General features: G+C 58.6%; 108 protein-coding genes and 2 pseudogenes (1 of these 110 only partly in view). 57 read left to right on the forward strand and 53 right to left on the reverse strand.

Annotation, left to right across the window (positions count from 1 at the left end):
- The 5 genes and pseudogenes from ACNA0J_RS00375 to rpoH form a co-directional block, all read left to right on the forward strand.
- The coding region (locus ACNA0J_RS00375) for a dihydroxy-acid dehydratase (protein ID WP_415816465.1) at positions 1–1,254 on the forward strand (1,254 nt) is incomplete at both ends.
- Between the two features lie 4 nt (positions 1,255–1,258).
- Positions 1,259–1,330, forward strand: a pseudogene (locus tag ACNA0J_RS29690) (hypothetical protein); the annotation flags it as partial.
- Complete coding sequence (locus tag ACNA0J_RS00380; protein ID WP_415815288.1) at positions 1,330–2,283, forward strand: Gfo/Idh/MocA family protein; 954 nt, start codon at positions 1,330–1,332, stop codon at positions 2,281–2,283. The pseudogene ACNA0J_RS29690 and the gene ACNA0J_RS00380, both read left to right, overlap by 1 nt.
- Entirely contained in the window at positions 2,280–3,128 is an 849-nt protein-coding gene (locus ACNA0J_RS00385; RefSeq protein WP_415815290.1) for an SMP-30/gluconolactonase/LRE family protein, read from the forward strand. Before ACNA0J_RS00380 ends, ACNA0J_RS00385 begins: the two co-directional genes overlap by 4 nt.
- A 152-nt stretch (positions 3,129–3,280) precedes the next feature.
- Positions 3,281–4,204: an RNA polymerase sigma factor RpoH gene (gene rpoH / locus ACNA0J_RS00390; protein WP_415815292.1), complete on the forward strand. Its 924-nt coding sequence runs from the start codon at positions 3,281–3,283 to the stop codon at positions 4,202–4,204.
- Positions 4,205–4,489: 285 nt separating this feature from the next.
- On the opposite strand, the gene ACNA0J_RS00395 is transcribed toward rpoH, so the two are convergent.
- Positions 4,490–5,293 carry a phosphodiesterase gene (locus ACNA0J_RS00395; protein ID WP_415815294.1) on the reverse strand — a complete coding sequence of 268 codons (804 nt, stop codon included), beginning with the start codon at positions 5,291–5,293 and terminating at the stop codon, positions 4,490–4,492.
- A gap of 177 nt (positions 5,294–5,470) precedes the next feature.
- Here ACNA0J_RS00395 and ACNA0J_RS00400 point away from each other — a divergent pair, with 177 nt between their 5' ends.
- Positions 5,471–8,176 carry a cation:proton antiporter gene (locus tag ACNA0J_RS00400; RefSeq protein WP_415815296.1) on the forward strand — a complete coding sequence of 902 codons (2,706 nt, stop codon included), beginning with the start codon at positions 5,471–5,473 and terminating at the stop codon, positions 8,174–8,176.
- Between the two features lie 3 nt (positions 8,177–8,179).
- Here ACNA0J_RS00400 and ACNA0J_RS00405 read toward each other — a convergent pair whose 3' ends face one another.
- The gene (locus tag ACNA0J_RS00405) at positions 8,180–9,007 is read right to left on the reverse strand and encodes an NUDIX hydrolase (protein WP_415816467.1); all 828 of its coding nucleotides are present in this window, start codon (positions 9,005–9,007) and stop codon (positions 8,180–8,182) included.
- 248 nt (positions 9,008–9,255) lie between these two features.
- On the opposite strand from ACNA0J_RS00405, the gene coxB reads away from it, so the two are divergent.
- From coxB to ACNA0J_RS00430, 5 genes are all read left to right on the forward strand, one after another.
- Positions 9,256–10,416 (forward strand): cytochrome c oxidase subunit II, encoded by a 1,161-nt coding sequence (gene coxB, locus ACNA0J_RS00410; protein ID WP_415815298.1) that lies wholly within the window; start codon positions 9,256–9,258, stop codon positions 10,414–10,416.
- Between the two features lie 93 nt (positions 10,417–10,509).
- A complete protein-coding gene (gene ctaD / locus ACNA0J_RS00415) occupies positions 10,510–12,129 on the forward strand; it encodes a cytochrome c oxidase subunit I (RefSeq protein WP_415815300.1) in 1,620 nt (539 codons plus the stop codon).
- A gap of 18 nt (positions 12,130–12,147) precedes the next feature.
- On the forward strand, positions 12,148–12,273 hold the full coding sequence (locus ACNA0J_RS00420; protein ID WP_415815302.1) for a cytochrome oxidase small assembly protein: 126 nt from the start codon (positions 12,148–12,150) through the stop codon (positions 12,271–12,273).
- 6 nt (positions 12,274–12,279) lie between these two features.
- Entirely contained in the window at positions 12,280–12,504 is a 225-nt protein-coding gene (locus ACNA0J_RS00425) for a DUF2970 domain-containing protein (protein WP_415815304.1), read from the forward strand.
- 10 nt (positions 12,505–12,514) lie between these two features.
- Complete coding sequence (locus ACNA0J_RS00430) at positions 12,515–13,390, forward strand: cytochrome c oxidase subunit 3 (protein ID WP_415815306.1); 876 nt, start codon at positions 12,515–12,517, stop codon at positions 13,388–13,390.
- A 120-nt stretch (positions 13,391–13,510) separates the two neighbouring features.
- On the opposite strand, the gene ACNA0J_RS00435 is transcribed toward ACNA0J_RS00430, so the two are convergent.
- Positions 13,511–13,711: a twin transmembrane helix small protein gene (locus tag ACNA0J_RS00435; protein WP_094819629.1), complete on the reverse strand. Its 201-nt coding sequence runs from the start codon at positions 13,709–13,711 to the stop codon at positions 13,511–13,513.
- Between the two features lie 34 nt (positions 13,712–13,745).
- Here ACNA0J_RS00435 and ACNA0J_RS00440 point away from each other — a divergent pair, with 34 nt between their 5' ends.
- The 5 genes from ACNA0J_RS00440 to ACNA0J_RS00460 are packed head-to-tail and all read left to right on the forward strand — an operon-like array spanning position 13,746 to position 17,892.
- The gene (locus tag ACNA0J_RS00440) at positions 13,746–14,561 is read left to right on the forward strand and encodes an SURF1 family protein (RefSeq protein WP_415815308.1); all 816 of its coding nucleotides are present in this window, start codon (positions 13,746–13,748) and stop codon (positions 14,559–14,561) included.
- Positions 14,562–14,600: 39 nt separating this feature from the next.
- On the forward strand, positions 14,601–15,320 hold the full coding sequence (locus ACNA0J_RS00445; RefSeq protein WP_415815310.1) for an SCO family protein: 720 nt from the start codon (positions 14,601–14,603) through the stop codon (positions 15,318–15,320).
- Positions 15,321–15,334: 14 nt separating this feature from the next.
- Positions 15,335–16,345, forward strand: a complete 1,011-nt coding sequence (locus ACNA0J_RS00450) for a COX15/CtaA family protein (RefSeq protein WP_415816469.1) — start codon at positions 15,335–15,337, stop codon at positions 16,343–16,345.
- A gap of 29 nt (positions 16,346–16,374) precedes the next feature.
- Positions 16,375–17,268 (forward strand): heme o synthase, encoded by an 894-nt coding sequence (cyoE, locus tag ACNA0J_RS00455; RefSeq protein ID WP_415815312.1) that lies wholly within the window; start codon positions 16,375–16,377, stop codon positions 17,266–17,268.
- A gap of 18 nt (positions 17,269–17,286) precedes the next feature.
- Complete coding sequence (locus ACNA0J_RS00460; protein ID WP_415815314.1) at positions 17,287–17,892, forward strand: SCO family protein; 606 nt, start codon at positions 17,287–17,289, stop codon at positions 17,890–17,892.
- Between the two features lie 9 nt (positions 17,893–17,901).
- Here the strand turns inward: ACNA0J_RS00460 and ACNA0J_RS00465 are convergent, their stop codons facing one another.
- The 5 genes from ACNA0J_RS00465 to ACNA0J_RS00485 all read right to left on the reverse strand — a co-directional run bounded on the left by ACNA0J_RS00465 (position 17,902) and on the right by ACNA0J_RS00485 (position 22,649).
- Positions 17,902–18,900 carry a tripartite tricarboxylate transporter substrate binding protein gene (locus ACNA0J_RS00465; protein ID WP_415815317.1) on the reverse strand — a complete coding sequence of 333 codons (999 nt, stop codon included), beginning with the start codon at positions 18,898–18,900 and terminating at the stop codon, positions 17,902–17,904.
- 39 nt (positions 18,901–18,939) lie between these two features.
- Positions 18,940–19,959, reverse strand: a complete 1,020-nt coding sequence (locus tag ACNA0J_RS00470) for a hydroxyacid dehydrogenase (protein WP_415815319.1) — start codon at positions 19,957–19,959, stop codon at positions 18,940–18,942.
- 142 nt (positions 19,960–20,101) lie between these two features.
- Positions 20,102–21,001, reverse strand: a complete 900-nt coding sequence (locus ACNA0J_RS00475) for a LysR family transcriptional regulator (RefSeq protein ID WP_415815321.1) — start codon at positions 20,999–21,001, stop codon at positions 20,102–20,104.
- A gap of 102 nt (positions 21,002–21,103) precedes the next feature.
- Positions 21,104–21,325 carry a DUF3717 domain-containing protein gene (locus ACNA0J_RS00480; protein ID WP_415815323.1) on the reverse strand — a complete coding sequence of 74 codons (222 nt, stop codon included), beginning with the start codon at positions 21,323–21,325 and terminating at the stop codon, positions 21,104–21,106.
- A gap of 88 nt (positions 21,326–21,413) precedes the next feature.
- Positions 21,414–22,649 carry an RNA-guided endonuclease TnpB family protein gene (locus ACNA0J_RS00485; RefSeq protein WP_415815325.1) on the reverse strand — a complete coding sequence of 412 codons (1,236 nt, stop codon included), beginning with the start codon at positions 22,647–22,649 and terminating at the stop codon, positions 21,414–21,416.
- A 137-nt stretch (positions 22,650–22,786) separates the two neighbouring features.
- On the opposite strand from ACNA0J_RS00485, the gene ACNA0J_RS00490 reads away from it, so the two are divergent.
- The 5 genes from ACNA0J_RS00490 (at position 22,787) to ACNA0J_RS00510 (ending at position 28,312) form a co-directional block, all read left to right on the forward strand.
- Positions 22,787–23,548 (forward strand): glycine zipper 2TM domain-containing protein, encoded by a 762-nt coding sequence (locus ACNA0J_RS00490; protein WP_415815327.1) that lies wholly within the window; start codon positions 22,787–22,789, stop codon positions 23,546–23,548.
- Positions 23,549–23,569: 21 nt separating this feature from the next.
- The gene (locus tag ACNA0J_RS00495; protein ID WP_415815329.1) at positions 23,570–24,337 is read left to right on the forward strand and encodes a PhaM family polyhydroxyalkanoate granule multifunctional regulatory protein; all 768 of its coding nucleotides are present in this window, start codon (positions 23,570–23,572) and stop codon (positions 24,335–24,337) included.
- A 64-nt stretch (positions 24,338–24,401) separates the two neighbouring features.
- Positions 24,402–25,775 carry a bifunctional UDP-N-acetylglucosamine diphosphorylase/glucosamine-1-phosphate N-acetyltransferase GlmU gene (glmU, locus tag ACNA0J_RS00500; RefSeq protein ID WP_415815331.1) on the forward strand — a complete coding sequence of 458 codons (1,374 nt, stop codon included), beginning with the start codon at positions 24,402–24,404 and terminating at the stop codon, positions 25,773–25,775.
- Complete coding sequence (locus tag ACNA0J_RS00505; protein ID WP_415815333.1) at positions 25,772–27,175, forward strand: MFS transporter; 1,404 nt, start codon at positions 25,772–25,774, stop codon at positions 27,173–27,175. The genes glmU and ACNA0J_RS00505 overlap by 4 nt, the downstream gene beginning before the upstream one ends.
- 69 nt (positions 27,176–27,244) lie before the next feature.
- A complete protein-coding gene (locus ACNA0J_RS00510; protein ID WP_415815335.1) occupies positions 27,245–28,312 on the forward strand; it encodes a glycosyltransferase family 4 protein in 1,068 nt (355 codons plus the stop codon).
- Positions 28,313–28,318: 6 nt separating this feature from the next.
- Here the strand turns inward: ACNA0J_RS00510 and ACNA0J_RS00515 are convergent, their stop codons facing one another.
- Positions 28,319–28,810: an Lrp/AsnC family transcriptional regulator gene (locus ACNA0J_RS00515; protein WP_415815337.1), complete on the reverse strand. Its 492-nt coding sequence runs from the start codon at positions 28,808–28,810 to the stop codon at positions 28,319–28,321.
- Positions 28,811–28,959: 149 nt separating this feature from the next.
- On the opposite strand from ACNA0J_RS00515, the gene glmS reads away from it, so the two are divergent.
- Positions 28,960–30,792, forward strand: coding sequence for a glutamine--fructose-6-phosphate transaminase (isomerizing) (gene glmS, locus ACNA0J_RS00520; protein ID WP_415815339.1), 1,833 nt, complete (start codon positions 28,960–28,962; stop codon positions 30,790–30,792).
- 116 nt (positions 30,793–30,908) lie between these two features.
- Here glmS and ACNA0J_RS00525 read toward each other — a convergent pair whose 3' ends face one another.
- From ACNA0J_RS00525 to ACNA0J_RS00535, 3 genes are read right to left on the reverse strand one after another with little or no spacing between them, the layout of a single operon-like run.
- The gene (locus ACNA0J_RS00525) at positions 30,909–31,418 is read right to left on the reverse strand and encodes a RidA family protein (RefSeq protein ID WP_415815341.1); all 510 of its coding nucleotides are present in this window, start codon (positions 31,416–31,418) and stop codon (positions 30,909–30,911) included.
- A complete protein-coding gene (locus ACNA0J_RS00530) occupies positions 31,385–32,266 on the reverse strand; it encodes a PhzF family phenazine biosynthesis protein (RefSeq protein ID WP_415815343.1) in 882 nt (293 codons plus the stop codon). Before ACNA0J_RS00530 ends, ACNA0J_RS00525 begins: the two co-directional genes overlap by 34 nt.
- Positions 32,259–33,224, reverse strand: coding sequence for a tripartite tricarboxylate transporter substrate-binding protein (locus ACNA0J_RS00535; protein WP_415815345.1), 966 nt, complete (start codon positions 33,222–33,224; stop codon positions 32,259–32,261). The genes ACNA0J_RS00530 and ACNA0J_RS00535 overlap by 8 nt, the downstream gene beginning before the upstream one ends.
- Positions 33,225–33,351: 127 nt before the next feature.
- Here ACNA0J_RS00535 and ACNA0J_RS00540 point away from each other — a divergent pair, with 127 nt between their 5' ends.
- Entirely contained in the window at positions 33,352–34,287 is a 936-nt protein-coding gene (locus ACNA0J_RS00540; RefSeq protein ID WP_415815347.1) for an AraC family transcriptional regulator, read from the forward strand.
- A gap of 86 nt (positions 34,288–34,373) precedes the next feature.
- On the opposite strand, the gene ACNA0J_RS00545 is transcribed toward ACNA0J_RS00540, so the two are convergent.
- The 5 genes from ACNA0J_RS00545 to ACNA0J_RS00565 all read right to left on the reverse strand — a co-directional run bounded on the left by ACNA0J_RS00545 (position 34,374) and on the right by ACNA0J_RS00565 (position 40,509).
- On the reverse strand, positions 34,374–35,456 hold the full coding sequence (locus tag ACNA0J_RS00545; RefSeq protein WP_415815349.1) for an amidohydrolase family protein: 1,083 nt from the start codon (positions 35,454–35,456) through the stop codon (positions 34,374–34,376).
- Between the two features lie 71 nt (positions 35,457–35,527).
- The gene (locus tag ACNA0J_RS00550) at positions 35,528–36,847 is read right to left on the reverse strand and encodes an MFS transporter (RefSeq protein WP_415815351.1); all 1,320 of its coding nucleotides are present in this window, start codon (positions 36,845–36,847) and stop codon (positions 35,528–35,530) included.
- An 81-nt stretch (positions 36,848–36,928) separates the two neighbouring features.
- The gene (locus ACNA0J_RS00555) at positions 36,929–38,359 is read right to left on the reverse strand and encodes an NAD-dependent succinate-semialdehyde dehydrogenase (protein WP_415815353.1); all 1,431 of its coding nucleotides are present in this window, start codon (positions 38,357–38,359) and stop codon (positions 36,929–36,931) included.
- A 45-nt stretch (positions 38,360–38,404) separates the two neighbouring features.
- On the reverse strand, positions 38,405–39,295 hold the full coding sequence (locus ACNA0J_RS00560) for an NAD(P)-dependent oxidoreductase (protein ID WP_415815355.1): 891 nt from the start codon (positions 39,293–39,295) through the stop codon (positions 38,405–38,407).
- 107 nt (positions 39,296–39,402) lie between these two features.
- Positions 39,403–40,509, reverse strand: coding sequence for a Bug family tripartite tricarboxylate transporter substrate binding protein (locus ACNA0J_RS00565; protein WP_415815357.1), 1,107 nt, complete (start codon positions 40,507–40,509; stop codon positions 39,403–39,405).
- 112 nt (positions 40,510–40,621) lie between these two features.
- Here ACNA0J_RS00565 and ACNA0J_RS00570 point away from each other — a divergent pair, with 112 nt between their 5' ends.
- The 3 genes from ACNA0J_RS00570 (at position 40,622) to ACNA0J_RS00580 (ending at position 43,438) form a co-directional block, all read left to right on the forward strand.
- Positions 40,622–41,560, forward strand: a complete 939-nt coding sequence (locus ACNA0J_RS00570; protein WP_415815359.1) for a LysR substrate-binding domain-containing protein — start codon at positions 40,622–40,624, stop codon at positions 41,558–41,560.
- Positions 41,561–41,663: 103 nt separating this feature from the next.
- Positions 41,664–42,554: a helix-turn-helix transcriptional regulator gene (locus tag ACNA0J_RS00575; protein ID WP_415815361.1), complete on the forward strand. Its 891-nt coding sequence runs from the start codon at positions 41,664–41,666 to the stop codon at positions 42,552–42,554.
- 98 nt (positions 42,555–42,652) lie between these two features.
- Positions 42,653–43,438 carry a fumarylacetoacetate hydrolase family protein gene (locus ACNA0J_RS00580; protein WP_415815363.1) on the forward strand — a complete coding sequence of 262 codons (786 nt, stop codon included), beginning with the start codon at positions 42,653–42,655 and terminating at the stop codon, positions 43,436–43,438.
- Positions 43,439–43,454: 16 nt separating this feature from the next.
- Here the strand turns inward: ACNA0J_RS00580 and ACNA0J_RS00585 are convergent, their stop codons facing one another.
- Positions 43,455–44,120 carry a TetR/AcrR family transcriptional regulator gene (locus tag ACNA0J_RS00585; RefSeq protein WP_415815365.1) on the reverse strand — a complete coding sequence of 222 codons (666 nt, stop codon included), beginning with the start codon at positions 44,118–44,120 and terminating at the stop codon, positions 43,455–43,457.
- A gap of 96 nt (positions 44,121–44,216) precedes the next feature.
- On the opposite strand from ACNA0J_RS00585, the gene ACNA0J_RS00590 reads away from it, so the two are divergent.
- From ACNA0J_RS00590 to ACNA0J_RS00635, 10 genes and pseudogenes are all read left to right on the forward strand, one after another.
- The gene (locus ACNA0J_RS00590; protein WP_415815367.1) at positions 44,217–45,212 is read left to right on the forward strand and encodes an HlyD family efflux transporter periplasmic adaptor subunit; all 996 of its coding nucleotides are present in this window, start codon (positions 44,217–44,219) and stop codon (positions 45,210–45,212) included.
- 4 nt (positions 45,213–45,216) lie between these two features.
- A complete protein-coding gene (locus ACNA0J_RS00595; protein ID WP_415815369.1) occupies positions 45,217–47,007 on the forward strand; it encodes an ATP-binding cassette domain-containing protein in 1,791 nt (596 codons plus the stop codon).
- Positions 47,004–48,188 carry an ABC transporter permease gene (locus tag ACNA0J_RS00600; RefSeq protein WP_415815371.1) on the forward strand — a complete coding sequence of 395 codons (1,185 nt, stop codon included), beginning with the start codon at positions 47,004–47,006 and terminating at the stop codon, positions 48,186–48,188. The genes ACNA0J_RS00595 and ACNA0J_RS00600 overlap by 4 nt, the downstream gene beginning before the upstream one ends.
- Positions 48,189–48,192: 4 nt before the next feature.
- Positions 48,193–49,308 (forward strand): ABC transporter permease, encoded by a 1,116-nt coding sequence (locus tag ACNA0J_RS00605; RefSeq protein WP_415815373.1) that lies wholly within the window; start codon positions 48,193–48,195, stop codon positions 49,306–49,308.
- Between the two features lie 14 nt (positions 49,309–49,322).
- Entirely contained in the window at positions 49,323–50,843 is a 1,521-nt protein-coding gene (locus tag ACNA0J_RS00610; protein ID WP_415815375.1) for an efflux transporter outer membrane subunit, read from the forward strand.
- 192 nt (positions 50,844–51,035) lie between these two features.
- Positions 51,036–51,584 carry a cupin domain-containing protein gene (locus ACNA0J_RS00615; RefSeq protein WP_415815377.1) on the forward strand — a complete coding sequence of 183 codons (549 nt, stop codon included), beginning with the start codon at positions 51,036–51,038 and terminating at the stop codon, positions 51,582–51,584.
- A gap of 233 nt (positions 51,585–51,817) precedes the next feature.
- Positions 51,818–52,795, forward strand: a complete 978-nt coding sequence (locus ACNA0J_RS00620) for a Bug family tripartite tricarboxylate transporter substrate binding protein (RefSeq protein ID WP_415815379.1) — start codon at positions 51,818–51,820, stop codon at positions 52,793–52,795.
- A gap of 15 nt (positions 52,796–52,810) precedes the next feature.
- Positions 52,811–54,319, forward strand: coding sequence for a M81 family metallopeptidase (locus ACNA0J_RS00625; RefSeq protein ID WP_415815381.1), 1,509 nt, complete (start codon positions 52,811–52,813; stop codon positions 54,317–54,319).
- A gap of 23 nt (positions 54,320–54,342) precedes the next feature.
- Complete coding sequence (locus tag ACNA0J_RS00630; protein ID WP_415815383.1) at positions 54,343–55,584, forward strand: aspartate aminotransferase family protein; 1,242 nt, start codon at positions 54,343–54,345, stop codon at positions 55,582–55,584.
- Between the two features lie 14 nt (positions 55,585–55,598).
- A pseudogene (locus ACNA0J_RS00635) lies at positions 55,599–55,919 on the forward strand (tripartite tricarboxylate transporter substrate-binding protein); the annotation flags it as partial.
- 71 nt (positions 55,920–55,990) lie between these two features.
- On the opposite strand, the gene ACNA0J_RS00640 reads toward ACNA0J_RS00635, so the two are convergent.
- Positions 55,991–57,031 (reverse strand): HpcH/HpaI aldolase/citrate lyase family protein, encoded by a 1,041-nt coding sequence (locus ACNA0J_RS00640; protein ID WP_415815385.1) that lies wholly within the window; start codon positions 57,029–57,031, stop codon positions 55,991–55,993.
- Here ACNA0J_RS00640 and ACNA0J_RS00645 point away from each other — a divergent pair.
- Positions 57,030–57,803, forward strand: coding sequence for a class II aldolase/adducin family protein (locus ACNA0J_RS00645; RefSeq protein ID WP_415815387.1), 774 nt, complete (start codon positions 57,030–57,032; stop codon positions 57,801–57,803). The two genes, ACNA0J_RS00640 and ACNA0J_RS00645, sit on opposite strands and share 2 nt — an antisense overlap.
- A 42-nt stretch (positions 57,804–57,845) precedes the next feature.
- On the opposite strand, the gene ACNA0J_RS00650 is transcribed toward ACNA0J_RS00645, so the two are convergent.
- The 6 genes from ACNA0J_RS00650 to ACNA0J_RS00675 all read right to left on the reverse strand — a co-directional run bounded on the left by ACNA0J_RS00650 (position 57,846) and on the right by ACNA0J_RS00675 (position 63,428).
- Complete coding sequence (locus ACNA0J_RS00650; RefSeq protein ID WP_415815389.1) at positions 57,846–58,361, reverse strand: hypothetical protein; 516 nt, start codon at positions 58,359–58,361, stop codon at positions 57,846–57,848.
- A gap of 127 nt (positions 58,362–58,488) precedes the next feature.
- Positions 58,489–59,076, reverse strand: a complete 588-nt coding sequence (locus tag ACNA0J_RS00655) for a DJ-1/PfpI family protein (RefSeq protein WP_094819522.1) — start codon at positions 59,074–59,076, stop codon at positions 58,489–58,491.
- 54 nt (positions 59,077–59,130) lie between these two features.
- A complete protein-coding gene (locus tag ACNA0J_RS00660) occupies positions 59,131–60,090 on the reverse strand; it encodes a substrate-binding domain-containing protein (RefSeq protein WP_415804663.1) in 960 nt (319 codons plus the stop codon).
- Between the two features lie 68 nt (positions 60,091–60,158).
- Positions 60,159–61,148 carry an ABC transporter permease gene (locus ACNA0J_RS00665; protein ID WP_415815391.1) on the reverse strand — a complete coding sequence of 330 codons (990 nt, stop codon included), beginning with the start codon at positions 61,146–61,148 and terminating at the stop codon, positions 60,159–60,161.
- Positions 61,114–62,748: a sugar ABC transporter ATP-binding protein gene (locus tag ACNA0J_RS00670; RefSeq protein WP_415815393.1), complete on the reverse strand. Its 1,635-nt coding sequence runs from the start codon at positions 62,746–62,748 to the stop codon at positions 61,114–61,116. Before ACNA0J_RS00670 ends, ACNA0J_RS00665 begins: the two co-directional genes overlap by 35 nt.
- Positions 62,745–63,428 (reverse strand): GntR family transcriptional regulator, encoded by a 684-nt coding sequence (locus ACNA0J_RS00675; protein WP_415815395.1) that lies wholly within the window; start codon positions 63,426–63,428, stop codon positions 62,745–62,747. The genes ACNA0J_RS00670 and ACNA0J_RS00675 overlap by 4 nt, the downstream gene beginning before the upstream one ends.
- Positions 63,429–63,598: 170 nt before the next feature.
- Between ACNA0J_RS00675 and ACNA0J_RS00680 the strand changes: the two genes are divergently transcribed.
- Positions 63,599–64,813, forward strand: coding sequence for an iron-containing alcohol dehydrogenase (locus tag ACNA0J_RS00680; RefSeq protein WP_415815397.1), 1,215 nt, complete (start codon positions 63,599–63,601; stop codon positions 64,811–64,813).
- A gap of 52 nt (positions 64,814–64,865) precedes the next feature.
- A complete protein-coding gene (locus ACNA0J_RS00685) occupies positions 64,866–65,699 on the forward strand; it encodes an alpha/beta hydrolase (RefSeq protein ID WP_415815399.1) in 834 nt (277 codons plus the stop codon).
- A 119-nt stretch (positions 65,700–65,818) separates the two neighbouring features.
- Here the strand turns inward: ACNA0J_RS00685 and ACNA0J_RS00690 are convergent, their stop codons facing one another.
- Both ACNA0J_RS00690 and ACNA0J_RS00695 read right to left on the reverse strand, forming a co-directional pair.
- Complete coding sequence (locus ACNA0J_RS00690) at positions 65,819–67,939, reverse strand: NHL repeat-containing protein (RefSeq protein WP_415815401.1); 2,121 nt, start codon at positions 67,937–67,939, stop codon at positions 65,819–65,821.
- Between the two features lie 294 nt (positions 67,940–68,233).
- Positions 68,234–69,133 (reverse strand): LysR substrate-binding domain-containing protein, encoded by a 900-nt coding sequence (locus ACNA0J_RS00695; protein WP_415815403.1) that lies wholly within the window; start codon positions 69,131–69,133, stop codon positions 68,234–68,236.
- Positions 69,134–69,290: 157 nt separating this feature from the next.
- On the opposite strand from ACNA0J_RS00695, the gene ACNA0J_RS00700 reads away from it, so the two are divergent.
- From ACNA0J_RS00700 to ACNA0J_RS00720, 5 genes are read left to right on the forward strand one after another with little or no spacing between them, the layout of a single operon-like run.
- Complete coding sequence (locus tag ACNA0J_RS00700; RefSeq protein WP_415815405.1) at positions 69,291–70,298, forward strand: TRAP transporter substrate-binding protein; 1,008 nt, start codon at positions 69,291–69,293, stop codon at positions 70,296–70,298.
- Positions 70,299–70,307: 9 nt separating this feature from the next.
- Positions 70,308–70,886, forward strand: coding sequence for a TRAP transporter small permease (locus ACNA0J_RS00705; protein WP_415815407.1), 579 nt, complete (start codon positions 70,308–70,310; stop codon positions 70,884–70,886).
- A complete protein-coding gene (locus ACNA0J_RS00710; protein ID WP_415815409.1) occupies positions 70,880–72,163 on the forward strand; it encodes a TRAP transporter large permease in 1,284 nt (427 codons plus the stop codon). Before ACNA0J_RS00705 ends, ACNA0J_RS00710 begins: the two co-directional genes overlap by 7 nt.
- Positions 72,164–72,187: 24 nt before the next feature.
- Positions 72,188–73,327, forward strand: coding sequence for a zinc-binding dehydrogenase (locus ACNA0J_RS00715; RefSeq protein WP_415815411.1), 1,140 nt, complete (start codon positions 72,188–72,190; stop codon positions 73,325–73,327).
- Between the two features lie 48 nt (positions 73,328–73,375).
- Positions 73,376–74,851, forward strand: coding sequence for an aldehyde dehydrogenase (locus tag ACNA0J_RS00720; RefSeq protein ID WP_415815413.1), 1,476 nt, complete (start codon positions 73,376–73,378; stop codon positions 74,849–74,851).
- A 59-nt stretch (positions 74,852–74,910) separates the two neighbouring features.
- On the opposite strand, the gene ACNA0J_RS00725 is transcribed toward ACNA0J_RS00720, so the two are convergent.
- The 10 genes from ACNA0J_RS00725 to ACNA0J_RS00770 form a co-directional block, all read right to left on the reverse strand.
- On the reverse strand, positions 74,911–76,065 hold the full coding sequence (locus ACNA0J_RS00725; protein WP_415815415.1) for an iron-containing alcohol dehydrogenase: 1,155 nt from the start codon (positions 76,063–76,065) through the stop codon (positions 74,911–74,913).
- A gap of 3 nt (positions 76,066–76,068) precedes the next feature.
- Positions 76,069–76,677, reverse strand: a complete 609-nt coding sequence (locus tag ACNA0J_RS00730; RefSeq protein ID WP_415815417.1) for an ANTAR domain-containing response regulator — start codon at positions 76,675–76,677, stop codon at positions 76,069–76,071.
- The gene (locus tag ACNA0J_RS00735; RefSeq protein WP_415815420.1) at positions 76,674–77,813 is read right to left on the reverse strand and encodes a transporter substrate-binding domain-containing protein; all 1,140 of its coding nucleotides are present in this window, start codon (positions 77,811–77,813) and stop codon (positions 76,674–76,676) included. Before ACNA0J_RS00735 ends, ACNA0J_RS00730 begins: the two co-directional genes overlap by 4 nt.
- Complete coding sequence (locus ACNA0J_RS00740; protein WP_415815422.1) at positions 77,810–79,321, reverse strand: amidase; 1,512 nt, start codon at positions 79,319–79,321, stop codon at positions 77,810–77,812. The genes ACNA0J_RS00735 and ACNA0J_RS00740 overlap by 4 nt, the downstream gene beginning before the upstream one ends.
- A gap of 13 nt (positions 79,322–79,334) precedes the next feature.
- Positions 79,335–80,039: an ABC transporter ATP-binding protein gene (locus tag ACNA0J_RS00745; protein WP_415815424.1), complete on the reverse strand. Its 705-nt coding sequence runs from the start codon at positions 80,037–80,039 to the stop codon at positions 79,335–79,337.
- Positions 80,023–80,757 carry an ATP-binding cassette domain-containing protein gene (locus tag ACNA0J_RS00750; protein ID WP_415815426.1) on the reverse strand — a complete coding sequence of 245 codons (735 nt, stop codon included), beginning with the start codon at positions 80,755–80,757 and terminating at the stop codon, positions 80,023–80,025. The genes ACNA0J_RS00745 and ACNA0J_RS00750 overlap by 17 nt, the downstream gene beginning before the upstream one ends.
- Positions 80,754–81,758, reverse strand: a complete 1,005-nt coding sequence (locus ACNA0J_RS00755; protein ID WP_415815428.1) for an ABC transporter permease subunit — start codon at positions 81,756–81,758, stop codon at positions 80,754–80,756. Before ACNA0J_RS00755 ends, ACNA0J_RS00750 begins: the two co-directional genes overlap by 4 nt.
- Complete coding sequence (locus ACNA0J_RS00760; RefSeq protein ID WP_415815430.1) at positions 81,758–82,627, reverse strand: ABC transporter permease subunit; 870 nt, start codon at positions 82,625–82,627, stop codon at positions 81,758–81,760. Before ACNA0J_RS00760 ends, ACNA0J_RS00755 begins: the two co-directional genes overlap by 1 nt.
- An 8-nt stretch (positions 82,628–82,635) precedes the next feature.
- The gene (locus ACNA0J_RS00765) at positions 82,636–83,877 is read right to left on the reverse strand and encodes an urea ABC transporter substrate-binding protein (RefSeq protein ID WP_415815432.1); all 1,242 of its coding nucleotides are present in this window, start codon (positions 83,875–83,877) and stop codon (positions 82,636–82,638) included.
- A gap of 372 nt (positions 83,878–84,249) precedes the next feature.
- The gene (locus ACNA0J_RS00770; RefSeq protein WP_415815434.1) at positions 84,250–84,600 is read right to left on the reverse strand and encodes a hypothetical protein; all 351 of its coding nucleotides are present in this window, start codon (positions 84,598–84,600) and stop codon (positions 84,250–84,252) included.
- 182 nt (positions 84,601–84,782) lie between these two features.
- On the opposite strand from ACNA0J_RS00770, the gene ACNA0J_RS00775 reads away from it, so the two are divergent.
- Complete coding sequence (locus ACNA0J_RS00775) at positions 84,783–85,910, forward strand: zinc-binding dehydrogenase (RefSeq protein ID WP_415815436.1); 1,128 nt, start codon at positions 84,783–84,785, stop codon at positions 85,908–85,910.
- 48 nt (positions 85,911–85,958) lie between these two features.
- Here ACNA0J_RS00775 and ACNA0J_RS00780 read toward each other — a convergent pair whose 3' ends face one another.
- The 3 genes from ACNA0J_RS00780 to ACNA0J_RS00790 all read right to left on the reverse strand — a co-directional run bounded on the left by ACNA0J_RS00780 (position 85,959) and on the right by ACNA0J_RS00790 (position 89,151).
- Complete coding sequence (locus ACNA0J_RS00780; RefSeq protein WP_415815438.1) at positions 85,959–86,939, reverse strand: Bug family tripartite tricarboxylate transporter substrate binding protein; 981 nt, start codon at positions 86,937–86,939, stop codon at positions 85,959–85,961.
- Positions 86,940–87,028: 89 nt separating this feature from the next.
- A complete protein-coding gene (locus ACNA0J_RS00785; RefSeq protein WP_415815440.1) occupies positions 87,029–88,267 on the reverse strand; it encodes a CaiB/BaiF CoA transferase family protein in 1,239 nt (412 codons plus the stop codon).
- The gene (locus ACNA0J_RS00790) at positions 88,264–89,151 is read right to left on the reverse strand and encodes an HTD2 family dehydratase (RefSeq protein WP_415815442.1); all 888 of its coding nucleotides are present in this window, start codon (positions 89,149–89,151) and stop codon (positions 88,264–88,266) included. The genes ACNA0J_RS00785 and ACNA0J_RS00790 overlap by 4 nt, the downstream gene beginning before the upstream one ends.
- A gap of 179 nt (positions 89,152–89,330) precedes the next feature.
- Here ACNA0J_RS00790 and ACNA0J_RS00795 point away from each other — a divergent pair, with 179 nt between their 5' ends.
- Positions 89,331–90,251, forward strand: a complete 921-nt coding sequence (locus tag ACNA0J_RS00795) for a LysR substrate-binding domain-containing protein (RefSeq protein WP_415815444.1) — start codon at positions 89,331–89,333, stop codon at positions 90,249–90,251.
- Between the two features lie 8 nt (positions 90,252–90,259).
- Here the strand turns inward: ACNA0J_RS00795 and ACNA0J_RS00800 are convergent, their stop codons facing one another.
- Positions 90,260–90,931: a TetR family transcriptional regulator gene (locus ACNA0J_RS00800; RefSeq protein WP_415815446.1), complete on the reverse strand. Its 672-nt coding sequence runs from the start codon at positions 90,929–90,931 to the stop codon at positions 90,260–90,262.
- A 277-nt stretch (positions 90,932–91,208) separates the two neighbouring features.
- On the opposite strand from ACNA0J_RS00800, the gene ACNA0J_RS00805 reads away from it, so the two are divergent.
- From ACNA0J_RS00805 to ACNA0J_RS00835, 7 genes are all read left to right on the forward strand, one after another.
- A complete protein-coding gene (locus tag ACNA0J_RS00805; RefSeq protein WP_415815448.1) occupies positions 91,209–93,332 on the forward strand; it encodes a hydantoinase/oxoprolinase family protein in 2,124 nt (707 codons plus the stop codon).
- The gene (locus ACNA0J_RS00810; protein ID WP_415815450.1) at positions 93,329–95,062 is read left to right on the forward strand and encodes a hydantoinase B/oxoprolinase family protein; all 1,734 of its coding nucleotides are present in this window, start codon (positions 93,329–93,331) and stop codon (positions 95,060–95,062) included. Before ACNA0J_RS00805 ends, ACNA0J_RS00810 begins: the two co-directional genes overlap by 4 nt.
- A gap of 69 nt (positions 95,063–95,131) precedes the next feature.
- A complete protein-coding gene (locus ACNA0J_RS00815) occupies positions 95,132–96,133 on the forward strand; it encodes an ABC transporter substrate-binding protein (RefSeq protein WP_415815452.1) in 1,002 nt (333 codons plus the stop codon).
- 16 nt (positions 96,134–96,149) lie between these two features.
- Entirely contained in the window at positions 96,150–96,923 is a 774-nt protein-coding gene (locus tag ACNA0J_RS00820) for an ABC transporter ATP-binding protein (protein WP_415815454.1), read from the forward strand.
- 3 nt (positions 96,924–96,926) lie between these two features.
- Positions 96,927–97,769, forward strand: a complete 843-nt coding sequence (locus ACNA0J_RS00825) for an ABC transporter permease (RefSeq protein ID WP_415815456.1) — start codon at positions 96,927–96,929, stop codon at positions 97,767–97,769.
- Positions 97,770–97,905: 136 nt separating this feature from the next.
- Positions 97,906–98,010 (forward strand): hypothetical protein, encoded by a 105-nt coding sequence (locus ACNA0J_RS00830; RefSeq protein ID WP_415816471.1) that lies wholly within the window; start codon positions 97,906–97,908, stop codon positions 98,008–98,010.
- Complete coding sequence (locus tag ACNA0J_RS00835; RefSeq protein WP_415815458.1) at positions 98,003–98,284, forward strand: helix-turn-helix domain-containing protein; 282 nt, start codon at positions 98,003–98,005, stop codon at positions 98,282–98,284. Before ACNA0J_RS00830 ends, ACNA0J_RS00835 begins: the two co-directional genes overlap by 8 nt.
- 57 nt (positions 98,285–98,341) lie before the next feature.
- Here the strand turns inward: ACNA0J_RS00835 and ACNA0J_RS00840 are convergent, their stop codons facing one another.
- From ACNA0J_RS00840 to ACNA0J_RS00850, 3 genes are read right to left on the reverse strand one after another with little or no spacing between them, the layout of a single operon-like run.
- Positions 98,342–99,811, reverse strand: coding sequence for a class I adenylate-forming enzyme family protein (locus tag ACNA0J_RS00840; RefSeq protein ID WP_415815460.1), 1,470 nt, complete (start codon positions 99,809–99,811; stop codon positions 98,342–98,344).
- Positions 99,808–100,686, reverse strand: a complete 879-nt coding sequence (locus ACNA0J_RS00845) for an amidohydrolase family protein (RefSeq protein ID WP_415815462.1) — start codon at positions 100,684–100,686, stop codon at positions 99,808–99,810. The genes ACNA0J_RS00840 and ACNA0J_RS00845 overlap by 4 nt, the downstream gene beginning before the upstream one ends.
- A gap of 37 nt (positions 100,687–100,723) precedes the next feature.
- A complete protein-coding gene (locus ACNA0J_RS00850) occupies positions 100,724–101,866 on the reverse strand; it encodes an acyl-CoA dehydrogenase family protein (protein WP_415815464.1) in 1,143 nt (380 codons plus the stop codon).
- Between the two features lie 134 nt (positions 101,867–102,000).
- Between ACNA0J_RS00850 and ACNA0J_RS00855 the strand changes: the two genes are divergently transcribed.
- From ACNA0J_RS00855 to ACNA0J_RS00865, 3 genes are all read left to right on the forward strand, one after another.
- Complete coding sequence (locus ACNA0J_RS00855; protein ID WP_415815466.1) at positions 102,001–102,798, forward strand: IclR family transcriptional regulator; 798 nt, start codon at positions 102,001–102,003, stop codon at positions 102,796–102,798.
- A 125-nt stretch (positions 102,799–102,923) separates the two neighbouring features.
- Positions 102,924–103,934 (forward strand): Bug family tripartite tricarboxylate transporter substrate binding protein, encoded by a 1,011-nt coding sequence (locus ACNA0J_RS00860; RefSeq protein WP_415815468.1) that lies wholly within the window; start codon positions 102,924–102,926, stop codon positions 103,932–103,934.
- Positions 103,935–103,990: 56 nt separating this feature from the next.
- On the forward strand, positions 103,991–104,824 hold the full coding sequence (locus tag ACNA0J_RS00865) for an alpha/beta fold hydrolase (RefSeq protein ID WP_415815470.1): 834 nt from the start codon (positions 103,991–103,993) through the stop codon (positions 104,822–104,824).
- A 45-nt stretch (positions 104,825–104,869) separates the two neighbouring features.
- Here ACNA0J_RS00865 and ACNA0J_RS00870 read toward each other — a convergent pair whose 3' ends face one another.
- The 8 genes from ACNA0J_RS00870 to ACNA0J_RS00905 form a co-directional block, all read right to left on the reverse strand.
- Entirely contained in the window at positions 104,870–105,829 is a 960-nt protein-coding gene (locus ACNA0J_RS00870; RefSeq protein WP_415815472.1) for a LysR family transcriptional regulator, read from the reverse strand.
- 44 nt (positions 105,830–105,873) lie between these two features.
- Positions 105,874–107,577, reverse strand: coding sequence for a dihydroxyacetone kinase family protein (locus ACNA0J_RS00875; RefSeq protein WP_415815474.1), 1,704 nt, complete (start codon positions 107,575–107,577; stop codon positions 105,874–105,876).
- 199 nt (positions 107,578–107,776) lie between these two features.
- Positions 107,777–108,790 (reverse strand): transketolase family protein, encoded by a 1,014-nt coding sequence (locus ACNA0J_RS00880; RefSeq protein ID WP_415815476.1) that lies wholly within the window; start codon positions 108,788–108,790, stop codon positions 107,777–107,779.
- Positions 108,787–109,653: a transketolase gene (locus tag ACNA0J_RS00885; RefSeq protein ID WP_415815478.1), complete on the reverse strand. Its 867-nt coding sequence runs from the start codon at positions 109,651–109,653 to the stop codon at positions 108,787–108,789. Before ACNA0J_RS00885 ends, ACNA0J_RS00880 begins: the two co-directional genes overlap by 4 nt.
- A 31-nt stretch (positions 109,654–109,684) precedes the next feature.
- Positions 109,685–110,944, reverse strand: a complete 1,260-nt coding sequence (locus tag ACNA0J_RS00890; RefSeq protein WP_415815480.1) for a TRAP transporter large permease — start codon at positions 110,942–110,944, stop codon at positions 109,685–109,687.
- 27 nt (positions 110,945–110,971) lie between these two features.
- Positions 110,972–111,499, reverse strand: a complete 528-nt coding sequence (locus tag ACNA0J_RS00895) for a TRAP transporter small permease (protein ID WP_415815482.1) — start codon at positions 111,497–111,499, stop codon at positions 110,972–110,974.
- 79 nt (positions 111,500–111,578) lie between these two features.
- A complete protein-coding gene (locus ACNA0J_RS00900) occupies positions 111,579–112,568 on the reverse strand; it encodes a TRAP transporter substrate-binding protein (protein WP_415815484.1) in 990 nt (329 codons plus the stop codon).
- 39 nt (positions 112,569–112,607) lie between these two features.
- Positions 112,608–113,357: an SDR family NAD(P)-dependent oxidoreductase gene (locus ACNA0J_RS00905; RefSeq protein ID WP_415815485.1), complete on the reverse strand. Its 750-nt coding sequence runs from the start codon at positions 113,355–113,357 to the stop codon at positions 112,608–112,610.
- Positions 113,358–113,566: 209 nt separating this feature from the next.
- Here ACNA0J_RS00905 and ACNA0J_RS00910 point away from each other — a divergent pair, with 209 nt between their 5' ends.
- Positions 113,567–114,454, forward strand: a complete 888-nt coding sequence (locus tag ACNA0J_RS00910) for a LysR substrate-binding domain-containing protein (RefSeq protein WP_415815487.1) — start codon at positions 113,567–113,569, stop codon at positions 114,452–114,454.
- 51 nt (positions 114,455–114,505) lie between these two features.
- Here ACNA0J_RS00910 and panB read toward each other — a convergent pair whose 3' ends face one another.
- Positions 114,506–114,601 carry the 3' portion of a 3-methyl-2-oxobutanoate hydroxymethyltransferase gene (gene panB, locus ACNA0J_RS00915; protein WP_415815489.1) on the reverse strand. It continues 810 nt past the right edge of the window, so the window shows 96 of its 906 coding nt (coding positions 811–906); its start codon lies off the right edge, out of view; the stop codon is at positions 114,506–114,508.

The raw sequence follows: 114,601 nt of genomic DNA on the forward strand, positions 1-114,601 counted from the left end.
AGCGGCGTCCACCGACTTGCCCTCCATCGTCGTGACGGGCGGTCCGATGCTCAACGGCTACTTCCAGGGCGAGCGCGTCGGATCCGGTACGCATCTGTGGCGTTTTTCAGAGGCCGTCAAGGCGGGAGAAATGACGCAGGAGGACTTCCTCCAGGCAGAGCAGTCGATGTCGCGTTCCTCGGGTACCTGCAATACCATGGGTACGGCCTCGACCATGGCATCCATGGCCGAGGCGCTGGGCATGGCGCTGTCGGGCAATGCAGCGATTCCTGCCGTCGACAGCCGTAGACGCGTGCTGGCGCAGTTATCGGGCCGGCGCATTGTTCAGATGGTCAAGGATGACTTGAAACCGTCGGACATCATGACCCGAGTGGCTTTCGAGAACGCCATTCGCACCAATGCCGCGATAGGCGGTTCGACCAATGCCGTCATTCACCTGCTGGCAATCGCCGGGCGCATTGGGGTCGATTTGACGCTGGATGACTGGGATCGTTTCGGGCGGGACGTGCCCACCATCGTCAACCTGATGCCGTCGGGCGAGTACCTGATGGAGGAATTCTTCTACGCGGGCGGATTGCCCGTGGTGCTCAAGCGCCTGGGCGAAGCCGGCCTGCTGCATAAAGACGCATTGACGGTCTCTGGGGGCGCGCTATGGGACGAGGTCAAGGACGTTCGCAACTGGAACGAGAACGTGATTTTTCCTGAAGGCAAGGCGCTGGCGGCCTCGGGCGGCATTGTCGTGCTCAAGGGTAATCTGGCGCCGAACGGGGCAGTGCTCAAGCCCTCCGCCGCCAGCCCCCATCTAATGGTGCATCGAGGACGCGCGGTCGTTTTCGAAGATATCGATGATTACAAGGCGAAGATCAACGACGAGGCGCTCGATATCGACGAAACCTGCATCATGGTCCTAAAGAACTGTGGTCCTCGAGGCTATCCAGGCATGGCCGAAGTCGGCAACATGGGTTTACCCCCCAAGGTGTTGCGCAAGGGGATTACCGATATGGTGCGCATCTCGGATGCGCGCATGTCCGGGACGGCCTATGGCACGGTGATCCTGCATGCCGCGCCCGAGGCGGCAGCGGGCGGCCCGTTGGCTGTGGTGCGCACCGGCGACATGATCGCGTTGGACGTGCACGCTCGATCGCTGACGCTGGAGGTGTCGGACGTCGAACTGGCCGAGCGGCTGGCGGCCTGGCGCCCGGTGCATCAGCCCGTATCTACCGGCTATATTTGGCTGCACCAGCAGCATGTCGGNGGNGCCGATACCGGCGCCGACCTCGATTTTCTGAAAGGCTGCCGAGGTTCGGCGGTCGGCAGGGAGTCTCACTGATGAAAATCGCGCTCGTAGGGGTGGGAAAGATCGCCCAGGCCCAGCATGTGCCTGCCTTGCAAGCCTCGCCGCATTGGCGTCTGGCGGCGACGGTCTCGCAGGAGGGCAGTGTGAATGGCGTCAAGGCCTACACGGATTTCGACCGCTTTCTGGACGAAAATCCCGATATCCCTGTTGTGTCCTTGTGCGTGCCACCCGCGGCGCGCTTTGACTATGCGTACCGGGCATTGCAGGCAGGACGCCATATCATGCTCGAAAAACCGCCTGGTGCGACCCTGGCAGAAGTCGAGATCCTATCCGCCCAGGCTCGGCAGCGCGGGTTGACGATCTACACAACCTGGCATTCGCGCCTCGCGCACGCCGTCGCGCCAGCCAAGGTGTGGCTGGCCGGCAAGACTGTCAGTGCCGCGCGCATCATCTGGAAGGAAGACGTGCGGCACTGGCATCCGGGCCAGGTCTGGGTGTCGCAGCCCGGGGGCATGGGCGTGTTCGATACGGGTATCAATGCTTTCTCCATCCTCACCGAGATCCTGCCTGTGCCCGTGTATCTGCAGTCAGCCTCGCTTGAGGTGCCCGAGAACTGGCACGTGCCTATTGCCGCGCGCTTGCAGTTTTCCGGCAACGTGTATGCAGAGCTGGATTGGCGTCAGACTGGGCCGCAGACCTGGGACATGGAGATCGATACCGACCAGGGTGAGCTTGCCCTGCGCCTGGGCGGCAATGTACTGGAGATCGACGGCAAGGCAGTCGCCGGACAGGACGACATCGCGGGAGAGTACCCCGCGCTGTATGCACGCATGGCCGAGCTGGTGGCCAACGGCGAATCCGAGGTCGACCTGATGCCTATGGTGCATGTGGCCGACGCGCTCAGCCTCGGCAAACGTACGGTGATTCCGCCGTTCGATCTGTCGTCCTCTGCCCACGCATCCGCCGTTACAGGGCTCTCGGCATGAGCACGGTTTTCGACAGCCGTCCTTGTCATCTCGGCGAGGGCGCACTCTGGCATCCCCGGCGCGAAATGCTGTTCTGGTTCGACATTCTGGACAATCGTTTGTTGGGGCGGGGAGCGGATGGTATCTACCAGGCCGAGCTTCCCGAACGGCATTCGGCCGCTGCATGGATCGATGCCGATCGGCTGCTGCTGGCCTCCGAGACGGGTCTGTGGTGCTTTGATCTGGATAGCCGGCAGCGTGTCCGCGTGGCGGAAATCGAAGCACACGACGCCACGACACGCTCCAACGACGGCCGTGCCGACCCATGGGGTGGTTTTTGGATCGGCACCATGGGCAAGCAGGCCCAGTCTGGCGCTGGGGCCCTTTACCGCTTTTTTCGGGGCCGATTGGTACGCCTGAGGGCCGGGCTGACGATACCCAATGCGATATGCTTTGCGCCGGATCGCAGTCTTGCGTATTTTGCAGACACGGCGATTCAGCGGGTGTGGCAGTGGCAACTGGATCCTGAGGGCTGGCCGATGAACGACCCACAGGTGTTCATGGATTTCGCCGCGGCAGGGCTGTATCCGGATGGTGCCGTGACCGACGCGGACGGCGCACTCTGGATTGCGCATTGGGGTGCGGGTTGGGTCGGCCATTATGACGTAGCGGGGACTTGCCTCGCGCGCCGAGATTTGCCTTCACCGCAGCCTACCTGCCCGGCATTCGGGGCTGGCCGCCTGTATGTGACGTCGGCGTGGGAAGGCATGTCGTCACCGGCGCGCGAAGATTACCCGCTGGCCGGCCAGACCTTTGACCTAGGGCCGGTTGCGGGGGCGCGCGACGAGCCCTCCTTTTGCCTGTAATTCTGACCGCCCTGCTGCCGATAGGCCGGAGAACGGTATGACACCGGCATGCCGCCGTGTTGTATGACCCGAAAGGCGTGACTCGCATGGAACTTTGATGCACTGCGGCAGTCGAATTAGCACTCGTATAGATAGAGTGCTAATATCAACTGATGCCCCTGTCAATTTCCCCCTTGGAGGACGCAACCATGAAGCAACCCAGTAGCTCGTTGGCCCTGTCCGGCAACGCCCTGGCGTTGGCCGTTGCCAATCCAGGTTCACTAGGTACGATCGAAGCCTACATCTCGGCCGTCAACCATCTGCCGGTGCTGACCGCCGAGCGCGAAACTGAGCTCGGCCGTCGTTTGCGCGACCAGGACGATCTCACGGCCGCCCGCGAGCTGGTGCTGTCGCACCTGCGTCTGGTGGTATCCGTGGCGCGTCAGTATCTAGGCTATGGCTTGCCCCATGCCGACCTCATCCAGGAAGGCAACGTCGGCCTGATGAAGGCCGTCAAGCGCTTTGACCCGGAACGCGGCGTGCGTTTGGTATCGTTCGCCGTGCACTGGATCAAGGCTGAAATTCACGAGTTCATCATCCGTAATTGGCGCATGGTCAAGGTGGCCACCACCAAGGCGCAGCGCAAGCTCTTCTTCAATCTGCGCAGCATGCGTCCTGATGGCCATACGCTCGACCCCGAGCAGGTCGATCGCATTGCTCAGGAACTGAACGTGCGTCGCGAAGACGTCAGCGAAATGGAGATCCGCCTGTCAGGTCGCGATCTATCGCTGGAAAAGCAGGATGACGAGGACGAGGCCTATGCGCCTATCTCGTATTTGTCCGACGAGGGCCATGCAGAGCCGACCCGCGTGCTTGATCGCCGCGAACACGATGATCTGCAAGGCCAAGGCTTGGCGAACGCCTTGCAAGCCCTGGACGCACGCTCGCGCCGCATCATTGAGGCGCGCTGGTTGCAAGATGAGGGCGGAACCACGCTGCAAGAGCTCGCCCAAGAGTTCGGCGTTTCTGCAGAGCGCATTCGCCAAATCGAATCCGCTGCGCTAAAGAAAATGCGTGGCGCCTTGGCTGCAGCCTGACAGTCGATTTTGTGGTGCAGAAAGCCCCGGCATCGCGATGCCGGGGCTTTCGCGTTTTGGCGCCGGCTTATTGTTGCAGCATAATTTTTATAATAGACACATTTTGATTCAATTTTCTGCCGCGGTAGACCCCTGCCGCAGGAAACTTATTCGACGCGCCAGAGACTAAATACCTGTAGACCGCAATTGCCGCATCCCGGCGTGTAGTCTTGCATCCGTTTCGGCTTCTCCTCTTCCCCTCCCCTATGAAACGGATGCTTGCAGGGCACCTCGCATATCGGTGCCCTATTTTTTTGCCTGCAGCCAGGCGGCGTCACTCAGGCGGCGCACCCCGGTCGCCAGCGATCCATCCCGATACAGCTTGAGCCATCGGTACCCCGGCGGGGAATCGTCCAGCACATGCTGGCCGTCACGAATGCTGAACTGAAAGCACGTCGAGGGGGTGGCTAGCAGGCGCATGTGATGGCGGCGCCGGTCAAATGCCTGATGGACATGGCCCCACAACAGCACGCGTGCGCGCGGCAGGTTGGCCAGACGCTGAAACAGCGTTTGGGCATTGTCGACCATCATCTGGTCAGGAAAACTGCTGTCCATCTGTACCGGGTTATGGTGCAACGCCACGAGTATGTGCCGATCTCCCGCCAACGCCGATGCTTGTTCCAGCAGATCGAACTGCTCATCACTGATATGGCCCGCGTTCGAGCCAGGTACCGTGGAGTCCAGCAAAATGATGCGCCAGGCGCCGATGTCCGTGACGGGCTGGGCCCAGAGTCCCATGGTTTCACGCAGGGCGTGCACATCGTCATGATTGCCCGGCAGGCAGCGCACCGGCCAGTCCGTCTGCTCCAGCAGCTCGCGCAGGCGTTGATAGGCCTGCACAGAGCCGTCCTGCGACAGATCTCCGGTCGCCAGCAATAGGTCGGGGCGGTGTCCGTTGGCGCGAACCAGATCCATCACCGCGCGTAAACTGGCATCGGTGTTGACCTGGCACATGACGCTTTCTGGTTCGGCCATCAGATGTAAATCCGTCAGCTGTACCAGCAGTGTGGGGGCGTCGGCGCGGCCCGCGCTGGAAGTCGAAGCCGGCAAGAGGCCTCCTGAATATCCAATAAAGCTCAGTACCATACCCAAAAAGCGCCCCACCGGACCATTTGAATAAGCAAGACCCGTAACGAAACGTGCGCGGCAGCAGCACGTCCGCAGGAAGGCCGTAAAAAAAGCTATCCTTGTTCTCTGTCTGATACGTTTGCGGCTTGTGCACCCTTCATGGATATAGGTTTTATTGTTTTCGGTTTATCCGGCCTACTCACATTGGTGTGCTTCATGCCGCCCTTGGCCGGCCGCGTCAAGCTGCCCTATTCGGTCCTATTGGCCATTGTGGGCTGCTTGTTGGGTATCGGGCTGCACTTGCATGGTTGGGCTCCCCCCGTGCTGGGGGATCTGTTCGACACGATCGAGCGTTTCGAGATTTCGTCCGAAACCTTTTTGATGGTGTTCCTGCCTGTGCTGTTGTTCGAAACCGCCCTGGCCATGAACGTGCGTCGCTTGATGGACGATATCGGTCCTATTTTGATGATGGCCATCGTGGCGGTGGTGGTGTGTACCGTCGTGGTCGGTTTTGCCGTCAATGCCGTGTCGTCATACGGGCTGGTGGCTTGCCTGCTGCTGGGGGCTATCGTGGCCACGACGGATCCGGTGGCCGTGGTGGGGATATTTCGCGAGGTGGGGGCGCCCAAGCGGTTGACTACGCTCGTCGAGGGCGAAAGCCTGTTCAACGATGCCGCGTCGATCGCGCTGTATTCCGTGCTGCTCGCGGTGCTGGGGGGCACAGGTACGCTGTCAGTCAGCGGCATATTCACTGACTTCATCGTGCACTTTGTCGGCGGCGGGTTGGCGGGCTATGTCATGGGCCGTGGGGCATGTTTTCTATTTGCCTGGTTGCGCGGGTTCCCGACCGCCGAGATCACGCTGACGCTGACGTTGGCCTATCTGTCTTTTTTCATTTCCGAGCATTATCTGGGCGTCTCGGGTGTGGTCGCCACCGTGATTGCGGGGCTGGTTGTGGGCTCGACGGGACGGACCCGCATGTCGCCCGTGACGTTCGAGCATCTGGCCAGTTCCTGGGAGCAGTTCGGGTTTTGGGCGAATTCGCTGATCTTTATTTTTGCCGCGATGCTGGTCCCCAAGCTGATGGCCGCGACCGATCTGCAAGAGTTGCTGCTGGTCGTGGTCGTCTTTGTGGTGACGCTGCTGGCACGCGGCATCGTCGTGTTCGGCCTATTGCCGCTGCTCGGATTGACGCCGCTGGGGACGAAAGTCAGTACGCCTTACAAGCTTGTCATGATGTGGGGAGGCCTGCGAGGCGCCGTATCATTGGCTTTGGCGCTGGCCGTGACAGAGCAGGCGGCAGTGCCCGAGGACGCGCGGCACTTTATCGCAGTCGTCACGACGGGCTTCGTGCTGTCGACCTTGTTTGTTAATGGCATGACCTTGCGTCCGTTGATTCGCATGCTGGGGTTGAACCAGCTGTCGATGGTCGAACGCACGATCCGCAATCAAGCACTGGTCGTCGCACTCGAGAGTCTGCAGGACAAGTCTGATGACATCGCCAAAACAGACCATATCAGCCCCGAGGCCCGTGATCGTATTCACGCGGTGTTCGATGCGAGCCTGGCCAGCGTGCACGATGGTCAGGTGAGTCAGATGACCGACGAGCAACGCGTTGCGGTGGGGTTGGTCATCCTGGCACAGCGCGAGCAGGAAATGTTCTTTGATATTCTGAAAGCGCAGATTGTGGATTGGCGCATGGCGGAATCCTTGCTGGCCCGGTCCGAGCGCCTGGAGGATGCTATACGCTCGGGAGGCTTGGAGGGCTTCGAACGCGGCATTGTGGCGGACGTGCGTTATTCGCGAGCATTTCGCCTGTCTCTGCGCATGCATTACACATTCGGCTTTCAAAGCTGGCTGGCCTATGAATTGGGGCAGCGTTTTGCTAGCCTGTTGACTAAGCAATCCGTGGCTCAGCGGCTGATTGTCTTTTCGCGAGAACAGATCGCACCGTTATTGGGTGAGACAGCCGCTCAACAGATCGTGGCGGTACATCAGCGGCGCCTGGATCTGATTGCCCATGCATTGCAGGCTCTCAACCTGCAATACCCTTCATATGCTTTGTGGCTGCAAGAAAGTTATTTGGGCCGCACGGCGCGCGAGCTCGAGCGCATCCGCTATCACGACATGTTGGAACAATTCCTCATCAGCGGCGAGGTCTATGCCGATTTGATGAACCAACTGAAGAGCCGTTGGCGTCACATCGATAAACATCCCCCCTTGGATATGGAGCTCGGCGCTGCGGAATTGATTACTCGGGTGCCCTTGTTCGAGGGTTTGAGTGCGGATTCATTACGTGCCATCAGCCGGCTTCTGAAACCGCGTCTGGCCTTGCCCGATCAGCCTGTCTTGACGCGTGGCCGGCATGGTCTGGAAATGTGTTTTGTGGCCTCTGGTGCGGTGGCCGTACAGTTGCCTGACGGTACGGCGATCGAGTTGGGCAGTGGTGAGTTCTTTGGCGAGCTGGCGCTATTGGGCGAGCAGCAAATCACACCCGATGTGTATTCGTTGGGCTACAGCAAGCTGCTGATGTTGTCGTTGCGCGATTTCGAGGCCCTCTTGGCGCGGGACGTGAATCTGCGCGAAAGAGTCCAGGTCGTGGCCAAACAGCGCTTGCGCGCCATCGAAGTCTGGCGGCAGTTTTCCCAGACTGGGACGACGTCGCCCTCGGCGACACCCGTGCCTCAGGTGACTGCGCCACTGCCTGAGACGCCTTCCGCGTCCGCCACGGCAACGTCGTCAAATCCGGCGTCTACAGCGGTATCCGAGGAGGCCCCATCGTCGAAACCCGCGCCTGGGGCTGGGCCCGTGGACGAGGCGCGGCCAACACCGCCGTCGCCCCCTGCCGCTGCACCAGAGGCCTGAGCGTCAGATTTCGCCGTGAGCGCGGCGCTGCGTGACGTCTTCGAGGATCACCAGTGCCGCTTCGACGGTGAATTCACCATCGGCGATCTGACGCACGGCATCGGCAACCGTGATTTGGGCGATTTCCATGACTTCACCATCCTGGTTCGCCGGTTGTGTGCCAACCGGCAGGACGCAGGTGCTGGTCAACAGGTCCTCGACCTGATACCCCTCCGGCAAACGCCGCTGCACGCGCAGTATCGTGCGCAGCGGCGTGCGTGTTGTCAGGGACGCGGGCGCGAGACCGGCCTCCTCTGCGCACTCTCGCAACAATCCTTGTTCCAGATCTTCTTCGGTGCTGACCAGGCCGCCCACCAATGTGTCCCACATGCCGGGATCCGTGGATTTGCTGAGGGCGCGTCGCGCCACCCACAACCGGCCATCAGGGGTCCAGGCATTCAGGTGTACCGCGCGCGTCAACAACCCGAGCGGACGCATTGCCGCTCGCTCGATGATGCCCAGGCATCCCTCGGGGCCGATGACATCCATCAACTCGTCGCGCCAGCCGCGCAGGCAGTCCGCCTCGCGCAGCGTTTGCGCAACGTGGGCCAGCAAGCCGTTCAGTTCGGGGCCGACGGATAAGCCCGCACCGATACGCAGCGCATCGGTTTCTACCCGCACGTGCGCCAATTGTCTGAGCGCATCACAGGCGGCATGCGTCGCCCAGCCGCAACACTGGTTGGCGATGTACAGTGGCCGGGCCAACTCGGGGGGCGGCTCTTGTACACGTTGCTTGAATTGCGTGTACAGCGCGGCCATATGGGCCGGTTCGTCATGAAAAGAGGTCGTCAACATGAGGGGATTTTAGTGCACCGCGCGTGCCGCGGACGGGCCGATCGCGCACAGTTGTGTATGATGCTAGAGCGCTGGATAACATCGGCGGTGGTGCGTCCGCTATAATTCCGCGGTTCTTTGTGATTCGAGTGGGGTAAACCGACTTCGAGTCTGTTTCGCACCTGCCGTCTTAAATAATTGCGTGCATTCCGCCCTCTCGCGGCTAAGCGGGCGCGGAAGAGCCCGCGACATGTTTCGGAGTAAGCATGAAGAAGTGGTGGAGAGGGATACTGGGCGCCTGTGTATTGCTGTTTAGCTGTGCCGTTGGTGCGCAGGTACAAGACATGCCCGGCGGCCCAAAAGTTGATCAGCTGAATCTGCACGAAGGCGTTACTCAGATAGCACAGGATGTCATGTGGCTCCATTGGCTGCTGCTGATAATCTGTGGTGTGATTTTCATTGGCGTCTTTGGCGTCATGTTCTACTCCATTTGGGCGCACCGAAAATCACGCGGCCATAAAGCGTCCACCTTTCATGAGCATCTGGGCGTCGAAGTCGCCTGGACTGTCATCCCGTTCATCATCGTGATTGCCATGGCGCTGCCGGCTACCAAGACGGTCGTCGCCATGAAAGACACGTCCAGCCCCGACCTGACCGTCAAGGTCACGGGCTATCAGTGGAAATGGGGCTACGAGTACCTCGATGGCCCCGCCGCCGGCGTCAAGTTCCTGGCGACATTGTCCACGCCCCGCGCCCAGATCGAGGGTCGCGAGCCCAAGGGCCAGTACTATTTGATGGAGACCGACAACCACCTGGTGGTGCCGGTTGACAGAAAAGTCCGCATCGTCCTGACGGCGGGCGATGTCATCCATTCCTGGATGATTCCCGACTTTGGCGTCAAACAGGATGCCATTCCCGGATTCCTGCGCGACACCTGGTTCCGTGCACAAAAACCTGGCATTTACCGGGGCCAGTGCGCAGAACTCTGTGGCAAGGATCACGCCTTCATGCCTATCGTGGTCGAGGTTCTGCCTCAGGCCGAGTACGAGGCCTGGGCCGAAGACCAGAAAAAGAAACTGGCTGCCAACGCCGATGATCCCAACAAGGAATGGACCAAAGAAGAGCTCATTGCCCGCGGCGAGAAAGTCTTTGGCGCCAACTGTGTGGCCTGTCACCAGGCCAACGGCAAGGGGGTGCCAGGTTCATTCCCTGCACTTGACGGCGACAAGACCGTGCTAGGTCCCAAGGACGCGCAATTGCAGACGGTGTTGCACGGCCGTCCCGGTACGGCGATGGCGGCCTTTGCCGGCCAACTGAACGACGTTGAAATCGCCGCCGTCATTACCTATACGCGCCATGCCTGGAGCAACGCGGGCAAGGGCCAAGACCCCGTGGTACAGCCCAAGGATTCGGTGGCAAAGCGCTAGTCGCCAGCCCCGGCCCTTGTTGTAGTCGCACCCGTTACGAGACACGACCGGCCCCGTCAAACGAGGCCGGCACATAGCAGGAAGGAGTCGATCATGAGCAGCGTCACTGTAGACCACGTGTCGCCAGGCCACGGACAGGGCCACGACCACGGCCACGATGACCATCACCACGCGATCCCCACGGGATGGCGCCGCTGGCTATTTGCGACCAACCACAAAGACATCGGGACGATGTATCTCATCTTCTCGTTTGTCATGCTGCTGGAGGGAGGCACGCTGGCGCTGTTGCTGCGTACCGAACTCTTTGAGCCCGGGCTGCAGTTCTTTCAGCCTGAGCTGTTCAATCAGTTCACCACCATGCACGGTCTGATCATGGTGTTCGGCGCGATCATGCCGTCATTCGTGGGCTTTGCAAACTGGATGATTCCGATGCAGATCGGCGCGTCCGACATGGCTTTTGCCCGCATGAACAACTTCAGTTTCTGGTTGCTGCCGGTGGCGGCCATCATGCTGACGACATCGTTCTTTGTCCCGGGCGGCGCGACGGCCGCCGGCTGGACGCTGTATGCCCCGCTGTCGGCTCAGATGGGCCCTGGCATGGATCTGGCTATTTTTGCCGTGCACATCATGGGTGCGTCGTCCATCATGGGCGCGATCAACGTCATCGTCACGATCCTGAACATGCGTGCGCCGGGCATGACGCTGATGAAAATGCCCATGTTCTGCTGGACCTGGCTGATCACCGCGTTCCTGCTGATTGCCGTGATGCCTGTGCTGGCAGCCGCTATCACCATGGTGCTGACGGATCGCCATTTCGGCACTGGCTTTTTCAATGCGGCCGCGGGGGGTGACCCGGTGCTTTATCAGCACGTGTTCTGGTTCTTCGGGCATCCCGAGGTCTACATCATGATCTTGCCGGCGTTCGGCATCGTGTCGGCCATCGTGCCCGCCTTTGCCCGCAAAAAGCTGTTCGGCTATGCCTCCATGGTGTATGCGACCTCGGCGATCGCGGTGCTGTCATTCATCGTGTGGGCTCACCACATGTTTACGACCGGCATGCCTGTCACGGGCCAGTTGTATTTCATGTACGCCACCATGTTGATTTCCATCCCGACCGGGGTAAAGGTCTTCAACTGGATCGCGACCATGTGGCGCGGCTCGATGACCTTTGAAACCCCGATGCTGTTCGCGGTGGGCTTTATCTTCGTGTTCACCATGGGCGGTTTTACGGGTCTGATCCTGTCGGTCGCGCCCATCGATATCCAGGTGCACGATACCTATTACGTGGTGGCGCATTTCCATTACGTGCTGGTGGCGGGCTCGTTGTTCGCTCTGTTTGCAGGCGCCTATTACTGGGTGCCCAAGTGGACGGGCCGCATGTACAACGAAAAGCTCGGCAAATGGCATTTCTGGTCGACGCTGATTTCGTTCAACGTGACGTTCTTCCCGATGCACTTCCTGGGTCTGGCCGGCATGCCGCGCCGCTATGCGGACTATGCGGCGCAGTTCACGACGTTCCACCAGATCGCGACCATCGGCGCATTCTGGTTCGGCCTGTCGCAATTGCTGTTCCTGTACGTCATCCTGCGTTGCTACCGTGGCAAAGGCGAGGTTGCTGCCGCCAAACCCTGGGAAGGCGCCGAAGGCCTGGAATGGACCGTGCCGTCGCCGGCGCCGTTCCACACCTTTGAAACGCCGCCCGAGGTCAAGTAAATCGATTCGCAGGTTGTCATGACTCCACAACAACGTCGCCGTAACCGGATTGTCGGGTTGATTTTGCTGGCGCTGGTGCTTGCCATCTTTGCCTGGACCTTCTTTCGGGGCTCGGCGACGCTGGGCGGCGTAGCCGTCAAGTAGGTAACCATGACACACGACATCCGGGATGCCTCGCGACGCAAGCTGAATTTCCTGCAGACGCTGAAAGCGGTGTTGTGGGGCATGTTCGGTGTGCGGCGCGGGGCAGGCTACCAAGAGGATGCGGGCAAACTGAATCCCGTGCATCTGATTGTGGCCGGGCTGTTGGCAGGCGTGATTTTTGTATTGGTGCTAGTCGCTATCGTGCGATGGGCCGTGGCTAGTTTGAGCTAAGGAGAAGACCATGAGTGCAAGCCACTCGGTTCAAGGAAAAGAGGCACCGTACTACTACGTACCGGCGGATTCTGCTCATCCCGTGCGCAGCGCTGTGGCTTTGCTGGCAACGGGGATAGGCGCGGCTGCCTGGGTCAACGATGTCAGTTGGGGAAAGTGGCTGGTCCTGGCCGGGCTGCTTAGTCTGATAGTCGTGTTGTATTTCTGGTTCGGCGACGCGATACACGAGTCCGAGACGGGAATGAACAGCAAGCGCATCGACCTGTCGTATCGCTGGGGCATGAGCTGGTTCATCTTTTCCGAGGTCATGTTCTTTGCAGGTTTTTTCGGCGCGCTTTGGTACGTGCGCACGATCACGACGCCCTGGCTGGGGGATCTGGATCACAAGCTGATGCTATGGCCGGATTTCCAGGCGGCATGGCCGAATTTCGGGCCGGCAGGCGTCGTCGAGCATTTCCAGACCGTCGGCCCGTTCTGGCTGCCCACCATCAACACCGCTCTGCTGCTGTCCTCGGGCGTGACACTGACGATTGCGCACCATGCGTTGCGTGAAAACCATCGCGGCAAAACCATGTTCTGGTTGTTTGCCACCGTGGTGTTGGGCTTTGTGTTTGTGGCCTGCCAGGCCTATGAATACCATCACGCCATCACCGAGCTGAATCTGAAATTCAACTCAGGCGTGTATGGATCGCTGTTCTACATGTTGACCGGGTTCCACGGCTTTCACGTCATCATGGGCGCGACCATGCTGACGGTGATCCTGATTCGCTTGATGCGCGGCCACTTTACGGCCGATCATCATTTCGGTTTCGAGGGGGCGGCCTGGTATTGGCACTTTGTGGACGTGGTCTGGCTCGGCCTGTACTTGTTCGTGTATTGGTTCTGAACGATCTGAGCGACCGCGAATGCCCCCGTCAGGGGGCATTCGCACACCAGCGATTGTGATTTGCTACGAGGGATAGCACCATTCAATGGCCGTACTGCGGCTCGCCAGCCACGGTGGTGCTCATCGATAGCCGGTGCTTTCGATCCAGCCCATATGATGGGCGAACAAGACAAACAGAAACAGGGCGACCGATAGCCCGATACGTACGGTCAGTGCGTTGACGGTCCGATTGGTCGTGCCCTTGTCCTTCATCAAATAAATCAGCGCAGAGGCGAGACTGGCCAAAATACCGATGAATGCCAAGACGACAAATATGCGCATTTTGGCCTCCGGGTAAAACGGAATTATTGCAGACATGGCTCATTCAGTTCGGCGTATCTTCGCGGCTTTGGTATTACTGGGTGCGGCCGTGGCAGTGTTGGCGTCACTTGGCGCTTGGCAACTGCGCCGTGCCGACGAACGGCGAGCTATTGCCGTCAGTATCGAGGCTGGGCGGGCACAGCCGCCATTGGTATTGACCCCCGAGACGCGACCCGACGCGTTGACGGCGTGGCGGCCGGCCCAGGCCACCGGGCAATGGCTGAATCAATACAGCGTCTTGCTGGATAACCGCAATCAGGACGGCAAGCCTGGCTATTGGCTGGCCACGCCGCTATTGCTGGACGCAGCGAGTCATCGGGCGGTACTGGTCCTGCGAGGCTGGTTGCCGCGCTCGCTGTCCGCACCCTCGTCTTCATCTGCGTCGCCCATGTCTCCGGCGCCGCAATTACCCGACACGCCGGCCGGTGTGCAGTCCGTCATCGGCGAATTGTCTGTGCGCGTGCCTCGTTTGTTCGAACTCTGGTCATTGGGAGGCGCGTCGCAGGGACAATTGCCCGGCACACTGCCTGCCGCAGACGGCCGTGTGCCTCAAGTCCAGAATCTGGAGTTGCCCGCCTACGCCCAAGCCACCGGCCTGAGCCTATTGCCGGCCGTGCTGATGCAAACGCGTGGCGCGGATACACTGGTGCGCGATTGGCCCCAACCCTCGGTCGATTACAACCAGAACCGGGGTTATGCCTTGCAGTGGTTCTCGTTCGCTGCGATTGCGGCGGTTGCCTGGTTGGTACTGGCGTGGCGTGCCTTGCGCCGTCGGCGGGGACGCCAATTCGATGATTCCCAGAACCCTTGAGTGTGTCGCCGGTCTGATCATTCACTCTTGCACAGGAAAATGCGCGTGGCCCAAGTAACCCCTACTGCTCCTGCAAAAAAACGCTCGCTGATACCGCTGGTACTGGTATTCCTGTGCACGCTGGCCCCGATCCTGGCGGCCTTTGTCATGTATAACAACCCGCAATGGTGGCCGGACGACTCCAGTAATTACGGTACCTTGCTCGAGCCGCAGCGTCCCATACCGAGCGCGAGTGAGCTGCAATTGACTACACTGGAGGGCAAGCCTTTCGATCTGCAAAGCCTGAAAGGCAAATGGTTGCTGCTCAGCGTCGATGAGGCGGCTTGCCCGGAGTCCTGCGCCCGCAAGCTCTTCATCACCCGTAATTCGCACGCCAGCCAGGGCAAAAACGTCGATCGTCTGGCGCGTGTCTGGTTCATCACCGACGACGGCGAAGTCCCCGCCAAAGTGCTGGAGGCCTACCGAGGCACCATCATGGTCCGGGCACGGCCCGAGCAGTTGGCGCGTTTCCTGGCGGCACGTGAGGCGGGGGCGACAGCTGCCCCTGCAACTGGCCATCCGTCTGATTCACCTGTTTCCTCGTTATCGAATTCCTCGTCATCCGGTCAATCCGCTTTATCCGCCCCTTCGGACTTATTGGGGCCCATCTGGGTCGTTGATCCACTGGGCAACCTCATGCTGCAGTTCCCCCCAGAGGCCGACGGCGTCAAAGTGCGCAAAGACATCAGCAAACTGATCTATAGCTCGCGCATAGGCTAATGGCCGGTCTTACTATGCAACACATCAAACAACGTTATCGCAAGCTGGTTTTCTTCACTTGGTTTCTGACGCTCGATCTGATCATGTTCGGCGCGTTTGTGCGCTTGACCGATTCCGGGCTCGGCTGCCCGGATTGGCCCGGTTGCTATGGCAAGGTGACACCTTTGGGCGCCATGGGCGACATTCATCAGGCCACGCAGTCCATGCCCTATGGGCCGGTCACGCTTTCCAAAGCCTGGATCGAGATGATCCACCGCTATGTCGGTGCATTTCTGGGCATGTTGATCATTGCGATCGTGTTCATGGCTTGGCGTTATCGCCGGGAACTGGGGCGTTCTCCGGTGTTGGCGATTGTGACGCTGGTCGCGGTGTGCGTGCAGGGCGCCTTTGGCGCCTGGACGGTGACGCACAAGCTCATGCCCGCTGTGGTGACCTCGCATCTGGTGCTGGGTCTGTCGCTGCTGGCGCTGATGACCTGGCTGTCGGCCCGTGAGCGCCCGCATGCGCCGCTGCCGGCCGCTGCCATCCGATGGCGTCCCTGGCTGATCGTGGGCATTGCGCTGTTGGCCGTGCAAGTCGCCTTAGGCGGTTGGGTCAGTACGAACTACGCCGCGTTGGCATGTCTGGATTTTCCGACCTGCCATGGGCAATGGCTGCCGGATATGGACTTTCACGGTGGCTTTTCCGTCATCCGGGGGCTGGGCGAATTGCCCTCTGGCGAGATGATTTCCCAGCATGCCCTGACCGCGATCCATTGGGTACACCGCAATTTTGCGTTTGTGGTGTTGATTTACCTGGGGATATTGGCGTGGCGCCTGCGCGCAGAGGCGGGCCTGCGGGGGCCAGCCACCCTGGCCTTGGTCCTGCTGGCGGCGCAGTTGTGTACCGGCTTGACCACGATTTTCTTCCAGTGGCCTTTGCTGATCGCGGTGTTACATAATGGCGGGGCTGCCGGGCTGACCTTGGCCTGCGTGGTCATGTTGGTGCGTCTTTCCAACGCCGGGCGCCCAGCTCCGACCGCCTGATGGCCGCCAGCGTTTAAAATAGCCCCATTATGTCCAGTCTTGCCGCTCCTCAATCCGGCCTGCTACGCCAGTATCTCGTGCTGACCAAACCGCGCGTGACACAACTGGCGGTGTTCTGTGCCGTCATTGGTATGTTCCTGGCCGTGCCAGGCGTACCTGATCTCAACCATGTCGTTTTTGGCACGCTCGGTATTTGGCTCCTGGCCGCCGCCGCCTTTGCCATCAACTGCCTGATCGAACAAGAAGTCGACGCGCGCATGTTGCGTACGGCTCGCCGCGCCACGGCGCAGGGTACGATTTCGTCCGCCCAGGTCATCACCCTGTCGGGCCTGCTCGGCGGGATAGGCATGTTGGTGCTGTATCACTTGGTCAACCCGCTGACGATGTGGCTGACGTTTGCCACATTTGTGGGTTACGCGATCATCTACACCATCATTCTCAAGCCACGCACCCCGCAGAATATCGTCATCGGCGGGTTGTCGGGCGCGATGCCGCCTGCCCTGGGCTGGGCGGCGGTCGCGAATTCCGTGCCCGCCGAGGCATGGGTCCTGGTGTTGATCATTTTCATCTGGACGCCGCCGCATTTCTGGGCGCTGGCCCTGTATCGCAGACACGATTACGTCAAATCGGGCTTGCCCATGCTGCCGGTCACCCATGGGCAGAAATACACGCAGTTGCAGATTCTGCTGTATAGCATCGTGTTGCTGGCCTCGACCACACTGCCCTATATCATCCGCATGAGCGGATTATTCTATTTGGCGTCGGCGCTCGTGTTGGGCGCCATGTTTGTTGCCTACGCCTGGCGGCTTTATCGTGAATACAGCGACGAGCTGGCGCGCCGGCTGTTCCGCTTTTCCATCCTGTATCTGTCGCTGTTGTTCGCCGCGTTGTTGGTGGACCACTGGGCCGGCATATTGCTCTGACCTGGGAGATCCCGTTTCATGTCCGTGTTTTCCACCCATCGCCGTGCCGTGCTGCGTGGCGCAGCCGCTCTTGTGCTGACCAGTGTCCTGGCCGCCTGCAGTGATCCTGCACCGAAATTCAAGGGCAATGACATCTCCGGTACGCAATTGGGTAAAGCGCTGGCACTGAATGACCATAACGGCCAGGCGCGCACGTTGCAGGACTTCGCCGGGAAAGTCGTCGTGGCATTTTTCGGCTTTACGCAATGCCCCGACGTCTGCCCCACGGCCTTGGCAGAGCTGTCGCAGGTCATGCAGAAACTGGGGCCCGATGCTGACCGCGTCCAGGTATTGCTGATCAGTGTTGATCCCGAGCGCGATACGCCCGAGATCCTCAAACAATACGTCACGACGTTCGACCCGAGTTTCCTGGGATTGACAGGCACGCCCGACCAGGTCAAAGCCACGGCCGCCTCGTTCAAGGCCTATTACGCCAAGGTCCCGACCGAGGGCGGCAAGAACTACACCATGGATCACACCGCCGCGTTTTACCTGTTTGACGGTAAAGGCGAGTCTCGCGTGCTGGCCAACAGCACCATCGGCGTTGACGCGATGGTGCACGACATCAAGCTATTGCTCGATTGATCGGTCGGCCTACTTGTCGATCCAGGGCGACTCCTGCCAGAGCTTGCGAAAATTGGCTTCGCCCGCCTCCAGTTCTTTGGCGTAATCTGCCGGGGCCAAATAGCGCAGCGGGGCAAACATATCGCGTGCCTTGGCTTGAAACTCCGGATCTTGCATGGTCTTGTCCAAGGCATTGACCAGCTTGTCGCGCACGTCCGCCGGCAGACCCTTGGGCGCGGCCAGGCCGCGTAATGAGGCCAGCTCGATATCGAAACCCTGTTCCTTAAAGGTGGGGACGTCGGGCAGCGCTGACGAACGCGTCGAGCCCATTTGCCCCAGGAAATGCAGCGGTGTACCGCCCTTCTTGTATTGCAGGACTTCGCCAACGTTGATGGCGCCGATCATGATTTCGCCGCCTGCCACCGCGCCGCGTACTTCGCCTGCGCCTTTATAGGGGACATGAGTCAGCTTGGCACCCGACGCGCGCGCGAATTGCAGCATCGCCAAATGATCGTCGGAGCCAGTGCCGGTCGTGCCGACGGTGGCCTCACCGGGCTTTTGCTTGGCATAGGCAGTGAGATCTGCCAAGGTTTTTACTGAATTGGTCTCGAGCACCGCGAAAGCCCCGGGATCGTCGACGACGTTGCCAATGAGATCAAAGCTTTTCCAGGTAAAGGTCGTCTCGCGTTCGATGGGGATCGTCAGCAGATTCGGGGTATTGATGAAACCGATGGTGTAGCCGTCCGGTTGGGCCCGAGCGAGTTCTGCAAAGCCGATGGCGCCGCCCGCACCGGGCCGGTTCAGCACCACAATACGGCTGTCGCTACCCAAGTACTTCTGCAGAAACGGCGCCATCATGCGGGCTACCAAATCCGTGCCCCCGCCAGGGCCATAAGACACGATGAAATTAATAGGGTGTGACGGATAGCCGGCGGCCTGCGCTGCGCCTGCCAGGCCGGTCAGCGTGCCAAGGCAGGCTGCACTAGCTGCCAAACGAATGAAACGGCGTCGCAAATTCAGAGTTTGCATAGGGTTGTCTCCTGGTGATGGCGGATATCCCGCTCGTTTTCAGAATGGATGCTGGCCAAGGCGCTCTAGAAATCGTGGCCAGACATCGGGGTTTAACAGGCGTGGCGGCCGCTCTCCGCGCAGCATCATGACGAGTTGCTCGGCGGCCCCTCGTGCGACGTTGCGCCGTGCTTCGTGAGTCACACCCGCCGTATGAAAGCTGCCTACGACGTTGTCATGCAGCAGCAGCGGGGCGTCGTTGCCCGGCGGTTCCTGATCCCACACATCCAGGCCGGCACCCGCCAAGTGGCCACTGGACAGGGCTGCATTGAGCGCGGCCTCGTCATGAATGCCGCCACGGGCCGTAGTGATAAATACCGATCCGGGCTTCATGGCGGCAAATTGGGCTGTGCTGAACATCCCGCGTGTCTGGGCATTGAGCGGGCAATGCAGCGACACGACATCTGCATTGGCCAACAGTGTGTCCAGATCCATCGGTTCCGCTCCGCGTTCGCGGATCGCCGTCTCATCCAGCAACGGGTCATAGGCGCAGACACGCATGCCAAAGCCCTGTGCGATCCGAACGACCCGGCGGCCAATTTCGCCGACACCGATCAGGCCGATGCAGGTGCCCCGTATTTCATGACCCATCAGCGATTCACGGCTAAAGCCCGTCGCTGTGCGCAATTGCTGGTGAGACAGCACGATGCGCCGCTGCACGGCCAGCAACAAGGCAAACGTGTGTTCGGCAACCGAATCTGCATTCATGCCAGCCTGGTTCACGACCGCTACACCCGCCTCGGTGCAGGCGGCCACGTCGATGGTGTCGTAGCCGGCTCCCGAGGAAGAGACACACAGCAGGTTCGGACAATCGCGCAGTAACTCGCGTGAGACAAACCATTCCCGGGGGAGCTCATCCTTGGCGGCGGAGGCCAGATAGGCATGAGCCTGCTGCAGCTGGGATAGCGTGTGATCATTGTTGCCGCGGGCCGGCAATACCGATAGCTTGGCCGATTGCGCGATCAGGTCATCAAAAATCGGATTGACCCACAGGTCCAACCGGCAAACAAGAGGCATCATTCTCAACCGTCCTTTAACATGCAGACGACTGTACGAAACTCTTGTTGTGAAATAAAGCGAATATTTTTCCAAAAAATAAAACGCTTTTAGGAAACAAATATAGGAAAAGTGCGCATCGAAGGCCCACTCTCACGCAACCGACTCAAATCATGCAACTGGGGGCATGAAAATCGATGGTCTCCACAGCCAGCTTGCGCATGCTCTCCAGCATGGGCCGGGTATCGTCGCGCCGCCATTCAAAGCAGTACTGCAGTGGCGTGAGGGGCGGAAACTCCGCGAGCGGCACCATTTCGCCACGTTGACAGAGCAACTGCGCCCAGGCGCTTGGCAAAAAGCCTACGCCCAATCCCTGGCGGATGATGCCCGCCACTGCCCCCCAGCTGTTGCACGACAGCGTACGCCCGGGGGCGAGCCGGTTTTGGGTCAACCATTCGTCCAGGATGCGGATGACGCCGGAGTTTTGCGGCAGCGTCACCAGCGTCAGCTCTGACAGTTGTGCAGGCAGCGCCGGGCCGCGCCGGCCGAGCGCGCGCGGGGTGCCCACCCAGGAGAATTCCACTTGCCCAATCGTGCTGGACGCAATGGCAGGCCGGGACGACGGGCCGCCGATGATCGCGAAATCGAGCTCTCCTTCCTCCAGTTTGTCTTCCACCAGATGGCCGACATCGGCAAAGGGTTCGACCCGTAGATCGGGGTGATCGCGCTGAATGGCCTCGATAAACTGCGGCATCCATGTCCATGAAGTCAATTCCCCCACCCCGAAACAGCAGCGCCCCGAGTAGTTCAGATGCGTACCGGCTTGCTGCATGAACAGGTCTGCCCCGCGCAGCAACTCCTTCGCATGAGGTAGCAGGTGATCGCCCAACGGCGTCAGCGTGGCGGTGCGTGCGCTGCGATTAAAGAGCTGAGCACCCAGCGACGTCTCCAGTTCTCCGATGCGTTTGGAGAGCGACGAGACGGAAATATTCAAACGATTGGCGGCAATGGCGAAGTTCTTGCAGATTGCAGCCCAGTAGAAAGCTTCCAGTTGTTTGAGGGTCATATCTCGCGTGACGACGATCGGAAAAAAGCGAAATCAAATATATCAATAAATTCGCTTTTTTGAGATAAATCGTCGCGGATGCTGTGCCGGGCAAGTGCCCTTTCACCCATGTGCCGCGCGCCACGCCTGATATGCGGCCAGCGCCGACGGCGTCAAGTCGGCCGGTGAGATCTCGCGCTGATGTCCCATGATCATCAACGCGTAGGGCGTCGCCAAGGCAGCCGCCTCGGCACATAGACGCGCCTCCTCGCCTTGCGAGGGTAGCCGGTTGCGCCAATAATTAATGGCTTGCTCGAGATCGGGCAATGAAATGGGCGTGTTCATGCTGGTATTGTCCCAGAACGACGCGTGACAAGTCCGTCACCGTTTGCAAAGCGTCACGATAGCAACACGCCGATACGGCGGCCAGATGCTATATAACGGGTCGTGTTGTCGATGGAGGCACCTTTTGACTGCTCCCTTCCCTAAAGGAAAGGGATTCCCACTTCACCGAACCGAGCCGTTGTACATCATCACTCATGCACTCAGGTCTTACCGTTTCTCCATGGGCTAACACCGCCAGCCCGGCGGCTAATACGTTATGCGCCGCGTTGATGTCACGGTCGTGGTCTGCGTTGCATCCCGGACAGGACCAATGCCGCACGCTCAACGGCAGCTTAGGTGAAACATACCCACAGCTGTGGCAGCGCCTACTCGATGGGTACCAGCGGTCCACCCGCACGAACTCACGCCCATACCAACGGGCCTTGTATTCCAGCTGCCTCACAAACTCCGACCACCCGGCATCACCGATAGATTTGGAAAGACAGCGGTTTTTCTGCATGTTGGACACAGACAAGCTTTCTACGGCAATCACTTGGTTCTCGTGGATCAACCGGGTGGAAAGCTGGTGCAGGAAATCCCTGCGGATGTCTGCGATCTTTGCATGCAGCTTGGCGACTTTCAGCTTCGCCTTGGCGCGGCGAGCCGATCCTTTTTGTTTCCTGGCCAAGCGGCGCTGTAGCTTAGCTAACTTAACTTCATGCTTGCGAAAGATCTGTGGCGCATCGACTTTTTCTCCTGTTGAGAGCACAGCAAAATGAGACAGTCCCAGATCTATCCCGACACAGCTCGACGTAGGCGTTTTCTGCGCCACAACGTCGTCGCACAGCAGACTGACAAAGTATCGGTCCGCTGCGTCTTTGCTGACCGTGACGGTAGTGACCTTGGCGGCTTTGGGAATTTGACGGGACCAACGAATGGGCAACGCCTCGGTCATCTTCGCCAGTTTGAGCGAACGGCCATCCCATCGAAAGGCACTGGCGGTGTACTCCGCCGATTGTGTGCCATCCTTGCGTTTGAAACGGGGATATCCCGTTTGTTTGGTAAAGAAACCGACAAACGCCGTTTGCAGATGGCGCAGTGCCTGCTGCAACGGAACACAGCTGACCTCGTTCAACCACGCGTAGTCCGGCATCTTTTTCAGTGCTGTCAGCGCGGCAGAGGTAGCGTGATACCCCAGGCGCTCTTGTCGCTCAGCCCAGGCGGTCGAACGCAAACTAAGCATGTGGTTGTAGACCACACGTACGCAACCGAACGTACGAGCCAGCGTGCTCGCTTGCTCGGGCGTCGGATAGAACCGGAATCGGTAGGCACGTTTGGTTTGCATGCCCGAAATACTATCTACATCAAACCAGATAACTGGATATTTATCCAGCCACCAGCACGAATCAGACCAATCTTGCAGCCTCACGGCCGCGCCCCTTACCTTACCGGCATGAATGCCGAGGTTTCTCGGAGCAATGGATGAATACGCAAGTTCCTACGCCGGGCGAAACGCCGCGCCGCCGGTTGCACCCTTTAGTGGCGACTGCAGCAGTGTCGGTCATTGTGCTTTCCACGGTCGCAGTGGCTTCGTTGCTTGGCTGGATTCCCACGCCGTGGGCCGAGTCCACTGGCCAGCCTCCTGTGCACGAAGCAAAGGTCCAAGCCGAGGCCGAGGCTCAGGCGCAACAAGCAGCGGCTGAGCCCGGTTCTGTGCCGGATGCAGAGACCGAAGCGGCCTACGCTTCACCTGCCGCCCAGTCTAGTGCTTCCGCGCAAGGCCGTGCCGAGGCACAATCGTCTGCCCCCGCGCCGGCCAAGTCTGCCAGCGCGTCCAAATCGTCTTCCTCTCAGGCCTCTGCTGCCAGTAAATCGTCCGCCTCCTCGGCGACTTGCGCGAACTGCGGTGTGGTCGAGACCATACGGACCGTCCAGGTTCCCAAGAAAAATGAGGGCTATAACGTGGTGGGCACCGTCGCCGGCGGCGTCGTCGGAGGGGTAGTAGGCCATCAGTTCGGTGGGGGCAGCGGCAAAGACGCTCTGACCGTGCTGGGCGCCGTAGGGGGCGCTTTGGCAGGTCATGAAATCGAGCGTAATATCAGACAGCAACAGACCGTGACACACTACGAGCTGACGGTGCGCATGGATAATGGCAGCAAGCGTACGTTTCGCAGCTCGCAGCCGTTTGCCTATGCGTCCGGCGATCACGTTCGCGTCGAAAACGACCAACTGCTGCCACGCTAAGCATTGCCTTCTGGAGACTGCATGTCCACGTCCAATACCAATCCCTTTGTTTTGCCTGGTTTAGGGCAGGACAGCGACCTTTCGGGTAACCCGTTGCTGGCCAGCATGGAGATGATGCGCAAGGCATGGGCGGGGCTCGCGGGCCCGGGGGGCTTGGCCCAGTCGTTGCCTATCGCTCCTCCGATGAATCTCGAGGAGCTCGAACGCCGCATTGCCGAACTGCGTACCGTCGAAAGCTGGCTGCGCATGAATCTGTCGATGTTGAGCAGCGCCATCCAAGGCATGGAGGTTCAGCGTTCCACCATCGCAACGTTGCGCTCCTTTATGACCGGCGCCGCCGGAAACGGGCCATCGCCCCTGGAGGTCGTGCTGGGGCTTAAACCTGCTCAGGGGGCGGCCAAGCCTGCGTCGGCATCGACGGGGGCATCTTCCCGTTCCGAAACCCGCTCATCATCAACGGCCGAGGCGTCAGCTTCGTCTGGCGATGAGGCATCGGCGCCATCCGCTGGTGTCGGCACCGCCAGCATGGCAGATCAAATGAGCCAGGCGTCGCAAGCGTGGTGGAATCTGCTGCAGCAGCAATTCAACCAAATCGCGACAGCCACGGCCTCCAGCATGCCCGATCCCGCCGCCATGCAAGCCGCAGCCGACGCCGCTGCTAAAACGGCGACCGGGGCTCCTCCTGCACAGGCGAACGCTGCACCAGCCGCTGCGTCGGCTGCGGCTCCTCGCAAGCGTGCACCGCGCAAAGCCGCGGCCAAACGTGCGCCCGCCGCACCGAAGTCATAACCTTTCTATTCAATCGTGCGGCGAGCGAGTTGCTTGTCGCCCCAAAGCTGTTTTCTGAATTCCTATGCTAAACGTCGTTATTCTCGCCGCCGGACTGGGTAAACGCATGCAGTCCGATCTGCCCAAAGTCTTGCACCCTCTCGCGGGCAAACCCATGCTCGAGCACGTGCTCGATAGCGCCAGCCAACTGAATCCCGGCCGCATTACGATCGTGGTCGGTCATGGCGCTGATCGTGTCCGTGGCGCATTCGACGGCCGCGCAGACCTCAGCTTTGCCTTGCAGCAGCCGCAACAAGGCACAGGCCATGCCGTTCAGCAGGCAGTTCCATTCCTGCAAGAAGACGGCAAAGACGATGTGACGCTGGTGCTATACGGCGATGTGCCGCTGGTGCAGCCCGACACACTGCGCCGTTTGCTCGACGCGCGCGGTGAGGGTGCTGCCGTGTTGACCGAAATTCTGGACGATGCGACCGGTTATGGCCGTATCGTCCGCAACGACCAGGGCCAAGTCACGCGCATCGTCGAACACAAAGATGCGAACGAGACTGAGCGCGCCATTCGCGAGGTCAATACCGGCATTCTGGTTGCCCCCACGGCCAAGCTCAAGGACTGGCTCAGCCGCATCGACAACAACAATGCTCAGGGCGAGTACTACCTGACCGACGTGGTCGGCCTGGCTGTCGCCGATGGCGTGCCGGTAGGCGCCGCCCAGCCTGCTGCAGGCTGGGAAACACTGGGGGTAAACAGCCGCGTGCAGCAAGCCGAGTTGGAGCGCCGCTACCAACAAGAACAAGCCCGCCGTCTGCTCGAGGCTGGCGTGACGCTGGCTGATCCCGCACGTTTCGATGTGCGCGGTTCTCTGACGTGCGGACGCGACGTGGTCATCGACGTGGGCTGCGTATTCGAGGGCAAGGTCGAATTGGCCGACGGCGTGCGTGTCGGCCCGCATTGCGTCTTGCGCGACGTTTCGGTGGGTGCCGGCACGCAGATCGAGGCATTCAGCCATATCCAGCAGGCCGTTGTCGGCAGCGACGCACGTGTGGGCCCTTATGCTCGCTTGCGTCCTGGCGCGCAGTTGGGTGACCGCACACACGTAGGCAACTTCGTAGAAGTCAAAAACAGTGTGCTGGACGTGGACAGCAAAGCCAACCATTTGGCGTATATCGGCGACGCCGATGTTGGTGCACGCGTCAACGTTGGCGCGGGCGTCATCACCTGCAACTACGACGGCGCCAACAAGTTCCGCACGACCATCGAGGACGATGCGTTCATCGGTTCGGATAGCCAACTGGTCGCGCCGGTACGTGTTGGCCGTGGCGCCACGCTGGGCGCTGGCACCACATTAACCACCGACGCACCGGCTGGGAAACTGACCATCTCGCCGCGCGCGCGCCCGAGCACGATCGAGGGCTGGCAGCGCCCCCAGAAAAAGTCGTGAGCGCCGCAGCACCGGAGGAGCCGGAACCCCGCGAGGAGCCTCGTCCTCGTTCTGCGTTGCCTGATGGCTTGCCGACACCGAGGCGATATTGGGCGGCAGCTACCGTCCTGACGGGCATCAGCCTGTCGGTGCTGGATACCTCCATCGCCAATGTGGCGCTGCCTACCATTTCTGTCGACCTGAATGCGCAGCCCTCGCAGGCGGTATGGGTCGTCAACGCCTACAACCTGGCGGTGGTGATGCTGTTGCTGCCGTTGTCCGCCTTGTCCGAGCGCATTGGTTTTCGGCGCATGTTTTCGATCGGGTTGGCCTTGTTCACCGTGGCGTCATTCTGCGGCGCGATCTCGACCTCGTTGTGGCAATTGACCGCGGCGCGCGTCGTGCAGGGTATTGGCGCTGCTTCGCTGATGTGCATGTTCGGCGGGCTGGTGCGCAATATCTATCCGCTGCACATGCTCGGTCGTGGTATCAGCATCAATGCTACCGCCGTCGCCGTCATGTCTGTCCTGGGGCCCACGATAGGTTCGGTGATACTTGAGGTCGCCCATTGGCGCTGGATCTTTGCCATCAATCTTCCTATCTGCATCGGCGTCATGTTTGGTCTGCGCCATCTGCCCGAGGTTCCCCGCAGCAACATCCGTCTCGATTGGCGCAGTGCCCTGCTCTGCATGTTGACACTCGGCGTCTTTATTTCCGGTGTCGACACGCTGGGCCACAGCGCCTGGCGTGGCGTGTTGCTCATCGCGGTAGCGATTGTGGCGGGCTGCATATTGGTGCGCCGTGTGAGTCATCAACCTGCGCCCCTGGTCCCCGTCGATCTGTTGCGGATTCGATCGGTTGCCTATGCGGTAGCGGCGTCGGTATGTACTTTCGCGGCCCAGATGGCCTCGTTTGTGTCACTGCCGTTTTATTTTCAACAGATCCTGGGCCGGCCTTATCTAGAGGTCGGCATGTTGATGGGGGCATGGCCAGTAGGTACCGCCATCGTGGCGCCCTTGGCAGGCCGCATGTCCGATCGTTATTCCGCCGCCATGCTCAGTGGCGTTGGGGCGGCGGCCATGGTGTTGGGATTGGCCACCTTGGCATTCTTGCCGCTCACTGCGAGCAATACCTGGATCATGGTCGCGATGTTCATCACGGGTATGGGGTTCGGCTTTTTTCAAACCCCCAATAATCGTGCCATGCTGTCCTCGGCCCCGCGCCAACGCAGCGGTGCCGCGGGTGGTATGCAGGCCACGACACGCGTGTTTGGCCAGAGTTTCGGCACGGCGCTGGTCGCTATCGCCTTTGGCATGGGCGGGGCTCACGGACCGTCTGTCGCCTTGATATTGGCAACCCTGTGTGCGGCACTGGCAATAGGCGTCAACACAGTGCGAGCCAACAAGCTTCGGACAGATTGAAACGCAGGAGTATCCTCGGCGCATCGTCCTCCTATAATGCGCCGATATAGGCTTCCTTAGACGCGGCGCATGAAAATCCTGCAACTCAATTTTGAAAAAGGCTGGCGCGGCGGCGAACGTCAAACGCTCTATTGCATGCGCGCCTTTCGCGCGGCGGGACATGACGTAGAGGTGCTGTGCCGTGCGGGCGCGCCGCTGCAGGCGCGCGCCACCGAAGACGGCTTCGTCGCACATGGCGTACGCAACGTGTTTGCGCAACTCGCCTATTTGGCGCGCGCCGGCCAGCGCTACGACATCATCCACGCGCAAACGGCCAACACGGTGACCTGGGCGGTGCTGACCAAGGCCTTGCATCGTCGTCCCGTCGTGTTTTCCCGTCGCACCTCGTTCGAGGTCAAACCCAACGAAGAATGGAAAACCGGCGCCAAGTGGCGGCGTGTCGATTGTTTTGTCGCCATCAGTGAGATGGCCGCCTCCGAGCCGCGCCGTCTCGGTTTGCACCCCGTCATCATTCGCAGTGCTGTCGAGCCGCACACAATCGATACCGGCAACGTCGGGCGCTTGGTCGCCGAGCTGGGTCTGCACGGTAAAAAGGTCTTGGCAACCTCAGCCGCGCTCATTCACGACAAAGATCCCATCACGCTGATCCGTGCGGTCGGCGAGCTTGCCCGCACGCGCAACGACTTTGTTTTTGTGCACTTTGGCGCGGGAGGCGATCGCGAGGCACAGGCCCGGGCAGAGGTCCAGGCCCTCGGCCTACAAGACGTCTACCTGTTTGCCGGTTTTCGCAAAGGCATCGAAGACTACTACAGCATCTTTGACGTTTTTGTCATGAGTTCCCTCGAAGAGGCCCTGGGCAGCAGTGTGCTCGACGCCTTTCTGCAGCGCGTGCCTGTAGTCTCAACCGACGCCGGTGGCCTGAAAGAAAGCCTCGCAGAGGGCCGTGGTGTGTTGTGCGCGGTGGGAGATGTGCAAGGCATGGCGCAAGGCATGGCCCGTTGCCTGGATGATGCGGCCTTTCGCGCCGACTGCACCCAACGCGCTTACGATTACGTGCGCACCGAGCACGACGTCACCGAGATGGGACGGCGCTACCTCGCGCAGTTCGACAAGCTGCTGGCCTCACATCGAGCCTGATCGATGCTATGCATCGGGCACTTCGACTCGTGTTTCGAACTTTGCCCGATGCATTGAGAAAAACGTGCGTACGTTGCGCACATTCGCCTGTGCCGTGAACGCCCGATGCACTAGCGCATGATAGGCGGGCATATCGCGTACCTGCACAATCACGACAAAATCCGGACCCGTCGATACCCGATAGCATTGCTGTACGGCCGGTTCGTCCATCAGACTGCGTTCAAACACATCCAGACTTTCGGCCGCCTGCACATCCAGCGTGATCTCCACAATCGCCGTCAAACTGCTGCCCAGCTTCTCCGGTGCCAGGATTGCCACCTGACGTGCGATCACTCCCGATTCCACCAATCTCCGCACTCGACGCAGGCAGGTCGGTGGCGACGCATGCACTCGCGCCGCCAATTCCTGGTTCGTCAGCGCGCTGTCCTGCTGCAGCTGATTCAGGATGCGGCGATCCAAATCATCCAGTTCTAGAGGGATTGAGCCGTTGTCTTGCATTTTTATTTCATAAAATCCGATCAAACGAAAATATATTTAATCACGTTTATGTAAGAAAATAAGATTTCATATGTAATCAAATAAGGAAATCAAATTTCATTCCATCCGGCGCACAATGCCCCATACCCAAATTATTGGAGGTCCACCTTATGTGCGGCATCGTTGGCGCCGTCGCTCAGCGCGACATCACCCCTATCCTGGTCGAGGGCCTGAAGCGGCTCGAATACCGTGGCTACGATTCGTGCGGCGTCGCGCTGTACATGGACGGTCATCTGCGCCGTACGCGCAGCACGCAGCGCGTCGCCGAGCTGGGTGACCAAATCGCTCAGGACAAACTGTCCGGTTTCACCGGCATTGCGCACACCCGTTGGGCCACTCACGGCGTCCCCGCCACGCACAACGCCCACCCGCACTTTTCCCATCTCGGCAACGATGAGCCGCGCATCGCGCTCGTACACAACGGCATCATCGAAAACCACGACGAGCTGCGCGCCGAGCTGCAAGCCGCCGGTTATGTTTTCGAAAGCCAGACCGACACCGAGGTCATCGCTCACCTGGTCAATCACCTGTACAACGGCGATCTGTTCGACACCGTGCAACAAGCCGTCCGCCGCCTGCACGGCGCCTACGCGATCGCCGTGTTCTGCCGTGATGAGCCGCACCGCGTGGTCGGCGCACGCCAAGGCTCGCCCTTGGTCGTCGGCGTAGGCCAGAACGAAAATTTCCTGGCCTCCGATGCCTTGGCCCTGGCCGGCACCACCGATCAGATCATCTATCTGGAAGACGGCGACGTCGTCGACCTGCAGCTGTCGCGCGTCTGGATCACCGACAGCGAAGGCAAGCCCGTAGAACGCAAGGTCCACACCGTGCAGGTGCACACTGGTGCTGCCGAGCTCGGCCCCTATCGCCACTACATGCAAAAGGAAATCTTCGAGCAGCCGCGCGCGGTAGGCGATACCTTGCAGGACATCGAGACCATCACGCCTGAGCTATTCGGCGACGAGGCGTACAAGGTCTTCAAAGACATCGATTCGCTGCTCATTCTGGCGTGCGGCACCAGCTACTACGCCGGCTTGACCGCCAAATACTGGATCGAATCCGTCGCAAAGATTCCCGTCGCCGTCGAGATCGCCAGCGAATACCGTTATCGCGACAGCGTGCCCAACCCGCGTTCGCTGGTCGTCACCATCTCACAATCCGGTGAGACCGCCGACACGCTGGCCGCGTTGAAACACGCGCGTTCGCTGGGCATGGAGCACACGCTGACCATCTGCAACGTGGCTACCAGCGCGATGGTGCGTGAATGCAAGCTGTCATACATCACGCGCGCAGGTGTCGAGATCGGCGTGGCCTCGACCAAGGCCTTCACCACGCAATTGACCGCCTTGTTCCTGTTGACGCTGGCCTTGGCCCAAGTGCGCGGCACGCTGAATGCCGAACAAGAAGCCGAGCATTTAAAAGCCCTGCGTCACTTGCCCGTCGCGATTGGTTCAGTGCTCGCGCTCGAGCCTCAGATCATGGCCTGGGCCGATCGCTTTGCGACCAAGGAAAACGCCTTGTTCCTGGGCCGCGGCATGCATTACCCCATCGCTTTGGAAGGCGCGCTGAAGCTGAAAGAAATCAGCTACATCCACGCCGAGGCCTATCCTGCTGGTGAGCTCAAGCACGGCCCGTTGGCATTGGTCACCGAACACATGCCTGTCGTGACCATCGCCCCGCGCGATGCTTTGCTGGAAAAGCTGAAATCCAACATGCAAGAAGTCCGCGCACGAGGCGGTGAGCTGTATGTATTCGCCGATGCCGACAGCCGTATTGCCAACGCCGAAGGCATGCACGTGATCCGTATGCCGGAACACTATGGTGTGTTGTCGCCGATCCTGCATACGATCCCGCTGCAGTTGCTGTCGTATCACACGGCATGCGCGCGTGGGACGGATGTGGATAAACCGCGCAACTTGGCGAAGAGTGTGACGGTGGAGTAACCGCTTATCGGCACTTGCCACGCTGATCGTTATCCCTTGCTCTTCGAAAGTGAGGGCGCCCGTGGGCCGTTCTCAAGCGGGAAAATCACCTTGGGCCACTGCCGGATTGCGCGGGCTCATCCGACTATCAGGGCGGTGATCTCCACTTCGGCCCAGGCGCTGCCGGGCAGGCTAATCACGCCCATCGCGCTGCGCGCCGGGCGTGGCATGTCGGGAAAGGCGGTCCCGAGCACCTGCGAGGCGCCGTCCAGCACCGCGCTGTGTTCCTCGAAGTCTGCCCCGCTGCGCAGATAGCCGCGCAACTGCAGGATGGCGCGCACTCGGCCGAGGTCGCCGCCGCAGGCTTGCCGCAAAGCGGCCAGGCCGCTTAACGCCGCCTGCGCGCATGCGGCTCTGGCCGGCTCGAGGTCCTGTCCTGGCCGGCATACCCCCACGATCGGCACGCCGTCCAAGCGGCTCGCCTGGCCGCTGACGCAGGCTAGCCTAGCCTCGTCCAAAGGCGCCAGGTGGTAGGGTGCGTAGCTGCCGCGCGGGCGCGGCGGCGCCGGTAAGTGCCAGCCCGCGGTGGCCAGCCGTAACTCGATGACGCCGGTCACGTCATCCATTGCGTGTCTCCACTCAGCCAACAGCCCGCGCCATGGCCGCGCGGGCGCAACTGGATTGCCGACGGCGAACCCATAGCCATGCCCTGCCGCACCGTATAGACCTGGCCGGCGGGAATGGCGCGGGTCTTGTCCAAATAGCCCCACAACGCCGCTGCCGCAATGCCGGTGGCTGCGTCCTCGGGATAACCAGACGCTTTGGGGAACTGCCGTGCGCTGGCACCGTCCGTGGACAGTGCGTAGGGATACAGGCCGGTCGAGCCGATGGCTTCGCATAGGCCGTGCATGGCGTTGAAATCGGGGGCCAGGGCGTCCAGCACGGCCGCGTGGGGCAGCCTCACCAGGGTTTTGACGCGGCTGGTGTTGGCGTTGATCATGTGTAGGCCGGGTAGCCCGGGATCGATGCGTAGCACCGCCGCGATGGAGCGGCATTGCTCCGGCGTCAGCGCGGACGTGGCCACGGCGGGTTGCGAGACCCAGGCGCGGCCGCGGGCCTCATCCCATTCGACGTCCACGCTACCGCTTAGGGTCTGGACCCGCGTGGCGGGCGTGCACCAATGTCCCCATTGCCGCAGCGCCCAGAGTGTCCCAACGGTAGCGTGGCCGCACATCTCCATCTCGTGGCCGGGCACGAAGAAGCGCAGCCGGCACAGGTGGTCATCGTGATCGGCCGGCATCACGAAGGACGATTCATGACCGTGGTGCGCCGCCAGGGCCTGCATGTCGCCAGCCGTCATGCCGAGCGCGTTCAGCACCAGGGGCACGGGGTTGCCGCCTTGCGTGGTCTGGGTAGGATCGACGAAGACGCGCAGCAGGGCTGCGGTGCCGGCAGCAGGCTCGGCGGGCGGGCGCGGGGAATGAAGGTCAGTCAAACTGGACTCCGAGGGTGGTGATGAGATCGCCCCAGAAGGCGAGGTCGTGGGAGACGGTGTGCGCCAGTGCGTCGGCCGTGTCCAGCCGAACGTCGACTCCTTTGGCTGCGAGATCCTCCGCGATGGCCGGATCGCGCAACACCGTGTTCAGGGCAAGATTCATCTTCTGCACGATAGTCGGCGGCGTGCCTTTCGGGAACGCCAGGCCGTACCAAAGCGATTGCGTGTAGGCCGGCAAACCCTGCGCGGCGAAGGTCGGTACGTTCGGCAGGATGGGGGTAGCGCTGGTAGTGGCTACGGCGACCAGCTTGCCGCTCTGCACGAAAGGTGCCAAGCCCACGGGATTGTCGAACATGATGTCCACCTGGCCGCCGATCAGATCGGTATAGGCGGGAGCCGCGCCGCGGTAGGGCACGTGCGTCAGATCCAGATGTTGGTCTTTTTTAAACATCTCGCCCAACAGGTGCGACACGGTGCCGGCGCCCACCGAAGCGTAAGTGACGCTGCGGCCCTTCAGTACCGCGATTAGCGTGGGCAGGGTGGTGGCATTCAGGGCCGGCTGTGCCGCAAGCACATAGGGCGAGGTGCCGATGAAGCCGATATAGTCGAAATCCTGGCCCGGCTTGTACGGCAGGTTCTTGTACAGGCTGGCGCTGAGTGCGACAGTGCTGGTGGTGACGGCGACCGCAGTGTAGCCGTCAGGTTTGGCGCGCGCGGCCTGACTTGTGCCCACCGTGCCGCCGGCGCCGCCCGCATTCTGTATGATGACGGTCTGCTGCAATTGGCGCGTCAACGCTGGCTGCAGAGTGCGCACTACCAGGTCGGTGCCACCACCGGCCGGGAACGGCACGATCAGCGTGATTGGTTTATCAGGCCAGACGGACTCGGCTGCCGCGCTAGCAGGCGGCAGAGCCAGGGTGGCGGCGGATAGCAAAGCGAGTGGCAACGCGCGGATCATTAATATCCCCTTGTATTGGTTGAATGTCTCAGATCGTAGGGACCGGCCCGCCTGCAGGCGAACCACGACGCGACAGGGATTAATCCCGCATGCGACAGCGGCCGAGCGGCGCGGGCGCCGGGCTTGCATGAAAGCGGGGTGTGCGTCGATACTGGTCCAATGTCCATTCCCGCCTGCGTCGGCCAGTTGCTGGCGCGGCAACTGCGCCGCCCGACCCATCATGCGTTCCGTTCCGCTTTCGTCCAAACAGAACCTGATCTCCCAGACCGGCTTTGCCATCGCCGCCAGCCGTCAGCCGTACTACGCCTTTCACTGGCACGAGCACGACTGCGCCATGCTGCTCTGGCCGCGCGCTGGCGCGCTCGACAGCGCCTGGAACGATGAGGAAGGCGCGCGGCGCCGCAGTCGGCTGGTCCGCGGCCAGGCCTTGCTGCTGCCGTCGCATGTCGAGCACAGCACGCGCGCCGAGAGCGCCGTGCAGCAGCATGGGGAGCTCTATCTGGCCCCCGAATTGCTGCGGTCCTGCCAGGCCGTTGGGGTGCTGCAATTGGACGGCGCGGCCCAGGCGATGCTCGACGCGCTGTGCAAGCCAGCCATGTCGGCCGCGGCCCTGCCGATGCTGGTGGCGGCGCTGATCACCCAGCTCGACGCCAATCACCGCCTCCAGGCCCAGGCTCGCGTGGCGCAGGCGCCACTACCGATGGCGCGGCAATGGCTGGCGTTGCTGCGTAGCCGGCTAGAAGACGGGCTGCCGCTGCCCGCCATCGCGGCGTCGGCCAGCGCGCTGGGAGCCACCACGCGCACACTCCAGCGCGCCTGCCAGGAAGCCTACGGACTTTCCCCCATCACGCTGCGCCGCAGAATCCTGGCGCAAGCCGCACGTCAGCGGATCGCGCTGGGCGAACCGTTGGCGCAGGTTAGCGCCGAACTGGGATTTTCCAGCAGCGGGCACTTAGGCCGGCTGCTGCGTTCAGTCGATACTGCTTCGGTCCCCAACACATCGGGTTACGCCGCCTGTGACGACGCATCGTTCGCTCTTGATGCGGGGCCAGATGTAGGCTGAGTCTAGCGTTGCTCTCGCAATTGGCCTGAGTGTGCCGACCAGGCGCCTTGCCAAAATACTTGCCATCAGGACGCTTCCGTCCAGAATCAGCCGTAGCCTTTTCGCAGTAGCTCGTTTTTACGCTTAATCTGGTAAACGCGTGCCGCCGTTGCGGAGAACAAATCGTTCTTTTCATCCTCGCTGGCGGCCGCCGAGATTCGCTTGAAGGCATTCCAGACCGTGGCGTAGCTTCCGGATGAGCGATCGACAGGAAAATTACTTTCGAACATGCAACGGCTTGAGCCGAACGCATTGATAACCTCTTCTGCCGACGGGCGCCAGGTATCGGCAAGTACAGCAGAGGAGGGTGGGGACGCCAGCGATTCAGACTTGTGGCCAAACATGGCAATGCCATAGCCGCCAATCTTGACGCTCACGTTCGGGCATGCTGCGAGTAATTTGATCGACTTGCGCCATTCGTCGAACGCCTCATGGCGGCGTTGCGCGTAGCTTCCCACGCCGAGGATACCTCCGACATGGTCGAGAACAATCGTGGCGTCGGGAACGGCTCGTGCCAGGTCAATGACTTCCTGCAATTGGGGATGATAGACCCACGCATCAAAGACAAGATTCATTGCCGTCAGCCGGCGTATCCCCGCCCGAAACTCGGGAAATGAATAGAGGCCCATCGGCGGCAGAGGCAATACCCCGAACCTGAAAGACTCATTGCGCGCAGCCGAGGCCCGAATGCCCCGGAACCGTCCTTTCCCGGCTTCGACATGGGCAGCAAGAACCTCCTCTACCGCATCGCCCAGGCACAAGTCTGCGTAGCCTACGATTCCGGCAGCGACTTCGGTTGCTGCCGCACGTGACAGGGCTTCTTCGGCCAATGCCACCACAGCTTCCGTTTCGCCGACAGGACGGAGATGCTCCGGGCCGCTGGTTCGGTATTTCCAGCCAACCTGCATGAATATCGTAGCGTCTACGCGGTGGCCGGTCGCGGCATCCTGCAATTGGTCCTCGAGCCCATAGCCAGCCCAGTGATCGGAGAAGTGGAAGTGCGCGTCAATGATGCGGCGTTCCGGATCCAAAGCAGGCTCGGAGGGTGTCGAGTACCACGTGGGGCTCAAGTGCGGTGGTAGCAAAACGGGTGGTTCGCTGTTGGCAAGCGTATCCAAGGACGAGTTCATTTTTTAGACTCACTGAATTTAAATGACGGCCAGCATTGAGGGGGCCACTGAGCGTGCCCTTTGGCGTTTCTTTATTCGGTACGCAAGGCGGTCCTTGCCGTCTCCTTCTGAGGCAACATCGTGAGCAAGGAAATAGCCGCGGCCACGATCAGTATCCAAGCAGGCGAATTTGCGGATTCCGTGTTCGCGATGAGCCATGTGGCGGCGTACGGAGCAGAACCGCCCGCAACAATCGCGGCAATACTGATTCCCAGATTGATACCGCTCGTGCGCACGTTCGTCGGAAGCAACTCGCTAAAGAGCGTGTAGTTTGTCGATAGATAGGCGGCTTCAAAAAGGCCGAAGGCTATCTGTGCGAGGATCGCTGCTGTCAACGAAGTCTGCATCACCATAAAGAGGGGATAGCTGAAAACGATGAAGCACAACGTTGTGCCCAAGATCATGGGTCTGCGCCCGACCTTATCGGACAAGATACCGAGTGGATAAATAGCCAAGGCTGCGATCAGCATCGACAGTGTGGCGGACCAGCCTGCCATTTGGGCAGACATGATTCCCTGCTTCTGGAAGAACGTGACAAAATAAGTGAACGCAACGTAGTACCCCGCCATCCCGCAGCATGCAAGGCCCGTGATGGCCAGCACGCCCTTCGGATAGCGGCACAGCAGAGTAACCGTGGGTGTTTTCTGGACCTTGCTCTGACTCTCGAGATGGACAAAGTCAGGCGTTTCCTCCATTTTGTGTCGAACCAGCAATGCAATCACACCCATCGGGGCTGAAATGAGGAACGGGATACGCCAGCCCCATGAATGGAGCTCATCGAGTGTCAACGACGAATTGAGCAGCGCGACGGCAATCGCGCCTCCCATGGTGCCGACCAGGCATCCGATCTGCGTTGTGCTGGTCACGGCTGCTCGCCGAGCATCGGGGGCGACTTCTGCTACATAGGCGACTGCGCCGCCCATCTCTCCGCCTGCTGCGAAGCCTTGAACGCATCGCAGGAAGCAAAGGAGTATCGGAGCAAGCACGCCGATATGATCGTACGTCGGCAGCAGTCCGATGCACGTTGTCGCGGCCACCATGCCGACGACCGAAACCAGCAAGGCTGGCTTGCGCCCGTAGCGGTCTGCCAGGCTACCCAGAACGATACCGCCCAATGGTCGAACGACAAACGCGACGCCAAACACCGCAAAGGTGTAAAGCAGCGCAGACGTTCCACTTTGGGGAAAGAACAAGATTGCGAGAGTAGTGGCAAGAAACGCGTAGACGGTGTAGTCGTAGTATTCGATGAGCGTGCCGATCGATCCTGCCCATACGGCTCGGCGAATGGATCTATCGGATCGTGCGGATGCTATTGCCATCGTAGAGGGGATGCAATGCTGTATGGAACTCATGTTTTTCTGTCTCCGTGCTGTTGTGGGAATGACATGGCATCCGCACGAGTCTGCATGGGTGTTGACCCTGCTAGTAGTCAATCAGGTCGCCGCATTCTGGCGTACACATTTCACTCGTATGAACTCCCGGAGGCCTTCGATTCCACCTTCGGATCCGAGTCCGCTGTCCTTGTGGCCGCCGAAGGGTGTTTCGGGCAGCGAGGCTTGCCATTCGTTAATGCATACCGAGCCGCTCTCGATTTCGTTTGCCAGGCGGTGCGCCGTGCCCAAGTGATTGGTGAAGGCATAGGCGGCCAATCCAAAGGGCAGCCGGTTAGCCTCGCTGATTGCTTCATCGAGATGCTTGAACGAGCTGAGCAAGGCAACCGGACCGAACGGTTCGATGTTGGCAACGTCGCTCTCAATCCCAGGGCGAAGAATCACCGTCGGTTGGTAGTAAAAGCCGGTCGTTCCGATCCGCTGGCCTCCAGTGGCAATTTTGAATCCGCGAGCGCTTGCGTCGTCGACAAGTCTCTCGATCGAATCGAGCCGGCGCTGGTTCTTCAGGGGCCCCATCTGCGTCGAGGGATCAAGGGGATCACCGACCTTCAGTGCGGCGGCGGCATTGACGAACTTTTCGCAGAACTCCGGAAATATGGCTTCGTCCACGAGAAAGCGGGTCGGGCAGACGCAGAACTGCCCGGAGTTTCTATATTTTGTCGCGACCGCCGACTTGACGACACGATCTATGTCGACGTCAGCGCAGACGATGACTGGCGCGTGACCACCCAACTCGAGCGTTGCCCGCTTCAGGGTCTTGGCAGCCTTAGTGCCCAGTTCCTTGCCCACGGATGTGGCGCCGGTAAAGGTGAGCATCGCGATGTTCGGAGAGGCGCATAGCAAGTCAGCGATCTCGATCGGGTCGCCGAAAACCATATTGACTACGCCAGCAGGAATCCCGGCATCCTGGATGGACTGTGCGATCAGCAGCGCTACGCCGGCGGTTTCCTCGGACGGTTTTAGCACTACGGTGCAACCAGCCGCGAGCGCACCGCTGATTTTTCTGGCTGGCGTGATGGCGGGGGCGTTCCAACCCGAGAAAGCGGCGACGGGGCCAATGGGCTCCAGCATCACTGTTTGCGTGGTGCCAGCGGTTCGCGCGGGGATGGTGCGGCCATACAGCCGGCGTGCTTCCTCAGCGGACCACTCGAACATCTCCGATGCCGTGACGACTTCCTTGCGTGCTTCTCCGATCGGTTTGCCCAGTTCCAGGGAAATTTGTTCGGCAAACGTTTCCGTCCGTTCAGTCATCAGTGCCGCGACCCGTCGCAGTAATGAGGAGCGCTCTAGCGCAGACGTCTTTCTCCAGCTCTTGAACGCCCCGGTAGCAGCTTGTATGGCTTCTTCGACGTCAGTGGCGGTCGCGTACGGAAAGGCCTCAAGTGCCTCGCCAGTCGTCGGATTGACGCCTTGAATAAGCTTGTTCGATTTGCCTGGTCGAAACTCTCCGGCGATGAATTGCGTGTACTTCATGATGTGTGCCCTTTTTGATTGCTTGAAAACGTACGTGTTAATCCATTAACAACGGGGGGGCGGGACGTCGTTGGCTTGCGCCCAGAACTCGGTCATCGACGAGGTGTCTTTGCCGTCATAGCCCGCATTGCGCGCGAGTTGGAACATGCTGCGAACGAGGTTTCCGACTGGCAGAGAAACCCCGCTCGATTGGGCTGCTTGGCAGGCAAGCGTCAGATCCTTGAACCCAAGGGCAATGTCGAAGCCCGGAGAGAGATCGCCCTTCAGAACCTTGACCGGCCACTTTTCCTTGAGTTGGCCGTTCGATGCAGTGGTGCCGGTCAAGACATTAAAGGTCTTCTTTATATCCATGCCCAACGAGTTCGCAAGAACCAGGGCTTCGGAATTCAACTGGCAGTAGCAGAGCACCATGAGGTTGTTGATCAACTTCATCCGAGTTCCAGAGCCCGGGTTGCCGCAATGGAGAACCGTGGAACCCATGTCGAGCAAGATCGATTGAAACTCCTCGAAGTTCGAGTCCGTCGTGCCTAGCATGAAGAGCGACTCGCCCCGATCGGCATTTGTCGCGAGTCGTCCCACCGGCGCATCGGCAAAGCGGATGCCTTTCGCCTCTGCTGCACGCGCCATCTCGTCAACAGTGTCGATATCTATCGTGCTGAGCTCGACAAAGATTTTGCCGGCATCCATATTCGACAGTACGCCGTCCGGGCTCAGTACAACCTCCCGGGATTGCTTCGGGCCAGGCAACATCGTAAAGATGATGTCCAGGTCTTGCGCCATGCTCTTGATGTCGGAGCCGGCTACTGCACCTAATGTGACGAGCTTGTTGACTGGATCAGGTTGAATATCGAATACAACGACTTCACCCCGGTTGCGCAAAAGGTTTGCGGCCAATGCATAGCCCATCCGGCCCAGGCCGATAAATCCTACTTTCACTATTTGCTCCTTAGGAATCGCCGGTGCTGTTCACACGGGCGATGTGTAAATGCGATCACTGCTTTCTCTGAAATAGCGTCGGGTAAGCCGTGTCGCGTCCGTCTTGGTTATTGCTCAATGGTTAGATTCAAGGTCTTGACCAGATCCGCTGTTTGTGCGGACTGCTTACGAATGTGATCGGCAAATACGTCGACCGAGCCCGTGAATGGATACTGATCCAGCTTCTTAAGCCGTTCTTTTATGTTTGGGCTGGTCATTACTTCGTTCACGGCGGCATTCAATATCTGCACGATGTCCGACGGCAAACCCGCCGGACCAAGCAAGCCATTCCAAGGTTCCGCGGTAAATCCGGGCAGCTCATCACGTCCGAGCACCGGGATTTCTTGCAAACCGATATCAGGCGATGAACTGGCGGATGCGATCAGGCGAATCTTTTCAGCCTCGACCTGCGGAATAACGACCGATCCCGCCAAGAATGCAAAATCAACGCGATTGGCAATCAAGTCAGTCAACGCTGCGGCATCCCCTTTGTAGGGGATGTGAACGGCATCCATTCCTGTTGCCTTCGCAAACCATTCACCGGCCAAGTGATTTGCCGACCCGGGACCGGCAGAGCCAAAGGTCAATCCTTTTGCGTGTGATCGTCCATACTTCACCAGATCATCATAGGTACTGAATGTCGACTCCTTGGAAACCGCCAGGTAATAAGGAAACCGGGCGACAGGGGCAATCGGCACGAAGTCGCGCAGCGGTTGGTACTGTATGGTCTTTCTCACTGCTGGCAGGATAGACAACGTACCGTTGGCGCCGATCATTAACGTATATCCGTCTGGCGTTGCTTTCTTTAGTAGATTGGCCGCCAATTCCCCACTGGCTCCGGGCCGGTTCTCAATGACAAAGGATTGCCTGAATTTGTGGGTCAATCCCTCTGCCAACAGGCGCGCAACGACGTCGGTGGGACCGCCCGCAGCGAATCCGACATAAATCGTCACCGGCTTATCTGGATAAGCGGCTGCACCGGCGTTACTGGATGGAGCAAACAAGCCTGTTCCCAATACGCAAGCTGCGACACTCGTCAGTTTTTTAAAAATAGCCATCATCGTCTCCGTTAATTGTTTCTTGACGCCTGATCTTTTCCAGATCATTGGTTTTTGCCCTATGTCCGGTAAAGCCGAACTCATCCTGGTCAGCCTTGCCTGCGTCAAGTGCTGCACGGAACAGGCTTCTGGCCGCCGTGAGTTGTCGATAAGGTATCAGCAAAAATGTGCCTCAAGGTATACTCATATATGGGTATTCAAACTTTTAGTATTCTTATTGGAAGCACGAATGACGCTTCAACAATTACGCGATTTCATTGCCATTGCGGACATCGGTAGCTTGCGAGGGGCGGCGTCCAGTAGAGGTGTTACTGGCCCGGCATTGGCCAAGAGTGTCCGTTTGCTTGAGGAAGAGTTGCACGTCGCGCTGCTGGAACGCCGTTCGCGCGGTATGGTGCTGACTGAAGACGGCATGGCCTTACTTGCCCACGCTCGCCTCATTGATTCGCAATCGCGCAAAGCCATCGAAGACCTCGCACAGCGCCGGGGGAAACAAGAGGGCTCACTGGTCCTAGGAGTTGGTCCTTCAGCTGGCGTGGCTCTGATGCCAGGGGTGCTCAAGGATTTCCAACGTAAATACCCCGCGGTGCAGATAGATATGTTCGGCGGTTCCTATTACGACCACATTGGCCCCATACTCCAAGGCAGCATCGATCTCGCTATCGTGGCGGTGCCGGAAACTCGCGAATCGAATTTGGATGCAGAGCATCTGTTCTACAACGATCTGGCCGTGATATGCCGGCGTGGTCACCCCCTGAGCGGCGCTCGCTCGCTCGCGGAACTGGTGGACTGTGTATGGATACTGACAGGTCCCGCGGGACGCGGGCCAGGGTCGGCAATACTCGAGGCATTCAAGCAGCTTGGATTGCCTGCTCCGACCCGTCTGCTTCAGTGCGACATGACATGGACACTGAACAATTTGCTAGTCAAGAGCGATATGCTTTGCGCGCTGCCACGTATCATGATTGAGCAGCCCGCCCTGTCCGGCGCGCTCCAGGCATTGCATATCGTTGAATCGCTGCCGCATTACAGCATTAGCTTGCTCAAGCGCGGTGATGCGCCGCTGCTCCCCATTGCCGATTACATGGCAACGCTGATCCGGCGCCACGCGCATTACCTGGGTGAAGATTCACGGCGCTCGGCTCAGCCGCCGTTGGCAGCCCCCTGATGACTCCTCACGGTGTCGTGCTCGGTGTGATTTCCGCTTTCATGATCAAAGAGCGGGCACACAAGGCACATATCGACAATCATTAAAAGGGACTTGGAACCCGATGCACACCTATGCGATGGTGGAGCGATCAAATCATCTTGACTTCGACATTCGAGACCAGAGTCTGCGCGCGCCGCTCACGCAGCCGCATAAGCATGAGTATTTCCAGATCCAGGTCAATCTCGCCGGGGACACCCAGCACCACGTAGGAAACATTACACGTCCTTTCACCGCGCGGACGTTGAGCTTCGTGCTACCGCATCGCATGCACGTGGTGCTGCATCCTCCAGGCGCGCGTTGGCTTGTGATCAATTTCAGCCAGCGTTTTTTGCGGCCCGAGCTAGATGTAGACCCATTGGATCTAGAGGATGTACCACTCACGCTCGCTCCCGAATTGGCGCCATTTCAATTCCAGGAGCATCTCGATTTTACCTTTGATGAAGCCTGTTTCGACGAGGCGCTGGGGCTTATCGCGATCATGCAGCAAGAGAACAGTACGCGCCGTCTTGCCTCGCTCGCTCGCATCCGTGGTTGTTTGCTGCAGTTGCTCGCATTGACCTGCCAGCAGTGGGAAAACGAGTTGCTGGCCTTGGCGAGTACTCATGCACAACAGGGCAGCCGTCGCGCAGCGCTGGCACGTGTTTTGCGATACCTGCGCAATGAGCTCGCGCATGAACCCACGCTCGCGGAAGCGGCCCAGGCTGCGAGCCTATCGCCCAATTACCTCGCGCATCTCATCAAAAAGGAAACTGGCAGGACATTTACCGACCTGCTTACCGAGCGGCGTTTGGCACTCGCGCAGGAGCTTTTGCTCACAACAAATCAACGCATCAGCGAGGTCGCGCGACGCTGCGGCTTTACCGACGAGGCCTATTTCGCGCGGCGCTTTCGCCAATGGCATGGAACCAGTCCTCGCGCATGGCGCGAGGCACAGAGGCAAGCATTGGGTTAGTAGAGGTTGCGTCCAAGTCTTGCGTGGAATTGTCCGGTTTTTGAACGGCACATGAATCTACACTCGGGACGATAACTATCACCTGAGGAGACTGCTACATGAATCGACGAGACGCCTTGATGATCTCTACCGCATCCCTTGGCGGTGTACTGGCTGCCGGTTGCGCCAGCGTAGCCGCTACGTCTGCCCAGCGTACGCCTTTCACCGTATCGCAACCCTCCGTCCCCATCGCTGGCAGTGACGAAGTTTTTCCCGTTCATCGCATCTACTGCATTGGCCGCAACTACGCGGCCCATGCACGTGAGATGGGATCGGATCCCACACGCGAACCTCCGTTCTTCTTTCAAAAGCCCAGCGACGCGGTGCAGGTCGTGCCGCCCGGCCAGACCGTGGATCACCCATACCCCAGTCTCACGCGCAACTATCACTACGAGGTAGAACTGGTGGCGGCTCTGCAGAGCGGTGGCCGCAACATTCCTGTCGAACAAGCGCTGCAGCATGTCTATGGCTACGCTGTCGGCCTGGATATGACCCGGCGCGACTTGCAGGGCGACATGAAAGACCAGAGAAAACCGTGGGAGATCGGCAAGTCCTTTGATCTGTCAGCGCCCATAGGCCCTATCCATCGCGTGGCCCAAACCGGCCAGCTGGACAAGGGGGCGATCACTCTATCCGTGAACGGCGCAGTCAAGCAGAGCGCCGATCTGAATCAAATGATCTGGAGCGTGGCCGAGCAGATCAGCAAGCTGTCCGAAGCCGTCGAGCTGAAGGCCGGTGACCTGATTTATTCCGGCACACCCGAAAACGTAGGTCCGGTAGTGCGCGGCGATATTATGGTCGCGCATATTGACGGCCTGCCGGATATTTCGCTCAAGGTCGTCTGAATCAGTTGGCTGCCGCTCATGGCTTCGTAGCATCCTGAGGTACTTGAGCGGCTATCGCCTGCAATCCCCCCAACGAAAAGCGGCATAGATGGTCCACGATCGCATCTCGTGACATCTGGCGGGCCTCTTGCAGGGGCCCGGGGATACCGCGCGCGCCTACCAACAGCATCAGACAGGGGGCCGCAACGCTGAGCAGGCAGCGCGTTAATGCAGGGTCGTCTGGCGGAATATTTGTAATGTTGCTGAGGATCTGCCGGACGACTGCGAGCTTTGGCTGCAGCACATTCTGGAACAGCAACTGGAGATGTGAGCTCGGAGAGAGCAGCTCGCGAGCCAGCACATGCAAATGCCAGCCTTCCGGCTGGCCAATCGCACGGTCCACCAGCAAGCCAATGAAAGTCCTCAGCTTCTGGGGCGGCGAGGCAGTGCTGCCAGCGATCAGCTGAAGATCGGCATAGTTGACGAGTTGATGATGCGCTTCGACCAGCACCGCCTGATAAAGCCCGCTGCGATTGCCAAAATGGTAGTTGATCGATGCCAGGTCGACCTGTGCCCGGGTGGCGATTTCCTTGCTGGTGGTCTCGGCGTAGCCCGTGGTTGCAAATAGCGCTCCGGCGGCTTGCAGTATTCGGTTACGGGTCGCCTCTCCATCGGCACGAGGTCCGCGCGAGGCCTTAATCATTGGTGCAATCTCCTGAGCATCACAGCTTGCATTTTCTTCGATCATAAATTTAAAATCAATTTAACTTTAATGTCTGCTCTCCTCTTGGAGCCATGGATGAAAAAGCCCCTCATCGCCATTGTGGCCATCGTCGTGTTGGCCGTAGGAGGCGGAGCGTGGTGGTATTTCCGCGATTCCGGTGCAAACGGCACATTGGTCTTGCACGGCAACGTGGACATCAGGCAGATTGCGCTGGCCTTCGACGGCAATGGCCGGGTGATGGCGTTGCGCGCCGATGAAGGCGACCACGTCAAGGCAGGCATGGTATTGGGCATACTCGATACTCGTACCCTGCAATTACAGGCTGACCAAGCGCGGGCGCAAATCGACGTGCAGCGGCAGAATCTGGCGCGCTTGAGGAACGGATCTCGCCCCGAAGAGATCGCTCAGGCCCGCAGCCGGCTGGCCGCCTCGAAGGCTGAGGCCACGCGTGCGCAGCAGGATCTGACCCGTCTGCAAGGTATCGCGGCCAACACCCACGGACGCGGCGTCAGTGCCCAGGATCTCGATCGTGCTCGCAGTAGTGTCCAGGTAGCCAGGGCCAGATTGGCGGAGCAAGAGGAAGCCTTGCGCCTGACAGAGGTCGGCCCGCGCCAGGAGGACATCGACGCCGCCGCGGCGCAACTGCAGGTCTCGCAAGCACAACTGGCGTTGTTGGAACATCAAATCGCGCAGGGTGAGCTCAAGGCCCCAGCCGATGCCGTCATCCGGTCCCGGCTGCTCGAGCCGGGTGACATGGCTACGCCTCAGAGGGCGGTGTTCGCCCTGGCGCTGACTCAACCCAAATGGGTGCGCGTCTATGTCAGTGAACCTGATCTAGGCAAGCTCCAGCCGGGCATGGCCGCAGAGGTCTTCACGGACAGTCACCCCGATCAGGCGGTCAAAGGCACGGTCGGCTATATCTCTTCAGTGGCCGAGTTCACTCCCAAGTCGGTACAAACCGAAGAGTTGCGCACCAGCCTGGTTTATGAGGTGCGTGTGCTGGTCGACGACGCTGAAAACCGGTTGCGGCTCGGGCAGCCCGCCACCGTGCGTTTTGCTGTCGGCGAGTAGCGTCATGAGCGATGGCGACGCGATAGTCCTTGCTCGGCAATTGGGCAAGACGTTCGTCTCTTCGGCAGGCGAGCCGTTGCACGCGGTAGACGCCATCTCGTTGACAGTGCAGCGTGGCATGTTGACCGCCCTGGTCGGCCCGGATGGCGCGGGCAAGACTACCCTGTTGCGTATGACAGCCGGTCTGCTCAAGCCTGACGCAGGGAGTTTGCACGTACTTGGTATCGACGTGGCTAGCGATCCGCAGGCCGTGCAGGACAGGATCAGCTACATGCCGCAGCGCTTTGGTTTGTACGAAGATCTCGGCGTACAAGAAAATCTCGATCTTTACGCCGACTTGCATGGCGTGCCTCACGAGGTACGTCGCGAGCGATTCGCGCGGCTCCTGGAGATGACAGATCTGGCGCCCTTTACCGGGCGACCGGCGGGCAAACTCTCTGGCGGCATGAAACAAAAACTTGGCCTGGCGTGCACTCTGGTGCGTTCGCCTGACCTCCTGCTGTTGGACGAACCCAGCGTCGGTGTTGATCCGCTGTCGCGGCGCGAGCTATGGAAAATTCTGCAGCAGTTAGTCGCGGACGAACAACTCAGCGTCATCGTGAGCACGGCCTACATGGACGAGGCCGAACGTTGCGCCCAAGTATTCGTAATGAACCAGGGCCGGGTATTGGCCCAGGGAAAACCGGCGGCGCTGGCCGGCCAGGCGCGCGGCCTGACGTTCGTCGTGACTCCTGCCGGCAACATGCCCGCGCGCGATCTGCAGGCGCGATTGATCGACGCCGATGCATTGATCGTCGACGCCGTGCCAAAGGGCGGGGCCGTACGTTTTATTCGACAGGAAAAGGCGGATGACAAGAAGCTCGACGCTTTGCTCGGGGGGCTCATGCCCACACCCCGTCCAGAAGAGCTCGAAGACGCTTTCATGATGATGCTGCGGCAGCATCAGGAGGACGACGACGCTGCCTCGCATTCATACGCCAGCGCATCGCAGAATTCGGTCGTAACTCACGAGGACAAGCCCGTCATCGTGGTGCGTGACCTGGTGCGGAAATTCGGTGACTTCACCGCAGTGGCGAGCACATCGTTCGACGTGGCGCGTGGTGAAATCTTTGGCCTGCTTGGCCCCAATGGTGCAGGCAAGACGACAACTTTTCGCATGTTGTGCGGGTTGCTGCCTGCATCGAGCGGACATCTGGAAGTCGTCGGCGTGGATCTGCGAACCGCCCGCGCGCAGGCCCGCGCGCGTATTGGCTATGTGTCGCAGAAGTTCGCGCTATACGGCACCCTGACGGTTCGCGAAAACCTGGAGTTCTTCGGCGGCGCTTACGGTCTGCGCGGGCAGCGGTTGCGACAGCGTGTCGCTGCTGTCATCGAACAATTTCGTTTATCTCCCCAGGCTATCAGCGGGTTGTTGCCCGGCGGCTATAAGCAGCGTCTGGCGATGGCCGCCGGCCTGTTGCACCAGCCGGAAGTCCTGTTCCTGGATGAGCCCACCAGCGGCATCGATCCCCTCGCGCGGCGCGCGTTCTGGCGCACCATCACGGCCTTGGCCCAGGAAGGCGTGACCATCATCATTACCACGCACTTTATGGAGGAGGCGGAATATTGCGATCGCATCGCTATTCAGGACGCGGGCAAGATGCTGGCTTTGGGCACGCCGCTGGAGGTGCGTAAACAGGCAGGTGCTCCGCATAGCGGAGAAAAGGACATGGATATGAATAGCGCCTTCATCGCCATCGTCGAACAAAGCCGCGCTCGCGCCACCAGTCAGCCGGCACGGGGAACGGCATCATGACGGCGCGAGAACCGGCAAGCCATGCGAGTGCCTGCAAGGGCAGCGCATCGTCGTACGCTTCCGGTTTTTATCGCCGCTTTCTCGCCTTGCTGCGCAAGGAAGTCAGGCAGGTGCTGCGTGACAAGAGCAACCTTGCTGTTGGCCTTTTGCTGCCGGTGGCGCTGATCTTGCTGTTTGGATATGGCCTGTCGTTCGATGTCAAACACGCGCCGTTGGCTGTGGTCATGGAAGATCAGTCTCCAACCGCGCGCGAAGCGGTCGACGGATTGCGGGGCTCAGAGTATCTCGCGCCGATGTTCGTATCCGACATGAACGAAGCACAACGCATGATGAGGTCGGGATCGGTGGATGGCATTCTTCGCGTGCCCATGGATTTTTCGCGTCGCCTCAATCATGGCGATGCACGTCTGCAGCTGATACTTAATGGCGTTGATTCGAACTCGGCTTCTACGATCGAGGGATATGTGAATGGCGCGATAGGTGTCTGGGCGCAACGGCGGGCCGATCGCAGTGGAAATAAACCGCTTGCCTCAGGCGGTGTCGAAGTCGTGCAACGCATGTGGTTCAACGAGGCGGGAGAAAGCCGCTGGTATTTGGTGCCAGGCCTCATCGTACTGGTACTGACCCTGGTCGGCGCCTTCCTTACCTCGCTATTGATTGCCCGAGAGTGGGAACGCGGTACCTTGGAGTCGCTGTTTGTTACCCCGGTTCGGCCACTGGAAATCGTGCTGTCAAAAATCGCGCCGTACCTGGTGATCGGGGCCATAGATCTGTTGATGTGTCTGCTGGCTTCCCACTTCCTTTTCCATGTCCCGGTGCGCGGTTCGCTTGTCATCATCGTGATGGTGTCAATGCTGTACCTGGTCGTGTTGTTGCTGTTGGGGTTGTTTATCTCCGCCGTTGTACGCAATCAGTTCCAAGCCAGCCAGGTCGCTTTGTTGGCCAGTTTCATGCCCGCCTTGATGCTCTCCGGTTTTGTATTTGATCTGCGCAATACGCCTGTATTTATTCAGATCATCAGCCAAGTGCTGCCCGCGACGCATTTTATGGCGCTGATCAAGACCTTGTTTCTAGCGGGCAACCATTGGCCGACCATCATGTGGAGCGTTGGTGTGCTGACGCTTTACGCTGTGGTGCTGACTATTGCCACTCGCGCCCAGTTGCGCAAAACGTTGGAATGACGCCATGACTGCCTGGATCGCCACTCTCGCGCAAATAGGCGCACTGATACGTAAAGAGATCCTCGCGTTACTAAAGGACCCGTCCAGCCGGGTGGTTCTGTTTGCGCCGGCGCTGATTCAAGCCTTGTTGTTTGGCTACGGGGCGACGTTCGACCTGACGAATGTTCCGTATGCGGTACTCGATCAGAGCCGTGGCCAGGCGGCCTCCCAGTTGATAGCTCGACTGGACGGCACAGGAGTGTTTCATCGTGCGGCCACACTCAGTTCATCCACACAGATCGCCCAGGTTATCGACAGCAATGAAGCGCTGGTCGTCCTCGCGATTCCGGCGGATTTTGACCGGCTCCTCAATGCCGGTCAGCGCGCGCCGCTACAGGTGATTCTGGATGGGCGTAACTCCTCTACTGCAGGCTTGGCGGCCGGCTACGTGGGCTCCATCGTCGCCAGCTACAACGCCTCGATAGGCGCGGGAGGGCGAGGTATCAGTATCGAGCGGCGTGCCTGGTTCAATCCTAACTTGGAGTCTCGTTGGAACATCATGCCCGCGCTGATCGGTGCGCTGAGCATGCTGCAGACCCTGCTGATCTCTGCTCTGTCGGTAGCGCGCGAACGCGAACAAGGCACCTTCGATCAGTTATTGGTGACTCCGCTCACACCGATGCAGATCCTGATCGGCAAGGCCATTCCAGCCATTCTCATTGGGCTGCTGCAGTCCACGATCATTTTTCTGGTCATCCGATTCTGGTTCCAGATACCGATGAGCGGATCGGTCGCGTTGCTGTATCTGGGGCTGCTCACCTTCACCATCGCGTCGGTCGGGCTCGGCCTTTCCATCTCGGCGTTGTCGCTGACCATGCAACAGGCCATGCTCTATACCTTCTTGCTCATCATGCCTTTGATGCTGTTGTCGGGGCTGATCACCTCGGTGAAAAATATGCCCGAGGTCCTGCAGGTGGCGACATATGCCAACCCGCTGCGTTTTGGCACCAGCATTGTGCGGCGTGTATATCTAGAGGGCGCCGGCTTGGCTGATGTCGCACCCGATTTTGTTCCTCTGCTGGTGATGGGGGCCATTACCCTCCCCTTGGCGGCCTGGTTGTTTCGCCACCGGCTTTCTTGATTCAGGTGTTTGCCATGTCTGGTTATCGTCCTTTGCATCGATCATCTACGCTCCTTGCCTCGTGCCTGACTGCCTTGATGGTGGCGGGGTGTACTGTCGGTCCGGACTTCGCTACGCCCTCGCCCGAGGCGCCCGACGATTGGACGAGTTGGCGCAGTGCGGATGACAGTCTGCGTAGTCCGGCGATGACCAGCGCCATGTTGCCCGCAGATTGGTGGCGCGCATTTGGCGATCCCGTACTTGATGGATTAGAACGGCGCGCGTTTGAAGCCAGCCCCGATCTGCAGACCGCCACATTGCGTGTAGCGCAGGCGCGAACACAGCGCGCTGCTACGGCGGCGCAGCGTGGGCCTGATATCAACGCCAGCGGGGGCGTGAACCGGCAGCGCCAGAGTGAATACGGCGCAAGCGTTAGGTTGATTGATGCGGTGGCCGCGCAGGGTAATCGCGATGATCTCGTCAAATTGCTATCCGAGCCCTTCACCCTGTACCAGGCGGGTTTTGATGCTTCTTGGGAATTAGACCTGTGGGGACGTGTACGCCGGTCAGTCGAGGCCGCCGATGCAGATGTCGCCCAGCAGAGTGCTCTATTGGACTTGGCCCGGCTGACCTTGGTAAGCGACGTTGCGCGCAACTATTTCGATTTGCGGACAACACAGAGCCAGATCCGTTTGACGCGCGAGGATATTGCAACGTTGCAGGATCGTCTGGAACTTCTGGAGGCACAAGTACGCGGAGGGACGATCAATCACTTGAATCTGGAGCAGCAGCGTGCGGAGCTTTCCGCGCTCAAGGCACAGCTGCCTGGATTGCTGGCGCAGGAAGGGGCAGGCATCAACCAGATTGCCCTGTTGTTGGGGCAGCGGCCAGGCGCGCTGCGTGCAGAACTGACAACGCCAGCCGCCCAGCAGCCTGCATTGCCCGATTTGGCGTTGGGATTGCCCTCAGAGGTGGCATTGCGCCGACCCGATATCCGCGCCGCCGAAGCCCGCTTGCACAGCGCCACCGCAGCCATCGGTATTGCCAAAGCGGATCTGTACCCGAGTATTCGCCTGGGTGCGCGATTCGGATACGAGAGCTATCTCAGCGGCGAGTTTTCGGATTGGGGCAGTCGTACGTGGTCGATCGGCCCCAGTCTGAACCTGCCTATCTTCGATCACGGCAGGCGTACGAGTGTGGTGCAACTGCGCGAACTGCAGCAGCAGGAAGCCGCGGTGAATTATCAGCAAACCGTGCTCAAGGCCTGGCAGGAAATCGATGATGCGTTGAGCGGGTATACCGCCGAGCGCCAAAACCTCACGGAGCTTGAGCGCCGCGTGTATGCGGCACAACAGGCTTATCAGCTGGCGCAGGCCCGCTACGACGGCGGCGTCGCCGATTTCATCATCGTGCTGGATACCCAGCGCGGTTATGTCGCCGCCCGTCGTGACCTGGCGCTCAGCCAGGGGCACCTGAACAATCGCTTTGTTGTCGTGAACAAGGTTCTTGGCAATATTCCCACGAACCGCGCACCGCAACCGACAATCCGAGAGTGATGAGGCAAAAGTACAGATAGCGGCTCTGCATTCCTCACAGTCGCTAACAGAGCAATGGCAATGCTCTGGTGAATATAATTTCCAAATTTGTTGCACACCGTCATGTGAACCTGTGTTGCCAGGCCCCCGCCGAGTGCATCCCGGAGGACTCTAGGACATCGGGTGATCGTCTATTCACCATGGAGCCGAATCGTGTCAAAAATTGGTGTAAAGCTTCGCGAACTTCGTCGCCGGCGTGACTTGGGCGTACGCGAATTGGCCAGCCGCTCCGGCGTTTCGCATTCTTCGATCTCGTTGATAGAGCGGGACAAGATCAGCCCGTCCGTTGATACGTTGAGTGCCATTCTGGACGCGCTTGGAACGACGCTGGTGGGGTTCTTCTCCGAAATTCAAAGCATGACGGCCTATTCCCCCTTTTATCGAGCAGAGGACTTTGTCGAGATAGGAAAAGTGGGAAGGGTCTCGTATCGAATGCTGGGGATCAATCATCCCAACCGTGATTTACTGATGCTGCATGAAACCTACGCTCCTGGCGGAGAGTCCGGCGATGCTTTTTCCCATTCGGCTCAAGAGGCTGGCGTGGTGACTCGAGGAGCGATCGAGCTAACCGTTGGCGAAGAAGTGCAAATCCTCCGCGCTGGTGATGGGTACTATTTTGACAGCAGGCGGCCGCACCGATTCAGGAATGTAGACGACGGTGAGAGCCAGATTGTCAGTGCGGTGACCCCTCCCACATACTAGCGATGTTTGGTGAATGGCCAATCAACATAGTCGGCCATCCCGGCCGTGAAATTGCATGCGTGTGGTCGAAATACTTGACGATCCGTAGTTTCCCCAGCGACATCTCCTTGGCACTTTTCTATAGTGCACATTCCTGGCGGTTCATTCTCAATGGCGAGTCTGGCCAGGAAATACCTATAACTCGGCGGTGTCGTGCAGTCAGTCTGTCTCAACCGCCTTCTTGGGGAAAGCGCATGAGTATTCGTCCGTTTACTACGGTTATTGCCATCGTGATGCTTGCTGCGCCATTGACGGTATCATTTGCCCAGGCTGATTTCCCGTCCAAGCCCATTCGACTCATCGTACCGTTTCCACCAGGGGGAACGACCGATGTGGTGGCACGCGCGGTGGCGGATCCGTTGGGAAAAATCCTGGGTCAATCTGTCGTGGTGGAGAATCGTAGCGGCGCGGCCGGCCGTATCGGCACGGAGTATGTGATTCGCGCGCCCGCGGACGGATACACGCTGGGTATTGCAACGGTCAGCTCGCACGCCGTCACCCCCGTTGTGTACAGCGATATCTCTTATAACGTTGAGCGCGACTTGGCACCTATTACCCGTCTAGCCTCCGTCCCCAATGTGCTGACAGTAAGCAAGTCTCTAAAGGTGGACGATCTCTCCAGCTTCATCAAGACTGTTCACGCCCATCCTGGGCGGTATACCTATGGCTCCGCAGGGTCGGGATCCGAGGCGAACATGATGGGAGAATTGTTCAAACTGACGACCAAAACGGACATGCTGCATGTCCCGTATAAAGGATCGGCACCTGCGCTGCAGGATGCATTGGGCGGGCAGATTACGGCGGTTTTCGATAATCTGCCGTCCTCGTTGCCATACATCTTGAGTGGTGATCTGCAGGCGTTGGCGGTTGCCGCGCCTGAGCGAGTCTCCTCTATCCCCAATGTGCCGACCTTCAAAGAGGCGGGCGTTCCCGAACTGAATGACGCCTCGTGGTTTGGTTTGGTCGCCCCTGCGGGAACACCTCCGGAAATCGTGGAGCAGATCTATCAGGCCACGAAACAAGCGCTCGCGACGCAAGAGGTCAAGACGCGTCTTGCTGGATTCTCTGCAGTTCCTGTGGGAAATCGGCCCGAAGCATTCGCTGCTCAATTAAAAGAGGAAATTGAGAAGCAACGAGCAACTGCCAATCGCGCAAATATCGTCCTTCACTAATCACTCCATCAACCCATGAAACATCGCGCCTATCGCATTCTCGTCGCCCAGCTTTTCCAGGAGACGCACGGCTTTACTCCCGTGTTGACACCGATGTCGGCATTTGAGTTCGAGCATGGGACAGAAATGTTAAGCGCGAATCGTGATGCGGATTCCGTATTGGGTGGAATGTTGCGCGTTTTCGCGTCGAACCACTGTGAAGTGATTCCAACGCTGGCGGCTCGCGCGCGTCCGGGTGGGCGCGTGGAGGAAGACAGCTATCGATATATCAAGGAAGTCATTCTCGCCGGCGCAAAAGAGAAGGGCTTCGATGCGATTGCATTATGTCTGCACGGGTGCACGCAAACGGAAAGTCTGGATAGTGCAGAGCTAGATCTCTTGAGCGCGTTGCGTGAGGTCGTGGGGAACGAGCTGCCTATCGTGGCAGGCTTCGATCTGCATGCGAACGCCATTCCTCAGATGTTGAGGCTCTTGACGTTTTGCTCAGCATATAAAACTAACCCTCATGGTGATGCAGGGGATACAGGCGAGCGCGTCGCGAAAGAATTACTGAAAATTCTCGATGGCGCATCCACGCCACGGGCAGCTTATGCACATGTGCCGATGCTAACCAGAGGAAACGATGAGACCACGCATGGTCCATTGGCTATCCTTCATCGGCAGGCCAGAGATTCTATTCTGGAAAATGTTGGCTTGATTGACGCATCCCTGTTCAATGTAAATCCGTTCATTGATGGTAAGGGGGTAGGACAGAGTGTGCTTGTGTATGCTCAGCCGGACAGTATCGATCAAGCCAGCGCGCTAGCTCGAGATTTGGCCCAGGGCCTTTGGGATGCCAGAGACCTGTTTCAGCACGCCTTGCCTGGGCTCGAAGAGGTTCTTCGGGCCCACGAGGGCAGTACTGAAAAGCTCACGCTCGGCGATTTCGGTGATCGCGTGCTAGCCGGCGCACCAGGCGATAGCGTATACCTCTTGGAAAGCGTGCTTGCTCATTCCCGAAAGCGGGTGGTTGCCGTAGTGACTGATCCCGTCGCCTACAAAGCGTGCGTTGACTACGGCGAGGGTGCAGACGTGGAGATTTCAGTCGGCGGCCGTTTTTCGCCCGACTGCACGCCGATGGTCGCTCGCGGACGAGTCTCCCGGCTGGGGGACGGGTCCTATCGCAATCGTGGCAAATTTATGCGAGGGGCCACTATGCGGCTTGGGCCTTATGCCGTGCTGGAGAGTGATCGTTTTCAGCTGCTTATTACGAGAGAGGCTGTGATGTCCCAAGACCCCGGCTGCTACCTAGACATTGGAATAGATCTGGATTCGGCCGACGTCATCGTGACGAAATCCGGATATCACTTCAAGCTGGCCTTCGACGTGTTCGGCCCATGCCTGTGTATCGAGACTCCAGGCTATAGCGGATTCCATCCGGAGCGGCTGCCATTCTCTTTGGCGCGACCTATTTATCCAGTGGATCCCATTTCTTTTGCACCGGAGGTCGTTACCTGGACACCTCCTCAGCGCCCTTCCCATTGACTCAACCCCGACACACCCCACTGATGAAAAATCTGATCGGCGACGTATCCAGCAGTGCACGCATCCTTCCTGATCTCGACGGCGAGAAACTATTCATCTCCCGTGCAGAAGGGCCGTACGTCTGGGACACGGCCGGAAAGCGCTATGTCGATACCGCGCTGGGCTTTGGTGCGATTCTGCTTGGGCATTCTCCCTCAACCGTTGTGGAGGCAGTATCTGTGGCACTGCATTCAGGCGCCGCTCCGTCATTTGCGCATACTCGTGAACACCCCGCTGCGACCTTGCTCGCCAATTACACAGGTGCCTTGAGTAGGGTGATGTTCACGAATTCGGGAAGCGAAGCGGTACACCTGGCCTGTCGCGCCGCTCGCGCCTATACGGGCAAACCTGTCATCGCGAAGATGGCGGCAGGGTTCGATGGCTGGTTTGACGAGATCACGCTGGCAAATGTCGGCACACGGGAGGCGGTGTTTACAGCGGGACAGCGCCCCCTGACGGGCCGGACCACCGCATTGCGGTTCAATGACGAAACCGATCTCGAGCAGCTCTTTCGTGAACGCGATGATATCGCCGCTATTCTTTACGAACCGATGTTGGCAAATGCGGGGTGCATTCTGCCAAAGCCCGGCTACCTTCAAAAGGTACAAGACGTCGCGCGAAAACACGGGGCGCTGTTAATCAGCGATGAGGTGCTTATGGGGTTTCGCTTGCACGCGGGGCTGACCTCTCATCTTTGGGGCCTGGATCCCGATATTGCGACGGTCGGAAAAGCGATTGGCACCGGCGTACCAGTGGCTGGCGTCGTGGGTAAACCGCATATTCTCGCTCCTTTTGAGGAGGGCAGAGTGGCAAGAGGCGGAACGTATAGTGGAAATCCTCTTGCATGCGCGGCGTTGATAGCCACCCTTTCCGCGCTTGGGCGGAAAGACTACGTCGAACTCAATCGCCGTGGAGAAGACTTGCGAACAGCGCTGGAGACTTCTTTTCGGGAGAAAGGCGTCGAAATCGGGACCTCTGGCTTCGGAACGGTTTTTAGCATCTGGCCTGGGCCGCGAGTCCCGGAAAACTATCAGGTGGCATCCACGGCGGCAGACAGTCCCTTTTCGAACGGCCTTCATCTGGCATTACGCAGGCAGGGGCTGCTGATGATGCCGTCGGCGTACGGCCGCTTGTATCTCTCGTTTTCACACGATGATGCAGTTGTGGACCAAATGCTGCAATCGTTCGACAACGCCGCGGAGGAACTGAGCCGCCAAATAAAATAATGAGGCAAATTCCGAGAAGCGGGGGGGAGCTGTTGCACGTCCCATTCAAGGGCGCGACGCAAGCCCTGCCGGCCTTGATCAACGGCGATGTCGATGTATTCTTCGATATGGTGGCCACGGGTATGCCCCAGGTCACGGCGGGCAAGCTGAACGTGCTGGCCACGTTGCAACAAGCGTTGACCACGACACTGCAAGACCCAGCCGTACGCGAAAAAATGCTGGCCATGGGCATTGAACCGCGTTCAGGAACGGCTGCTGAGCTCACCAAGCAGATTCGCGATGAACAACCCGTGGTGAAAAAATTAGTCAACCAAGCGAATCTGAAGCCGCAGTGATCATGCATCGCGCACGTGATGCTTGATTCCAATACGGCACGTTGCGCGATGTCCTTTCTTCGCCAGCCGATCTATTGCTCGACGTCCTGCCCGTATTCCTGAAGCTTGCGCACGGCGATCTCATGATGTAATCGTTCAACCATCATGCCATCGAGACTGATCACCCCGGCATTTGCGTTCTCGGGCAGGTCGTAGGCCGCCACTATTTTTCTCCACCAGGCAATTTGCTCTTCGCTTGGGCTGAATGCCTTGTTCACCGTTTCGACCTGAGCGGGGTGGATAATGGTTTTCCCGTTCATCCCCAGCGCACGTGCGACTTCGCATTCTGCACGTAGTGCGTCGGTGTTTTTGATGTCGTTAAGCACACCGTCGATGACCGCCATATCGAACGATTTTGCCACCAGCATGACGTGGCTGAACCAGGGCATCAGATTGCCGCGGTCTTTCCCGGGATCGATATCGCTGTCCTTGACGAGGTCATTGGTACCGAGGATCAAGCATTCGAGGCCAGAATTTTTTCCTTGCTCTACGATGTTTTCCAACCGAAGGATACCGAGAGGGTTTTCCACCATGCTCCATATCTTTGGAGGCTGACGGGGCTGTGCAGAGAGCTCCACATACGCGTCATGTATATGCTGCGGCGTCGTGACTTTGGGCAAGAGCACCGCATCCGGCATGATCTGGGCCACGACGGCGAGATCGTCTTTCCAGTAATCGGTATCATCGGCATTGACGCGTATGACCAGATACTTTCCCTGAAAATTGGCGCGCTCCTTTGTCAGAAACTCGGCAAGTCCGGATCTCGCCTGTGCCTTCTGTTCAGGAAAAACACTGTCTTCCAGATCAAAGATGACTGCATCGACGTGCAGGGTTGCCGCCTTACGCATGGCCTTTTCGTTGATGGCGGGTACGTAAATAACGCTGCGTAGTTTTCTGTTCATATCGTTCAGGACGGGTTTTGGGCTCGTTTGATAGTATGCCAGAGGTGGTTTCGTTACCCGCGTTCTCGCTGCCCCTGGACGGCGGGTTGAAAATGCATTCCAGAGCGGCCGCTGGAGCTTTTTGGGCGCATGGATTAAAAAGGGAGAATCCCCTTTGGAGACGCCACCCATGAACCGCTCACTAACGTCCTTATCTCCCGAAACACAAGCTGACGCCGCTTGGCTCGCCCGCGTTCATCTTGCCGCGGCGAATCGGCTAGCCGTCCATGATCAATTGGAAGAAGGCATCGACAATCATTTCACCATGATGGTGCCTGGCTATGACGACCGCTACCTGGTGCTGCCGTTCGGCCTGCATTGGTCAGAGGCTCGGGCCAGCGATCTCATCGTTTTCGACGAGAACGGACAAGTGTTGGAAGGCCATGGGGATTTGGAACTGAGTGCGTTCTGTATCCACGCACCACTGCACCGGATTACTGGCGCCAAAGTCATCTTGCACACGCACCAAACGTGGGCGCTGGCGCTCAACATGCTGGAGGATAACCGGTTATTGCCATGCAGTCAGACAGCCGCGTTTTTCACCAAAAATATTGCGTATGACGATGGCTATACGGGACTCGCAGACACCCTGAGCGAAGGAGAGCGCCTGGCTGCACTGATTGGAGACAAGCACGTGCTCTTTATGAAAAATCATGGTGTGCTGGTGGTCGGCGATACCGTAGCGCAGGCGTATCGCCGTCTGTACAAGCTCGAGAGAGTCTGCAGGGCTCAGATACTGGCGATGTCGGCAGGCAAGCCCCTTTCGGTGCTGCCGGACGCGCTCGTTGACCGGGTCGACACCCCCAACCCCAAAGACAGCCACGCGCGCGCTGAGCGCGAGAGGCTTTATTTCGAGGCCATGATGCGTGTGTTGGATCGGGTCATGCCGGGGTACGCGGAGTAAGGCCGCGGGTGCGCCCGCTCATACGCCACGGTGTCCCGTGCTTTAGCCGGGTTTACGAAAGTCATTCTCGACCCAAGCTGTGGCTGTGCCCAGCGTGAATTTGTAGTTCGGCGCGACCGTGACTTCCGCAATGGTTTCGCCGTACTCATCCACGGCGCTGAGTACTGCAAAGGGCTGATCTTCGTCTGGAACGATGTCCAGTTTGACCGTCAGTGTGGCGTCCGGCGTTGTCACCCTGACGCTCTTGTGCAACTGCGCGTGCAGTTGTTGCTCGTGCCTGCGGATCACCTCGGATGCCGTCTTGACCAAGGTGCGAAAGGCGGTGGGATCCAAGGGCTTAGGGTTCTTTTTGTCGCGCCCCATCGTCCAGGGGCCCACCAGCGCCGGTTCGGATTCGCCTTCGCGGGTCATTTCGACGGCCCAGCCGTCGTCTTCTTCGTTCTTGATGACGCGTGCCGTCCAGCCGTTGTCACGCCACAGGTGCGGTTCGTGAATGCTCTCGTCTGTCGTGTTGTCACCCTCGTGCTCGAGGGTGGGTGTGTCATGGTGCGTGCCCACAGTGGATGCTCCGTGTTGCGATGCCAGTCATCCAGAGTGGATACTGAAGATTCATCCACTATTATCGCAGAGCGTGCGCCCACCCTTGGGTATGCGTGGCCAAGTGAGGGCGCCGCGTGCCTCCCGTCTACGAATGCGTAATGTTCGTCCCCAACACTTTCATGCACTCGCGCATGAAAGCAGCCAGGCCAGTCCAGCCTTTTGCCGACACCATGGTCCCATCCACATAAGCTTCGTGGGGCTTCACATCGATGTAGGTGCCGCCGGCAAGGATGACCTCGGGTTCGCAGGCGCCCAGCGCGGCTACCTTCTTCCCTCGGATCACGCCCTCTACTGCGACCAGGATCTGCACTCCATGGCATATGGTGAAGATCGGCTTCTTAGCCTCATGAAAGTGGCGCACCATGGCCTGGATCCGTTTGTCGGTGCGGATATATTCCGGGCCGCGCCCGCCTGCGCAGTAGACCGCATCATATTCCTCGACGTTCACCTCAGAGAACGTCTTGTTGATTTCGGCCAGATGGCCAAATCGCTCGATATAGGTTTGATGTCCCTCGAAATCGTGCAGCGAGGTCTGGATCATTTCGCCCGCTTTCTTGTCGGGGCAGATCACATGGACGGTATGGCCTACGGCCTCCATTCCTTGCTGGAACACATAGATTTCATATTCTTCGGTGAATTCACCGCAGAGCATCAGAATTTTCTTGCCTCTCATTTGGTCCTCCGTTTGGCTTTTATCACGGCCGGATGGTGGTCCGGCCAACTGTCGTCAGAATGGGCTGTCTGGGAAATAGAACTGGTCGGCGTTCTCGGGGGTAATCAAGGGCGCGTCGAGCTTGAAATTGCCACGCATCGGTGCTTGACCGCTGAGCTGGGCCGCCGTCATATAGATCGCCGATTTGATCATCGACGGCGGATAGGGGGTTGAGATGGGGGTGACCGGGTTCTTTGCCTTCACCAGTTCGATCACGTCTTTCATGCCGTTGCCGCCCAGCGCGTATTTGATCTCGGTACGGCCGGATTGCTTGATCGCTTCCAACACGCCTAGCAGCATGTCGTCGTCATTGGCCCAGACGGCGTCGATTTGGGGATACTTGGCCAGATAGTCCTGCATCAGCGTAAAGGCCTGATCCTGGTTCCAGTTGGCATACTGAATATCGAGTATCTTGATGTCTGTGCCCTTGATGACGTCGGTGAACCCTTTGATTCGTTCATCGTCAATGACGGTCGGGATGCCGCGCAGCACGACAATTTTTCCTTTTTTGCCCAGCTTTTCCGCTAGCCACTTCGCCGTGTTCGCGCCGACGGCGATATTGTCGCCCGCGACATATAGATCCTGAATCGTGGGATCAGTCAGACCGCGATCCACGACGGCGATAAAGGCGCCGCCTGCCTTGACCTGTGCGACCGGGCCGGTCAGTTCTTCTGAGGTGAACGGCAGGATGACCAACGCGTCGAGGTTTCGGCCGGCAGATAGATCTTCCAGTGCCGATACCTGAGCAGTCGCCGAAGGCGATGTCTTTACCACGACATCGATATTCGGGAATGCGGCTTTTATCTCTTTCGCAGCCTGTTCTGCGTGATAAACAACGCCTCCGGTCCACCCGTGGGTGGCCGCCGGGATGGAAACGGCGATGGTCTTTTTGCTCTGTGCCAAAGCACTGGTCGCGGTACATGCCATAAGGCTGACTGCCAGCATGGCGAGCGCACGCTTGGTCATGGATGTCATTTTGTCTCTCCTGATTATGGTTGTCATTTCATGTCTACTCTGAAAGCATCCATCCTTCGTCGTGATGGTTATTTGATGAAGCGGTGGGCCAACATGGCGAGGATGATGATTACGCCCTGGACGGCCGCGACGAGGTATTCCGAAACCATGTTGGATAGCACCATCAAATTGGCGATCATCTCCAGGATCAATGCGCCGGCGACGGTTCCCCAGATTCGCGCCTTGCCTCCTCGAAGTAATGTGCCGCCGATCACGACGGCGGTGATGACCTGCAATTCCCACAGTTGGCCTGTCGTTGGTGTCGCGGCGCCGAGTCGAGGGATGTAGCAGATCGCCGCAATGGCGACACATAGCCCCTGTATCACAAAGGCAACGGTGCGGACCTTCGTGACCGAAATGCCCGAAAAGCGAGCCACATCGGCATTTGAGCCGACGGCCATGCAGCGGCGTCCGTATTTGGTCCGGTACAGAATGAACGCACCGATCAAGGCAACGATCAATGTGATGGCCACCGGTATCGGAATGCCCAACACATCGCCGAAATAGACGGGCCGGTAGGGTTCGCGTAGCGCCCGGGCCATCGGAATCGAACCACCATCGGACATCCACGTGATCAGCGCGCGAAAGATTCCCATCGTGCCAAGCGTGGCGATGAACGGTTCGATTTTGCCGACCGTCACGATCAGTCCATTGAGCAGCCCACAGGCCGCACCGACCAGGATTCCCACGACTGCACCGACCAAGATAGCGTTTGCGCCGATCGATGGCTCAAGCCGGTTCATCGTCAGAATCATGATGCCCGTCACGAATGCCATCATCGACCCGACCGACAAGTCGAGACAGCGAGACGAGATCACGAACGTGGCGCCCACTGCGATGATGGCAATGAACGCCGATCGCGTGACGACGTTCGCCATATTGGTTCCGGTCGCGAAGTTCGAGTTCAGCACCATGCCGGCCAACATCACCACGGCCAACGCGATGAACGGGCCCATGGCGGCCCAGCGGATGCGCCGCGGCGCTTTAATGATCGCGATATGCGTCGTCGCGCTTGTCATTCTGGTCTCCTACCTTATTTATCGTTATGTGGTCTTGCTGGTCTGTTTCGTACGCGTTCCCACTGGTGGCCACGTAGACGACGTTATGCTCGGTAATCTGATCGCCAGTGAGTTCGGCGGCGATGCGTCCTCCACGCATCACCAGAACCCTATCTGCCAAGCCGACAAGCTCCGGCAGCTCTGATGAGATCACGATGCAAGCCTTATTCGATCGAACCAAGTGATCGATGAAGTCATAGATCTGGCTTTTGTTGCCGATGTCGATGCCGCGTGTCGGCTCGTCGATGATGACAACGCAAGGGTCGGTCATCATCACCTTTGCCAGCAGCAGCTTTTGCTGATTGCCTCCGGACAGTTGACCCGCGTTCAAATGGACCGATCGGGCGCGAATGTCGTAGTCGCGAACGGCTTTGTCCAGTGCGGCGGCCTCTCTGTCGCGATTTAGCGCGAGGCGCGGATGGATCCGGTCGAGAGCTTGTAAGGTCAGGTTCGGGGCCAGCGGCTCGTCCAGCAGAAGCCCCTTTCCCTTGCGGTCCTCGGTGAGATAAACCAGGCCCAGTTCTCGCCAGTCCTTGACAGATCGGTGCTCGACGGCACTGCCCGCCAGCTCGATTCGGGTTGCTTCGGCGGGCCGCAGGCCCATCAACCCTTCAAACAATTCGGTCCGGCCAGAACCGATCATGCCGCCTATACCCAGCACTTCGCCGCGACGAACCGTCAGGCTGGCTTGGACTGCGCCATGATCGACCGATAGCTGTTCGACCGCCAGCAGTGGTGTGCCAGAAGGCTGCGGGCGTTTAGGGGGATACAAGACGTCGAGTTGGCGACCGACCATGAGCTCGGCCATGCGGCGTTGCGACAGATCAGCCGCGGGCCACGTGCCGATCATCTTGCCATCGCGCAGTATGGTGATGCGGTCGGCCAGTGTCTCGACCTCGTCCAGACGGTGCGAAATATATAGGACAGCGACCCCTTGAGCCCTCAGCCCTCGGACGACTTCCAGCAATGCGGCGACTTCGTCGTTGGCCAGGACGGCGGTGGGCTCATCGAAAATCACGACCTTGCGTGGTTGCAGCAGAGCCCGGCCGATTTGTACCAACTGCCGCTGCGCCAACGGCAGGTCGCCCACATGGTCGCGCGGATGGCAATGCGCCCCGATAGACGCCAGCACTTCGGCAGTGCGTCGGTCCATGGTGCGATCATCAATCAGGATGCCACGCGATAGCTCTCGGCCAAGAAAGAGGTTCTCTGCAACGGTCAGATCCGGTGCCAGCAGGATTTCCTGATGCACCAGGACCACGCCCGCGGCCTCTGCCGCAGCAGCATCGGGAAAAGCGATGGGCTGCCCCTGCATGAGCAGGTGACCCGCGGTGGGGCTCACGTAGCCGGCCAACAGCTTCATCAGCGTTGATTTTCCGGCTCCGTTTTCACCTATGACCGCGTGGACCTCGCCGGCGCGAATATCCAACGTGACATCGGACAGGACGGTGACCGGTCCATAGGCCTTCGTCAGTCCCTCCGCGGCAAGCGCCGCAGCGGTACACGCTTCTACCGCCAACGGGATGGTGGCCGATAGCGATAGCGCGTCCACGGCATTCATTCGAAGGCCGCCATCAGGCGATCACGTGAACACAGGATGTGCTCACGCATCGCCGCTTGCGCAGCGGCCGCGTCCCCTGCCCGGAAGGCGGTCAGCAGCTTCTCGTGTTCTTCCAGCGCCTCTTGGGTGACGCGGCTGTGGAACATCAGGCGAAACAGGTGCAGGTGGACATGCTGGTTGAAAAGCGTGGTGCGGATGACCTCGTTTCCAGCAATTCGCATGATCTCGTCGTGAAAGTGCGAGTCGATCCGGGCAAAGCGTGAATAACGGCTGGTCCGATCTATCGGCGTCCCGCCGTCCGCCATGTCAGCGGCAATGCTTTCAAGATGCTCCAGTGCGGCAGGGGTCATATTGAGCGCCGCCAGACGTGCGCCTTCCGGTTCGACGAGCAAGCGAAAATTGAACAAGTCCTCGAATTGCTTGCGGCCCAACTGTGGAGCGGCGCTGTAGCCGATGAGGTGTGCCTTGTGGACCAACCCTTCGCGTTCCAGGCGCGAGAGGGCTTCCCGCACAGGTGTCTGTGAAACGTTCAGTTCTCGCGCGATCAAGTCGATGGGAATGCGGGCGCCAGGCGCAATGGCAAGCGACATCAGCCTTTCATTGATGGCGTCATAGACGTCGTCAACCACGCTGGAGCGGCGTACGGATACACCAGTTTGAGTTTCTCGTAGTACAGCCATTTTGCTCGCGCATACCCTGTAAGTTGACCTTGACATGCCCGAATGGTGACAAATACCATATCGAATGTCAAATAAAATATCCTATACGATATGATTTTTTAGGTCCGGCCCGACACCCGGGTGGCACGCGAACAGCGGTGGCAGACAACAGAGACAATGAGGGGACAGTGATGGTGAATTTCGGTGCAATGAGGTCGCCTGGCGAAGTGATATTTGGCTGCGGACAACGCAAGGCTCTGGGACTCGTGGCGAAACGGCTGGGGCGGCGGGCGCTGGTCGTCACAGATCAACGCCTCGCCGCGGATGCCGATTTCCAGGCCATGATGCTGGATTTGAAGACCAGCGGCCTGATCGTGCGAATCGAAAGCGGCACCTTGCCGGACGTGCCGGTCCGAGCTGCCGTCCTGGCTGCCGACGCGGCTCGCGAGTTTGCCGCCGACGTGGTGATCGGCGTCGGTGGAGGCTCTTGCCTGGACATGGCTAAATGCCTCGCACTGCTGCTGAGCCATGGCGGGCAACCCCAGGATTACTACGGCGAACTGAAGGTGCCTGGTCCAATTCTGCCGGTGATTGCCGTCCCGACGACGGCCGGGACCGGGTCAGAGGTCACCCCGGTCGCTGTCCTGTCAGATGAGCAGCGCACACTCAAGGTGGGCATCTCCAGTCCCTATCTGATTCCCATGGTGGCGATCTGCGATCCTGAGTTGACGTTGACTTGTCCTGCGACGTTGACCGCCATCGCCGGCGCTGATGCGCTGACCCATGCGATTGAGGCTTTCACCGCCGCGCGCCGCGAGGTCACTCCAGGTCTGACTCAGGAAAGGGTGTTCATCGGCAAAAATGCGTTATCAGATCAGTTCGCGCTGACCGCGATCTCACTGCTGTGGCAAGGACTCGAGGCTGTTTGCACAGATGGCGGCAACCTGGCTGCACGATCTCAAGTCATGCAGGGGGCGACGTTCGCGGGCTTGGCTTTTGGTGTCGCCGGCACGGCCGCCGCCCATGCAATTCAATATCCCGTTGGGGCAGTTACCCACACCGCGCACGGTGCGGGGGTGGCCTGCTTGATGCCCTGGGTGATGGAGTGGAATCGTCCGGTGATCGGCACAGAACTGGATCAAATGGCTGCCGTCATGAATCTGGCTGATGGTGCCGCCGTGATCCCTGCCGTCGCAGCGCTATTCGTCCGTATCGGGATTCCATCCACGCTAAACCAGCTTGGATTGGCCGAAGATCAGCTGGATTGGGTCGCGGATCAAGCGTGCGGCATCGAGCGGCTGATCCAGAACAACCCTCGTCCGCTTGATCGCAATAACATGCGAAAGTTGATCGAGGCGTCTTATTTCGGTATTGCCGATTTGATGCGGGATGCAAAAGCGGCATAGCAGGCGCGCTCGAACTTACGTAATCGCAGTATTTCACGGCGGACTTTCAACGATGGCTCAGGACCTTTATCGAAACCGCGACTTCATCCCGGACTTCGACGAGATCATTGCCGAGACGGCTGCACGTTCTCGCGAGTTCGCGAAGGGGGTCGATATGCGGCTCGACGTGCCCTACGGTTCGAGTCCGCGCGAACGGATGGACATCATTCTTCCGCCTCGTATGGAAAAGGGTGCCCCGATCCATGTGTTCATTCACGGCGGCTACTGGCGCTCGGGCAGCAAAGAAGATCACTGGTTGGTCGCTGCACCGGTGCTGGCCGCGGGCGGTGTTGCCGTCCTTGTCACGTACGACCTCATGCCTGGAACGAGACTGGGCACCATCGTTTCCCAAGTTCGCGCGGCTGTCCGGCACATAGTCAAAATGGCTGCCGATATTGGGGCGGATCCCACAAGGCTCACTGCCAGCGGCCATTCGGCAGGCGCGCATTTGGCGAGTTACTTAGCGGCGCAGGGACCCGAGGAAAGTGCACCACCGGATTTGCCTGCGCTTGGCGGCTTGCTGCTCGTCAGCGGCATTTACGACCTGACCGATATTCCAGGCAGTTTCCTGAAGAACGAAGCGCGAATGACACCGGCTGAGGCGGCGGCATGGTCGCCTCTGACCTCTCGGCAATTTCCCGGCCCTCGGCGTATCGTGCTGGTCAGTGAAATGGACTCGGCGCCATTTCATTCTCAAGGCCAAGAGTTTGCGTCTGTCCTCGAGCGCACCACGCATGACGGGCAGTTCCGAATGGAAGCTGGCCTGAACCATCTCACGATCGTTCTTGCCTTGGGCGATCCCAAGACTCCTGCAGGGCTTTGTCTCTCGGATTTGATTACTGGCTGAGGTCCTCCATTCTGGTCAAATGCTGTGATTTTGCGCATCATGGCCCCACGGAGCTTAATGCTCTATTCGGGAAATGAGCCGCTCATTCTCCGATCCCGAATTACGACAGTGATACATGCCTAACGCTTGCCCAGCGCTACGGGTTTCAATGGCACTGGCGGGCCGATCACAGGCGTGTTCAATGGCGCAGCCGCCCCGATCAGGATCACTATCGAGTTGCCGCCAGGGTTCAGATCAGGATTGGGGTTCTGCTTCCAATTGTTCATCACCCACAAGTTGCCCGATCTATCGATCTGGCCGCCGGTGATGCGTTCCAGTGCATCGCTCGTATAACCGGTCGCCGGCGAGATGGGATCGCCCACCTTTGCTCCTGGCCGGCATTTGCTCGTATCCGCGCCGCAGAATCGGCTGATGCCTGTCAGCGCGGTTGTTGGCGTGGGCTCAACGCCGTCAGGTCCGAAATTGAACACCCACACTGTGTCGTCGCCGTCCACCGAGATACCCCAGGGCACGGTGAGGCCGCCACCGGTAAAAGGAGAACCCGGGTAAGGATCGTGGGTGCCTGTTTGATACATCGTGATGGAAGGGCTCGTCGCAGGACCTTCGCGCGCGCTGGCCGGGCAGGGTGCATCCAGCCAATCCGAATTGGCGATCCAGATGTTTCCCTTGCTGTCGGCGGCATTACCGATGGGATGGTTAATCAGCGGGCGCGCAGGATCAGCCTCGGCATTGGTCAGTGTCTTGAGGATGGTGCCGTCCGGCGCAATCACCACCACGGTGTCGCCGCGATTAGTGGTGACCCAGACGTTGCCATCCAGGTCCACTACCGTGCCGAATGGCTTGAGCCGTGGCAGTCCGTCAGGGCCGAGTGAGCCCAGCGAGATGTTGATGGCCTGCGTCGGGTCGCCGTTGGGAATCTTGGTGACCGAATCGTTGCCGCAGTTGGCGACCCAGATGTTGCCTGCACGATCCGCCGACGTGCCTTGCGGCCACGATATCTTGCCCTGCGTGAATCCTGTGTTCGGGGAAATCGGAGTGCCATCGGGCTTGAATACCGAAACGCTGTTGTGAAGCGCCTCTGCCGGCGTGCCGATGCAGGGCGGATCCTGGAACCCGAAATTTCCCGTCCAGAGGTTGCCTGCCAGATCGAACGTGATGCCAAATCCCGCGCCGCTGAGACCGCCACCAAAGTAAGGCGAGCCGGATATGACCTGCGCAGCGGGAGAGAACTTGATCAGACGCAAACCTGCGCACGCCGGTTGGCCTACATACTGTGGCTCATAGTTGTCGTTCGCCCAGGCGTTACCCTCGGCATCAAAGGCGATGTTGCCCACACCATTGACGACATTGGTGGGGCTTTGCTCGCTGAAAAAGCCGCCAGTGACCTTCAGGAACAGCAGCCAGTTGTTAGGGCGTGCAGCGAGGCCCAGATAATTTGCGGGCGATGCCTTAGCCAGGTTGAACAAGGGGTCAGCCGCGTCATCTGGATAAGCTGGGTACGACGGGCTTTTCACAATATTGGAAAGTGCCTGCAATACGTTGGCCGGCGCGGTACCGCCGGGTGGCGTAGCGGCGGCAAACAGCTTGGCGCAATTATCATGCTCTGCGGCGCAGGCCGCGACGATGTTGGCCAGCGAGTTGAAAGTCGCTAGTGTCGATGTCTCATCACCATTAGGCGACGAGGCAATCGCAGCGCCGACGGCGCCGGAAATGGGATCAACCAGATTCGTCGCCATTTTCGCTGCATTGCGCATCCCGATGGCGTCGCCCGTGATGTCCGATGCGCTGATGAATTGGGCAAACGCGTTACCCGTGGCAACGGTCGTGTGGTCGTTGACCACGATAGACGAGTTCACCTCGCCGTTATCACTGCCGAGCGCACTGGCCAGCATTGCGGGGCCTGACGTCGCTTCGACAAACAGGATGGTTTGTTGACCGCTCTGCACGTCCGAGAGTGAATAATGAATGGTGAATGCACCGTCACTATCCGTCGACCCCGAGCCCAGTGGTACCCACGATCCGCCGTCATCGGAAAAGCTGCCGTATAGCTCGACGCGATAATCCTCAATGCCCGCCGAGCTGCTCTGGACGAGGCCCGAGAGCTTCAAGTGTTTTTCATCTTTAGATGACGATCCTCCATCCGAGCACGCACCCAGGGCCAGCGCGATGCCGGCCGACAATGCGATGGATCGCCATATATTGACCCGGCCAGGATGTTGGATGCTCTTCGAGTGTGCCATGTTCATCACCGTAGTTGGCTGACGCGTTTCGTGACGTGTGGACTAACGCGAGAAAACTACATGAACACAGACGGAGGATCTAGCTTTTTTCGATGAAAGTGCGTATCCGTTCGATGAAAAGACAGAGACGTTTATGTGGGGAAGATCCATTCAGCATGCGTGCAGATATAGAGAAACTTGTTTGTTTCTTGTCATCTAATGGTCATGTTTTTGTAATGCCAGTGGTACTGCCTAAAGCACGCACACAGTCCTATACGATAGGTGACAACTCGCCTGCCCATTTTCAACGCACACTCAAGGCGAGGTATGACGATTCAGTTCAATCTCCAATTCGCTGCCGAGCCAACTAATGAAGTAATGGAGGGGGCGTTTAATGGTCGCCGCTACGGGAAAGACCAGGGTGTGATTGCAAGTGTGAATGTCGATCGAGTTTCCGGCTAATGGCGCGACCAATTTCCCGTCTGCGATTTCCCGTTGTGCAATTAATGAAGACTCCAGAGCGACACCCAGACCATCTACTGCTGCACGGACGCACAAGAAATTACGATCAAAACTCAGACCTTTGATCGCGGGCGCCGAAACGTCGTTGTCCGAAAACCATTGCATCCAACGGACCTGACGGTTGTAGCTATCCAATAACGGCAGTTTTAGCAGATCCGCGGGCTTTTTGATCCGGCGCGCCAAGTCCGGTGAGCACAAAGGCGCAATGATTTCATTACCCAGAGGAAGTTCGCAGAGGCCGTCTGCCGGCCTGTGATCAAAAACGATATCGGCATCGAATTCATGGCGCTGAAATCGCAAATAGTCCGTGTCGGCTGACAAATGCAGCTCAATGCCCGGATGTTGCGAGACGAATGAAGACAGTCTCGGGGTCAACCATTGCGCGGCAAAGCTGGGTGCGCAATGCAGCCGCAACCGTTCAGGTGTAGCGCCCGAAATCGCCTCTATTCCTCGACGCAGGTCATCGAACCCTCGTCCCACGTACAGCATCAAGGCTTCTCCATCCCGAGTCAGCTGCACGGTCCTTCCTTCGCGCTGAAACAGGCTGGTTCCCAACTGAGCCTCCAGTTTTCGAACCGCATGGCTGACGGCACTGGGCGTCAGAAACAGCTCCGCCGCCGCTTTCGTGATCGAGTGGGTACGTGCCGCGGCTTCGAAGCTGCGCAGCAGTACGACCGGGATATGGTTTGTCATAGTCAATATGTGAATTCAATTCAACTATTTATGTATATAACGCGTTTGTGAAAACGGCTGGGGTACCTCAGAATGGATTGAGCCGCTTATAGAGAAAAAAAGGCGGCGCCCGGCGATGCCGGAGAAAAACAATAACCTACTTGGAGACAACAGAGACATGAATTCAATTTTCAAATGCTTGGCCATTGCTGTTGCCGTCATGGCTGCCGCGCCATCGGCTCTCGCGCAGACCAAGGCGCGCCTCGGTCATGTGTTCGCACAAGGGTCGCCTGCCGATGTGGCCAGCCATAAATTCGCAGATTTAGTAAAGGAGCGCACGAACGGGGAAGTGCAGATCACCATTTTCCCCAACAACCAATTGGGCGGCGATGAGGCCTTGGGCCGGGACCTGAGCCGCGGCTCGCTGGAGTTTGCCTTTCTCAACCCAGGGTCGTTAGCGGGCTTGGATCCTCTGCTGGATTTTCACTATCTCCCTTATATCGCCAGCACGTTCGAGCAAGTAGACAAACTCTTCTTCAATCCGGATGGCATTCTGCAAAAGACGTTGAGCGCTGCGCTGGTCAAACAGAACATGACGCCGCTCGCGTTCTTCGAGTTGGAGTTTCGTGCCGTGACCAACTCTAAGCGGCCCGTCGTATCGCCTGCCGATCTGAAAGGGCTGAAGGTTCGCGTTCCAGGCTCGGCCTCGATCCGCAGCTTCTTCGAGGCTGCGGGCACGCAGACGGTGACCATGCCATTCTCGAACTTGTTTGTCGCGCTGCAGCAGGGCACCGTGGACGGACAGGACAATGGCGCCACGATCACCTACAACTCACGCCTATTCGAAGCGCAGAAATACATGACGTTGACCAATCATGTTTACGCCATGGGCACCGTGACGGCCAGTCAGCGATTCTGGAAACGACTGACCGACAAGCAACGTGAAATCATTACTCAGGCGGCAGTCGAGGCCGCCGCAGAAGAAGTCAAAAACAGCAGGGCGATGAACGGCGAATATCTCGAAAAAATCGCGGCGTCAGGGGTCAAAGTGACCCGCCTCAAACCTGAGGAAATGGCGGAATTCGTCAAGGTGGGTCAAATCGGTTGGGAGCAACTGGCATCGACCTACGGCAAAGATCGGATTCAAGCGCTCAAAGACGAAATCGCGGCCGCCTCGCGTCCCTAGGAGGCCTTCATGTCTCACCAAGATGTTGGCAGGGACGCAGGCGCCCTGGCATCGCCACGCTCGCTCAAATCCTGCTTCCAAAGCGCACTGGATAGATTGATGCGATTCGAATTGATCGTGGCCAAAGCGGAAAGCAAGATCGCCATGGCCAGTTGGTTGGTGGCGACACTCTCCGTCCTGGCTTCACTGGTCATTCGCGCTTTTGCACTGCCCGTCCCCGATACAGGGGAATGGGCGCTGGTTGCGATGTCCCCGCTGACATTTGTGGGTGCCGCCCTGTGTAGTCATCTGCACAAGCATCTGACGGCCGACATCGTCGAGATGCTGCCGCGCGGAGCGTTGCTGCAGGTACTGGAGGCCGTGATCGCAATTCTGTTCATTATTTTCTCGGTGTTTCTTTCCGCCTTGGCACTCGACCTGTTTGACTATGCCTTGTCCTCCAATGAGCGGTTGACCGATCTGGGCACTCCGCTTGCCGTGCCGGTCGCGTTCATCTTGCTGGGCGCCCTTCTCATGGGTTTTCACGCCATTGTTGACCTGCTGCGGGCTTGTGCAGGCCGTGAGCCTGGAGGGATCAATCCATGGTGATGATTTTCTTCCTGATGGGCATCATATTGCTTGTCGGTGCGCCGTTGGCGGTGGGATTTGGCCTGCCGATTTTTTTCAGTCTCGATGCACTGGGTCTATCGATCACGAGCCTCAGCAATATTCCTTACGAGGAAATATCCGCCTTCTCGCTGATCGCCATACCCTTGTTCATGTTCACGGGCGGCCTGATGAGCGCCAGTGGAATGGCCAAAGAATTGATTGCGCTTTCGGACGTGGCCTTGGGGCGGATTCGTGGCGCGTTCGGTTATATCGCCATTGCCGCGTCGGCGCTCTTGGGCGCGATCACCGGATCTTCCGTTGCCACGGTCGCCGCAGTTGGCGGCATCGTGAGTCCAGAGATGATACGGCGAGGTTATCCCGCGGGCTACGTTGCAGCACTGACAGCGACAGCAGGTCTGTTGGGCGTCTTGTTGCCCCCCTCCATTCCGCTCATCCTGTATGGCGCGACCGTAGGCGTATCGGTTTCGCAATTGTTCACGGCGACACTGTTGCCCGCCGCATTGATGGCGGCACTGTTTCTGATCGTGCATGTGTTCCTATCACGCCGTCTCTTGCCCAACGGCGTGGAGCAGCGCACCGCAGAAAACAACGTCGCGCTTGACCATCAGCCTGTCACCCCATTACGGATAGCGGGCCGGGCGAGCTCCGTGCTGCTGTTGCCGTTCATTATCCTGGGTGGTATCTATGGCGGCATCATGACGCCGACCGAGGCAGCAGCAGTTGGCTGCCTATATGCGGTTGTCGTCGTTGTTCTGCGCCGCATGGTCAGCCACAAGGTGATGGCCGGCGCACTGCGCGAGGCAGTCATCACCGGCGCGGGCATCTTGTTCGTCATTGCGTTGACTGGGGTCTTTAATCGCGCCATGGTGCTGAACCAAGTGCCCCAGGACCTGGCGATGTGGGTCGCCACGCATATCGAGAGTCCGCTCGTTTTTCTGCTCACGGTCAATGTCGTCTTGCTCGTGGTCGGTTCGTTCATGGAAACGAATGCCTCGATCTTGTTGATGGGGCCGCTACTTGCGCCAGCCGCCGCGCAATTCAACATCGACCCGGTTCATTTCGGAATCATCGTCGCGACCAATCTAGAGATTGGCCTGCTCACTCCACCGATGGCGGCCAACCTCTATGTCGCGGCACGCGCGGCCAATGTGCCGATGCTGAAGATGCTGCGGTATCTCGCGTACTTCTTTACTGCAGCATTGATCGGTCAGGCGCTGATCACCTATGTCCCCTTCTTTACCCTCTGGTTCCGGTAACTTTCCCCAGTATTGACCTCAAACATGAATGATGACAATGAAACATACCTGGGCGCCGCACTACCCAGGTTTTCCAAGGCTGCAGTCGTGCGTGCATTCGGCACACCGCTGGAAATCAAAGACGTGCCGATCCCGACAGAGGTCGAGCCTGGCGCACTGATCGTCAAGACCTCTGCTTGCTCGATTTGCGGTACCGATGTGCATTTGGCGCGAGGTAATTTGGCGCTGAAAGTCGACCTGCCCGTTATTCTGGGTCATGAAATGGTCGGGCGCGTGGTTGCAATTGGTCAAGGGGCAGAGCGAGACAGCGTGGGCCAACCTGTACGGATTGGCGACCGCATTCTATGGACGCACACCTCCTGCGGCTCCTGCTATTTCTGCACGGTCGCCAATCAGCCGACGCTATGCGAAAACAGACGCGCCTACATGTACGAGAGCAGTGAAAAGCCTCCTTATCTGCTGGGCGGTTTTTCAGAGTACGGCTATGTTTTACCCGAGTCCGGCCGTGTGCGTGTCCCTGACAATCTGGACGATGCCGTGGCGAGCCTGTGCAGCTGCGCATTTCGATCAGTCATGAATGCGTTCGACAATCTGGGCCCGATCGATCCCTCCGAGCACGTCGCTATTCAGGGCGCGGGACCGCTGGGGATTCTCGCTGCAGCGGTGGCGCGAGTGGCCGGCGCGCGTACAGTCAGTGTGATTGGCGCGCCCGCTAGCCGACTGCAGATGGCCGAGGATTTCGGCGCGACCCGTACCTTCAACCTGGAAAACTCCACTCACGAGGAACGCGCGGAACAACTGCGGGCAATGACCGGAGGCCGCGGACCGGATATGGTGCTCGAGTTCACGGGATTTCCAGGTGCATTCAACGAAGGTTTGGATCTGGTACGCAAGGGGGGACGCTATCTCACCGTGGGCCAACTTGGCGCCGGTGCGACAACGTTCAGCCCCTCTCTCATCGTCAAGAAGAACATTCGAGTCATCGGTTCGTTCTCGGGGGATGTAAAGTCCTATTGGAAAGCCCTGCAGTTCGCGTCGGCGCATATCGATCACATTCCGTTCAGGAAAATGATCTCCGGTACTTACAGACTGGAGGACGTGAATGTGGCCCTGGAAAAGATGCACCGCCTGGAAGAAATCAAACCGCTGATCTTGATGGAATAAGGCGCACACCGGCTGCTCGTTTGCCTTTTTTCACCCCAAAGGATGATCATGAAAACTTACAGTAATTTCATTGATGGCAAGGCTGTTGAACCCGTAGGCCAAACCTGGATGGACACGGTGAATCCCTATACCGGCGAGGTGTGGGCAAAGATTCCCCGCAGCGATCAGCGCGATGTCGATCTGGCGGTCCAGGCTGCAAAGCGCGCCATGACAGAAGGCCCGTTTTCCAAGATGACTGCAACCCAGCGCGGCCAGATGATGTACCGTCTGGCACAGTTGATCGCCGACAATGCCAAGCGTCTGGCCGAAACCGAGGTGCGCGATAACGGCAAGCTGATTGCCGAGATGCAAGGCCAGTTGAACTATGTTCCCGAATGGTGGCGCTACTACGGCGGGCTCGCCGACAAGATCGAGGGCTCGGTCATGCCCATCGACAAAGCCGATCACTTCGCCTACACCACGCACGAACCCGTTGGTGTCGTGGGCGCATTGACCGCGTGGAACTCGCCGCTGCTGTTCGTGGGCTGGAAATGCGCGCCTGCCATTGCCGCAGGCTGCGCGGTCGTGATCAAACCCTCTGAGTTCACTTCGGCATCCACGCTGGAATTTGCAGAGCTCACCAAACAGGCTGGTTTCCCAGACGGCGTATTCAATGTCGTGACAGGCCTGGGCCAGGAAACCGGCGCGGCGCTGGTAGAACATCCTGACGTAGCCAAAATCACCTTCACAGGATCCGATGCAACGGGCCGCTTGATCTATGCCCAGGCTGCCAAAACGATGAAGCGCATCACGTTGGAGTTGGGCGGAAAATCGCCCAATATCGTGTTCGCCGATAGTGACCTCGACAAAGCCGCAGCAGGAGTGATCTCGGGCATTTTCGCGGCCACAGGCCAGACGTGTATCGCAGGCTCGCGACTGCTGGTACAGAACTCCATCAAGGAGGAGTTCGTGCAGCGCCTGATCAAACTAGGTACCACGGCCAAAAAAGGAAATCCGATGGAGGCCGACACCAACATCGGCCCGGTCACGACACCGCCGCAGTATAAAAAAATCCTCGACTACATCGACATCGCCAAGCGCGAAGGCGCTCGATGCGTCTTGGGTGGGCAGGCGGCATCCAGCATGCCCGGCGGTCAATTCGTCGAGCCCACGATATTTGTGGATGTGACGCCTGATATGCGCGTGGCACGCGAGGAAATTTTCGGCCCGGTGTTGGCGGTGATGGGCTTTGAGGACGAGGCAGAGGCCATCCGCATCGCCAACGATACGATCTATGGTTTGGGCGCGGGTGTGTGGACGGAAGACATCGGCCGGGCACATCGGGTCTCAAAGGCCTTGAAAGCCGGTACCGTATGGGTCAACACCTATCGCGCCGTCAGCTACATGATGCCATTCGGCGGAATGAAACAGTCTGGACTGGGCCGGGAAAGTGGCGTCGAATCCATACGCCACTATCTGGAAACCAAGAGCACCTGGATATCCTATGCGCAAGGCGCTCCCGCCAATCCGTTTATCATGCGCTGAGCAGCCCCTATCAAACGCAGACAGGGGCCGAGGTGCGCTTTTCCAGGCGACCTCCCGCCTCAATAAGCCTCTCGATAGATAGCTAGCGCCTGTGCCTCATCGATCGGCCGGGGGTTGTTCATCAGCAGGCGCTGTTGCTGCATGGCGGAGCTGGCCAGCACGGGCAGGTCCGCCTCGGCGATTCCGACCGCACGCAACCCTCGCGGCAGGTCGGATTGACGAATCAATTCCTCGAGAAAGGCGATGAACGCATTTGCCCCCTCGGCGGCATCCTTCGCAGCCGGCAATCCCACGGCTTGCCCCAGCTCGGTATAGAGACTGGCCGCAGCCGGTGCGTTAAAGCGTAGTACGGCAGGCAACACCAGGGCATTGGACAAGCCATGCGGGACATGGAAAATGCCACCCACGGGATAAGCGAGTGCGTGTACTCCGCCCACGGGGGCATTGGCAAAGGCTTGACCGGCGAGCATGGCGCCGAGCAGCATATCCGATCGTGCCTGCAGATTCGCACCATCGCGGCACACCGTCAGCAGATTCGCGCTCAGCAGTTTGAGGGCCAACGCCGCCAAATGATCCGACAGCGGATTCTTCAGTCGCTTGCTCGTGTAGGCCTCGATCGCATGGACCATGGCGTCGATGCCGGTGGCTGCCGTGGCGGCGGGCGGCAGGCCCACTGTCAGTTCGGCATCCAGATATGCAGCGTCGGCGTAAAGTTGAGGGGCGACCACGCCACTCTTGGTCGTCTCACCCGTGGTGACAATAGAAATGGGCGTTACCTCTGATCCGGTTCCTGCCGTTGTCGGCACCTGAATGAGCGGCAGGCGTTGCCCCTGCACTTGATTGATGCCGTACATGGCCGGCAGCGGCTGCTCGTTGGTGCACAACACGGCGACCAGTTTTGCGACATCCATTGACGAGCCGCCGCCAAAACCGATCACCAGATCTGCTCCAAAACCCCGCGCGCGTTCTGCGGCCGCTTGCACGACGGCCTCTGGCGGATCAGCCACGACGTCGTCGATGACCAGTGTATGCCAACCGGTCGCCGCGAGGCTGTCGAGCGCCGGCTGCAGCGCGCCGCTGCGATACAGGAAGGCATCGGTCACCAGTACGGCGCGGTCGCCTGTATGGCGTTCGCGCAGCAGCGTTCCGAGGCGCCGGGCCAGACCCGGTTCGACGACGATATGAGGCACAGTCTGGAATGAGAAAGCGGACATGATTCAGGAAAGCTCGTTGATAATGGATTGCGCCGTGTCCTCGAGTGAGGATCGCGTAGACATGGCGCGGCTCTGGATACGGCGGTGCGCCTCGTGTTCGGTAATGCCCTCACGGGCAATCAGCAAGGTCTTGGCAGTGGCGATTTTGCTGACCGCGGCATAACGGCCTTCCAGCTTGCGCATGTGGGCGAGCGTGGCCGCCTGTTGGCGCCAGGCGGTACGCGCCAGCAGCAACTGTGTCAGCAGGCCAAAGGGCCGGATGGGACGTTCAATGACGCCGCTGCAGCCGCTTTGCAATACGAGTTGCAGCGTGGCTGGGTTTTCATACTCGACAATGCCCACCAGCGGCGGGCTCAGTTCGGTCAGGCTGTCAGCCAGCCGTTGAATAGCGTCGCGCTGGTCTTCCTCAATGGGCAGCACGACTACGTCGGCTTCGATATCGAGCCGGTCCGGCAGCGGCCACAGTTGTGTGGGTACACATCCGATACGCTTGAGGTGCGACATCAGCAGACGTGACTCGGCGTCCAGCGGATGCAAGACCAGCACCCGCAGGCCGTTGAGTTCCCGCAGCGCCGTTGTGCTGCGGCCGGGTCGGTTCGGCGTTGCGGTCACGATAGCGCCAGGGCCTCAGGGTCCAACGCATGGTCAACCAGGTAAGGCACCGGGCTCACTGCAGCGCGCGCCGCATAGATGATCTCGAACTGGCGGCGCGCATTGATGCGTGCAATGCGGGGCCAGAGCGACGTATGTTGTGTGTCGCTATCGATGGTGACCGGGCCCTGCGGCGCTTCGAATTGAGCTCCCTTGAGTGCCGCGACCAGTTCGAGCACCGCGAGGCTCCCAGCACGGCGCGCCGCATCCGCCAGCAAATGCACCTGGAAATAGGCCGCCTCGGCGCCGGCGGTGATAGGACTGTCTTCGCCGAATCGATGTTGATAGGCGCGAGCGAAACGGCGGCTGGCCTCGGTGGGCAGCGTGGCAAAGTACGGGGCAGCGGTGATGTGGCCTTCCGCCTCTTCGGCGGTCAGCGCAGCCACGTCAGTCTCGTTGGTCGCGAGGCTGACGATAGGCATCCGAGCCGGGTCCAGGCCCAGTTCCCGATAGGCGCGGTAAAGCTTGACGATGTCCCGGCCCACCATCGTGGAATAGATGGCATCCGGGCGCAGCGCGACAGCGCGCTTGAGCACGCCGGTCAGGTCTTCCTGGGGCGCGTTCAGTGGCAGATAGACTTCGTCGACCACTACGCCGCCAGCCTGTTCATACAGTCCGCGCATAATGCGGTTGGACTCTCGCGGGTAGACATACTGTCCGCCGATGAAGAGCACGCGATTGCCGAAATGGCGAATCACGTAACTGGCCAGCTGCACGGAGTTCTGGTTGGGAACCGACCCGGCATAGAAGCAGTAGGGCGAATACTCAAAACCCTCGTACAGCGTCGCATAAAACAGCAGCGCCCTGCGGTTCTCTACGACGGGCAACACCGCTTTGCGGGTGCTGGACATATGCGTACCGAAGATCAACGGTACGCGCTGCGTATCGCACAGCCATTCAGCCGCCTTGCGGTAGTCTAGCGGCTGGGCGCCCACGGGCGCGCTGACCGGCGCCAACGGCACGCCATTGATGCCACCGGCCACATTGACCTCGTCGATGGCCATCAGCGTCGCATTCTCCTGAGTGATCTCAGTGGCCGCAGTCAGGCTCTCATGGGAAAACAACAGACCGACTCGATGGACAGCAGAGGTATTCACAGCGCCGTCCAGTCGTACGCAGATTCAAAGGCATGAGCGCTGCGGTAAAGCGTTGCTTCGTCGAAATGACGTCCGACCAGCATCATGCCGATCGGCAGCGTATCGCGCAGCGCGCACGGCACCGACATCGCTGGATGGCCGGTGACGTCAAAGGGAGCCGTATTGGCATTCATTTCCAGGGCGCGGGTCACAAAAAGGTTGGCATCGGCATCCGGGCCGATCAGCCGCGGCGCACGCATCGGCACCGTCGGCATCAACAGCACATCGACCCGGCTCAATGCCTCATCGTACGCCGCACGCAGGCGCCGCGCCAGGTTTTGTGCTTTGCCATAGTATTGGCCGCCGTAGCGCGCATAGAAGTACTCGCCAGCGAGCAGGCAGGTCTTTACATCATGCGGGAACTCATCCGCATGGTCGCGCCAATGACGCTGTGCTTGCATCAAGCCCGTCACGTAAAGGCCTTTCCAGTTGCTGCCGTAGTTATACCCTTTCATCTGCTGGGTCGTTCCTTCGACGGCGATAGGGGTCCAGATGGCATGGCCCTTGCGATGCAGCGGAATGGACAGTTCGGTCACTTCAGCGCCCAGCGCAGCCAACTGCGCGGCGGCGTGACGTACCGCCTCGTCGACGGCGGGGTCACTGTTGTGCCAGCCGAATCCCTCCGGCACTACGCCGATGCGCAAACCGTGCAATGGCTGGCCGAGTGCGTCGATACACGGCGCGCGTTCAGCGGGCAAGCCCTGCTGGCGGGGATCCAGACCATCGGCGCCGGCGATAGCATCGAGCAGCAGTGCGTTATCGGCCACATTGGCTGTCATGATGCCAGCATGGTCCAGTGTCATTTCGATCGGCATGATGCCGGTATAAGGGATCAGGCCGTGAGTGGGCTTCATGCCATAGATGCCTGAATAGGCGGCTGGAATCCGTACCGAGCCGCCTTGATCGGTGCCTATGGCCATGTCTGCCTCGCCTGCGCCGACCAACGCGGCGGCGCCTGAGGACGACCCGCCTGCCGAATGTTCGGGGTTGCGCGGATTGCGGACCGGGCCCGCCGCGTTGGTATGGCTGCTGCCGGATACGCAGAAATATTCGCAGTGGGCTTTACCCACAATACGCCCGCCGCCATCCAGGATGCGAGTGGCAACAGTGGCGTCCTGGTCGGGTACATAACCCCGCAACGTGGCTGCACCGTTCATCATGGGCACGCCTGCTAGGCACACATTATCTTTCAACACTACGCGCTTGCCTGCCAGCGGGCCATCTGCGCGGCCCTTGATCTCCGTGCGTACGTACCAGGCGTTGAGTGGATTGTCTTCAGGCTGCACGCCCGGTGTGCGGGGATAGCGCACGACTGGGGGCTGATCGATCAATGCATCAACCGTGTCGTAATCGGCAAAGGTCGCCTCGAGAATGCTGTCATAAGCGCGCAGCGTAGCGTCATCCAAATGCAGGCCAACGCGCCGTGCGGCCTGGTCCAGCGCTTCCAAAGTGGGACGGGGTAGAGACATCTTTGATTCCGTATCAGGATTGCAGACCGCCGTAACGCTGAGCGATCTCTTGAGCAGTAGTGGAGGCGGTGGGGATATCGGCAATCAACGCGCCTTTTTCCAGCACCAGAATACGGTCGGACAGGGAACACAGAAACTCGATGTCCTGCTCGACCAGCAGAATGGCGATGCCATGCGATGAGCGTAGCGTCTGCAAGGCTTCCACGATCTCATCACAGATCGACGGCTGGATGCCTTCGGTGGGTTCGTCCAGCAGCATCAGCTGGGGGTTGCCGCACAGACATCTAGCCAGAGCCAGCAGTTGCTGTTCACCGCCTGACAGGCTGCCGCCGGGGCGATCCAGCAATCGCTTCAAGCGCGGGAATACTGCCAGCACCTCGGCGATGCGGGCACTCGCCTCGCGCAGATTCTTCACGCAGCCCATGCGCAGATTCTCGGCCACGGTCAGTGCCGGAAAGATCTGCCGTCCCTGGGGCACGAAGCCCATTCCATGACGAGCGCGAGCGTGAGGCGCGAGCGCACCGATATCGTGGCCGTCGAATGTCAGCGAGCCGCCAGTCAATGGCAGTTCGCCTATCAGAGAACGCAGCAGCGTCGTCTTTCCCATGCCGTTGCGGCCCAGAATGCCGGTGAACTCGCCCGGTGCCATATCGAAGCGCACCCCATGCAGTACCGGGATGCGGCCATAGCCGGCTCTCAGATCATGCGCTTCGAGCATGCGACTCTCCTTGCTTGCCCAGATAGGCGGCGCGCACTTCAGCGTGCGCCATGATTTCGTCAAAACTGCCTTCGGCCAGGACTTCGCCTTGGTTGAACACGGTGATGCGGCCCGCGATCATGCGGATGAACTCCATGTCGTGTTCGACCACGACCACCGTGCTGTGCCGGTTGATGGCGGCGATGAGTTCGGCGGTTTTGCGCACCTCCTGATGCGTCATTCCGGCGGCTGGCTCGTCCAGCAGCACGAGCTCCGGACGCGAGGCCAGGATCATCCCGAGCTCGACCCATTGACGCTGGCCATGTGCCAATACATTGACGGGTGTGTGCGCTACTGCATCCAAGCCAATTTCGGCCAACACATGGGCGGCGATGCTAGAGGCGTTGCCGTCTGCGCGGCGCTCGGCCGCCAGCAGCAGGTTTTCCATCACGTCCAGCCCCTCGAAAACGCTGGGAACCTGGGTTTTGATGCCTATGCCGAGCCGTGCGACTTCATGCGTGGCGAGTCCGCGCAGAGGCTTGCCTTTGAAGTGAATTTCGCCGCGGCTCGGGCGCAATTGACCCGACAGCATCTTGAAAAACGTACTCTTACCGGCGCCATTAGGCCCGATCAGACAGCGCACTTCGCCGCGCTGCAATTGAAAATCGACGGCATGTACCGCATGGACGCCGCCGAAGCTCACGCCCAGGCCCTGAGTTTGTAATAGGACGTCGCTCATGTCGTTTCCTTGAGGGTGCGGGCACGAGAGCGCAGCAGCCCGCGTGCTGCGTCGACGACGGTCGGCGCGAGGCCGCGTGGGATCAACAATACGAAGAGGATCAGGATGATGCCCAATACCAGTCCGGTGTCGATAGTGTGCTGTGCCCCCAGTTGCGTGACCATCGCCTGCAGTGCGACGCACGCGATGATCGGGCCGATCAGCGTACCGCGCCCGCCCACGATCACCCAGATGATGATCTGCGCCGACTGCGACAGGCTGAACACGCCGGGGCTGACAAAAGCGCCCCAGTTGGCATAAAGCATGCCGGCAAGTCCGGCCAATGCGCCACCCAGGGTAAAGGTGATCAGCTTGTAGCGGCTCGCGTTATAGCCGAGCAACAGTGCGCGCTGTTCATTCTCGCGCACCGCAGCGACTACACGGCCGAAACGCGATGCCATGACAACGCGCACGCCAAAGTATGCACCGATCAACACTAGCGCTGCGAGCGTGAAGGTGCCCTCCGGTGACAGCGGTTCGGCCGCGCCGGGCAGCGTCAGGGGCGGGATAGAAGGAATGCCATTGAATCCGCCAAGTAGTGCTTCGCCCAGGCGGTAGCTATCCCCCGATGTGGAGTTCATCAGATTAAAGAGGATGAGCGTAACGGCCAGTGTGATGACGCCCAGATAGACGTCGCTGATTTTGCCGTAGAACATGAAATAGCCCAGGAGCGCCGCAAACACGGCGGGCACTGCGATGGCCAACGCGATGGCACCGACACCCGGCCCGAAATTGAACGCGCCGACAGCCCACGTATATGCACCCAGACCAAAAAACGCAGCTTGGCCAAAACACAGAATGCCGCCATGCCCCCAGACGAAGGCCAGGCTCAATGCCAGTAGCGCCATGACCAGATAAACCGTCATGGACAGCAGGCTGAACAGGTCGACCATCGAGGGCAGCGCAACGGCAGTGACGATCGCTATCACGCCCAGCAGCAGAGAAATAGGTGAGATACGCATCAGATGGCTCGCTTGAAGAATCGTCCGGTAATGCCTTGCGGCAACAGACGGATCAGCACGATGGCAGCCAGGAGCAGCGCGACCTGGCCATAGACTGGCGTGGAGAGAAAAGTAACGCCCTGGCTGATCGCGCCAAAAAAGGTGGACGCGCTGACCGTTCCCGCGATAACTGCGCTGCCGCCGCTGATCACCGTGATGAATGCCTTGGCAATGTAGGCGGCCCCGATCGTCGGGATGATCCCGGTGAGCGGAGCCAGCACTGCACCGGCCAGCCCCGACAGTGCCGCACCCAGCCCGAACGTGAGCTTGTAGATGACATTCGGATTCATACCCAGCGCATTCGCCATGGCGGCGTTTTGCATGCAAGCGCGTGCCCTCAGGCCAAAGTCGGTGAAACGCAGCAGGCACCAAAGCGCTGCCATCACTCCTGCAGCCAGAGCGATCAGAAACAGCGTATAGCCATTTGTCTGATGCGCACCGATCGCAACACCTCCCAGCGGCGAGGAGATGCCGACGGTAGTGTTGCCGAACACCATCGTGGCGATGCCGATGACAGCCAGCGAGAGCCCCCACGTTGCCAGCATGGTATCGATCATGCGGCCATACAAATGGCGTACCAGTAGATGTTCGACCAGTACGCCGAACACACCGACAGTCAGCGGCGCCACTACCAACATGGAAATCCAGATGGGTACACCGCCTTGGTTCGTCGCCAGAATGGCAATGTAGCCGCCCAGCATCATGAACTCGCCATGTGCGAGGTTGATGATTTTCATCATTCCGAATACGACCGCCAGTCCCACGCTCAAGAGCGCCAGAATGGCGATTGCGCCGAGAATATCGATGGCATAGATGGCAAGAATATCCATGAATATGCTCAGAACTTAATGGTGTATTGACGATTGTCCGTCGGGTTCTTGAGCAGATCGCACACACCGGCGGTATCGGATGGAGCCTGCTGCGGGAAACTCTCGACCAGGTTCAGTTTGCGGTCGCGCACTTCAGCGATATGTACGTCCAACACGCAATGGTGCGTCGCCGGATCCAGCGTCACCCGGCCGCTCGGCGCATCGATGGCAATGCCTGTTTCCAGCGCCTCGATGACTTTCATCCTGTCGACCGAGCCGGCCTTGCGTACGCCTTCGGCCCACAACATGAAGCCCTGATAGGCACCCATCGCGAGTTCCGTGATGTAGGGGTAGTCCTGTCCGTAGCGCGCGTGGAAACGTTTGACGAAGTCAGCATTGGCCGCGCCAGGCAGTTCCTGCAAATAGTTCTGGCACACCAGAAAGCCATTGCATTCCTCGGGTGACAACACGATATGTTCGTTCCCTCCCGCAAAGGTGGTCGACGCGAGCGGGATCTTTCCAGTCATGCCAGTGGCTTTCCATTGGCGGTAAAAGGACATATGCGCACCGCCCACCAGTGCCGACCAGATGAAGTCCGGCGATGCCGCCTGGATCTTTGAAATCGCGGCACCGAAATCCGTCACATCCATGGGGAAAAATTCGGTGGCGACAGTCTCGCCGCCAACCTCTGCAGCGTATTTACGCACCCAGTTCGAGACGATCTGCCCGTAGTTGTAGTCGGCCGCGAGAATGTAGACTTTCTTGCCCCATTTCTTGACGGCATAGGGCGCCAGCTTCTGCACGGTTTGCGCGGGAGTGACACCGGTACCGAAATAATTCCGGTCGCAGACGCCGCCTTCGTACTGGTTGTCGTAGAAATAGAGTGTGCGGTAACGATTGAGCACCGGCCGCACCACTTCGCGCGACGCTGATGTGATGCCGGCGTGAACCACGGCAGCCTTATCCCGCAGCGCCGCCTGCTGAGCGAATTGCGCATACAGCTGCATGTTCGATTGTGCATCATAGGCGATGAAATTCAGCGGTTTGCCGAGCAATCCACCCTGGGCATTGATCTCTTCAGCGGCGAAGCGCAAGGCGTCCATGACCGGTTTGCCATAGATGTCCAGTCCTCCGGACAGGTCATAGATGGCTGCAACATTGATTTTTTCTTCGTTCGATGCAAAGGCTCGGGTAGCGGTTAGACCCATCAGCGTGGCGGATGCGGTAGTGGCGGCAGTGCGAGAGAGAAACTGACGGCGATTCATGCTCATGGTGGATAGCCCCTTGCGCGTTTGCGGCGCGCAGGACTTGCCGCCGCATGCAGTATGTACGGACGAGCAAAGGCCGACGCCGAAAGTCGCGTTGACGTGATTGGGTGTTTGGATATGCCGAGAGACCGGCAAGATGTCGACGTCGTTGTCGACGAGAAAAGCTGCTGAACGACCGTGATGGCAGCTGCGCCGTTGAAGCTTGCCTGGCCGATCTTCATTGAAAGAAGACAGCACGCATTTTAGGGAAGGGCAATGCAAGACACAGCCCCGGGATTTCCCTAAGTTGCTCTGCGATGCGATCGCAGAACGTTCACCGATGCGTTTCAGGTTCGCGTCGCTGACGCTTCCTCTTCAGCGACGCGATTCATCCGATTATGGGAGCCTGGAGACAATAAAGGAAATCTCGTATTGATGGTTCGGATACTGGCTATTCACCCAAGCCGAAAATTCCTCTTTCGTGATCCGACGATGGTAGGCGTTATGGAGCCACACCATGAATTCCTCTTGCTGTGCCTCCGTATCCAGCGGAAGGCGTTTGTATTTTGGATCGGCCTTGATCTGAGTAACGAGCGTATTGAGCCAATTATTGAAAGGCTTATCCATCTCTGCGGCCACGACGCGCGGATCATTCTGGCTGCTGGTGGCGCAGCCTTGGAGCAACGGGACAGTCAGTGCAAACGCTGTTATGACAGCAGCGCTCACACGGCCAAATCGGGTCATCATGATTGGATTCCTTGTCAGTGGGTTTCAACGAAATACAGATAAGCCTTTGAAGAACACGCTTCCCTGCACGAGATCAGATCGATTCGGGCCTTATACCTTAACTTATCCGAATGGCTATCGACAGATTGCCCCGCTTCACGTCAAACTACGGGGACCTGTCTGAATGGCTCACCGGAGGCCCTATGCCCCTGCAATTGCGTTCTCTTGTCCGACCCGACGCCACATTGGAGCTGTCGCTGGCCGATGTGCCGGTACCAACTCCTGCAACTGCCGATGAAGTGATCGTGCGCATGGAGGCTTCACCCATGAACCCCTCGGACATAGGGGTGATGTTCACGGGCGCCGACATCGCCAAAGCCCATCAGTCCGGTACCGACGAGCGCCCGGTGATTACGGCTCCTCTGTCGGCTGCCGCGATGGCGGCGGCATCAGGGAGGGTCGGCCAGGCACTGCCCGTGGGCAACGAGGGGGCTGGTACCGTGGTTGCCGTAGGCGACTCCCCCGGGGCGCAGGCCTTGCTGGGAAAAAAGGTCGCCATGATAGGCGGTGCAATGTATGCCGAGTACCGCGCGCTGCCCGCGAAGCAATGTCTGGTCTTGCCTGATGGCGCGACGGCTGCTCAGGGAGCCTCGTGCTTCGTGAATCCCTTGACGGCGCTGGGCATGGTGGAAACCATGCGCATGGAAGGGCATCGCGCACTTGTGCACACCGTTGGCGCATCCAACCTGGGCCAGATGCTCAACCGCATTTGTCTAAAGGACGGCATTCCGCTGGTGAACATTGTGCGTCGACCAGAACAGGCCGAACTGTTGACGAAACAGGGTGCCAAGCATGTGGTTGACAGCAGCGCCGAGGACTTCGATGCCAAGCTTGTCGAAGCTCTCTTGGTCACGGGAGCGACCATCGCTTTTGATGCGATCGGTGGCGGCCAGCTAGCTGGGCGGCTCCTGTTCGCCATGGAAGCGGCATTGCTGCAGAGACCGGGGCGTACCTACAACCGATATGGCACCGACGTTCATAAACAGGTCTACGTCTACGGCAGCTTGAACCGGTCACTCATCGAGATCGAGCGCAATTTCGGATCGGCATGGGGGATAGGCGGATGGCTGCTTTTCCCCTTCTTGCAACGCGCAGGGGCCGAACGCGTACAGCAACTGAAGCAACGCATCTTCGACGAAATGACCAGCACATTTGCCAGCCATTACACGCGGGAAATCACGCTGCCTGAGGTGTTGACGCTCGACGCCATCGCGAGCTACTCGCGTATGGCGACGGGAGAAAAGACGCTGGTCCGCATCGCGCCAGGCTGATCTCACTCTCCTGCCGCTATGTCGAGACGGGTATCGTTCTAACGGTATTCAGTCGATGATGATGCCCGCTTTACGGACCACCGATCCCCATAGTTGGATTTGTTCCTTGATGAATGCGGAGAACGCTTCCGGGCTATTGGACATGGGCTCCAAACCCTCTGCGTGGAACTGTTTCAGCGTTTCTGGATCCGCCAACGCTTCGACAATGGCCGCATTCAATTTATCGACGATGGGTTTTGGAGTCCCTGCCTTGGTCAGGATGCCATACCACTGATCCGCCTGGAATCCCTCGAGCCCCTTGGTTTCGCTGATGGTCGGCACATCCGGTAACTGCGGCAGGCGCTTTGCGGAGGCCACGGCAATGGGCCGCAACCGGCCAGAAGACAGGAACGGAGCCAACGGGGGATACCCTGTCAGCACGAGAGACGTCACACCCCCCACCAGATCGTTCAACGCAGGTGCGGTGCCTTTGTATGGGATGTGTTGAATTTGAATATTGGCCTGCAACGCAAAGTACTCGGTCGCGAGATGCGCTGCACTGCCGCTGCCACCCGATGCGTAGTCATAACCATTCGGTTTGGCCCGCACGGTGCGGATCAATTCGTCTACGTTGTGCACATCCAGCTTGGCCGGGTTCACCGCCAGGACGTTGGGTACACCGGCGACGAGCGAAATGGGTGTGAAGTCTTTCACCGGATCATAGGGCAGACGTTTGTACAACGTCGCGTTGGCACCGAATGTGCCGATGGCTCCCATCAGCAGCGTATAGCCGTCAGCCGGCTGTGACTTCGCGTACTGCACGCCGACAATGCCGCCGGCGCCAGGCCGATTTTCCACCACGATGGATTGGCCCAGGATCTCGCCTAGCTTTTTGCCCATCACACGCGCAATGATATCGGTGCTGCCGCCCGGCGTGAACGGCACGACGAGCGTGATCGGCCGTGAGGGGTACGTTTCCGCCGCTTGCGATGGGCCGGAACCAATCGCCGCAAGCGTCATCAGCGATGCAAACACGAACTTATGGAACATTTTTGTCGTCTCCTCGGGGGTTGCGCGTCGTTCGTTTTATAGGCACGCCGTATGGCGCGATGCTGTGCGACGGTTGATTTTCAAGCTTCTTAACAATGGTTGACGGTGGCTCCGCTTTCCAGCATGGCTTCAATGTCCTGGTCGCTGACTCCGACGCTGCGCAGCAGTTCTATGCTGTGTTGCCCGATCAGCGGGGCCGGCCATTTCAGTGATGGTTCATAACTGGAGAACTGAATGGGATTGCGTAGATTGATGATCTTTCCCTCGGTCGGATGATCGATTGGTTGAAATAGCCGTGTGTCGGCGAGATGCGGATCATCGAGCACGGAATCCAGCGTGTGCAACGGCATTGCAGGGACATCCGCCGCCTCGAGTATTTCCAGCCATTGTGCGGTGGTGCGGCTCGCAAAGATCTCATTGCGGATCCGGAACATCTCCCCAATGTTCTCGAAACGTGCCCGTTTTTCCGCAAAACGCGGGTCGGTCCGTAGATCAGAGCGACCCATCGCATCAAACATCGCGAATACTTGCTCGTCTGTATTGGCCGTCACACAGATATACCCATCGGCTGTGCGTATGGGACGCGAGTTGGGATTGAGCAGACGCGAGTCACCTGTTTCCCCCAAGGGTGGATCAAAGGTCTTTAAAAACAAATGCTCGGCCAATACGAATGCGGTCATGCTTTCGAACATCGGTACTTCGATGATTTGCGGCCCGCCATGGCGTAGTCGCTGCACCACCCCCATCAGAATCGTGTTGGCGACCATGATGCCGACCGTACGATCAGCGATCACCATGGGGACGAACCGCGGCTCCCCGTCTCCCCCATTGTTGATCGCAGCCAGTCCGGATGCGCCCTGGATGATCGAGTCATAGGCCGGCTTGTCCTTGTAGCGCCCGCCCTGTCCGAACCCTACGACACTGCAATAAATCAGATCGGGTTTGAGCTCCAACAGATCCTGTGCCGACAGTCCCAGGCGGGCTGCCGCAGAGGGCCGCATGTTGTGTATGACGACGTCGGCGGTGACGATGAGTTTCTTCAGCGCTTCGGCCGCGCCGGGTTTCTTTAGATCGAGTGCAATGCTTTTCTTGTTGCGATTCAGATGCAGGTACTTCGCCGCCATGCCGGGTGTCGTGGATTTTCCACCTATCCAGCGAGCCAGATCACCCGTCGGATGCTCGATCTTGATGACTTCTGCCCCAAAATCCGCAAGAAATTGTGTGGCATAAGGACCCACTACGACTTGAGTCAGGTCGATGATGCGTAATCCTTCCAGCGGCGCTTTTGCTGCGTTGGATACATCGGGAGCGGATGTCATATGGCTCATGCCGCAACTCCCGTGGCGGAACCGCGCAGCGTCGTGACGCCTGTTTGTGACACAACCCGAAATTCAACTTCACCGTCATGCTCACCGGTGCGGCTTTCGACATGAAAAGTCTGTCCCTCGAACAGCGGTGCAACGTTGCGCGTCGTGATGTGGGAAAGCGACGTACCGTTCCAGGCTTGATGCAGATGTTCCGTCGCACATAGCGCTGAGAGTCCGCCATTGACGACCAGACCGGGATAGCCTTCCACCTGCGTGGCATAGGGGTAATCGTAGTGAATACGGTGACCGTTGAAACACAATGCGCTATAGCGAAAAATCATCACAGTATCCGCGACGATGGGCGCTGATCGGTAGCGAGCTTCGAAAGGGTCCGCAGTGGGTGTTTTGGCTGCACCTTGGTCTTTCTTATTGGTGTTCTCCCGATACACAACATCCTGCTCCTCTATGACGCAGACACCTGCCGCGTTGCTGATCGTGTGCCGAACCGTGACAAAGACCAGCTGCCCCGTGCTGCCTAGCTTCGGCGTAATCGACGCAATGGTCGACACCCGCCGCAATTCATCTCCGATCAGAATGGGACTAACAAACTGGATGCGCTTTCCGGCGAACATGCGCTTAGGCAACGGCACGGGGGGTAGAAAATCACCGAGCGCGGGGTGGCCGTCATTGCCGATCTTCGAGCGTGGCACGACCCGCGGAAAAAGCACGGAATACCACATTTGCGGGAACTCGATGCCGCGCTCGAACCGCATGTTGCGCGCAGATTCGAGTGTCGCCGCCAATCGTTCGGCCAACTGCGGAGTCACGATATCGGTGGTCTCTTCGCTGCGATTTATCCAGAATTGCAGGGCTTGGAGTGCTTCAGGCGTCGTCTCAGAGGTCACGTTTCTTCGTTGGAATGGTTGTCTAGGCGTCCATCCTAGTTCCTCGCGGGATTTCCAAGAAGTGATAGATTGTGGATGTCAATTCCAAATTGGAATACATTTCCTCCACAGATAACAAAAGGCCCCAGGCCCGGCGCGCTCGAGGGCGGCCCGTGTGGGAAACCGTCAAAGGAGACAGTGTGAACCTGCAACAGATACGTGCGTTCTGTGCGCTTGTGGAAAACGACATGAATGTCTCACGCACCGCGCTGGCGCTATACACCAGCCAATCGGCCGTCAGCAAACAGATCGCACAGCTAGAGGAACGACTCGGTACCGCGCTGTTGATTCGTTCCAAGAGTCGTATTCTGGCGCTGACCGAGGTGGGGGACCAGGTCTTGCGATGCATGCGGACGATGATGGCAGCCACCGAAGACATCTCCAACATCGTCGCAGACCAGCAGCTCAAGGCCCAGGGGCGTCTGGCTATCGCGACGACACATACTCATGCACGCTATGCGCTGCAGGATATCGTGCCGGAATTTTGCAGGCGCAATCCCAGTGTGGCGTTGCGCTTGATTCAGGCGACACCTCTAGAGATTGCCGATCTCGTCGCCACGGGAAAAGTAGACATCGGCTTGTCTACCGTGCCCCCCGTCCTGCCGCCGTCTCTGGCGGCGATCCCGTGTTACGAGCTCAATCATGTGTTGGTCAGCAAACGAGGTCATCCTGTTCTCAAGGACAAGCCACTGACACTGGAGAGCATCGCCCGTTACCCCCTGATCACGTACAGCGAACAACACGCCATCGGCCGGCGTATCACCCAGGCGTTCGACGCCGCAGGACTGACTCCCAAAATCGCAGTACAAGGCACGGACGTCGAGATCATGAAGCACTACGCGGCTTCGGGCGTGGGTTTGGCCATCATTCCCGTGATTGCTTTCTCGCAGCCTGTCGATAAAGAGCTGCAGGCTCAATCCGTCGATCATCTATTTCCGATCAGTATTGTCCATGTCCTGGCCCGGCGCGGCGCCTATTGGCCGCGTCATTTGTGCGACTTCCTAGGAAAGCTTGCGCCGGACCTGACGCCTGGTGCCTTAGAGGAGGCGCTGATCGGCTGAGCCGCCATTCAAGCATTCGGCGGGCGCTTCGAATTCGGCTGCAGCAAATAGCTCATCACCATTTCGCACACGTGCTGCAGGCGAGCCTCCACGCGTTCCTGTGCGCCGAGATCAACCCCCAGCACAAACGACAAGGTATACCGGTTCGATATCGAATAGGACCCCAGCCCTGATATCGATACATAGAGGTCGACCCAATCTGCGTCGGCACGAAATACGCCTTGTTCTTTCCCTCGTTCGAGAATGTCCGCCAACGCGCTCTTGAGCGGATTGAACATCGCTGGAATCACTTTGGATTTCCGGATGTGTTCGGCCTTGTGCAAGTTTTCCGTACTCAACAGCTGAATGAATTCCGGATGCTCAATGAAATGCCGAATCGTCTGCATCACCAAGGTTCGCATGTCTTCGACAGGGTTCTCGCCCAGCAAGCCGAACTGATTCTGCCGTTCTCTCATGGCGGAGTATGCCCGTTCCATGACCTCGATAAAGAGCGCCTCTTTACTTTCGAAGTAGTGGTAGACGAGGTTCTTGCTGATTTTGCTGCGTGCCACGATGCTGTCAACGCGCGCACCGTCATAGCCTTTAGAGGCAAATTCACGCGCGGCCATCTGAAGGATTTTTTCCCGCGTGGCCGCCGCGTCACGGGGCTTTGATTTTCCGCTGGGTTTCGTCGTTGGCATGGGTCCTGTCTGTCTCATTAGCGGTTCTGCCGTGCTTCTTTGATGTGTTGCATCGGCTAACTAGTTGGTTAGTCTACACCGTATCGGTCGATCTGCAATGAGGCCGAATATCTAATGCTGGCAACGCTTTCGGCTACGTGAAAACCCGAATTGGCGGGCACATTTTTCACGCTTATTGTACTGACTAGTTAGTTAGTAAATGAACTCGATCACGGCCCTGAAGCCAATCCATCCAGGCATAGCAGTGGCTGCGTCCCCTTTTCCTTGGAGTTGCACGATGCAAGTAGGAACCAGTGCAGGCGCCCGCGTCGGGTGCGATATCGGCGGCACTTTTACGGACATCGTCCTGTCATTACCGAATGGGCAGCTCTTTGTGAACAAGACGTCCACAACGCCCCACGATCTTGGGGAGGCCATCGTCACTGGCTTGGGCGCATTGATCGAGCAGGCTGGCATCCAGCCCGGCGACATTACGGAGATCGTCCATGGCACCACCACGGCGTCCAATACGATTCTTCAAAAAGTCGGCGCCCGCACCGGCGTACTGACCACCGCTGGTTTCCGAGACGTGCTCGAAATCGGCCGTATTCGTACACCCACCATGTTTGACCTGGGTTGGCAAAAGCCGCAACCGCTGGCCGCCCGCCGTTACCGTCGAGGCATTAATGAGAGGATGGATGCGCGTGGAAACGTCATCGTTCCCTTGAATGCCGATCAGGTCCTGTCCATTGCCCGCGATCTGGTCGATGAAGGGGTCGAGGCGCTGGCGGTCTGCTTCTTGAACAGCTATATCAACCCTGCCCACGAGTTAGAAGCCAAGGCACTGCTGGAGCGCGAGTTTCCCCAACTGCTCGTCACGGCGTCGTGCGATGTTCTGCCGGAAATCAAGGAGTACGAGCGCACGAGTACTACTGTGGTGAACGCCTACATTCTGCCGGCGATGCGCACGTATCTGCGCCGGTTGAAAGACGATCTTGGGCGTATGGGAGTCAAAGCATCATTGCAGGTGATGGCCTCCAACGGTGGCATGATGGGCGTCGATAGCGCCAGTGAAAAACCCGTCTTTGCCGTGGCTTCCGGGCCGGCAGGAGGAGTGGCGGGCGCTGCGCAGATAGGCGCGCTCGGCGATGGCAGGGACCTCATCGTTTTTGATATGGGCGGCACGACCGCGAAAGCTTCCATCATCATGGGAGGCGTGCCCTCATTAACCAACGAATACGAGTTCCGGGACGGAATCAGCGCCCCGAGCCGCTTTGTAAAGGGCGGCGGCTACGTGCTCAAGGTCCCCGCCATTGATATCGCCGAAGTCGGTGCCGGCGGCGGCTCTCTGGCCGGTATCGACGCCGGCGGCTTGTTGTGCGTCGGCCCCGAATCTGCCGGTGCGAATCCTGGGCCGGCATGCTATGGACGTGGCAACGACCGTCCTACTGTCACGGACGCCAACATGGCATTGGGTTTCCTGAATCCCACCGCGCTGGCAGGAGGCAGTCTGAAGGTCGATCCCGAGAAATCGCAGCATGCCATTGCGACGCATATCGGCGAGCCCTTGGGACTGGATATGCTGGCAGCTGCACACGGCATCCGTCATGTAGCCAATGTGAGTATGGCGCGTGCGCTGCGTGCGGTGACTGTCGAACGTGGCCGCGATCCGCGCGATATGACGATGATCGCATTCGGCGGCGGTGGCCCGTTGCATGCTGTCGATGTCGCCAAACTGCTAGGCATCAAGCGTGTGATTGCCCCTGTGATGGCCGGCGTATTCTGCTCGGCAGGCATGCTGGGGGCAGATGCCGAGCACAACTTTGTCAAAGCGATCCTGCGTCCACTCGCCAACTGCGACAAGGAAACCATCAACGCTGCGATTGCCGAACTGCGTACTCAAGGGTTCTCTGTCCTGGCACAAGAGGGCTATTCCCAAGACGCCGTTGAGATGGCAGTCAGCTTGGATCTACGTTATCTCGGCCAGAGTTCTGAGCTCACCATTGCATTACGCAGTCCGGCAGAGCAAGCGATCGACGATGCGGCCATTACTCAATTGGTCGAAGATTTCGGTGATCAATATCGGCAGACTTTTGGTTACGGTAACGACGAACCTCTGGAACTCGTGAATATCAGGCTGAGCGCCTATGGCCGCAGTGATCAACGGCTGAAATTCAACGATATTCGCGTTGACGCAAGCGCGTTGCAAGGCGTCTCGGGTACTCGCCAGGTTAGTTTCGAGCGCGATCAGCCGCCGTACGAGACTCGCCTGGTGCCTCGCTCGGCCATCAAGGGCGAGCCTTGGCATGGCCCGCTAGTCATCGAGTCATATGACACCACGATTGTTGTGCCGCCTGGCGCCTCGGCCCATGCAGACAAGATCGGCAACATCATCATCGATATCGCCCAGGAGCAAGCATGAGTACGCAATTCGATCCCGTTACCTTTGCTGTCGTCAAGAATGCGATGGACTCCATCGTCGACGAAATCGCATACACCGTCATCCGCACTGCGCGATCGGAAATCGTCAAAGATGTGATGGACTACTCGGCCGCCATATGCGATCGCCATGGCCGCATGGTCGCGCAGGCAAAAACCATTGCTTTGCATCTAGGCGCTATTCCGGAAGCCATGGCGGCGCTGCAGCAGCGTTATGGCAATACACTGCAGCCCGGAGACGCGGTGATCGTGAACGATCCCTATGAGGGAGGAATGCACCTTCCGGACATCTTCATGTTCGTTCCGTTCTTTTATCAAGGTGAGATCGAAGGATACTGCGTTGTCATCTGCCATCACACCGATGTGGGCGGACGTGTGCCTGGTTCAAATGCCAGCGATTCGACCGAGATCTATCAGGAAGGCTTGCGCATTCCAGTGCTAAAGCTCTATGAGGCCGGCAAGGTCAACGAAACGTTGGAGCGCATCATTGCGCAGAATGTCCGTGTGCCAGATCGCGTTCTCGGCGATTTGAAGGCTCAGTATGCAGCCTCTCAGATCGGAGTGCGCGAATTGACAGCCCTATTTGATCGCTATGGCAGAGATGATTCACGCGCCTACTTGAACGAGCTGTTGGACTATGCAGAACGCTTGACGCGAGAAGAGATCAGAAAGTGGCCCAAAGGGACGTTTCATTTCGTCGACTATATTGATGACGACGGACTGTCGCCAGACCCCATCCGTATCGAGGTGGCGCTGACTGTACACGAAGACCGTGTGTCGGCGGACTATACCGGATCCTCGCCACAGGTCCGTGCAGCCATCAATTCCACGTTGTCATACACCAAATCATGCACTTACCTGAGCGTGCGTTGCGCACTGTTGGGAGACGTTCCAAACAACGCAGGCGTATTCCGCTGCATTGATGTGCATGTGCCCGAAGGTTCAGTATTGAATCCGCTGCCTCCGAGCGCAGTGGCGGCTCGCGCGTTAACAGGTTATCGCGTGTTTGACGCCATGCTCGGTGCGCTGGCCCAAGTCGTACCGCATCGGATCCCGGCCGCGGGTGAGGGTGGTAACACCGTAGTATGTCTGTCTGGAAAAAGTGACGAAGGCAAGCCGTACATCATTGTCGACATGATCTGCGGTGCATGGGGTGGCCGTCCTGCCAGCGACGGAATTGAAGCCATCACCAATGCTTCCCAGAACCTTTCGAATACTCCCGTGGAAACCTTGGAGGCTCAACATCCCGTGCGGGTCGAGGCCTACGAATTGGTTGAGGACTCGTGCGGCGCTGGTCAATATCGCGGTGGGCTAGGTATCCGCCGCAGTTATCGTGTGCTGGCGCCAGATGCGCTGTTGCAACTTCGTGCCGATCGCATGAAATTCCCGCCTTATGGCTTGGCGGGCGGCACGCCGGCGAGCCCAGCTCGCAACGTGCTGCAGCATGGAGATGAACTGACGGAGTTGCCTAGCAAAGTCGGAATGACAGTTGCACGCAACGATGTGGTGACGCATATTCAACCGGGTGGCGGTGGTTTTGGCGATCCTATGGATCGTGACTGGGATCGCATCCGCGAAGACGTGTGGAACCACAAGTTGACCGCGAAATATGTCCTTGAGCATTACAAGGTCGTGGTCGATCCTCATACCGGTGCGGTGGATCACACGGCTAGCGAAGTGCTGCGCCGCAATGCCTTGGCGCAGGCTGCATAGCGCGCCGCTAGGGGAAAATTCCGAATTCCTGTTTGACGTTACCTATACATGCCTCACGAGGATTACAAAATGCGTTCGTCTTTTCTGAACCGGATCCACCGGACCGTTCTGGCGGCAACGATGTTGTTCGCTTTCACTGCAATGAGTGCGCATGCGGAAAGCGAAAAGCTACGAGTGCGATTGGATTTTTCTGCGTGGGGTATGCATGCGGCCATGCACCTGGCGCAACAAAAAGGCTGGTTTAAAGACGCCGGCCTCGATGTGGAAATTCAGGATGGCACCGGCACGATCAACACACTGCAACTGGTGGCCGTCGGCCAGATGGATATCGGTCAAGTCCAATTAGGCACGATGGCTATCGCCAAAGAGAACGGATTGGATCTCATCTCTATCGCTGGCTTTGCCCGTAAGGGCGACCTGGCGGTGCTGGTGGACGAAAAACTGGACATCAAATCCCCCGCCGATTTGATCGGCAAGAAGCTCGTTTGCTTTACGACCAGTCCCTGGGCTCCTTTTATCGATCCCTATTTCAAGGCCAGTGATGTACCGAAATCCAAGACCAATGTCGTGATGGTCGCGCCTAGTGCCATGATTTCGACCTACGCGTCGGGCAACAGTGACGGGTTCCTGTCACAAGCCCCCTTTGGCCAGCCGATGGTAGCAAAGGTACGACCGGCCAAGACACTGCTGCTGGCCGATAGCGGGATCAATTTTCCCAGCTATGGCTTGGTGACCACACCGAGAGCGTTGGGTGAGCGCGCGGAAGCGATCAAGAAGTTCACGCAGATTCAGGTCAAGGCATGGCAGTACATCTATGCAGGCCATGAAGACGAGGCAGTCGCCGCCATTGTCGCCCAACGGCCGAACGCGAAGCTTGATCCCGAGATTCTGCGTGCGCAGATCGTCGCGTACCGCGAGTTCTTCGAAAGCCCTTCGCAGAAAGGTGCGCCCTTTGGTGCCCAAAATGATACTGACTGGGTCGCGGCAATCCAGTCTATGGAGCAGGTAGGCGCTATCAAGCCGGGCCATAAGCCGTCCGATTATTACACCAACGCAATGTTGGCAAACTGACGAGACAGGGGCGAACATGTCGGCATTCTTAGAGATAGGTCAGCTCAACAAAATCTACCGCTCTCAGCGCGATCCGCTCTACGCGCTCAAGGACGTGAGCCTCGATATCGAGCAGGGCGAGTTTGTGAGCATTGTCGGGCCGAGCGGCTGTGGCAAAAGCACCTTATTGAAATGCGTGGCAGGGCTTGAACCCATCTCGAGCGGGCATCTCGCCCTGCAGGGTGATCCCATCGTCTGTCCCCCGTCGAACATGGGAGTCGTTTTTCAGCGTGACCTGCTTTTGGATTGGCGCACCATTCTCGACAATGTGTTGATCTCTGCCGAGTTTCATAATCTGAACCGAAAGGACTACGAAGAAAGAGCCCGCGCGGTGTTGAACCTGTTCGGGCTTGGCGCCTTTGCCGATCGATTTCCGTGGGAACTGTCGGGCGGCATGCGACAACGCGCCTCGATCTGCCGTGCATTGCTGGTCGATCCTCAACTGCTGCTGATGGACGAGCCCTTTGGGGCGCTCGATCCTTTTACTCGGGACGAACTGAATGAAGAGCTGCAGCGTACCTGGATGGATACCGGCAAGACGGTGCTCTTTATCACGCATTCGATTTCCGAGGCTGTCTACCTGAGCGATCGCGTTGTCGTGATGTCCCGTAATCCTGGCGGTGTGGCGGCAGTCGTCCCTATTGAGCTCGATAGGCCTCGCGGTTTGGCCATTCGTGAAACAAAGGCCTTTGCCGACTACGTGTCGCAGATCCGCGGGATCTTCCGCGAACTCGGAATCTACAAGGGGTAAGCGATGAAAGGCTTATGGAAACGCGCCGAGGAAAGCCGGCTGGCTATTTTGACGATGCTCGTTATTCTCGTGCTGTGGGAAGGCGGTGTCAGATGGTTTGCCGTCAGGGAATTTTTGCTGCCGGCACCTAGCAAGATCTTTGCCGAGTTCATGGCGCAGCCCGGGTTTCTATTAATGCAGACCCTGGATACCTTGCAGACTACGATGGCGGGCTTTGTTCTGGCCGTGGTGCTCGGCGTTGGGGCGGCCATTGGTATTGTCTATTCTCGATTCCTTGACCGTACTTTGTATTCCTTGATGGTTGCGCTGAATGCCGTACCGAAAGTCGCACTCGCGCCGTTGTTTGTCATCTGGCTCGGTACAGGTTCCGCACCAAAGATCGCAATCGCCATGCTGATCGCTATTTTCCCGATTCTGATCGATACAGTACTGGGTCTGAAATCTATCGATCCAGAAATGCTCAACATGGCGCGTGCAAATCAAGCCTCTCGCAGCAAAGTGCTGTGGAAGATCCGTTTTCCAAACGCATTGCCCAGCATCTTTGCCGGTATGAAGGTCGGTATTTCGTTTGCCCTCGTCGGTACGATTGTGGGCGAGTTTGTCGCCGGCGGCAGTGGATTGGGCTATGTCATCCTTGTCGCCCAGGGCAGCTTTGACACGCCGACGGTTTTTGTGGCGTTGGCGCTGCTTTGCATACTGGGTGTGATCTTGTTCAAAGGGCTGGAGATCGTCGAAGAGCATCTATTGCCTTGGCACGCTTCTCAACGTGGGAAACCGATTGTTGAGCCGCCGTCAGCCGCGCAACAGGACAAGCAAATGCCTATGCTGGCAGAGGTAAAGCGCTAACAACCACGGTGAGGCTCGTGTTGCTCGATGAGTCGGGCGTAGGATCGATCTGATCTGACGCAGAATCTGGCTAAAGATCCAGTTGTTAAGCCTGAAATAGGTAGGCTTTGGACTATGGACGCCTACGGTGATTTATGTGCTGCACTGTTTTCAAAAGAAGGCCCAGCAAATCAGCACATCAGATTTGGAGTTTGCCTCGAAGCGCTATCGTGCTTTATTACAGGAGTTGGGTCATGAGTAATCCGCGGTTTGCCGGCGTATGGGACGCCATTGAGGATACTCCAGAAGAGGCAGAGAACATGAAGTTGCGTTCTATCTTGATGACGGCTCTGAAAAATCATCTTGCCCGTACCGGAATGAGCCAGGCGCAAGCAGCAAAGCTCTTTGGTGTGACGCAGCCAAGAGTCTCTGACCTAATGCGCGGCAAGATCAATCTGTTTGCTCTCGATGCCTTGGTCAACATGGCCACCGCCGCCGGACTTCACATTGAGATGCGAGTTCTCGAAGCAGCGTGACCTGAGATCCTGACCGGTCTGCGGCCGCGTTGTATGACGCTCGGCACTGACTGGCTACTACAACGGCGGCAGTTTCGCCGTGAGCTCGCTTTTGATGATCTTTCCGCCTGAGTTGCGAGGTAATTCGTCCAATAGGAAAATCTCACGTGGAATTTTATAAGGTGCGAGCGTGGCTCTGCACATTCTCTTGAGCGCCTCTTCATCGAGAGCATGCCCTTTGCGCAAGGTGACAAAGGCAGCGACTTCTTCGTTGAACTCGCGCGATGGCCAACCGACTACAGCGACTTCGGCAATCGATTCATGGGTTGACAAGATGGTCTCGATTTCCAGGGGGTAGATGTTTACCCCTCCGCGGATGATCATGTCCTTGGACCGTCCTTTCAACGTCAGGTACCCCTCTGTGCCCAGGCTGCCCAGATCTCCCGGATAGAACCATCCTTGATAAAAGGCTTCTGCACTGGCTTCCGGATCGTTGTAGAACCCATTGGCGACGGCAGGTCCGCGATATCGAATTCGTCCTGTTTCTCCGCGGGGAACAGGATGATGATTTTCGTCCACGACTTGCACCTCGACGCCATAAACGGGCCGCCCGACGGAGTCTCCGTGCGCAATCTGGTCGGCGGAAGGCAACACAGTAATGCCGCCGCCTTCGGTGGAGCTGTAGTATTCAAGAAAGTTCGGACATATGTCTTCTTTGATGCGTTTGCGTTCCTCCGCCGTCAAGGCCGAACCAGACGAGATCAGTGTGGTGAGTGCCTTCATCGGAATCAACTTCTCAGACTCCGTATTCATCATTCTGCGCAGCAGCGTTGGTACCAGAAAGAGAATCGTGCCCTGTGTGCGTGCAATCTCGGTGGCCAGGTCTTCCGGGGCATAAGGCGGAGGAAACAGAACCAGCTTGCCTCCCGCATGTAGCGTGGACATGGCGAATGCTCTGCCACCTCCGAAGTAGAGTGGCGTGGCGTTGACGTAGACTTCCCGGCTGCCAAAGCCCAGATCCACCCAATGTGTCCAGAATCGCGCTTGAAACTGGCTATGCGTCAGCATGGGGCCTTTGGGACGTCCTGTTGTGCCCGACGACAATGACATGACAACGCCCCGATTCCCATCGGGAAAGGCATGATCGATCAACGTGCCGATGATTTTCTTATTCCAGCCCGCATCCGCTGTAATGCATACGGCCCCAGGAATGTCCCCTCCCGGCTCGACCATGATCAATGTCGGCTGGAAGTGTTTTGCAACGCGTAGCTTTTCAAACTCTTTCCACCGGCAATCCATAGGCAGAATCACTGCGCCTGCACGGGCAATGGCATAGAGCATCAATACATGTTCTATGCCGTCTTTCAGTGCCACGGCGACAATGTTGCCGGTGCGTATTCCCATCTCCTGCAACATCGCCGCGCGCTGCAAGACGGCTTTGTTCAACTCGGCGTACGTCAGTGATTCATCGCCATGCACAAGTGCGACGCTGGAAGGCCGCATCTGCGCATGCAGGGACAACATGTCTGCAATATTAGGCACGCTCACTGTGTGGCCCCTTCATTTATTTTGTACACACGTATCGCGTTGTCGCGCAGCAGTTTTCGTTTGGAGTCAGGGCGCAGGTCCAGGGCTTCGATCTCGTCGCGCGTGCGTTCGAAATCCAGGATCGGAAAGTCCGTGCCGAACAGGACCTTGTTGCTGCCGTACGTGTTGATGTAGTGGACGAACGAATCAGGCCAGTATTTGGGAGCATGTGCATCGCAACCGATGTATACGTTTGGATGCTTCCATGCCATGGCGATCATTTCATCTGTCCATGGGATGCCTACATGGATGCCGATCAGTTTCAACTCGGGAAAGTCGCAAGCGACTGCATCCAGGGTGATCGGCTTACCCACGCTGCGCAGGCGGTAGTTCGGGTCATAAAGCATGGATTGCCCCACCTGCAGTTGAATGGGAATATCCAGTTCTACACACTTGGCATAAAAGGGATACCACTTGGCGTGGTCCGGGGCCAATTCAAACCAATGCGGATAGCCGTGTGCGCCGATGAATCCATAGTCCCGAACCGCTGCCTCCAACTGACGGACCCCATCCATGCCTTCTGTGGGATCGATGCCGGCCAGACCCAGAAAACGATCGGGATGCAGATTGATGGCTTCGGCTACCATCTCGTAAGGAATGTGGTAGCTGGCGCGATGCCCTTTGGTGCCGACTTTGCTGGCAATCAGAAACGCCCGCTCAATACCCGCAGCATCCATCCGTCGCAGCATTTCATCATGAGTGATCCCACGCAACGTGTGATCCTGCACTTTCATTTTTCCACCGAAAAACGCGTCCCGATTGGGGCGCAGCTCATAAGTCTCAGGGGTCCAGATGTTGACCACCGCGTCTATGGCCAGCATGTCGTACTTGCTCATTTTTGGTCCTTAATCGAATTGGGCGGATCGCGCCCGTTTACCTGCACAGATCGCGGGCGATCAGCATGCGTTGTATTTCCGACGAGCCTTCGCCAATGCGATAGTGGCGTACGTCCCGATAAAAACGTTCCACGGGCTCATTACGTATGAGGCCCGCGCCGCCGTGAATCTGTATTGCCCGGTCTGCGACTCGTCCGACCATCTCGGAGCAATAGAGCTTGACCATACTCGGCGCCGTACCGACATCCTCGCCGGCGTCGATACGGCGCAGCGTGTCATAGGCAAGTGCGCGGGCCGCGGCCAGTTCCGTAGCGGAGTCGGCCAACATCCATTGAATGGCTTGCCGCTCGGATAGGGGTTTGCCAAACGTGCTGCGGTTTTTTGCGTAGCCGATAGACAGTTCCAACAGTTTGTCGGCAGTGCCCAGGCATGAGCACGCCACGCCCATACGGCCACTGGTGAGCGATCCCATGGCGATGGGGAACCCTTGTCCCACTTGGCCCAGTACCGCGGTATCAGGAACGAAGCAGTCGTCAAAGTGCAGCTCGGCAAGCTGCATGGGATCGGATCCTATGGTCTTGTCGATGCGGCTGATGGTCATGCCCGGTGTGTCTTTGTCTACCAGGAACGCCGTCATCCTCTCGCCGGCGCGTTTGGCAGCATCGGTGACGGCAATGACCATGATGACGCGAGCATAATGCGCACCGCTGATGTATTGCTTCGTACCGGTGATACGCCAGCCGCCCTCGCAACGCTGCGCTCGTGTGCGCAATGCCGCAGCGTCAGAGCCCGCGTCGGGTTCTGTCAGGGCGAATGACGCAGTCCATTCGCCATTGGCTAATTTGGGCAGATAGGTGAGTTTTTGCGCGGAGGTGCCATGTCGAACCAGTGCAATAGGGGTCAGTCCGCTGGAAGCGTCCAGCATCAATGTAAAAACCCGATGCGAGCGTCCCATTTCCTCGAGCGCCAGGCAATACGTCGATAGATCTGTCTCGGCACCGCCATACTCGGCAGGCAGGCGCATGCCGAGATAGCCCTGCGCGGCGATTAACTCACGGGTGCCAGGTGGCACATCACCCGTTGCGTCAATGCGCGCTGCGATGGGGTCCAGGCGTTCGGTGACGAATTTTCGCAGTGCGGACCGGAGTTCGGCCTGACCGCTATTTATTTCTGGATGCATAGGCTTCCCGATTATCCATTAATATTATTCGTATAGTGAATAAGCTATTCGCTTGATGAATCTATTGTTTGGCTTATATGAGCGTCAGTCAATGGCTCAGGCGATAATTCGCCGTCGATTTGGGGAAAACACTAGTGAAAGAAGATCGGATGTTCGTGACGGCGCTGCATCGGGGCCTCGAGGTTTTGCGTTGCTTTACCCCTGACACTCCCGAGTTGGGCACCAGCGAGATTGCGCGTATGACGGGCTTGCCGCAGCCCACCGTGTGGCGCCTCTGCTATACCTTGTCTCAGTCGGGATACTTGATTCCCGGCCGCAACGCCGATCGCCTGCGTGTCGGGCCTGGCGTGCTGACGCTGGGACATGCATCCATCACGCATGCGGGTGTCGCGGAATTTGCGTATCCGTTGATGAAAGTGGTGGCCGAAAAGTTTGAAGCCTCGGTGTCCTTGGCTGAACCTGATCGGCACAATATGGTGATCGTGCAGCGCGCCGAAAGCCCTGCCATCTTGAAACTGATTCTGCACGTGGGCTCACAACTCGAGATGGTGAACTCCTCATTGGGATGGGCCTATCTAGCTGCTTTGCCGGACGAAGAACGTACATCGCTATTGACGGCAATCAAGCAGCAGTTGGGCAAAGAATGGAAAGTGCATGCCAGTGCCGTGGAACAAGCGATCGCCCATTACAACGAACATGGTTTTGTTTTCAACCTGGGGCACTCCCATCGTGACGTCAATGCGATCGGAGTGCCGGTCATTTCTCCTGATGGGCGGCGTGTGCTGGCACTGACATGCGGGGGAAATAGTTCGTATATGACTAAATCGCGCCTGGCGGGGCCTATTGCAGCAGCTCTCAAAGAATTAGCCCGGCAGATCGCGCCGGCCTTGGCGGGCGAGCATGCGGCCCGTCACCGAAACGTGGCGTTCTAGCATTTACGCGTTAACGAGCATTGACGGCCTTCTGGCATCTGCATAGACTGATTTATGCTGCGAATAGATTATTCGCATAGCGAATTATTCGATATTGCTGTTGTGCGAACGGAAAAGGGGTTTCCATGGTCGCTATCAGTTGGGCGGTTATTCGTTGTAAAGCGGGTGCTATTGCGTTGGCGGCTTCACTCGGTGTGACTCTGGGCTCTTATGCGAGTCCAGCGGTATCGGCCCAATCTGGTGCATATCCATCCAAAGCCATAACAGTGATCAATCCCTGGACAGCCGGCGGGGCGTCCGACGCCATTGCCCGCCCGCTCCTCCAAAGGATGAGCGAGGTCATTGGCCAGTCCGTGATCCTGGAGAACATGCCTGGCGCTAACGGAACCATTGGCGCTGCCAAGGCAGCACGCGCAAATCCGGACGGCTACACCTTGTTCCTCGCGCATGTCGGTCCAATGGCGATCAGCCCGGCATTGCAGGAGCTCCCCTACAACCCGATTCGTGATTTTGAACCGATCACGCAGATCGTTTCGAGTCCGATCGTCCTGGTGTCTCGGCCTGATCTGAAATTCACATCAGTGAATGATCTATTGAACTACGCGCGCGCGCATCCCGGAAAGTTGTCTTATGGCTCGGTGGGGGTGGGCAGCACCACGCATCTGGCTGGCGAGATGCTGGCTCAGTTGGGAAAGGTCTCGCTACTGCACGTCCCATACAAAGGCGATAGTCAGATCAGTACTGATTTGATTGGTGGTCAGATTGAATTTGCGTTCATCAATATCGCGGCGGCGATGAGTTTGATGAAAGACGGCCGTGTTACAGGGTTGGCGATTACCACGCTGAAGCGCTCATCAGTGCTGCCCGAGCTGCCGACGGTTGCGGAAACTTTGCCGGGATTCGAAGTTAACTCTTGGTACGGAATGGTTGCCCCCAAAGGAACACCCAAGCCCATCATCGACAAGCTATATACAACCTTGCATGGCATTCTGATGGAGCCCGAAACAAAATCACGGTTGCAGGGCATGGGCCTCGAGGCCGAAGGCACAACCCCCGGCGACTATGCGTCCAAAATCAAACAAGACAGTGAACGTTGGGCAAAACTGGTCAAATCAGTCGGGGTATCGTTGAAGTGACATGTAATGCGTTGGCCCGTGTGTTAAGAGGATTCGTCACGTTGCCGGATTGCCAAGTGCACTATCGCACGGCATCTCCGGCGTCACCAGAGCCGGACGGAACATCACCCATTCCGCTGGTGATGCTGCATGCGTCACCAGGATCGGCAAAACTGCTCGAGCCGTTGATTGCCCGTCTGGGCAATAGTCGAACGGTGTATGCGCCTGATACCTTGGGCAATGGAGATTCCTCCGCCCCTGTCAGCGACCAGGTGGACATCCGCTACTTTGCACAAGTGCATGTGCAGGCCATCGATCAGCTAGGTATAGAGCGCTTTGATTTATACGGCAGCCACACCGGTGCAAACATTGCGTGCGAAATTGCCATTGCCTATCCCGGCAGAGTCAGAAAGCTGATTTTGGACGGCGTCTCGCAGTACACCGATGACGAGCGTGATGACATGCTCAAGCACTACGCACCTGGCGTCGATATAGACATGAATGGTGGCCAACTGGCATGGATATATCAGTTTGTCCGGGATGTGTATTTATTCTGGCCTTGGTATAAACGCGATGCGGCACATCGGCGGTCTATAGGTTTGCCCAGTGCCGACGAGCTGCATGACAAAGCGGTAGAGGTCATCAAGGCAACGCGTACATATCACATTCCCTATCGGGCAGCGATCGGCTACGACAAGACATCTCGTTTGCCTATGGTCCGAGTGCCCACATTGCTGGCGTGTGCACAGACGGATATGTTCTTGGAGTATTTCGATCGGATATGCCGACTGATGCCTGAGGCTCGACCTTTGATAACTGCAGGCACTGGGAACGCCGAGGCGTTGGAGAATACGGTTGCCCAATATCTCGCCTTCTTGGACGCGCAGGACGAAAATACTTATCTAATTTAACTCTTCACGCAGCTGGATCTGAGATGCTGACCGGTCAGCGCCTCCTCATCCGCCTTTGTTTCCACCATTCGCCCATTCACTCCACACGGCAGATGGAGGCACCGATAGGCTATCCAGCGAAAAATGTGCCTGCAAATGTTTGACGAGAATGTTAAGAAAGGCCGTAGCTTTAGCCGAGATCACGCGGCTTTCAAACAGCGCATACAACATGGCAGAGGATAACTCCCAATCAGGCAGCACGCGTTCCAGCCGGTAATTCTGCAGTAATTGGTTGCCAGAAAAGGGGGAGGGAACGGGAGTGATGCCTAGGTCCTTGCCAGCGAGCTGTAGATTCAAAAGAATCTGATTGCTGGAAAATTTCGGGATGAGCTGAACCGTCTCGACTTCTGTTCCTCTTCGGAGTTCCCAAGTGTCTGCTCCGTGCATGCAAATATGCGCATGATGATGAAGGTCGGCAGGTGAGTCAGGATATCCCGCTCGTTGCAGATAATCATGCGACGCCACCAGGATGAGACGAAAATTCACGAGCGGTTTTTGGATAAGAGGAGAGTCCTCTTGGCGCCCCGCCCGGATGTATAAGTCCATACCGGAAAGGTCGTTGATCTTTGTTGAGCTGCTGAGATCGAAATCGCAGCTGATTTTTGGAAAACGGTTGTGCAGCTCTTCTGAGACGCCTGGCAGCAAAGGCGCCAGGCCGGGCATGATCGAGACCCGCAGTTTTCCTTCAGGCGACTCGAGATATGTCTTGACGTTTTCGTGCGCTTTTAGAATGCCCTCGATTTGGGAGACACATTCCTCAAAGTAGCGCGTGCCCAAGTCGGTCAATGAAACCTTGCGTGTCGTGCGTAGGAACAGCGCATATCCAAGATTCTTTTCGAGTTCGGATATGCGCCTTGAAAGTGTAGCGACTGGCATATCCAATGCCGCAGCGGTGGCGCTGAAGCTCCCGCGTTTTGCGACTTCGACAAAGTACCAGATGTCGTTTAAAGAAATACCTTTTTCCATTGAGAATCGCTTTTACCAGTGCACGAGCCTATTCCTCGGGTGACTTACCCGATTTCCTTGATACCGTTTTGCAGTGCTTTTAGCCAATACGCTACCGCGACAGCGCCGCCATCCGGAATGCCGACGGCACGCTCTCCCAGGTAACTGGCGCGGCCTAGGCGGGGTTGCATATGGGCAGTGTCCTCGGCGGCTTTCTCTGCTGCCTGTACCGCCTGGCTAAACGCCTCCTTGCCTGCAGCGCCAGCCGCTAACGCCGCATGCCATGCATTGTTGGCCGCCGTGAGGGCGTCGACCATCGTGCGATCTCCCGCTTTGGCGCCTCCCATCTCCATCACGGCATCTACCGCGGCGGCAAAGGCTTTCTGCCATTGCGTCGGCGATGGCGCGGCCAGGTCCCCCAGTTCGCGACTGGCGCGTAGTAACCCTACGGCGTAGAACGGGCCGGAACTGCCCGCGATCGCTCTACGCATCGCTTGCGCCGCCGAGGCAAAGAATTGACCGGGCGTGTGAAAAGCCTCAGGAGCCAAGTCGAGAATGGCCTGGCCGCCGCGTGCCATGCTGGCGCCCAGGTCGCCGTCACCGGCTTTGGCATCAAGCTCCCCGAGTTCGGCTTCGGCAGTGATCAGCGCATGCGCGACGCCTTTTGCTACCCGTTCCAGTGTCGCGGCCAACGGGCCGGCTGGCATGGACGCGAGATTTGTCTCGAGGCCACTCGGCACAGGCACCATCGTGCGCTGTTCATTGATGCGGCCAGAGTGTGTCCATGCCGGAGCGCCGCAAGGCGCATCCAGCAGTTCGAGCAACTCGTCATCCACAGGCAATACCGAAAGCGAACATCCGGGCATTTCAAGTGCGGTCATGTAGTTGCCTACCCAGGCGCGCGTGGGTGTCAGGCCTTTGGCGCGTAAGGTGGCCAGTGCATGGCGCGCGATAATCTGCAGCTCTATGGGCGGCGTACCCCCCAAGCCGTTGACCAGCAGCGCGACTCGACTGGCATTGTCAGGTACCTCTGCCAATATCTGCGCCAGGATATCGTCCACAATCGCATCTGCGGGTTTCATGTCGACTCGGCGTACCCCTTTCTCGCCATGAATACCCAGACCGTATTCGATCTCGGTGTCGCCCAGCGAAAAGCTGGGCGTACCGGCAGATGGTACCGTGCAGGCACCCAGGCCAACGCCCATGGAGCCTACCGCCGCTGCGGCGCGTGCAGCGATGGCCGCCACTTTTTCCAAGGGCCAGCCTTTGGCTGCGGCCGCTCCGGCGATCTTGTGCACGAATACGGTGCCAGCAATACCGCGACGGCGATCGGTTGGAACCATGTCGCGCAACGATACGTCATCGGCCACCAGGACGATTTCGACCGGAATGCCTTTTTCTCGCGCGAGTTCAGCGGCTAAACCAAAGTTCAACCGGTCGCCGGTGTAGTTTTTAACGACCAGCAAGGCCCCAGCAGGTCCGGCGACAGAGACGATCGCCGCCAGTACCGCATCCACGCTCGGAGAGGTAAATACATCACCCGCGATCGCCGCCGTGAGCATGCCTATGCCGACATATCCGGCATGAGCAGGCTCGTGGCCACTCCCGCCACCAGAGAGCACCGCCACGGGGCGAGCCGCAAGACCAGGCAAATCACGCTGTACGACGATGTTTTCGCCATCGACCAGTGCCAGATGGTGCGTCGTATCAACTAATCCCTCGAGGGCTTCCCGTACGATGTGGCGAGGATTGTTGATCAGCTTTTTCATCCATTGCTCCGAGAGTCCGTGTATTCACACAGGGGGAAGACGGGGTCGGCCGTTAGTCGCTGGGCAGCGCCTATTTGACGGTCTAGTGGAATATTATGCTTGTTCTGCATGAGAATGCAGAACAAGCGCGCCAAACCGCGCCTGCCATAGAGCGTGGCCGCTGCGCCGAGTCCCCGAATCCCTGCTCGGAGCAGAGCCCTTAATGATCCAGCCAGTTCTTTATTCGCACGCTCAACGTTTCCCGGCTGATCCCATAGCGGTCATGCAAGGTCGGAAGTGCGCCCGCATCGAGAAATGCATCGGGTAATCCAGCCAATTGGAAGCCCGCCGGTTGCACGCGATGGCGCAATAGCGCGCTGGCGACTGCCTCTCCGAGGCCGCCGATAACAGAGTGATTCTCCGCGACCACAACCAGGCGGTGTTTATAGCGTACGGCCTCGACCAGTGTGGCTTCGTCCAATGGTTTGATGGTGGGCGAATGCATCACTGCCACACTTACATTGTCTTTTGCCAGGTCTTGAGCGACCTCCAGCGCGCGCATGGTCAGAATGCCGCTGGAAATAATCAGAACATCGGTGCCGTCGCGCAGCAGCTTCGCCTTGCCGAGTTCGAATTGATACCCTTCGATTTCGTCCAACACCATGGGAACTTGGCCCCGTAGCAAACGCATGTACACAGGCCCGTTATGGGCAGCGATCTGCGGCACCGCCTGTTCGATATCCAATGCGTCGCATGGATCGACAATTGTCATGCCCGGGATGCCGCGCATCATTGCCAGGTCTTCTGTGGCTTGATGGCTAGGCCCATAGCCTGTCGTCAGCCCTGGCAACGCGCAGCAGATTTTCACATTCAGATTTTCTTCCGCGATGATCTGATGAACGAAATCATAGGCGCGTCGTGTGCCAAAGACGGCATAGGTGGTAGCGAAGGGAATGAACCCTTCTTTCGCCATGCCGCCCGCAGCGCCCATCAATAACTGCTCGGCCATTCCCATCTGGAAAAACCGTTCGGGGTAGGCTTTGGCAAATAGGTGCAAGTCCGTGTATTTGGCCAGATCGGCCGTCAGTCCAACGACTTCGGGGTGCGCGGCGGCATATTCGACCAGGGCTTTGCCGAAGGGCGCTGCATGCACGCGTTGCCCTTCCGAGGCAATGGAGGCAATCATGGCCGAGGTGGTGAGGCGCGGTTTCTTTTCCAATGCGGTGCTGCTCATGCCATGGCTCCTTCAGTGTAAGAGGTCGGGCGGGTTTGGTCCAGAATATCCAGAGCTTGTTGCCATTCGGGCGGATCGACACGGATAAAGTGATTCTTTTCGCGTTGTTCGAGAAAAGGCACGCCTTTGCCCATCAAGGTATCGAAAAGAATGACGCGAGGCTGTGGCGACTCGAGGCAGCGTGCCTGATCGAACGCGTGCAGTACCGCGGCCAGATCATTTCCGGCGATACGCTGGGTATGCCAACCGAAGGCAGTCCATTTATCGGCCAGAGGTTCGAACCCCAGGACTTTTCCGGATGGACCATCCGCTTGCTGGTTGTTGATATCGACAAGGCAGATGAGGTTGTCCAGGCCATGGTGTGCGGCAGCCATGACGGCCTCCCAGGTGGAGCCTTCGTCGAGTTCGCCGTCCGACATCGAGTTGTAGACAAAGGCGGGATTGCGTTTTTGTTTCAACGCCAATGCAATGCCCACACCAATCGAGAGGCCTTGTCCCAGAGACCCTCCAGAGATTTCCATGCCGGGGGTGTATGCAGCCATTCCCGACATCGGCAGACGGCTGTCGTCGCTGCCATAGGTTTCGAGTTCGCTTTCGGGGATGATGCCCGCTTCAATCAGGGCTGAGTAATGAGCAATGGCGTAGTGCCCATGTGACAAGAGAAACCGGTCACGGCCCTCCCATTTGGGATCGTCCGCCTTGAGATTCAATGCGTGGCCATAGGCGACTGCCAACACGTCAGCCCAGCCCAGGGCTTGACCAATGTAGCCTTGCCCCTGCACTTCACCCATGCGTACTGCATTACGGCGGATGCGCCATGCGGCGCAGGCCAAGTGGTTCAACAATGCAGACTTTTCCGTCATCGTGACGTTCCTTTTAGCTGGTTAATGTATGTCAGTGCAGGATGCTCGCGGGCACATACGAGACCAACGCGAGCACGGCAAAAGCGACCAGATAGAACGGGCCGAGTTCGCGAACGGTCTGCCCCACTTTGACTTTGGCAAGCGCGCTGGTGATGAAGAGCGTTGTTCCCACCGGCGGGGTATACAGGCCTATCGCCAGATTCACGACCATCATGACGCCCAGCTGCGTGAGGTCCATGCCGATGCTTTGCGCCAGCGGTACGAATACAGGCGTCAATAACAAGACAGCAGCAGGCAGATCGATGAACATGCCCAGGAACAGCATGATGAGGTTCATCAATAGAATGACCAGCCATTTGATGTGTACGCTGTCTTGCACCCACTGAGCCAGACCTTGCGGTGTCTGATCAAAGGTCAATAGCCAACCGATCGCGGCCGATGCCATGATGACCAGCAAGACTACGCCCGTGGCAAGTCCGGCATGTACGATAGCGTCGTTGAGCCGTTTCCAACTGAGATCGCGGTACATCACCGCCGACACCAGTTCTGCATACAGCGTCGACAGCACTGCTACCTCGGTAGGCGTTGCGATGCCAAAACGCAGAAAGACGAGAATGAGTACGGGCAGCACGACCGCGGGAGACGCGTAGGCCAGGTGACGCCGAAAGGCCGCCATGTCAAAGGGAGTCTTATCCCGGGGGAAGTTACGGCGGCGTCCGACCCACCAGCATGCCAGCATGAATCCTCCACACAGCAACAAGCCGGGCAGCACGCCTGCGATAAACAGGGAGGCAATCGACGCATTGGCCGTCAGGGCATACAGAATGAGCGGAATAGAAGGAGGTATCAGGATGTCGATCGTGGCTGCCGCCGCCAGGGTCGCAGCCGAAAAAGCCGCCGGGTAGCCGAGCCGCTTGTGCCAGGGAATCAATAGCGACCCAATGGCGGACGCATCGGCGACGGCCGAACCAGACACGCCGCCAAAGAGCGTGGACGACAGTACCCCCACCTGGGCCGGACCTCCGTGAAATCGGCCAATGAGGGTAGACAATACGCCGACCAATGCTTCTCCGAGTTTTCCGCCCATCATGAGCGAACCCGTCAGCATGAAGAATGGAATGGCGATCAATGGAAAGCTTTGTACTTGCGCCACCATCTGCTGGACGAGCAGGTCCAGGGGGACGCGGTCTGTGCTGGCAACCGCCGTCAGGGCGGCAATCAGCAGGGCATGAGCAATGGGCATCGCGATGACCGCGGCTCCCATGAACACGACCAGAATCATTGCACTCATCACAGTTCCTTTTTATTCGCAGGCGTACTACCAATGGGCGGCGGGCGTTTGGTGCGTCACTTTTTTGGCTTCTGACACCGGCATTCGCCATGATTCGTACGCCGACTGGATGGCCAGTACCGCCAGCATCAACATGCCGCCCATGACGCAGGCATAGGTGATGGAGCCTGGAATCTGCAGGATGGGCGATTTCTCGTCATGCACAATCTCGAGCATTTGGAAAGTCGCCCACGACAGCGTGGCGTAAAGCGCAGCCACGACCAGCCATGCAGCGCCCGTCAGTGCTCGACGCGTTTTGGCCGGTAGGGCGTCCATCAAGAACGTGGTGGCGATGTGTGCGTTCTGTAGCGCAGCAAGCACGACGCCTGCCATGACCAGCCACGGGAAAAGCAGTTCGGGGATTTCATTGGCCCATTTCAGGCTGGACCCTGTGGCATAACGTAGGATGGTGTTGGCCACCAGAATGCCGAATATCACCGTCGTGGACAGCCACAGCACCAAACGGCATATGCTGCCGATTGCCCGCCCGACCAGTCCATGTTGACCAGCTTGCATGATTGTCTCCTGCCTTGTCATCAGCAACCCACCGTGCGTGGCCTACTTGGCGCCAGCGCGCGGCGGGTGGTTAATCGGCTTACTTGCTGCGTGCGGCGGCCAGTACTTTCTTCACATAAGGGCCAATGGGACCGGCAAGCCATTTCTCGTCGACCGACTCTGTCGCTTTGGCAAAAGCTGCGGTGTCGGGCGTCGTGACCTCTACGCCTTTAGACTTGAGCTCGGAAAGTAATTTTTCGTCCGCCTTGCGAGACAGCTCCCGCTGCAGGGCAGATGCCTCGTCTGCCGCTTCCTGAATGGCTTTGCGATCGGCTTCACCCAACTTGTCCCACGTGCGCTTGCTCATCAGAAACGGCGTCATCTGGAACTGATGATTGGTCATGGCCAGATATTTTTGTACTTCGTAGAGCTTGCTCGCCTCGAAATTGACCAGCGGGTTTTCCTGACCATCGACCACGCCTTGCTGCAGCGCGACGTATAGCTCTGCAAACTTGATCTGTTGCGACTCCGCACCGAGCGCCTGCATGATGTCTACCAAGGTTGCATCAGGCGGCACTCGCATTTTCAACCCTTTCATGTCTTGCACAGTATTGATCGGGTGTTTGCTGTTGGTCATTTGGCGTATGCCGTTATCCCACGTGCCCAGCAGGATCATTCCTTTTTTTTCTGACGCTTGGGCTAACTCTTTACCCAATGGCCCGTCCAGCAGTTTGAAGGCATCACTGGCGCTGGAAAACAGAAATGGCATCCCGAACGCCGCATATTCCGGAACGGCCGCTGAGACAGCGCCTTGGGAGTTCGCGCTGAGATCCAAAGCGCCCGTGCGCAGTGCAGTCACCATCGCCGCATCGTCGCCGAGCTGGGCTGCGGGGGCAACTTGTACCTGGACGCGGCCATTTGTCTTGGCTTTGACGACCTCAGCGAATTTGACTGATGCCTCATGCCGCGGGTTGCCTATCGCGGCGCCATGTCCAAGTGTCAGCTTGATGTCCTGCGCCTGGACTGTCAGAGGGAGCAATGCCATCCATGCAATTGCACATGTGGCACCCAGAAAATTCACGCTCTTCATAGTTTTATGTCTCCTCGATTTATAGGGTGGGTACTACGGTCAGTGAATCAACATTCCTCCGTTTACGTCCAGCGTGATGCCGGTGCAATAGGCGGACAGATCGCTCGCTAGAAAGACGCAGGCCCCGGCGACATCATCAGCCTTGCCGAGACGTGCCAATGGAATGCCTTCGGCGATTTCCATTTTTTTATCGGGTGTGAGTTTGCCTTGTGTGATATCGGTCTCGATCAAACCCGGTGTGATGCAATTGATTCGGACGCCTTCCGCGCCAAATTCACGCGCCATTGCTCGCGCCAATCCCAGCACACCGGCTTTGGCGGCGGAGTAATGCGGGCCGCCAAAGATGCCGCCGCCGCGTTGAGCGGAGACCGACGAAATGCAGACAATCGAGCCGGAGCGTCGCTCACGCATGATGGGCAGAGCCGCCTGCGACATGTACAGCGTGCCGCGTAAGCTGACGTCGAGCACGCGGTCATAGTCTTCACCGGTAATGTCCAGCGTTCTTACCGGTTGCGTGATCCCCGCATTGTTGACCAGGACATCAATCCGCCCATAGCGATCGATAATGGCCGATACTGCTGCTTCGCAGGCCGCTTTGTCAGTCACGTCGGCGATCAGGCCTGTATGGCCTTCGCCCAGCCGCTTTGCCGCGATGTCGGGCTCTGCGCGTGCCAGATCCAGAATCACAACTCGGGCGCCATGATTTGCCATCTGGCGAGCCGTTGCAAAACCGAGTCCGTTGATGCCCGCTCCACCTGTAATGACAGCAACCTTATCCTTGAGCAACATATTGTCGTTCTCCGTTCACGTGTGGGAAAGGGATAGAACGGCGGAGCCTGCACACAGGCCGTGAGGGTGCTTTGTGCGCGGTGCCCATTCGGTCGCCGCGTGTCTCCGTTGTTCCTTTTTTGCCATCTTCGGCGCGGGCTAACATTAAGACAAGCGAAGTATTATCAGTCTAAGATGATGATTCTTCATCTTACGTGAGGGACAACCCGATGCCTGCTCTCCCGCCTATTGCAAATCTGGTGGCGTTTGAGGCAGTTGCGCGCAGGCGCAGCTTTGCCATTGCGGCAACGGAGCTGCATCTCACTGCCTCGGCCATCAGCCACCAAGTGGCTCGTCTGGAAAGCGATCTCGGTCTTCGCCTATTCGAGCGCAATGCGCACGGCGTGCGCCTGAGTAACGCCGGCGAGCAATACCTGGCTCGTATTTCAGGGGCGTTGTTGGCGATTACTGCCGCGACCGAAGACATGCGCCAAGGGGTCAGCAACAGTCTGTATGTCCACTCGTCGCCCAGCCTGGCCAGCTTGTGGCTGATGCCGAGGCTTCGCCGATTTGCCCAGGCATATCCGGATATCGCGCTCAATCTCTCAGCTGCGCATACTCACAGCGACTTCGCGCTCGGGCAGTCCGACCTCGATATCCGCTATGGTGTGCCGCAATGGAACGATGTCGTGGTGGAACCGCTTTTTGAAGAACGCATCGTGCCGTTGGCCAGCCCTGCGTTCATTCGCGAACACCGTCTCAAGCGTGTAGACCAGTTGCTCAATGTGCCGCTGATCCAAAGCAATGTCAGCGTGGTCCAATGGGCAGATTGGTTCAAGAGATATTCCGACAAGAGAGCACCCGACCACTTCACCATTCGTTTTGATCGCGCGCAGATGTCACTGGACGGTGCGGCCCGAGGGCTGGGGGTTGCGTTGGAAAGCGCAACCATGGCGGGCCTGCATCTTGCCGAAGGCAAGCTCGTGCCTATTTTTGGCCTGGACAAGGCGGTTCTCGTGAAGGCGCATTTCTTTGTTTATCCCGCAAGGCATAGCAAGCGTCCCGCTGTGGACGCTTTTCTATCGTGGGTTCGTGCTGAAGCGGCCCGGATCACATAGGCTTCTTTGTATGCGTACAGGTTATCAGCGCCGTTATGCTTTTCTCCAGCGCTACCAGCTATGCCGTGCGTCTTCGGGAAACGTTCCGTCTTTGACTGCTTGAACATAAGCCGAAAAGGCCGCGAGAACGCTGTCTGTGTCGCTCAT

The sequence above is a fragment of the Bordetella tumbae genome (assembly GCF_965139195.1).
GTDB classification, from domain to species: Bacteria; Pseudomonadota; Gammaproteobacteria; order Burkholderiales; family Burkholderiaceae_B; genus Bordetella_A; species Bordetella_A tumbae.

Bases quoted from the DNA above. Each gene is read 5' to 3' on its own strand.
- ACNA0J_RS00485 (WP_415815325.1), bottom strand. From the start codon at position 22,649: ATGCAAACCAAACGTGCCTACCGATTCCGGTTCTATCCGACGCCCGAG.
- ACNA0J_RS00400 (WP_415815296.1), top strand. From the start codon at position 5,471: ATGGATATAGGTTTTATTGTTTTCGGTTTATCCGGCCTACTCACATTG.
- ACNA0J_RS00750 (WP_415815426.1), bottom strand. From the start codon at position 80,757: ATGAGCGACGTCCTATTACAAACTCAGGGCCTGGGCGTGAGCTTCGGC.
- ACNA0J_RS00550 (WP_415815351.1), bottom strand. From the start codon at position 36,847: ATGAGTTCCATACAGCATTGCATCCCCTCTACGATGGCAATAGCATCC.
- ACNA0J_RS00695 (WP_415815403.1), bottom strand. From the start codon at position 69,133: ATGACAAACCATATCCCGGTCGTACTGCTGCGCAGCTTCGAAGCCGCG.
- ACNA0J_RS00825 (WP_415815456.1), top strand. From the start codon at position 96,927: ATGAAAGGCTTATGGAAACGCGCCGAGGAAAGCCGGCTGGCTATTTTG.
- ctaD (WP_415815300.1), top strand. From the start codon at position 10,510: ATGAGCAGCGTCACTGTAGACCACGTGTCGCCAGGCCACGGACAGGGC.
- ACNA0J_RS00875 (WP_415815474.1), bottom strand. From the start codon at position 107,577: ATGAAAAAGCTGATCAACAATCCTCGCCACATCGTACGGGAAGCCCTC.
- ACNA0J_RS00685 (WP_415815399.1), top strand. From the start codon at position 64,866: ATGGCTCAGGACCTTTATCGAAACCGCGACTTCATCCCGGACTTCGAC.
- ACNA0J_RS00430 (WP_415815306.1), top strand. From the start codon at position 12,515: ATGAGTGCAAGCCACTCGGTTCAAGGAAAAGAGGCACCGTACTACTAC.
- ACNA0J_RS00775 (WP_415815436.1), top strand. From the start codon at position 84,783: ATGCCCCTGCAATTGCGTTCTCTTGTCCGACCCGACGCCACATTGGAG.
- ACNA0J_RS00460 (WP_415815314.1), top strand. From the start codon at position 17,287: ATGTCCGTGTTTTCCACCCATCGCCGTGCCGTGCTGCGTGGCGCAGCC.
- ACNA0J_RS00745 (WP_415815424.1), bottom strand. From the start codon at position 80,039: ATGCTCGAAGCGCATGATCTGAGAGCCGGCTATGGCCGCATCCCGGTA.
- ACNA0J_RS00655 (WP_094819522.1), bottom strand. From the start codon at position 59,076: ATGAGAGGCAAGAAAATTCTGATGCTCTGCGGTGAATTCACCGAAGAA.
- glmU (WP_415815331.1), top strand. From the start codon at position 24,402: ATGCTAAACGTCGTTATTCTCGCCGCCGGACTGGGTAAACGCATGCAG.
- ACNA0J_RS00450 (WP_415816469.1), top strand. From the start codon at position 15,335: ATGCAACACATCAAACAACGTTATCGCAAGCTGGTTTTCTTCACTTGG.
- cyoE (WP_415815312.1), top strand. From the start codon at position 16,375: ATGTCCAGTCTTGCCGCTCCTCAATCCGGCCTGCTACGCCAGTATCTC.
- ACNA0J_RS00535 (WP_415815345.1), bottom strand. From the start codon at position 33,224: ATGATCCGCGCGTTGCCACTCGCTTTGCTATCCGCCGCCACCCTGGCT.
- ACNA0J_RS00475 (WP_415815321.1), bottom strand. From the start codon at position 21,001: ATGACCCTCAAACAACTGGAAGCTTTCTACTGGGCTGCAATCTGCAAG.
- ACNA0J_RS00575 (WP_415815361.1), top strand. From the start codon at position 41,664: ATGCACACCTATGCGATGGTGGAGCGATCAAATCATCTTGACTTCGAC.
- ACNA0J_RS00510 (WP_415815335.1), top strand. From the start codon at position 27,245: ATGAAAATCCTGCAACTCAATTTTGAAAAAGGCTGGCGCGGCGGCGAA.
- glmS (WP_415815339.1), top strand. From the start codon at position 28,960: ATGTGCGGCATCGTTGGCGCCGTCGCTCAGCGCGACATCACCCCTATC.
- ACNA0J_RS00675 (WP_415815395.1), bottom strand. From the start codon at position 63,428: ATGGCTGTACTACGAGAAACTCAAACTGGTGTATCCGTACGCCGCTCC.
- ACNA0J_RS00570 (WP_415815359.1), top strand. From the start codon at position 40,622: ATGACGCTTCAACAATTACGCGATTTCATTGCCATTGCGGACATCGGT.
- ACNA0J_RS00820 (WP_415815454.1), top strand. From the start codon at position 96,150: ATGTCGGCATTCTTAGAGATAGGTCAGCTCAACAAAATCTACCGCTCT.
- ACNA0J_RS00810 (WP_415815450.1), top strand. From the start codon at position 93,329: ATGAGTACGCAATTCGATCCCGTTACCTTTGCTGTCGTCAAGAATGCG.
- ACNA0J_RS00640 (WP_415815385.1), bottom strand. From the start codon at position 57,031: ATGGGTGGCGTCTCCAAAGGGGATTCTCCCTTTTTAATCCATGCGCCC.
- ACNA0J_RS00725 (WP_415815415.1), bottom strand. From the start codon at position 76,065: ATGTCCGCTTTCTCATTCCAGACTGTGCCTCATATCGTCGTCGAACCG.
- ACNA0J_RS00835 (WP_415815458.1), top strand. From the start codon at position 98,003: ATGAGTAATCCGCGGTTTGCCGGCGTATGGGACGCCATTGAGGATACT.
- ACNA0J_RS00600 (WP_415815371.1), top strand. From the start codon at position 47,004: ATGACGGCGCGAGAACCGGCAAGCCATGCGAGTGCCTGCAAGGGCAGC.
- ACNA0J_RS00880 (WP_415815476.1), bottom strand. From the start codon at position 108,790: ATGAGCAGCACCGCATTGGAAAAGAAACCGCGCCTCACCACCTCGGCC.
- ACNA0J_RS00660 (WP_415804663.1), bottom strand. From the start codon at position 60,090: ATGACATCCATGACCAAGCGTGCGCTCGCCATGCTGGCAGTCAGCCTT.
- ACNA0J_RS00680 (WP_415815397.1), top strand. From the start codon at position 63,599: ATGGTGAATTTCGGTGCAATGAGGTCGCCTGGCGAAGTGATATTTGGC.
- ACNA0J_RS00905 (WP_415815485.1), bottom strand. From the start codon at position 113,357: ATGTTGCTCAAGGATAAGGTTGCTGTCATTACAGGTGGAGCGGGCATC.
- ACNA0J_RS00445 (WP_415815310.1), top strand. From the start codon at position 14,601: ATGCGCGTGGCCCAAGTAACCCCTACTGCTCCTGCAAAAAAACGCTCG.
- ACNA0J_RS00625 (WP_415815381.1), top strand. From the start codon at position 52,811: ATGAAACATCGCGCCTATCGCATTCTCGTCGCCCAGCTTTTCCAGGAG.
- ACNA0J_RS00465 (WP_415815317.1), bottom strand. From the start codon at position 18,900: ATGCAAACTCTGAATTTGCGACGCCGTTTCATTCGTTTGGCAGCTAGT.
- ACNA0J_RS00545 (WP_415815349.1), bottom strand. From the start codon at position 35,456: ATGAACTCGTCCTTGGATACGCTTGCCAACAGCGAACCACCCGTTTTG.
- ACNA0J_RS00595 (WP_415815369.1), top strand. From the start codon at position 45,217: ATGAGCGATGGCGACGCGATAGTCCTTGCTCGGCAATTGGGCAAGACG.
- ACNA0J_RS00740 (WP_415815422.1), bottom strand. From the start codon at position 79,321: ATGTCTCTACCCCGTCCCACTTTGGAAGCGCTGGACCAGGCCGCACGG.
- ACNA0J_RS00605 (WP_415815373.1), top strand. From the start codon at position 48,193: ATGACTGCCTGGATCGCCACTCTCGCGCAAATAGGCGCACTGATACGT.
- ACNA0J_RS00755 (WP_415815428.1), bottom strand. From the start codon at position 81,758: ATGCGTATCTCACCTATTTCTCTGCTGCTGGGCGTGATAGCGATCGTC.
- ACNA0J_RS00580 (WP_415815363.1), top strand. From the start codon at position 42,653: ATGAATCGACGAGACGCCTTGATGATCTCTACCGCATCCCTTGGCGGT.
- rpoH (WP_415815292.1), top strand. From the start codon at position 3,281: ATGCCCCTGTCAATTTCCCCCTTGGAGGACGCAACCATGAAGCAACCC.
- ACNA0J_RS00885 (WP_415815478.1), bottom strand. From the start codon at position 109,653: ATGACGGAAAAGTCTGCATTGTTGAACCACTTGGCCTGCGCCGCATGG.
- ACNA0J_RS00610 (WP_415815375.1), top strand. From the start codon at position 49,323: ATGTCTGGTTATCGTCCTTTGCATCGATCATCTACGCTCCTTGCCTCG.
- ACNA0J_RS00705 (WP_415815407.1), top strand. From the start codon at position 70,308: ATGTCTCACCAAGATGTTGGCAGGGACGCAGGCGCCCTGGCATCGCCA.
- ACNA0J_RS00435 (WP_094819629.1), bottom strand. From the start codon at position 13,711: ATGCGCATATTTGTCGTCTTGGCATTCATCGGTATTTTGGCCAGTCTC.
- ACNA0J_RS00480 (WP_415815323.1), bottom strand. From the start codon at position 21,325: ATGAACACGCCCATTTCATTGCCCGATCTCGAGCAAGCCATTAATTAT.
- ACNA0J_RS00720 (WP_415815413.1), top strand. From the start codon at position 73,376: ATGAAAACTTACAGTAATTTCATTGATGGCAAGGCTGTTGAACCCGTA.
- ACNA0J_RS00860 (WP_415815468.1), top strand. From the start codon at position 102,924: ATGGTCGCTATCAGTTGGGCGGTTATTCGTTGTAAAGCGGGTGCTATT.
- ACNA0J_RS00425 (WP_415815304.1), top strand. From the start codon at position 12,280: ATGACACACGACATCCGGGATGCCTCGCGACGCAAGCTGAATTTCCTG.
- ACNA0J_RS00470 (WP_415815319.1), bottom strand. From the start codon at position 19,959: ATGATGCCTCTTGTTTGCCGGTTGGACCTGTGGGTCAATCCGATTTTT.
- ACNA0J_RS00845 (WP_415815462.1), bottom strand. From the start codon at position 100,686: ATGAGCAAGTACGACATGCTGGCCATAGACGCGGTGGTCAACATCTGG.
- ACNA0J_RS00765 (WP_415815432.1), bottom strand. From the start codon at position 83,877: ATGAGCATGAATCGCCGTCAGTTTCTCTCTCGCACTGCCGCCACTACC.
- ACNA0J_RS00555 (WP_415815353.1), bottom strand. From the start codon at position 38,359: ATGAAGTACACGCAATTCATCGCCGGAGAGTTTCGACCAGGCAAATCG.
- ACNA0J_RS00760 (WP_415815430.1), bottom strand. From the start codon at position 82,627: ATGGATATTCTTGCCATCTATGCCATCGATATTCTCGGCGCAATCGCC.
- ACNA0J_RS00665 (WP_415815391.1), bottom strand. From the start codon at position 61,148: ATGACAAGCGCGACGACGCATATCGCGATCATTAAAGCGCCGCGGCGC.
- ACNA0J_RS00890 (WP_415815480.1), bottom strand. From the start codon at position 110,944: ATGAGTGCAATGATTCTGGTCGTGTTCATGGGAGCCGCGGTCATCGCG.
- ACNA0J_RS00815 (WP_415815452.1), top strand. From the start codon at position 95,132: ATGCGTTCGTCTTTTCTGAACCGGATCCACCGGACCGTTCTGGCGGCA.
- ACNA0J_RS00690 (WP_415815401.1), bottom strand. From the start codon at position 67,939: ATGGCACACTCGAAGAGCATCCAACATCCTGGCCGGGTCAATATATGG.
- ACNA0J_RS00900 (WP_415815484.1), bottom strand. From the start codon at position 112,568: ATGAAGAGCGTGAATTTTCTGGGTGCCACATGTGCAATTGCATGGATG.
- ACNA0J_RS00515 (WP_415815337.1), bottom strand. From the start codon at position 28,810: ATGCAAGACAACGGCTCAATCCCTCTAGAACTGGATGATTTGGATCGC.
- ACNA0J_RS00700 (WP_415815405.1), top strand. From the start codon at position 69,291: ATGAATTCAATTTTCAAATGCTTGGCCATTGCTGTTGCCGTCATGGCT.
- ACNA0J_RS00870 (WP_415815472.1), bottom strand. From the start codon at position 105,829: ATGGAAAAAGGTATTTCTTTAAACGACATCTGGTACTTTGTCGAAGTC.
- ACNA0J_RS00895 (WP_415815482.1), bottom strand. From the start codon at position 111,499: ATGCAAGCTGGTCAACATGGACTGGTCGGGCGGGCAATCGGCAGCATA.
- ACNA0J_RS00380 (WP_415815288.1), top strand. From the start codon at position 1,330: ATGAAAATCGCGCTCGTAGGGGTGGGAAAGATCGCCCAGGCCCAGCAT.
- ACNA0J_RS00420 (WP_415815302.1), top strand. From the start codon at position 12,148: ATGACTCCACAACAACGTCGCCGTAACCGGATTGTCGGGTTGATTTTG.
- ACNA0J_RS00780 (WP_415815438.1), bottom strand. From the start codon at position 86,939: ATGTTCCATAAGTTCGTGTTTGCATCGCTGATGACGCTTGCGGCGATT.
- coxB (WP_415815298.1), top strand. From the start codon at position 9,256: ATGAAGAAGTGGTGGAGAGGGATACTGGGCGCCTGTGTATTGCTGTTT.
- ACNA0J_RS00385 (WP_415815290.1), top strand. From the start codon at position 2,280: ATGAGCACGGTTTTCGACAGCCGTCCTTGTCATCTCGGCGAGGGCGCA.
- ACNA0J_RS00805 (WP_415815448.1), top strand. From the start codon at position 91,209: ATGCAAGTAGGAACCAGTGCAGGCGCCCGCGTCGGGTGCGATATCGGC.
- ACNA0J_RS00770 (WP_415815434.1), bottom strand. From the start codon at position 84,600: ATGATGACCCGATTTGGCCGTGTGAGCGCTGCTGTCATAACAGCGTTT.
- ACNA0J_RS00910 (WP_415815487.1), top strand. From the start codon at position 113,567: ATGCCTGCTCTCCCGCCTATTGCAAATCTGGTGGCGTTTGAGGCAGTT.
- ACNA0J_RS00715 (WP_415815411.1), top strand. From the start codon at position 72,188: ATGAATGATGACAATGAAACATACCTGGGCGCCGCACTACCCAGGTTT.
- ACNA0J_RS00670 (WP_415815393.1), bottom strand. From the start codon at position 62,748: ATGAATGCCGTGGACGCGCTATCGCTATCGGCCACCATCCCGTTGGCG.
- ACNA0J_RS00800 (WP_415815446.1), bottom strand. From the start codon at position 90,931: ATGCCAACGACGAAACCCAGCGGAAAATCAAAGCCCCGTGACGCGGCG.
- ACNA0J_RS00630 (WP_415815383.1), top strand. From the start codon at position 54,343: ATGAAAAATCTGATCGGCGACGTATCCAGCAGTGCACGCATCCTTCCT.
- ACNA0J_RS00785 (WP_415815440.1), bottom strand. From the start codon at position 88,267: ATGAGCCATATGACATCCGCTCCCGATGTATCCAACGCAGCAAAAGCG.
- ACNA0J_RS00645 (WP_415815387.1), top strand. From the start codon at position 57,030: ATGAACCGCTCACTAACGTCCTTATCTCCCGAAACACAAGCTGACGCC.
- ACNA0J_RS00440 (WP_415815308.1), top strand. From the start codon at position 13,746: ATGGCTCATTCAGTTCGGCGTATCTTCGCGGCTTTGGTATTACTGGGT.
- ACNA0J_RS00590 (WP_415815367.1), top strand. From the start codon at position 44,217: ATGAAAAAGCCCCTCATCGCCATTGTGGCCATCGTCGTGTTGGCCGTA.
- ACNA0J_RS00585 (WP_415815365.1), bottom strand. From the start codon at position 44,120: ATGATTAAGGCCTCGCGCGGACCTCGTGCCGATGGAGAGGCGACCCGT.
- ACNA0J_RS00490 (WP_415815327.1), top strand. From the start codon at position 22,787: ATGAATACGCAAGTTCCTACGCCGGGCGAAACGCCGCGCCGCCGGTTG.
- ACNA0J_RS00540 (WP_415815347.1), top strand. From the start codon at position 33,352: ATGAAAGCGGGGTGTGCGTCGATACTGGTCCAATGTCCATTCCCGCCT.
- ACNA0J_RS00850 (WP_415815464.1), bottom strand. From the start codon at position 101,866: ATGCATCCAGAAATAAATAGCGGTCAGGCCGAACTCCGGTCCGCACTG.
- ACNA0J_RS00710 (WP_415815409.1), top strand. From the start codon at position 70,880: ATGGTGATGATTTTCTTCCTGATGGGCATCATATTGCTTGTCGGTGCG.
- ACNA0J_RS00620 (WP_415815379.1), top strand. From the start codon at position 51,818: ATGAGTATTCGTCCGTTTACTACGGTTATTGCCATCGTGATGCTTGCT.
- ACNA0J_RS00495 (WP_415815329.1), top strand. From the start codon at position 23,570: ATGTCCACGTCCAATACCAATCCCTTTGTTTTGCCTGGTTTAGGGCAG.